At 69.7% G+C, this 115343-nt stretch carries 84 protein-coding genes and 2 pseudogenes (1 of these 86 running past the window's edge); 48 read left to right on the top strand and 38 right to left on the bottom strand.

Annotated features, from left to right (window positions below):
- Positions 1–529 carry the 5' portion of a sulfotransferase family protein gene (locus tag ACFW3L_RS17880; RefSeq protein WP_378741763.1) on the bottom strand. It extends 356 nt beyond the left edge of the window, so only the first 529 of its 885 coding nucleotides appear in the window; the start codon lies at positions 527–529; the stop codon falls past the left edge of the window.
- 166 nt (positions 530–695) lie between these two features.
- Between ACFW3L_RS17880 and ACFW3L_RS17875 the strand changes: the two genes are divergently transcribed.
- Positions 696–1493 (top strand): NAD-dependent deacetylase, encoded by a 798-nt coding sequence (locus ACFW3L_RS17875; RefSeq protein WP_378741761.1) that lies wholly within the window; start codon positions 696–698, stop codon positions 1491–1493.
- Here ACFW3L_RS17875 and ACFW3L_RS17870 read toward each other — a convergent pair.
- The 4 genes from ACFW3L_RS17870 to ACFW3L_RS17855 all read right to left on the bottom strand — a co-directional run bounded on the left by ACFW3L_RS17870 (position 1490) and on the right by ACFW3L_RS17855 (position 8691).
- Positions 1490–4759 carry an NACHT domain-containing protein gene (locus ACFW3L_RS17870; RefSeq protein ID WP_378741759.1) on the bottom strand — a complete coding sequence of 1090 codons (3270 nt, stop codon included), beginning with the start codon at positions 4757–4759 and terminating at the stop codon, positions 1490–1492. The genes ACFW3L_RS17875 and ACFW3L_RS17870 overlap by 4 nt on opposite strands.
- Before the next feature lie 161 nt (positions 4760–4920).
- Positions 4921–5595 (bottom strand): uracil-DNA glycosylase, encoded by a 675-nt coding sequence (locus ACFW3L_RS17865; RefSeq protein WP_378741756.1) that lies wholly within the window; start codon positions 5593–5595, stop codon positions 4921–4923.
- A gap of 222 nt (positions 5596–5817) precedes the next feature.
- The gene (locus tag ACFW3L_RS17860) at positions 5818–7623 is read right to left on the bottom strand and encodes a glycoside hydrolase family 15 protein (RefSeq protein WP_378742073.1); all 1806 of its coding nucleotides are present in this window, start codon (positions 7621–7623) and stop codon (positions 5818–5820) included.
- A 387-nt stretch (positions 7624–8010) separates the two neighbouring features.
- Positions 8011–8691: a YitT family protein gene (locus tag ACFW3L_RS17855; protein WP_378741754.1), complete on the bottom strand. Its 681-nt coding sequence runs from the start codon at positions 8689–8691 to the stop codon at positions 8011–8013.
- A 161-nt stretch (positions 8692–8852) separates the two neighbouring features.
- Here ACFW3L_RS17855 and ACFW3L_RS17850 point away from each other — a divergent pair, with 161 nt between their 5' ends.
- On the top strand, positions 8853–10313 hold the full coding sequence (locus ACFW3L_RS17850) for a PLP-dependent aminotransferase family protein (RefSeq protein WP_378741752.1): 1461 nt from the start codon (positions 8853–8855) through the stop codon (positions 10311–10313).
- Between the two features lie 38 nt (positions 10314–10351).
- Here ACFW3L_RS17850 and ACFW3L_RS17845 read toward each other — a convergent pair whose 3' ends face one another.
- Entirely contained in the window at positions 10352–11173 is an 822-nt protein-coding gene (locus ACFW3L_RS17845) for an alpha/beta hydrolase (RefSeq protein WP_378741750.1), read from the bottom strand.
- A gap of 313 nt (positions 11174–11486) precedes the next feature.
- Here ACFW3L_RS17845 and moaA point away from each other — a divergent pair, with 313 nt between their 5' ends.
- From moaA to ACFW3L_RS17830, 3 genes are all read left to right on the top strand, one after another.
- A complete protein-coding gene (gene moaA, locus ACFW3L_RS17840; RefSeq protein ID WP_378742070.1) occupies positions 11487–12494 on the top strand; it encodes a GTP 3',8-cyclase MoaA in 1008 nt (335 codons plus the stop codon).
- A 138-nt stretch (positions 12495–12632) separates the two neighbouring features.
- A complete protein-coding gene (locus ACFW3L_RS17835; protein ID WP_378741748.1) occupies positions 12633–13820 on the top strand; it encodes an RtcB family protein in 1188 nt (395 codons plus the stop codon).
- Positions 13821–13864: 44 nt separating this feature from the next.
- Complete coding sequence (locus ACFW3L_RS17830; RefSeq protein WP_378741746.1) at positions 13865–14467, top strand: molybdenum cofactor guanylyltransferase; 603 nt, start codon at positions 13865–13867, stop codon at positions 14465–14467.
- 125 nt (positions 14468–14592) lie between these two features.
- Here ACFW3L_RS17830 and ACFW3L_RS17825 read toward each other — a convergent pair whose 3' ends face one another.
- A complete protein-coding gene (locus tag ACFW3L_RS17825) occupies positions 14593–14853 on the bottom strand; it encodes a hypothetical protein (RefSeq protein ID WP_378741744.1) in 261 nt (86 codons plus the stop codon).
- 545 nt (positions 14854–15398) lie between these two features.
- Between ACFW3L_RS17825 and ACFW3L_RS17820 the strand changes: the two genes are divergently transcribed.
- A complete protein-coding gene (locus ACFW3L_RS17820) occupies positions 15399–15608 on the top strand; it encodes a dodecin (protein WP_378741742.1) in 210 nt (69 codons plus the stop codon).
- An 88-nt stretch (positions 15609–15696) separates the two neighbouring features.
- Here ACFW3L_RS17820 and ACFW3L_RS17815 read toward each other — a convergent pair whose 3' ends face one another.
- From ACFW3L_RS17815 to ACFW3L_RS17805, 3 genes are all read right to left on the bottom strand, one after another.
- The gene (locus ACFW3L_RS17815; protein ID WP_378741740.1) at positions 15697–16491 is read right to left on the bottom strand and encodes a hypothetical protein; all 795 of its coding nucleotides are present in this window, start codon (positions 16489–16491) and stop codon (positions 15697–15699) included.
- A 183-nt stretch (positions 16492–16674) separates the two neighbouring features.
- Entirely contained in the window at positions 16675–17394 is a 720-nt protein-coding gene (locus tag ACFW3L_RS17810; RefSeq protein WP_378741738.1) for a cell wall anchor protein, read from the bottom strand.
- A gap of 203 nt (positions 17395–17597) precedes the next feature.
- On the bottom strand, positions 17598–19148 hold the full coding sequence (locus ACFW3L_RS17805) for an LCP family protein (protein WP_378741736.1): 1551 nt from the start codon (positions 19146–19148) through the stop codon (positions 17598–17600).
- A 449-nt stretch (positions 19149–19597) separates the two neighbouring features.
- On the opposite strand from ACFW3L_RS17805, the gene ACFW3L_RS17800 reads away from it, so the two are divergent.
- From ACFW3L_RS17800 to ACFW3L_RS17790, 3 genes are all read left to right on the top strand, one after another.
- Positions 19598–20506: an Lrp/AsnC family transcriptional regulator gene (locus ACFW3L_RS17800; protein WP_378741734.1), complete on the top strand. Its 909-nt coding sequence runs from the start codon at positions 19598–19600 to the stop codon at positions 20504–20506.
- 123 nt (positions 20507–20629) lie between these two features.
- Positions 20630–21505 (top strand): dihydropteroate synthase, encoded by an 876-nt coding sequence (gene folP, locus ACFW3L_RS17795; protein WP_378741732.1) that lies wholly within the window; start codon positions 20630–20632, stop codon positions 21503–21505.
- A 224-nt stretch (positions 21506–21729) separates the two neighbouring features.
- On the top strand, positions 21730–22476 hold the full coding sequence (locus tag ACFW3L_RS17790; RefSeq protein WP_378742067.1) for an RraA family protein: 747 nt from the start codon (positions 21730–21732) through the stop codon (positions 22474–22476).
- 116 nt (positions 22477–22592) lie between these two features.
- On the opposite strand, the gene ACFW3L_RS17785 is transcribed toward ACFW3L_RS17790, so the two are convergent.
- Complete coding sequence (locus ACFW3L_RS17785; RefSeq protein WP_378742064.1) at positions 22593–23294, bottom strand: FadR/GntR family transcriptional regulator; 702 nt, start codon at positions 23292–23294, stop codon at positions 22593–22595.
- Between the two features lie 168 nt (positions 23295–23462).
- Between ACFW3L_RS17785 and ACFW3L_RS17780 the strand changes: the two genes are divergently transcribed.
- Positions 23463–24731, top strand: coding sequence for an MFS transporter (locus ACFW3L_RS17780; protein WP_378741730.1), 1269 nt, complete (start codon positions 23463–23465; stop codon positions 24729–24731).
- Between the two features lie 13 nt (positions 24732–24744).
- On the opposite strand, the gene ACFW3L_RS17775 is transcribed toward ACFW3L_RS17780, so the two are convergent.
- From ACFW3L_RS17775 to aceA, 3 genes are all read right to left on the bottom strand, one after another.
- Complete coding sequence (locus ACFW3L_RS17775; RefSeq protein ID WP_378741728.1) at positions 24745–25593, bottom strand: CPBP family intramembrane glutamic endopeptidase; 849 nt, start codon at positions 25591–25593, stop codon at positions 24745–24747.
- 39 nt (positions 25594–25632) lie between these two features.
- Positions 25633–25884, bottom strand: a complete 252-nt coding sequence (locus ACFW3L_RS17770; protein WP_378741726.1) for a hypothetical protein — start codon at positions 25882–25884, stop codon at positions 25633–25635.
- A 299-nt stretch (positions 25885–26183) separates the two neighbouring features.
- The gene (gene aceA / locus ACFW3L_RS17765) at positions 26184–27482 is read right to left on the bottom strand and encodes an isocitrate lyase (RefSeq protein WP_378741724.1); all 1299 of its coding nucleotides are present in this window, start codon (positions 27480–27482) and stop codon (positions 26184–26186) included.
- A 217-nt stretch (positions 27483–27699) separates the two neighbouring features.
- Here aceA and ACFW3L_RS17760 point away from each other — a divergent pair, with 217 nt between their 5' ends.
- Positions 27700–29139, top strand: coding sequence for a helix-turn-helix domain-containing protein (locus tag ACFW3L_RS17760; protein WP_378741722.1), 1440 nt, complete (start codon positions 27700–27702; stop codon positions 29137–29139).
- 88 nt (positions 29140–29227) lie between these two features.
- Here ACFW3L_RS17760 and ACFW3L_RS17755 read toward each other — a convergent pair whose 3' ends face one another.
- Positions 29228–30388, bottom strand: a complete 1161-nt coding sequence (locus ACFW3L_RS17755) for an alpha-hydroxy-acid oxidizing protein (protein ID WP_378741720.1) — start codon at positions 30386–30388, stop codon at positions 29228–29230.
- A 173-nt stretch (positions 30389–30561) separates the two neighbouring features.
- Between ACFW3L_RS17755 and ACFW3L_RS17750 the strand changes: the two genes are divergently transcribed.
- The gene (locus ACFW3L_RS17750) at positions 30562–31512 is read left to right on the top strand and encodes an ATP-dependent DNA ligase (protein ID WP_378742061.1); all 951 of its coding nucleotides are present in this window, start codon (positions 30562–30564) and stop codon (positions 31510–31512) included.
- Here ACFW3L_RS17750 and ACFW3L_RS17745 read toward each other — a convergent pair whose 3' ends face one another.
- A complete protein-coding gene (locus ACFW3L_RS17745) occupies positions 31513–32466 on the bottom strand; it encodes a Ku protein (protein ID WP_378741717.1) in 954 nt (317 codons plus the stop codon). It abuts the gene before it with no gap.
- A gap of 184 nt (positions 32467–32650) precedes the next feature.
- Between ACFW3L_RS17745 and ACFW3L_RS17740 the strand changes: the two genes are divergently transcribed.
- From ACFW3L_RS17740 to ACFW3L_RS17705, 8 genes are all read left to right on the top strand, one after another.
- Positions 32651–33880, top strand: a complete 1230-nt coding sequence (locus ACFW3L_RS17740; RefSeq protein ID WP_378741715.1) for an acyl-CoA dehydrogenase family protein — start codon at positions 32651–32653, stop codon at positions 33878–33880.
- 300 nt (positions 33881–34180) lie between these two features.
- Complete coding sequence (locus tag ACFW3L_RS17735; protein WP_378741713.1) at positions 34181–34954, top strand: hypothetical protein; 774 nt, start codon at positions 34181–34183, stop codon at positions 34952–34954.
- Positions 34955–35003: 49 nt separating this feature from the next.
- The gene (locus ACFW3L_RS17730; protein WP_378741711.1) at positions 35004–35669 is read left to right on the top strand and encodes a TetR/AcrR family transcriptional regulator; all 666 of its coding nucleotides are present in this window, start codon (positions 35004–35006) and stop codon (positions 35667–35669) included.
- 207 nt (positions 35670–35876) lie between these two features.
- Positions 35877–36284 (top strand): MerR family transcriptional regulator, encoded by a 408-nt coding sequence (locus ACFW3L_RS17725; protein ID WP_378741709.1) that lies wholly within the window; start codon positions 35877–35879, stop codon positions 36282–36284.
- On the top strand, positions 36284–37255 hold the full coding sequence (locus tag ACFW3L_RS17720; protein WP_378741707.1) for an aldo/keto reductase: 972 nt from the start codon (positions 36284–36286) through the stop codon (positions 37253–37255). Before ACFW3L_RS17725 ends, ACFW3L_RS17720 begins: the two co-directional genes overlap by 1 nt.
- A gap of 140 nt (positions 37256–37395) precedes the next feature.
- Positions 37396–39372 (top strand): hypothetical protein, encoded by a 1977-nt coding sequence (locus tag ACFW3L_RS17715; RefSeq protein WP_378741705.1) that lies wholly within the window; start codon positions 37396–37398, stop codon positions 39370–39372.
- Positions 39373–39421: 49 nt separating this feature from the next.
- A complete protein-coding gene (locus ACFW3L_RS17710) occupies positions 39422–40123 on the top strand; it encodes an SEC-C metal-binding domain-containing protein (protein WP_378741702.1) in 702 nt (233 codons plus the stop codon).
- 84 nt (positions 40124–40207) lie between these two features.
- Positions 40208–41572, top strand: coding sequence for a DUF5685 family protein (locus tag ACFW3L_RS17705; RefSeq protein ID WP_378741700.1), 1365 nt, complete (start codon positions 40208–40210; stop codon positions 41570–41572).
- A gap of 42 nt (positions 41573–41614) precedes the next feature.
- On the opposite strand, the gene ACFW3L_RS17700 is transcribed toward ACFW3L_RS17705, so the two are convergent.
- Both ACFW3L_RS17700 and ACFW3L_RS17695 read right to left on the bottom strand, forming a co-directional pair.
- The gene (locus ACFW3L_RS17700; protein ID WP_378741698.1) at positions 41615–41950 is read right to left on the bottom strand and encodes a hypothetical protein; all 336 of its coding nucleotides are present in this window, start codon (positions 41948–41950) and stop codon (positions 41615–41617) included.
- Positions 41947–42261 (bottom strand): annotated as a pseudogene (locus ACFW3L_RS17695) (DUF7008 domain-containing protein); the annotation flags it as partial. The gene ACFW3L_RS17700 and the pseudogene ACFW3L_RS17695, both read right to left, overlap by 4 nt.
- Before the next feature lie 330 nt (positions 42262–42591).
- On the opposite strand from ACFW3L_RS17695, the gene ACFW3L_RS17690 reads away from it, so the two are divergent.
- The 4 genes from ACFW3L_RS17690 to ACFW3L_RS17675 all read left to right on the top strand — a co-directional run bounded on the left by ACFW3L_RS17690 (position 42592) and on the right by ACFW3L_RS17675 (position 50984).
- A complete protein-coding gene (locus ACFW3L_RS17690) occupies positions 42592–44787 on the top strand; it encodes a tetratricopeptide repeat protein (RefSeq protein WP_378741696.1) in 2196 nt (731 codons plus the stop codon).
- 743 nt (positions 44788–45530) lie between these two features.
- Entirely contained in the window at positions 45531–47651 is a 2121-nt protein-coding gene (locus tag ACFW3L_RS17685; RefSeq protein WP_378741694.1) for an ATP-dependent endonuclease, read from the top strand.
- 11 nt (positions 47652–47662) lie between these two features.
- Entirely contained in the window at positions 47663–49594 is a 1932-nt protein-coding gene (locus ACFW3L_RS17680) for a UvrD-helicase domain-containing protein (protein ID WP_378741692.1), read from the top strand.
- On the top strand, positions 49587–50984 hold the full coding sequence (locus ACFW3L_RS17675) for a Wadjet anti-phage system protein JetD domain-containing protein (RefSeq protein WP_378741690.1): 1398 nt from the start codon (positions 49587–49589) through the stop codon (positions 50982–50984). Before ACFW3L_RS17680 ends, ACFW3L_RS17675 begins: the two co-directional genes overlap by 8 nt.
- Here the strand turns inward: ACFW3L_RS17675 and ACFW3L_RS17670 are convergent.
- From ACFW3L_RS17670 to ACFW3L_RS17645, 6 genes are all read right to left on the bottom strand, one after another.
- Complete coding sequence (locus tag ACFW3L_RS17670) at positions 50958–54035, bottom strand: hypothetical protein (protein WP_378741687.1); 3078 nt, start codon at positions 54033–54035, stop codon at positions 50958–50960. The genes ACFW3L_RS17675 and ACFW3L_RS17670 overlap by 27 nt on opposite strands.
- A complete protein-coding gene (locus ACFW3L_RS17665) occupies positions 54032–54766 on the bottom strand; it encodes a hypothetical protein (protein ID WP_378741685.1) in 735 nt (244 codons plus the stop codon). Before ACFW3L_RS17665 ends, ACFW3L_RS17670 begins: the two co-directional genes overlap by 4 nt.
- A complete protein-coding gene (locus ACFW3L_RS17660; RefSeq protein WP_378741683.1) occupies positions 54763–55335 on the bottom strand; it encodes a hypothetical protein in 573 nt (190 codons plus the stop codon). Before ACFW3L_RS17660 ends, ACFW3L_RS17665 begins: the two co-directional genes overlap by 4 nt.
- Positions 55332–56618, bottom strand: coding sequence for a hypothetical protein (locus ACFW3L_RS17655; RefSeq protein ID WP_378741681.1), 1287 nt, complete (start codon positions 56616–56618; stop codon positions 55332–55334). The genes ACFW3L_RS17660 and ACFW3L_RS17655 overlap by 4 nt, the downstream gene beginning before the upstream one ends.
- Positions 56619–56812: 194 nt before the next feature.
- On the bottom strand, positions 56813–56992 hold the full coding sequence (locus tag ACFW3L_RS17650) for a DUF397 domain-containing protein (protein WP_378741678.1): 180 nt from the start codon (positions 56990–56992) through the stop codon (positions 56813–56815).
- A 2-nt stretch (positions 56993–56994) separates the two neighbouring features.
- Positions 56995–57849, bottom strand: coding sequence for a DUF5753 domain-containing protein (locus ACFW3L_RS17645; RefSeq protein WP_378741677.1), 855 nt, complete (start codon positions 57847–57849; stop codon positions 56995–56997).
- A gap of 238 nt (positions 57850–58087) precedes the next feature.
- Here ACFW3L_RS17645 and ACFW3L_RS17640 point away from each other — a divergent pair.
- Positions 58088–58560 (top strand): annotated as a pseudogene (locus ACFW3L_RS17640) (ATP-binding protein).
- A gap of 103 nt (positions 58561–58663) precedes the next feature.
- A complete protein-coding gene (locus tag ACFW3L_RS17635; protein ID WP_378741675.1) occupies positions 58664–58987 on the top strand; it encodes a hypothetical protein in 324 nt (107 codons plus the stop codon).
- 112 nt (positions 58988–59099) lie between these two features.
- On the opposite strand, the gene ACFW3L_RS17630 is transcribed toward ACFW3L_RS17635, so the two are convergent.
- A complete protein-coding gene (locus tag ACFW3L_RS17630; RefSeq protein WP_378741673.1) occupies positions 59100–59528 on the bottom strand; it encodes a hypothetical protein in 429 nt (142 codons plus the stop codon).
- Between the two features lie 224 nt (positions 59529–59752).
- Between ACFW3L_RS17630 and ACFW3L_RS17625 the strand changes: the two genes are divergently transcribed.
- From ACFW3L_RS17625 to ACFW3L_RS17605, 5 genes are all read left to right on the top strand, one after another.
- The gene (locus ACFW3L_RS17625; protein WP_378741671.1) at positions 59753–60802 is read left to right on the top strand and encodes a serine/threonine-protein kinase; all 1050 of its coding nucleotides are present in this window, start codon (positions 59753–59755) and stop codon (positions 60800–60802) included.
- 228 nt (positions 60803–61030) lie between these two features.
- A complete protein-coding gene (locus ACFW3L_RS17620) occupies positions 61031–63871 on the top strand; it encodes a DEAD/DEAH box helicase (protein ID WP_378741669.1) in 2841 nt (946 codons plus the stop codon).
- A complete protein-coding gene (locus ACFW3L_RS17615; RefSeq protein ID WP_378741666.1) occupies positions 63871–68793 on the top strand; it encodes a class I SAM-dependent DNA methyltransferase in 4923 nt (1640 codons plus the stop codon). The genes ACFW3L_RS17620 and ACFW3L_RS17615 overlap by 1 nt, the downstream gene beginning before the upstream one ends.
- A gap of 2 nt (positions 68794–68795) precedes the next feature.
- Positions 68796–75479 carry a DEAD/DEAH box helicase gene (locus ACFW3L_RS17610; RefSeq protein WP_378741664.1) on the top strand — a complete coding sequence of 2228 codons (6684 nt, stop codon included), beginning with the start codon at positions 68796–68798 and terminating at the stop codon, positions 75477–75479.
- Complete coding sequence (locus ACFW3L_RS17605) at positions 75476–77860, top strand: UvrD-helicase domain-containing protein (protein WP_378741662.1); 2385 nt, start codon at positions 75476–75478, stop codon at positions 77858–77860. Before ACFW3L_RS17610 ends, ACFW3L_RS17605 begins: the two co-directional genes overlap by 4 nt.
- A 477-nt stretch (positions 77861–78337) precedes the next feature.
- Here ACFW3L_RS17605 and ACFW3L_RS17600 read toward each other — a convergent pair whose 3' ends face one another.
- A complete protein-coding gene (locus ACFW3L_RS17600) occupies positions 78338–79753 on the bottom strand; it encodes a GntP family permease (protein WP_378741660.1) in 1416 nt (471 codons plus the stop codon).
- Positions 79754–80617: 864 nt separating this feature from the next.
- On the opposite strand from ACFW3L_RS17600, the gene ACFW3L_RS17595 reads away from it, so the two are divergent.
- Entirely contained in the window at positions 80618–81268 is a 651-nt protein-coding gene (locus ACFW3L_RS17595; RefSeq protein ID WP_378741658.1) for a hypothetical protein, read from the top strand.
- A 46-nt stretch (positions 81269–81314) separates the two neighbouring features.
- Here the strand turns inward: ACFW3L_RS17595 and ACFW3L_RS17590 are convergent, their stop codons facing one another.
- Positions 81315–82289 (bottom strand): HNH endonuclease, encoded by a 975-nt coding sequence (locus ACFW3L_RS17590; RefSeq protein ID WP_378741655.1) that lies wholly within the window; start codon positions 82287–82289, stop codon positions 81315–81317.
- 473 nt (positions 82290–82762) lie between these two features.
- On the opposite strand from ACFW3L_RS17590, the gene ACFW3L_RS17585 reads away from it, so the two are divergent.
- Entirely contained in the window at positions 82763–83155 is a 393-nt protein-coding gene (locus ACFW3L_RS17585; protein WP_378741653.1) for a hypothetical protein, read from the top strand.
- Between the two features lie 3 nt (positions 83156–83158).
- Positions 83159–86869, top strand: coding sequence for an AAA domain-containing protein (locus ACFW3L_RS17580; RefSeq protein WP_378741651.1), 3711 nt, complete (start codon positions 83159–83161; stop codon positions 86867–86869).
- A 43-nt stretch (positions 86870–86912) separates the two neighbouring features.
- On the opposite strand, the gene ACFW3L_RS17575 is transcribed toward ACFW3L_RS17580, so the two are convergent.
- Positions 86913–87374: a hypothetical protein gene (locus ACFW3L_RS17575; protein WP_378741648.1), complete on the bottom strand. Its 462-nt coding sequence runs from the start codon at positions 87372–87374 to the stop codon at positions 86913–86915.
- Positions 87375–87499: 125 nt separating this feature from the next.
- Entirely contained in the window at positions 87500–88009 is a 510-nt protein-coding gene (locus tag ACFW3L_RS17570; protein WP_378741646.1) for a TspO/MBR family protein, read from the bottom strand.
- A 350-nt stretch (positions 88010–88359) separates the two neighbouring features.
- Between ACFW3L_RS17570 and ACFW3L_RS17565 the strand changes: the two genes are divergently transcribed.
- The 5 genes from ACFW3L_RS17565 to idi all read left to right on the top strand — a co-directional run bounded on the left by ACFW3L_RS17565 (position 88360) and on the right by idi (position 94677).
- Positions 88360–89856: a cryptochrome/photolyase family protein gene (locus ACFW3L_RS17565; RefSeq protein ID WP_378741644.1), complete on the top strand. Its 1497-nt coding sequence runs from the start codon at positions 88360–88362 to the stop codon at positions 89854–89856.
- Between the two features lie 463 nt (positions 89857–90319).
- Entirely contained in the window at positions 90320–91723 is a 1404-nt protein-coding gene (locus tag ACFW3L_RS17560; protein ID WP_378741642.1) for a family 2B encapsulin nanocompartment shell protein, read from the top strand.
- Positions 91724–91754: 31 nt separating this feature from the next.
- Positions 91755–93005, top strand: coding sequence for a family 2 encapsulin nanocompartment cargo protein terpene cyclase (locus ACFW3L_RS17555; RefSeq protein WP_378741640.1), 1251 nt, complete (start codon positions 91755–91757; stop codon positions 93003–93005).
- 90 nt (positions 93006–93095) lie between these two features.
- On the top strand, positions 93096–93968 hold the full coding sequence (locus ACFW3L_RS17550) for a geranyl diphosphate 2-C-methyltransferase (protein ID WP_378741638.1): 873 nt from the start codon (positions 93096–93098) through the stop codon (positions 93966–93968).
- Between the two features lie 115 nt (positions 93969–94083).
- Complete coding sequence (idi, locus tag ACFW3L_RS17545; RefSeq protein WP_378741636.1) at positions 94084–94677, top strand: isopentenyl-diphosphate Delta-isomerase; 594 nt, start codon at positions 94084–94086, stop codon at positions 94675–94677.
- A 66-nt stretch (positions 94678–94743) separates the two neighbouring features.
- Here the strand turns inward: idi and ACFW3L_RS17540 are convergent, their stop codons facing one another.
- Together ACFW3L_RS17540 and ACFW3L_RS17535 are read right to left on the bottom strand one after the other, a co-directional pair.
- A complete protein-coding gene (locus tag ACFW3L_RS17540; RefSeq protein ID WP_378741634.1) occupies positions 94744–95046 on the bottom strand; it encodes a hypothetical protein in 303 nt (100 codons plus the stop codon).
- 122 nt (positions 95047–95168) lie between these two features.
- Positions 95169–95852 carry an HNH endonuclease family protein gene (locus ACFW3L_RS17535; RefSeq protein WP_378741632.1) on the bottom strand — a complete coding sequence of 228 codons (684 nt, stop codon included), beginning with the start codon at positions 95850–95852 and terminating at the stop codon, positions 95169–95171.
- 402 nt (positions 95853–96254) lie between these two features.
- On the opposite strand from ACFW3L_RS17535, the gene ACFW3L_RS17530 reads away from it, so the two are divergent.
- From ACFW3L_RS17530 to ACFW3L_RS17505, 6 genes are all read left to right on the top strand, one after another.
- Positions 96255–97811: an ABC transporter substrate-binding protein gene (locus tag ACFW3L_RS17530; RefSeq protein ID WP_378741630.1), complete on the top strand. Its 1557-nt coding sequence runs from the start codon at positions 96255–96257 to the stop codon at positions 97809–97811.
- A 70-nt stretch (positions 97812–97881) separates the two neighbouring features.
- On the top strand, positions 97882–98793 hold the full coding sequence (locus ACFW3L_RS17525) for an ABC transporter permease (protein WP_378741628.1): 912 nt from the start codon (positions 97882–97884) through the stop codon (positions 98791–98793).
- A 3-nt stretch (positions 98794–98796) separates the two neighbouring features.
- Entirely contained in the window at positions 98797–99750 is a 954-nt protein-coding gene (locus tag ACFW3L_RS17520) for an ABC transporter permease (RefSeq protein ID WP_014910150.1), read from the top strand.
- The gene (locus ACFW3L_RS17515) at positions 99747–100607 is read left to right on the top strand and encodes an ABC transporter ATP-binding protein (protein WP_378741626.1); all 861 of its coding nucleotides are present in this window, start codon (positions 99747–99749) and stop codon (positions 100605–100607) included. Before ACFW3L_RS17520 ends, ACFW3L_RS17515 begins: the two co-directional genes overlap by 4 nt.
- Complete coding sequence (locus tag ACFW3L_RS17510; protein WP_378741624.1) at positions 100607–101410, top strand: ATP-binding cassette domain-containing protein; 804 nt, start codon at positions 100607–100609, stop codon at positions 101408–101410. Before ACFW3L_RS17515 ends, ACFW3L_RS17510 begins: the two co-directional genes overlap by 1 nt.
- Positions 101411–101460: 50 nt before the next feature.
- Positions 101461–102825, top strand: a complete 1365-nt coding sequence (locus ACFW3L_RS17505; RefSeq protein WP_378741622.1) for an alpha/beta hydrolase domain-containing protein — start codon at positions 101461–101463, stop codon at positions 102823–102825.
- A 103-nt stretch (positions 102826–102928) separates the two neighbouring features.
- Here ACFW3L_RS17505 and ACFW3L_RS17500 read toward each other — a convergent pair whose 3' ends face one another.
- The 6 genes from ACFW3L_RS17500 to ACFW3L_RS17475 all read right to left on the bottom strand — a co-directional run bounded on the left by ACFW3L_RS17500 (position 102929) and on the right by ACFW3L_RS17475 (position 109078).
- On the bottom strand, positions 102929–104026 hold the full coding sequence (locus ACFW3L_RS17500) for a DUF5937 family protein (protein ID WP_378741620.1): 1098 nt from the start codon (positions 104024–104026) through the stop codon (positions 102929–102931).
- A 76-nt stretch (positions 104027–104102) separates the two neighbouring features.
- Positions 104103–105011 carry a GntR family transcriptional regulator gene (locus ACFW3L_RS17495; RefSeq protein WP_378741618.1) on the bottom strand — a complete coding sequence of 303 codons (909 nt, stop codon included), beginning with the start codon at positions 105009–105011 and terminating at the stop codon, positions 104103–104105.
- A gap of 131 nt (positions 105012–105142) precedes the next feature.
- On the bottom strand, positions 105143–106165 hold the full coding sequence (pdxA, locus tag ACFW3L_RS17490; RefSeq protein ID WP_378741616.1) for a 4-hydroxythreonine-4-phosphate dehydrogenase PdxA: 1023 nt from the start codon (positions 106163–106165) through the stop codon (positions 105143–105145).
- Positions 106162–107361 (bottom strand): four-carbon acid sugar kinase family protein, encoded by a 1200-nt coding sequence (locus ACFW3L_RS17485; protein ID WP_378741614.1) that lies wholly within the window; start codon positions 107359–107361, stop codon positions 106162–106164. The genes pdxA and ACFW3L_RS17485 overlap by 4 nt, the downstream gene beginning before the upstream one ends.
- Positions 107358–108416 (bottom strand): 2-keto-3-deoxygluconate permease, encoded by a 1059-nt coding sequence (locus ACFW3L_RS17480; RefSeq protein ID WP_378741612.1) that lies wholly within the window; start codon positions 108414–108416, stop codon positions 107358–107360. Before ACFW3L_RS17480 ends, ACFW3L_RS17485 begins: the two co-directional genes overlap by 4 nt.
- Before the next feature lie 161 nt (positions 108417–108577).
- Entirely contained in the window at positions 108578–109078 is a 501-nt protein-coding gene (locus ACFW3L_RS17475; protein ID WP_378741610.1) for a hypothetical protein, read from the bottom strand.
- 131 nt (positions 109079–109209) lie between these two features.
- Here ACFW3L_RS17475 and ACFW3L_RS17470 point away from each other — a divergent pair, with 131 nt between their 5' ends.
- Positions 109210–110040 carry a hypothetical protein gene (locus tag ACFW3L_RS17470; RefSeq protein WP_378741608.1) on the top strand — a complete coding sequence of 277 codons (831 nt, stop codon included), beginning with the start codon at positions 109210–109212 and terminating at the stop codon, positions 110038–110040.
- A gap of 52 nt (positions 110041–110092) precedes the next feature.
- Here ACFW3L_RS17470 and ACFW3L_RS17465 read toward each other — a convergent pair whose 3' ends face one another.
- A complete protein-coding gene (locus ACFW3L_RS17465) occupies positions 110093–112369 on the bottom strand; it encodes a HelD family protein (RefSeq protein ID WP_378741606.1) in 2277 nt (758 codons plus the stop codon).
- A 366-nt stretch (positions 112370–112735) separates the two neighbouring features.
- Here ACFW3L_RS17465 and ACFW3L_RS17460 point away from each other — a divergent pair, with 366 nt between their 5' ends.
- Both ACFW3L_RS17460 and ACFW3L_RS17455 read left to right on the top strand, forming a co-directional pair.
- Positions 112736–114943, top strand: coding sequence for an anthranilate synthase component I (locus tag ACFW3L_RS17460; protein ID WP_378741605.1), 2208 nt, complete (start codon positions 112736–112738; stop codon positions 114941–114943).
- 125 nt (positions 114944–115068) lie between these two features.
- Positions 115069–115209, top strand: coding sequence for a GPGG-motif small membrane protein (locus ACFW3L_RS17455; protein WP_378741603.1), 141 nt, complete (start codon positions 115069–115071; stop codon positions 115207–115209).
- The last annotated feature ends 134 nt before the right edge of the window (positions 115210–115343 follow it).

Genomic DNA, 115343 nt, shown 5'->3' with positions numbered 1-115343 from the left:
ACTCGTGGTCCAGCTTCATGAAGCTGGGTTTGAGCCAGGCCAGCGACCGCTCGTCCTCCATCATGTCCGCGACCACGTCACGGCCGTCGCGGATGATCTGGACGAAGCGCGCGTCGGGGAAGGCGGCGTGCAGTGCGCTCGCCGAGTACAGGAGGTCCGGGCTGGCGTCGCCGTAACGGCGCGCAGCAGCGCTGTGCTCGCAGGGTTCGGCGGAGGCGTTGGCCGGTACCCGGGCGCCGGGCCCGGGGCACCTGGGGCAGGTCAGGGGGGTGAGATGCCAGATCTCGGCGTAGGCCTCGCGCAGCAGGGTCGCGGTGCCCGACACCTTGTCCTGTGCCAGGGAGGGGCGCCTGGCCACGGCGTAGACGGCGTTGAGCACACCGGGGGATCCGGCGCCGATATGGAAGCCGGGCGCGCGGGCCAGGGCGCGGGCGATCACCGGAACCCCGGAGTGGGGGGCGCCGAGCACGAACACCGGGCGCTCGACCTTGGTCCCGTTGACCACGAGGATGTAGGAGGGCTGCTTCATGATTGTGTCGTATTTTTGCACCCTTTGCCCTCCTCGTGTGCATCGGCTGGGGCCTGGTGGCACCCGCCCCACACGTTCCCCGAGGTTAAGGGCAGGATCGGTCCGGAAAGCGCCGTGCTGGGCCAAGACCGGGGAAAGCCGTGCAAAGACGCTGTAAGAATGGGGTATGGCCTCGATGACCGACGACACCACGCCGTTCGCCGACCCGGACGGGTTCGAGCACGCGGCGGACCTGCTCGCCTCCGCGCGGCGCGTCACCGTCCTGACCGGCGCCGGAGTGTCCACCGATTCCGGCATCCCGGACTTCCGTGGCCCCCAGGGGCTGTGGACCACCGATCCCGACGCCGAGGCGATGTCGGACATCGACAGCTACATGGGCGACGTGGACGTGCGCCGCCGCACCTGGCTGGCCCGCCGCTCCCACCAGGTCTGGAAGGCCGAACCCAACGCGGCCCACCGCGCGCTGGCCGACCTGGCCGCCGCCGGGCGCCTGCACGCGCTCGTCACCCAGAACATCGACGGCCTGCACCAGCGCGCCGGGGTGCCCGAGGACGAGGTCATCGAGGTCCACGGCACGATGCTCCGGGTCATGTGCATGACCTGCGGCCTGCGCACCCCCAGCCCGGAGGTGCTCGATCGCCTCGACGAGGAGTCCGACCCCCGGTGCCCGGTGTGCGGGGGCATCCAGAAGACGGACACCATCTCCTTCGGTCAGCGCCTGGACCCCGAGGTCATCGAACGGGCCGCCCAGGCCGCCCGCGAGTGCGACGTGTTCGTGGCGATCGGCACCTCGCTCACGGTCCACCCGGTCGCCGGGCTGTGCGACGTCGCCATGATGGGTCGGGCCGCGCTGCTCGTGGTCAACGCCGAACCCACCCCGTACGACGACTACGCCAGCGCGGTCCTGCGCGATCCCATCGGTGACGTCGTCCCGGCCCTGGTCAGGAGGGCCCTGGCGGACTAACCGAGACCGTCCGGGGGCGGCCCGGCCGACCCACCGGGGTGCTCGAAGGGCTCGGCCAGGCCACCGGGATACCCGAAGGGGTCGTCCCCCGAGGCGGCGGCCCGGCCGATGGGCACGGGCCGGGACGGAGGCGTGTCCCGGGGCCCGTCCATCGGTTCGTTCTCCAGCCGGCCCACGAACCGGAGCAGTTCCCGCCTGAGCCGCTGGAAGGAGTCCCACACCGCCGGGGGAGTGGCCTGTCTCCTGACCATGCCGCGGAGCGCCTTCTGGACCATCCGGGACAGCGCGAGCCGGGAGTCCGGGCTCAGCTGGTCCGGCCAGGACCGCAGGTCCTCCACGGCCTGCCGCAGCACGGTGAGTACCACCTGGTCGGGTTCGTCACGGAAGATGAGGCGCGAGTAGCTGCTCAGACGGTCGGTGACCAGGGTTTCCGGGATCTGGTCGATCGGTTCCAGGCGCAGGCGCAGGACCTCGTGGGTCTCGACCCAGGACTTCTGGTCTCCGCTGGTGTACCAGGTGCCCAGGTCGTCGGAGACGTAGCGCAGGTACGGGGTCAGCAACAGGGCCATCCGGGAGGCCGTGCCGTTGGCGCGCATGGCCGTGGAGCGGAGCAGCCGCGAGACCACCGTCGAGTAGGGGACCTCCACCTCATAGGGGTTGAGGGTCGAGGGATCCCCCGGGGAGTCGGCGCGGAGTTCGAAGCCGACGCACTCACCGACGTTCACGGGTTCGCCGTGGTCGCGAGTGAGGGCGCTGAACGGGCGTTCGCCCTTCCAGTAGCCCAGGTGGCGCATCCGCATGAAGTCGACGATCCCGAACCACTGGGTGGCGGACAGGGCACGCCAGAGGGCCACCGTTCGCCGCCAGGCGCGCCAGGGGTCGTCCGAGTCCGGATAGAGGCTCTCCAGGGGCACCGGCTCCTCGCTGACCAGGATCAGGAGGGTGACCAGGTTCGCGGTGTAGCGCGCCTCCCGCGAGGTGACGGGCATCCGCAGGGGTTCGTACCCGGGGAACGAGCGGTTGGCCGCGGGGAAGGGCGCCTCCTGGAAGAGCTCCAGGAGGAGTTCCCGGAACTCCTCCCGTAGCGCGGGTTCCTCCTCCAGCCGACGGGTCAGGAGCTCGTCCAGGAAGGTCACCACCCGGTCCCGGCCCGCGTAGGCCGCGAAGGACGCCAGCGCGTACAGCTCACCGTCGTCCAGGTGCAGGGCCCGGCTCCGCCTCCGGGACACCCGGGCGCGGTCCTCGACCAGTTCCTCCAGGGCCGCGACCACCATGCGGGCGACCAGGTACTCACCGAAGGTGGCGTGCAGGAACTCGAAGGCGCTGCTGGTGCCGTCCGTGGTCCGGGACCGCGCCTCGTGGACGAAGAAGAACCGTCCCAGCACCTGGTGCGCGGGGGCGATCCGGCCGTGGAGGTCGGCGTCGTCGGGGTTCTCCGCCGCCTCGGGCATGAGGACGGCCAGGTCCTCGTCCAGTTCCTCCGCGCGTACGCTCTGGCGCCCCCGGGCGAACATCGCCATCGCGGCCACCTCCAGCCGCCGCAGCTCGTCCTCGATCGCCCGGTCGAGGTCACGACCGCCCAGATGGGGCCGGTGCTTGTCGACCTCGCGCCGGGCGAACATGGTGAGCAGCCGCTCGTACAGCTCACCGTGGGAGAGGTCGTCCGAGGCGTCGAGCAGTGCGTTGCCGTGGGCGTCGTAGATCAGCAGCATGATCAGGAGGAGGGGCTGCTCGGCGAGGTCGCGGTAGCGGAGCACCGCCTCCGGGGTGAGCGGTCTCAGCTTCGCGGACCCGAAGGCGCGGGTGTTGGCGCTGGTCCACACGGCGAGCATCTGCTCGATCTGGGTGTCGTCGAAGGCCTCCAGACGGATGATGGTGGTCAGCGGGGGGAACCGGGTCCGGTCCGCCACCAGCGTGCGGCTGGTGACGATCACGACCACCGGCTGTCCCAGGGCCTCCTGGCGCTGCTGGAACTCCTGGACCCGCTCCAGGTAGTCGGAGCGGTCCACGCCGGTCGCCTGGAGGAGTTCGTCGAAGCCGTCCAGGATGATCACCGGCAGCGCGCCGTCGGCGTCGTCGGCCAGCTCCCGCCAGGAGACGCTGGCGTGCAGGTCCGCCCGGAGCCCGTCCTCGATCTGGACGTGCAGGGGCGCGTTGGGGCTGACGGCGCGCAGCTCCACGCGGATGGGGAGGAAGTCCTCCGGCGGCAGCTGGGCGGCGAGCATCTCGGTGAACTTGGACTTGCCCGCGCCGGGGTGGCCGAGGATCACCGTGGGGTACTCGGTGGCCCGGGGATGCGTGATCAGGGAGGCCACGATCGTCTGGAGGTCGTCCTGGACGGGAAAGTCCTGCCACCAGGCGTCACTGGCCGCGTTGTGGGTCTCGTGCGCCATGGTGACCCGCCCGCGTGGCGGGATGTAGGCCGTGCGGAGGGAGGGCAGCACCAGCCCGGCCGGTGCGTCGTCGGAGCGCAGGATCGGCCGGTTGAGCACCGCCTGGTAGGAGGCGGTGAGTTCCTGCCTCCTCCGGGTGACCGGACGCGTGGAGCTGATACGCGCCAGCTGTTCGTGCAGGTCGGACAGGCCGGTGCCGATCTCCTCCCGGGTCCGTTCGTGCTCACTCGTGTGCAACCACATGCCGAACTCGGGGATCTCGGCCCCCAACCGCCGGATGTTCTCGTCCAGGCGGCGGGGGGCAACCTGGGCCATGGCGCTCCTGAACTTCCTCATCAGGTGGTGTTCCCAAGTGATTCCGTGCCGCTCGACGACCGCGAGAGCGCAGAAGAAGTCGCTGAGATGGGCGGCCACGCCCTTCATGTATTCCGCCGTCACCGTGCCGCGTTCCCTCCGATGGCCGGAGTGGGTGATCGGGAAGGACGGTCGTGGACCGGGGAGCTCCAGCAGACGCGCGCCCAGGAGCGCGAACTGCTCGTCCGACGTGATCTCCAGGTCGTCCAGCCCGAAGGGCATCCCGACCCGCGTGAACACCTCGTCGGCGGCCTCGAAGACGGAGGTGACCACCAGGATCTGGTGGGCGGCCTGGATCTTCTCGGACCGGGTCAGTCGGCTCTCCCCACGGAGCCTGCCGCCCAGCCCCTCCAACAGCTGGCGGCCCTTGCTGACCAGGGCGCCGCGCATTCCGAACAGGTCGGGGACGCCCACCAGACCCAGCCCGCCGTCGGCCACCTTCTCCGCGAGGTCCAGTGCCTCCGAGTCGCCGCCGCCGAGAATCCTGAGCGCGTCACTGTAGGTGAGCCGTTTGGCCATCGGTGCCTCTTCCACGTCCGGGGGTGTCTGGGGGCGGGAACGCGATCGGACCCGACACCGGGGGTGGCATCGAGTCCGCACGTCAGAAGGGGTTGCGCGAGTATGGGGTTGTCCGTCGCCGAGCGCCCGCGGGGGCGGACGCTCACGCCCGGTGGGACGTCCTAGGGCAGCTGCCAGTTCACCGGTTCGGCGCCCTGTTCCCGGAGCATCTCGTTGGTCCTGCTGAACGGCCTGGAGCCGAAGAAACCGTTGCGGGCCGAGAGCGGGCTCGGGTGCGCGGACTCCACGCACGGGATGCCCGGCATCATCGGGCGCAGGTTGCGGGCGTCGCGGCCCCACAGGATCGACACGAGCGGCTTGCCGCGCTCGGCCAGGGCACGGATGGCCTGCTCGGTGACGGCCTCCCAGCCCTTGCCACGGTGCGATCCGGCGTTGCCCGGAGCCACCGTCAGGACCCTGTTGAGCAGCAGGACGCCCTGCTTCGTCCACGGCGTGAGGTCGCCGTTGGAGGGCATCGGGGTGCCCAGGTCCTCGCCCATCTCCTTGTAGATGTTGCGCAGGCTCGCGGGGAGACGGACCTCCGGCGCCACGGAGAAGCTCAGCCCGACGGCGTTCCCGGGGGTGGGGTAGGGGTCCTGGCCCACGATCAGCACGCGCACGTCGTCGAAGGGCTGTTGGAACGCACGCAGGACGTGGTCCCCGGCGGGGAGGTAGGTGCGGCCCTCGGCGACCTCCTGGCGGAGGAAGTCGCCCATAGCGGCGATCTGCGGGGCGACGGGCTCCAGCGCCTTCGCCCAACCGCTGTCCATGATCTCGTGCAGGTCCTTGTTCGGCATGGCCAGAACACTAGTGGCAGCCGCGGACATCCAGACCCGTTTCGGCACCCGGAACCGTCACACCCGCGTCACGGCTACGCGGCGCGCGTGGGCAGGGGCGGACCCGCACCCGCCATCGACCCAGGTGGGAAAGGAGCGGACGGAAGCCACGGGGCTCCCTCTGTCGACACGCACGGGAACGCCCCCGCGCCTGGGCGCGGGGGCGTTCCCGGGAAGGACCACCTAGTCGGCGCGCCAACCGCCCTGGCGGTCCGCGAGGTTGAGCGCCGTGGTCACCAGGGGCACGTGACTGAAGGCCTGCGGGAAGTTCCCCACCTGGCGGCCGCCCCTCGGGTCCCACTCCTCCGCGAGCAGACCCACGTCGTTGCGCAGGGACAGCAGCCGCTCGAACAGCTCCCGGGCCTCGTCCTGGCGGCCGATGGACAGCAGGGCGTTGGCCATCCAGAAACTGCACGCCAGGAAGGCGCCCTCGTCGCCGGGGAGCTGGTCGGCGGAGTTCTCCAGGTCCGTGCGGTAGCGGAGCACGAAGCCGTCCACCATCAGGTCCTCGCGGATCGCCTCGATGGTGCCGACCACGCGGGGGTCGTCGTACGGGAGGAACCCGACCTCGGGGATGAGCAGCAGGGCCGCGTCCAGCTCCTTGCTGCCGTAGTACTGGGTGAAGGTGTTGCGCTGGGGGTCGTAGCCGTACTCGCACACCTCCGCGTGGATGGTGTCGCGCAGGGCCCGCCACCGTTCGATGGGCCCCTCGGTGCCGAACTCCTCGATGCTGCGGACCGCGCGGTCGGCCGCGACCCAGGCCATCACCTTCGAGTGGACGAAGTGCTGCCGGGGGCCGCGCACCTCCCACAGGCCCTCGTCGGGCTCGTCCCAGCACCACTCCAGGTAGTTCACCAGGGACCGCTGGAGGCCCCACAGGTGCTCACCGCCCTGGATGCCCGAGCGCCGCGCCAGGTGCAGCACATCCATGACCTCGCCGTACACGTCCAGTTGGTACTGGCCCACGGCGGCGTTGCCGATCCGGACCGGGGCGGAGGACTCGTACCCCGGAAGCCACTCCGCCTCCCACTCGGTGAGGCGGCGCTCGCCACGGATGCCGTACATGATCTGCATCAGCTGCGGTTCGCCGGCGACGGCGCGCGCCAGCCACTCGCGCCAGGCCATGGCCTCGTCCGTGTACCCCGAGCGGATCAGCGCCTCCAGGGTGATGGTGGCGTCGCGCAGCCAGCAGTACCGGTAGTCCCAGTTGCGGACCCCGCCGATCTCCTCGGGCAGGGAGGTGGTGGGCGCGGCCACGATCCCGCCCGTGGGGCGGTAGGTGAGGCCCTTCAGCGTGATGAGGGAACGCACCACCGCCTCACGGTAGGGGCCGTCGTAGGTGCACTGGTCCACCCACTTCTCCCAGAAGCGCTCGGTGCGGGAGAGGGCCTTCTCCGCGTCCAGGTGGTCGGACTCCTCCACCTGGGAGGGGTGCCAGGTCATCACGAACGGCACGCGCTGTCCGGCCGTGACGTCGAAGGTGGTGTCGTGGGTGAAGTTGTGACCCTTGAGGGCGACGGGGGCGCTGAGCCAGATCGCGTCGGGACCGGCGATGGCGACGAGTTCGGTTCCGGCCCGGTGCATCCACGGGACGACGTGCCCGTAGTCGAAACGGATGCGCATGGTGGTGCTCATGCGCACGGTGCCGCTCAGCCCCTCCACGATCCGCACGATGTGCGGGGCACCGCCCCGGGGCGGCATGAAGTCGATGACCCGGACGGAGCCCGTGTCGGTGTCCCACTCCTGCTCCAGGATGAGGGTCTCGCCCCGGTAGTGGCGCCGGTCGGCCTTCTCCGCCCCGTCGGCCGGGCGCAGGGTCCAGTGCCCGTTCTGTTCGTCGCCCAGGATCGCGGAGAAGCAGGCCGAGGAGTCGAAGTCGGGAAGGCACGCCCAGTCGATGGACCCGTCCCGCCCGACCAGCGCGGCGGTCTGCATGTCGCCGATCATTGCGTAGTCCTCAATCCAGCCGGGCACGCGGCTCACCCCCAACACGTCGTCTTCGTCTGTGCGGTGGCGTGAGCCGCCCCGTCGCCACGGGGAGCGTCGCCTCCGCGCGCACGCCCGTGTGCGCCCCTCGTCGGGGACCCGTCGCCCGACCCTCCGGATCGGGGCGCCGTTCCGGTCATGTCTCCCCCCGGACCGCCCGCAGCTGCCTCGTACCCGGTTATGTGCCCAGGCGCGGGCAGGCGAAAAGGCCGGTTGTGGAAAGGACCCGTCCCCCACCGGTCACCGCGGTCCCCATCTTCCATGCTCCACGGGGGCCTGGCTACGGGTGGATGCACGTGCATCCGGGCGTGCGGGAAGTATGTCGCGGTATGGGTGACTTCCGTCGGGGAGAAGTTATGACGCGGTGATCAACGGGAGGTGACGGGACGGCTAACGGCCCGACGGGGCGGGACTTTCCGGCTTTTCCTCGGGCATGCGCAGCATCGGGAGGAACACCTGCGCCAGGGGTCCGATCGTCACCATGAACACCACCGTCCCCACACCGACGGTGCCGCCGAGCAGGAACCCGGACAGCGCCACGGTCACCTCGATGAGGGTGCGGGCCCGCCGGATCGACAGCCCGCGCGCGGCCAGCCCCGTCATGAGGCCGTCACGGGGTCCCGGGCCCAGCCCCACGCCGATGTAGAGGCCGGTCGCGATCGCGCACACCAGGACCCCGGACGCCAGGAGGACGATCCTGACGCCCAGTGCCTCGGGCGCGGGCAGCAGCCAGAGGGAGAGGTCCACGGACGCGCCGACCACCACCACGTTGCTCAGGGTGCCGAGTCCCGCCCTCTGGCGCAGCGGGATCCACAGCAGGATCAGGAGGGCGCCGACGATGACGCTCCAGGTGCCGATCGACAGGCCGGTCTGGAGGGACAGCCCCTGGTGCAGCACGTCCCAGGGCATGGCGCCGAGGTCGGACCGGAGGAGCAGGGCGCCGCTGAGCCCGAACAGGTAGAGGCCCAGGTAGAGCTGTGTGAGGCGGCGCAGCCGGGGGCGCGGCAGGACCGGGGTGATCAGCACGCGTCGGACCAGGGCAACCACGGGGCTCGGGGTTCGTTCGGACAAGGCCGGCCTCCACTTTCACGCGGACGCGTGAAGAGATTCATGGGGTGATTGGATGACCATCCGCAGAGGGGGCCACATCGGTATCGTGGCTCAAGTGGTGCTCGGATTGAAGAGCCAATCCCGGCAACTGGCCCGATTTCTCCCCCGGCGAGGTGAATCCCATGGCGAGGCAGCGCACCGACCACCCCCGGACCGGTGGTGGCACACGGCGGATCAACGGTCGGCTGCTCGCCCGGCTGATCGGTGAGGCCCCGGTCGAACGCCCGTTCTACCTCGCGATCGCCCGCGCCGTGAGCGGGCTGGTCCTGGACGGTCGGGTCCCCACGCACACCCGGCTGCCCGCCGAACGCGACCTCGCCACCGCGCTGGGAGTCAGCCGCAACACGGTCACCGCCGCCTACGCCTGGCTGCGGGAGAACAGCTTCCTCGACAGTCGGCAGGGCGCGGGCAGCTGGACCGTCCTGCCCGACTCCGGGACCCGGGGTCCGGCGCCCTTCGTCCCCGCCGCCGAACAGATCGACCTCGGCGTGGCCGCGCCCCCGGCGGTCGACGGACTGCGGGCCGCCTCCTTCCACGCCTCCGAACAGCTCGCGGCCCACGTGGGTGGGATCGGGTACTACCCCTACGGTCTCCCCGAGCTGCGGCACGCCATCGCCCGGCGGTACGTCGAGCGCGGGCTGCCCACCACGCCCGAGCAGATCTTCGTCACCAGCGGCGCCCAGCAGGGAGTCACCCTGGCCATGGAACTGCTGGTCGACGAGGGGGACGAGGTCCTGCTGGAGTCGCCCACCTACCCGCACGGACTGGACGCGGCCCGACGCAACGGCGCCCGCGTCCGCACGACCGGGGTGACCCCGCAGGGCTGGGACATGGAGTACCTGGTGGACGCCTTCCGGCAGCGCCGACCCTCGGTGGCGTACATGATCCCGGACTTCCACAACCCGACCGGCGCACTCATGGACGACGACGAGCGCCGGGTCCTGGTCCGGGAGGCCCGGCGCGCGGGCAGCCACCTGATCATCGACGAGTCCGGGGCCGAACTGGCCATCGACTCCGGGGACCTGCCCGCCCCGGTGGCCGCGTACGACACCGACGGGCGCGTGCTGACGGTGGGCTCGGTGGCGAAGCTGTTCTGGGGCGGACTGCGGGTGGGGTGGGTCCGGGCGACCCCGCCCATGGTCACCCGGATCATGGCGATCCGTCAGCGCGTCGACCTGGCCGGGTCGGTGCACGACCAGCTCACCGCGACCCACCTGCTCTCCGACGTGCTGCGTATCCGGGCCGAGCGCAGCCGTCAGCTGCGCCGCAACCGGGACGCGCTCCTGTCCGCGCTGCGCGAGCGCCTGCCGGACTGGCGGCCCAGCGTGCCCGGGGGCGGCCTGGTGCTGTGGGCCGCGATGCCCCAACCGGTCGCGACCGCGCTGTCGGAGGCCGCGATCCGGCACGGGGTCCACCCGGCGGCCGGGCCGGTGTTCGGGGTGGACGGCACCCTGGAGCGCTATCTGCGTCTGGCCTACACCCGACCGCCGGACGTGCTGGTCGACGCCGTGGACCGGCTGGCCGCGGCCTACGCCGAGACCCTGGCCCACCCCTCGCAGCCGCGCGGGCAGCTGTACGTGTGAGCTCCCACCGGTCCGGTGGTCGGGTGCGCTCCGCTCGGTCAGACGGCGAAGCGCCGCGCGAAGCGGACCACCTCGTCGATCACCTCGTCGCGGTTGGTCTCGTTGAACACCTCGTGCCGCGCGCCGGGGAAGACGCGCACGGTGACGTCCTCGCCCGCCACCGCCTCGATACCGACCCTGGTGTCGGACAGCGGCACCAGCCGGTCCTCGTGGCCGTGCACCCACAGCAGGGGGAGCGAGCCGAGACTGCCCGCGGCGTTGCCCCGCTTCATCTCGGTGAGCAGGGCGTTCACGGTGGCGCGCTTGAACGGGCCGTGCCAGACGAGTGCGTCGGCCACGTAGGCCGCGCCGACGGCCGGGTCCCGGGAGAGCGTGGCCGGGTCGATGGGGGCGTCCGGGATCACCTCGGCGGCGGCGATCTCCTCCAGGGCGGACCAGCGGCCCAGGACCGGACCGGTCAGCGCCAGGGCCTGCACCGCGCCCGGGTTCACCTGGGCGTAGCGGGTGGCGATCAGGCCGCCCATGGAGTGGCCGACCATCACCAGGGGGAGGCTGCGGTAGGCGGTGCGGGCCTGGGTGACGACGCGGTGGACGTCCTCGACCACCCCCGCGTAGTCCTCGATGAGCACTCTCTCCCCGGAGGAGCCGCCGTGGCCCCGGTGGTCGGCTCCGTAGACCACCGCTCCGGCGGCGCACAGGTCCCGGGCGACCTGGTCGTAGCGGCCCAGGTGTTCGCCGTAGCCGTGCACGAGCACGGCCAGCCAGGTCGGTTCGCCCTCGGTCGGGGCCCAGGCCCGCGCCGCCAGTTTCCCGGAACCGTCGGGTCCGCCGGCCAGCCCCCACTCACGTGTGCTGATCACCGTGTCCTGCCTCCTCGTTGCCGCTGCCGTCTGCGACGATCGGGTGGTCGCCGCCGGAGTGGTCACCCTAGAACATCCCGGGTGCACCGCCGGGGGACGTGGCGGGGGCCGTGGCCGCGGTGCGCGTTTGGGGTATCGGTCGGATACGGCGGTGTGATCTCGTGCGAGTTGCCGAAATATGCCAAATGGTGCGATCGATACGACTTGCCGTGAAACTGGATCTTCTACGCTTATGACGGGGTACCCCTCCCGTGGGGCGTACCCCGAGCTTTTCCCGACAGCCAAATCCGGACTGGAGAGGAGGATGACGCTCGTGCTGGCTGACTCCTATGGCCGCGTGGCGACGGACCTGCGTGTGTCGCTCACCGATCGGTGCAACCTCAGGTGTACCTACTGCATGCCGCCGGAGGGACTGGAGTGGCTTCCCAAACCCGAGCTGCTCACGGACGACGAACTCCTCCGCCTGATCCGCATCGGGGTCACCCGCCTGGGGATCGACGAGGTCCGGTTCACCGGTGGTGAACCCCTGCTGCGCCGCGGCCTGGTGAACATCGTCGCGGGCACCACCGCCCTCAGCCCCCGCCCGCACACCGCGCTGACCACCAACGGGATCGGGCTCGCCCGGACCGCGCCCGCCCTGGCCGAGGCCGGGCTGGACCGGGTCAACGTCTCCCTCGACACCCTCGACCCCGTCGTCTTCGAGAAACTGGCCCGGCGCCGCCGCCTCCCCGACGTCCTGGACGGGCTCGCCGCGGCCGCGAGCGCCGGACTCACCCCGGTCAAGGTCAACGCCGTGCTCATGCGCGAGGCCAACGACCACGAGGCCGCCGACCTCCTCCGCTTCTGCGTGGAGCACGGCTACGAGCTGCGCTTCATCGAACAGATGCCCCTGGACGCCCAGCACGGCTGGCGCAGGGACACCATGATCACCGCCGACGAGATCCTGGCGCGGCTGGAGGCCGAGTTCGACCTCGACGCGGCCGACGCCGACACCCGGGGCAGCGCCCCCGCCGAGCTCTTCCGCCTGCGCGGCCAGAGCTTCCCCAACGGCGAACCGGCCACGGTCGGGGTGATCGGTTCGGTCACGCGCCCGTTCTGCGGCGCCTGTGACCGGGTCCGGCTCACCGCCGACGGCCAGATCCGCAACTGCCTCTTCGCCCGGGAGGAATCCGACCTGCGCACCCCGTTGCGCGAGGGTGCCACCGACGACGAGATCGCCGATCGCTGGCGGGCCGCCGTCGCCTCCAAGCTGCCCGGCCACGGCATCAACGACCCGAGCTTCCTCCAGCCCGCCCGCCCGATGTCCGCCATCGGCGGCTGAGCCGCGCCGGCCGCCAAGGGGGAGCTACCGGGATAAACCGGTTGCCGTCCTCCCGCTGCTCTGACTTGATGTTCCGGGGCACCGACACCGGAGAACGCCGGTGCCCCGGGGCGGGAACGAGAGAACGGGAGGTCCCCCATGCCCTACACCGAAGTCCCCGGCGACCTGGTACCGATCCGCATGTGGGCCGATCCCGGGCAGGTCGAGTCCGCCGCCATGGTCCAGCTCCGCAACGTCACGCGCATGCCCTGGACGCACGGCCTGGCCGTCATGCCCGACGTCCACTACGGCAAGGGGGCCACGGTCGGCTCCGTCATCGCGATGCGTGACGCCGTCAGCCCGGCGGCCGTGGGCGTCGACATCGGCTGTGGCATGACCGCCGTGCGCACCGGCCTGACCGCCGAGCGCCTTCCCGACGACCTCCGGTCCCTGCGCTCGGCCCTGGAGGCCGCCATCCCGGTCGGCTTCCACGCCCACGACGAACCCGTCGACCCCACGCGGGTCCCCGGGCTGGGCGGTACCGGCTGGGACCGCTTCTGGGAGGGTTTCGACGGGCTCGCCTCCGCCGTGCACCCCCGGAACGCACGTGCCCGGCGCCAGATGGGAACCCTGGGCGGCGGCAACCACTTCCTGGAGGTGTGCCTCGACGACGACGGGGTCGTCTGGATGGTCCTGCACTCCGGCTCCCGCAACATCGGCAAGGAGCTGGCCGACCACCACATCACCCAGGCGCGGGCCCTGCCGCACAACCAGGACCTGCCCGACCGCGATCTCTCCGTGTTCGTGTCCGGGACCCCCGAGATGGACGCCTACCGGCGCGACCTGTTCTGGGCGCAGGACTACGCCCGCCGCAACCGCGACGTCATGATGGCCCTGGCCTGCCAGGTCCTGGCCGAGCGCGTCCCCGGCACCACGTTCGAGCAGCGGATCTCCTGCCACCACAACTACGTGGCGGAGGAGACCTACGACGGCGTGGACGTGCTCGTCACCCGCAAGGGGGCGATCCGCGCGGGGGCCGGGGAGTTCGGCGTGATTCCCGGGAGCATGGCCACCGGGACGTACATCGTCAAGGGCCTCGGCAACCCCGCCTCCTTCAACTCCGCCTCGCACGGCGCCGGACGCCGCATGAGCCGGAACAAGGCCCGCAAGACGTTCACCCGCGCGGACCTCGTCGAACAGACCCGGGGCGTGGAGTGCCGCAAGGACCTCGGCGTCGTGGACGAGATCCCCGCCGCCTACAAGGACCTGGAGTCGGTGATCGAGGCGCAGACCGACCTCGTCGAGGTGGTCGCCCACCTGCGCCAGGTGGTGTGCGTCAAGGGGTGAGCCCCCGCCCTCACGGCGGTCGCCGCGTGCGGCATGCTGGGAGGGTGACCGAGAACCTCGACGCGGTGGTGCTGGCAGGGGGCGCGGCGACCCGTATGGGCGGCGCCGACAAACCCGGCCTCACCGTCGCGGGACGCACCCTGCTGGAACACGTGGTGGGCGCCGTGCGCGCCCACGCACCGCACGCGGACGTGGTCGTGGTGGGACCCGAACGCGACAGCCCCCGTGCCCGCTACGTCCGTGAGGACCCTCCCGGCGCGGGCCCCGTCCCCGCCCTGCGGACCGGCCTGGCCCTGGTACGCGCGGAGCGCGTGGCGCTGCTCGCCGCGGACCTGCCCCACCTGGCCCCGAGCCACCTCGCCGACCTCCGTGCCGCGCTCCGTGGCGGCGAGGCGGGGGAGGCCCACGGGGCGGTGTTCGTGGACGCCACCGGCCGCGAGCAGTGGCTCACGGGGGTCTGGGACACCGCCGCGCTGCGCGCCGCCCTGGACGACTACACCGGACGCTCGCTCCACCGACTGCTCGGACCCCTCGACCCCGCACGTGTACCGCTCACCGGCGCCCCCGAGGAGTTCGACGTGGACACCCCCGAGGCCCTCGATCGCGCCCGCGCCGCCTGGACCCCCGGGGATTCGGGGCGGAGCTGACCGCCTCGAGAGGGCACGGGTCGGGAACGGCACGTGAGCCACGGGAGCGGCCCCGGACCGAGACGCGCGGCGCCGTCACGAGGCGGTCCGGCTGAGGGCCTGGAGCACCGCCGCTGGACAGCGGGTCAGGGGCGGGCGCCGGGCCCGCCCGCGCCGTCCTGACCGGCGTCGTCGCCCCCCAGGAAGTCGGCCATCGGCACGGTCTCCCGCAGGAACCCGCGCAGGCCGAGGAAGTTGGCGAGGTACTCGCGGTGCTCGTCGCAGGCCACCCACACCTTGCGGCGGTCGGGGGTGTGCAGCTTGGGGTTGTTCCACACGAGCGCCCACTCGGCGGGAGCACGGCAGTCCCTGCGCGAGCAGTGTGTGTCCGGTGCGGTATTACCCAATGCAGGCCCCCAGGCGACAAAGCGGATTTGGTGGTCAAGCCCCGGCCACCATCGGGTATTCCCGCCAGCCGGATGCGAACAAAAGGCGACGCCGGGTGGTTACGGGGGCAAACCACCCGGCGTCGCGCGATGTTTCGACGGGGGCTCGAAACATCGTCCCGCGCTTCGACGGGGGACCGAAGCGCTAGACCCAATGTACACCGACGCCCCCCGGGGTACGTCAAGAGTCAGTTACGACGTTGTCTCGGGACAGTCCCGCCAGGGCGGGCACTCAGGCCCAGGTCAGGTCTTGTCCGACACTTCACCCGCCGTTCCGGGGCCCTTCCCCGACCCCATTCCCAGGTCGGAACCACTGCCTCGTTGGCCAAGCGCGTCCCAACCGGGGCCAAAGTCCTCAGAAACAATCAGCAAAGTCCACCGATCCGTTCTCCGGAAAGGTTCCTGGAGTAAATCGAGGGCCCCGTGTGGCCAGTGGGGATTGAGGGCAGGCAGGGAGCGGGGCCGCGTCGCGAGGCCCCAGCCACCGACTACACAGGGAGTCACCCATGACCGGCCACACCTACCGCGTCACGGAGATCGTCGGAACCTCTCCCGAGGGCCTCGACCAGGCGATCCGCAACGGCATCCAGCGGGCCTCGGCCACGCTGCGCGGGCTCGACTGGTTCGAGGTCACCGAGGTCCGGGGCCACATCGAGGACGGCGACGTCGCCCACTTCCAGGTGGGCCTGAAGGTCGGCTTCCGGTTGGACGACTGACCTCCCCGCCGATCCGGGAGCGGCGACACGTTCGACGGGGGCGAGGGGCCGGGCCCCGGGGGTTCGGCCCCGGGGCCCCGTGGCACGGTCAGGAACCGTCGTCGGGGTCCGGGCCGCGCAGCACGTCCACGTGCACGTGGTCCAGGTGCCGCAGGATCTCGTTGTCGGGGTCGGCCTCGTAGTGGCGCCAGCCCATCGACGGGTACCGGGTGCTCCAGATCTTGTCGTCGAAGATGATCACGTCGATCTGGTAGTCGGGCGCGTGCGCGATCAGCCAGTGCGCCAGCAGCCACCCCTCACGGCGGTTGTCCTCGTTGACCGGCCGGTAGAAGACGTCGAGCGCCCGCCCCTCGTAGTGGGCGGAGCCCTCACCGTGGCCGGTGTCGTACCCGCCGGCCACGAACCCGCCGATCTCGGTGTCGGCGAAGTCGTTCTCGATCCCCTTCTTGAGGGCCTTGGCGCGCGGGGTCAGTCCCGAGCCGAGCTCCTCCTCGAACTCGACCTCCTCGCCCGAGTAACGGCAGCTCATCGAGGGCCCCGCGTCATCCGCGGGCCCGTTCACCAGGACGTCCATGACCTCGACGGGGATGTCGTCCACGTCGGGTGCGGAGATGGGCGCGTCGTCCCCCTGAGCGATCACGGCCGCCGCGGTGCTGGCCCGCTTGGCCTCGTCGCGGTCGAGCCTGACCTGGTCCTCCCCGGTCCACACCGAGCAGTCCGGACCCCACGGCGTGGACGTGGGAAAGCTCCGGCTCTGGTTGGCCACCACCCACTGGGTGCCCAGCACGGCGATCACGGCCAGGACGGCCAGCGCCGCCACGGACAGGATCAGCCCGTGCCATCGTCGGTGGACCCGGGAGGCCCCGGGAATTCTGTGGGTCATGCACTCCGCCCCTCCACGCCGGGGGACGGGACGGCCGTGTCGCCGTCGTCGTCCCGGCGCCCGTCACTGTCCGGTCCCCTCGCAGACTCCTCCGTCTATGGGACACAACGGGAACAACTCTCATTCCCGGCAGTGACACGGATCAAGCGTGCGGGGTCGTTCCGGGTACGAGGGTCGCGCCGGTCACCACACCGACCACAGGACCATCACGCCGCCCAGGAGCAGGGTCAACGCCCACACCCGGTCCATGGTCACACCCTTCCAACGCAGCGCGTGCACGCCGAGGAAGTCGTGGGCGATCAGCGCCGCCACCCCCGCGGCCGCCAGCATGGCCAGCGAGTGCACCCCGGTCGCGGCGAGTCCGAGCAGGGTGGCGTCCCACAGGCTCCACGCCCCCTCGGCGGCCTGCGTCGCTCCCGCCGTGGCCGCGGCGGGGGCCTCGGAGCCACTCGCGCCCGAGGCCCCGTGTCCCGCGTGGCCTCCGCCCTCCACGTGGGTGTGGTCGAGCCGCCCCGAGAGCACCGGCATGACCATGAGTCCGGCCCCGTGCGCCGAGGACATCAGGAAGGACCAGGCGGTCAGCTGCCACAGCGACAGGCGCACGTCCCGCCAGTGGAAGTGCTGGCGCGACAGGAGGATCACCAGTCCCAGCAGCACGATCACCCCTCCGCCGAGGACGGGGAAGAGCACCGACGCGGTGGACGACCCCGTGACGGTGATCGCCACCGCCGCCACGGCGACGCTGGCCGCGTGCCCCGCGGCGATCGCGGGAAGGGCCGTGAGCACCTGGCGGCGTCCGCCCTCCTGGAGTCCCCTGCTGACGGCGAGCAGCCATCCCATGCCGGGGTGCAGGCCGTGGAAGGCACCCAGGGCGACGAGAGTCCAGAGCTGCGCTGTGGTCACCGCGTCAGGTTCACACGCCCTCGGGGGCCGGACAACGGTTCGTGGCCAACTGTCCGACAGTGGTCACCCTGTGTCGTCGGGGTTTGCCGGAACCCCCCAGGGGCATCGGACCGTGAGCGACGCGGAGGTCACCGCGGCCACGCCCGGGGCACGAACGGCCGTGGACTCCGGGACCGGGGTGTGGGGGACCGAACCGGGTCGGCTCAGGGACAGATCGAACCGAGGTCGGTGGCCTCCGAGCCGACCTGGCGGCCCGGGTCGGCGGGGGAGGGCTCGTCCAGACCGGTGTAGCGCTGCCACTCGGTCCGCTCGTCGTCCTCCCACTCCTCCCACTCCTCCGGAGTCGGGTTCTCGACGTCCTCGGGGCCGTCGGCGTCGGGAGAGGCGGAGGGTTCGTCCGGGAGGGCGTCGCCCGCGCTCTCCTCGCTGGCCCCGATCGCCTCGGAGACCAGCTCCTTGATCTCGTCCCAGTCCGGGTTGCCGGTGGACACCTGCGGCGGGGACAGCTGGAGCGCGCTCATGTCGCCGTGGTCGGTGAGCTCGTCGGCCAGCTCGATGAAGGCGGGCACCTTCGACTGCGGAACGTCGGTGGTGAGCGTCCGCTTGGTGGCCCCGGCGAGGCGCCGGTAGCTCGTCAGGATCGTGCCCGGGTCGACCTGCTCCGCGACGTACTTGACCAGGCACCCCTGGCGACCCATCCGCCCGTAGTCGTCGGATCCGATCCGGGAGCGCCCGTACCAGAGCGCCTCGTGGCCGTCGAGGCGGCGCACCCCGGGTTCCAGTACCCCGCCGTGCACCCCGTACGGGATGGGCTCCTCGATCCGCACCCGCACTCCGCCCACGGCGTCGATCAGGTCGCGGAAGCCCATCATGTCGACCATCGCGTAGTACTCGACCTCCAGGCCGAGGTTGTACCCGATCACCTTCTTCAGGGTGTCCGCGGCGGGGTCCTGGGAGATCGGGTTGAGGGCCAGTTCGTCGGGTTCCTCGGCGACCGTCTGGTACACGTCGTTGAGCAGCAGGTCGAAGCCGTACGGCTCGGGGTAGCGCTCCGCGAGCGCGCTGCCCTCGGGGAAGCGCACGTTCTCCAGGTTGCGGGGCAGCCCCACCAGGACTGCGTCGCCGGTCTCCGTGTCGACGCTCGCCACCATCATGGTGTCCGTGCGCACTCCGTACCGGTTGTCGGCCGAGTCCGCTCCGATCAGCAGTACGTTGACGCGGTCCGCGCCGTACCAGGGGTCGGCCTCGTCGTGTGGGGGCAGATCGTCGCGCTCGGGGGCGTCGAAGACCTGGGACAGCGTCTCGTAGGCCGTGTAGCCGCCGTGGAGCGCCCATGCCGCGGGTGCCCCGACGGTCAGGCAGAGCAGCAGGACCACGACCCCGCCGACCAGGCGCTGACCGAACCGCGCCCCCTGCGGCCGGGTGAGGGTCCACGAGTGGACGATCACGGTCAGCCACAGGACGACGACCGCGAAGACGGCGCCCATCACGCCCAGGAGCCAGTGGTCCCGCACGGCCATCCCGGCCAGCGCGGTCATCGCGCCGGACTCGTGGGTGCCGATCCGGAACGCCCAGAGGGCCAGGGCGGCGATCCCCGCCAGGTAGGCGCCGAGGATCACGGTCCCGGCGAACCGGCGCCTCATGCGCAGGTGCGCCACACCGGGGAGGGGAAGCGACGCGGCCGTCCACAGCAGCGCCCTTCCCGTGCTCAGGCGTGTGGGTGCCTCGTCCCGCCGCTCGTCCTCCGCTGCCACCAGCGTTTCCTCTCAAGCCGCGGGGCGATCACGGCCGCCCCGTCCTCAACTCCTGATTGTTCGCGCCACGGACTCCGTGGGGCGGTCACTTCCTGTGGTCGTGCCCTTTCCCGGGTGCGCGCGGGGGCTCGGCCCGCCGGTCGTCCCGCGCGAAGTGCCATGGGCGCCCTCGGGGGGCGTCACGCGGACCCGTGTGATCAGTGTGGCGCTTTGTCGGGGTTGTGTGCACAGTGGCCACCTCATAAGGGGTGTTCTATACAAGTCTGTTATGTGGTCGAGAGTTGCCTGCTGGGGCATTGGACGGCGCTGTCCGGCCGGTCAAAGGGGTGAATCAACCGATTTCTTTGGCGATCAGTAGTGAAGCGGCGCCACAACTGCGATGATCTGGCCGGAGGAGGGGGCGTCGTCCGGGGGTAAGGGCGGCGTCATGGGAACGAAAGGCAACCATCGTGCTCGATGCGGTTGACGCCGCGCTCATGCGGGCGTTGCAGGGGGACGGCAGAGCGACGTTCCAGGCCCTGGCGGACGGGGTGGGCCTGTCCAGGACCGCGGTCCGCGCCAGAGTGCGCCAGTTGGTGCAGTCCGGGGCGATCAGGATCGTCGGCGTGCTGCACGCCGGGGTCGTGGGTATGGAGGTCCTCGGTCACGTGTCGTTCCGCGTCAGCGGACCGGTCGGGCCGATGCTCGAGGCGCTGGGGGAACGCGAGGCCGTGACCTTCGCCGCGCAGGCCGCCGGGAGGTTCCCGGCGGTCGCGCAGGTCAGGGTGGCCGACGACGCCGCCCTGACCAAGGAGCTCACCGACCTGCGCTCACTGCCCGGTGTGGAGGGCGCGGAGGTCTTCCGCGCCAACGCCGTGTACAAGGACGCTCACAGCAGTGTGCGTGAACTACGCGACATCGAGTTGGACGCGCTGGACTGGCGTCTGGTTCGGAGGTTGCTCAAGGACGGTCGGGCCTCGTACGCCGACCTGGCCCGGCAGGTGGGGTTGTCGCAGGCGGCGGCCCGGTCCCGGGTGGTGCGCCTGCTCAACTCGGGTGTGGTCCACGTGACCGCGCTCGTGGAGCCGTCGGCGGTGGGAGCCAACGAACAGCTCGGCTTCGGACTCCGCTGCCGGGGAGACGCTGACGCCCTGGGCACGGCGATGGCCAACATGGGGCGGATCTCGTTCCTGGCCAGCGGCTTCGGCCGCTACGACGTGCTCGGGACGCTCACGGCGCCGGACCGATTCCAACTGGTGGAGGCGCTGGAGCGGATCCGGGGCACCGCGGGGGTCGGACACGTGGAGACCTGGGACCATCTCCAGGTCCGCAAGGAGCGCCGTGGCGGTGAACGCACGCTCGGCTGGGGTCCGGGCTGACTCGGGGCGGCCCTTGGTGCCCCGGAGTCGGTTCACGGCGCCGGGGCGCCTCGGCTCGGCCCGGGACGTGAGCGGGGGCGGGGCGGGTGGTCGTCCGCCCCGCCCGTGCCCCAGGATGGAGCCATGGTGACGGACGGTCCGGGAACGCCGGAGACAGAGGCCGGGCGCGAACCGGGGACACTGCGGTTGCGCGGGCGGACCTTCGCGGGGCGGCGGTTCGCGGTGATGGGGGTGATCAACCGGACCCCCGACTCCTTCTACGACAGGGGCGCCACCTACGCGATGGAGGCCGCGCTGGCCTCCGCCGACCACGCGGTGGCGGCCGGGGTGGACGTCATCGACGTCGGAGGGGTCAAGGCGGGGTACGGGGCGCACGTGGACGAGGCGGAGGAGGTCCGCCGTACCGTGCCGTTCGTGCGCGAACTGCGCGACCGCCACCCCGACGTCGTGATCTCGGTGGACACCTGGCGGGCCGGGGTGGGTCGCGCCTGTGCCGAGGCCGGGGCGGACATGATCAACGACACCTGGGCGGGGGCCGACCCTGACCTGGCCCGGGTGGCGGCGGAGTTCGGGACCGGCCTGGTGTGCAGCCACAGCGGGGGGCTGGCTCCGCGCACCGACCCCCACCGCGTGCGCTACGCGGACGTGGTCGCGGACGTGGTGTCCGGGGTGTGCGAGCTGGCCGAGCGCGCCGTGTCGGTCGGCGTGCGCCCGGACGGGGTCATGATCGACCCCACGCACGACTTCGGCAAGAACACCTACCACTCACTCGAACTGACCCGCCGCCTCGGTGAGCTGGCGGCGACCGGCTGGCCGGTGCTGGTGGCCGTCTCGAACAAGGACTTCGTGGGGGAGACCCTCGGTGCCGGACTGACCGAGCGCGGAGACGGGACCCTGGCCACGCTGGCGGTGTCCGCCCGTGAGGGGGCCCGCGTCTTCCGGGTCCACGACGTGGCGGCCGCCCGCGCCGCCCTGGACGCGGTCGCGTCGGTGCTCTGACACCGTGCTGGTCACCCTGCCTGGCCGGGGCCACCGACCGTGTCCGCGCGGACACGGTTCCCGGCCTGATGTAACCATCGGTAGCATTTTTACGTGTTTCGGGCTCGCATGCCTTGCGTCACGTTTAAGTTACCCGCGAGTATAGAAGGGGTCGGTTCGAACCGACCGCACCGGGCGCGGGTGTAATGGAGGCTGACGTGGCGCTTGCGAAGACGTTGACGGCTGTGGGGACGGTGGCCCTGGCCCGCTGCGGGGGGCGTCCCTTCGGGACCCACCTCTTCTCCGTCTGGCCGGGGGCCGCGTTCGCCGCGAGCGCCTTCCCCGTCCGCTGCGCGCCGGGGGACAACCTGGCGCTGCACGTCGCGATCGCCCAGGCCCCGCCGGGCTCCGCCCTGGTGGTGGACGTCTCCGGGGAGTCCGAGTACGGCTACGTGGACGAGATCCTCGCCGTGGCCGCCAGCACCCGGGGCGTGGCCGGGATCGTCCTGGACGGCTGCGTGCGCGACATCGCCGCCATCGCCCGCTGTGAGCTTCCGGTCTTCGGTGCCGGGGTGGCGGTCCGCGAGGCCGGGCACGACGCGGGCGGCTCCGTGGGCCAGCCGGTGTCCATGGACGCGAGCGGCCCCGCACCGCTGCCGGTCCGACGGGGTGACTGGATCGTGGCCGACGACGACGGAGTGGTCTGTCTGCCGCGCGGCCAGGTGAGCGCGATCATCGCCGAGACCATGGACAGCGTCTCCCGGGACCGGGAACTCATCGACGCCGTCTGCGCAGGGGAGAGCACCCTCGACCTCCTGGACCTGGACCCGTCCAGGGTGACCGGCTGGGAGGGTGCCGCCGACCGGGCGTCCCGACGCGGCCGACCGAGGCCGATCGGGTCGCGGCGCGACGGTCGCGCTGTCCCGGAGGGGCACTCCCGCCCGAGGCTGGGTCCGCGTTCGGCGGTGGGCGACGTCCACGGCGGCGACTGAACCGCGCGACCCCGTCGCGCCCCGTGGCGCCCCTTGGCGCAGCCTCACGACGCTCCACCGCGTGGGCCCGGAACCGGTACCGGTTCCGGGCCCACGCGCGTTCGTCCCCGGCGCGCTCAGTCCTCGGTGAGGGAGAGCAGTTCGTCGAGATAGCAGGTGGCCTCGCGGGCGGCCCGGACGGGGTCCGCCTCCCGGACGGCCTCGGTGAGACCGGCGTGGTCGATCCCCTCGGTGGCGGAGGAGGGACGGTCGGAGGCCTCGTCGCTCTGCTCGTAGGCGGTGTGTGCGATGCTCGCGTAGACGACCTGGGCGATGTCGTCGTAGAGGTCGATGAGCAGGGTGTTGTGGGTGGCGTTGACCACCGCGCGGTGGAAGGTGAAGTCGGCCTCCACGAAGGCGCTCATGTCCTTGGTCCGCCAGGCCTCCTCGCGCAGGGCCATGGCCCGGTCGATGTCGGCCATGTCCTCCTTGCTGTGGCGCATCGCGGCCAGGCGCGCGGCCTCCACCTCGAGGGCGCGGCGCACCTCCAGGTTCTCCCGCAGCCGGGAGCGTTCGAGGCGGCGCCGCAGGGCCCCGCCGAGCTCGCTGGAGGCGCGGACGAAGGTCCCCGCGCCCTGTCGGATCTCCAGCAGACCCGCGTGAGCCAGGGCTCTGACCGCCTCGCGGACGGTGTTGCGGCCGACCTCCAGTTGTTCGGACAGTTCGGACTCGGTGGGGATGCGGTCACCGACGCCCCACTCACCGGAGTCGATCTGGGCTCGTAGCTGACTGATGACCTGGTCGACGAGACCGGTCCGGCGTGTCGACGCGAGGGGCACGCTCATACCTCCTAGGGGCGGGTCGCCGGATGACAGGCCCAGCGCACGGGTAGGGAACGGTTAAGGACGGAGCCTAGACCAGTTGCGCGCGGGAATAGGCCACGAACGGCAATGCGTTATCCTCATGAAGTACATAGGGTCATCCTACGAATTTGTGAGCCACGTCCTATGAGCGTCACCCCCACGCGCGAGAACACCGCGCCGGGAACCCCCCCTTCCGGCACCGAACAGCGACGAGCCGCGCCCCGCGCGGCTCTCCTGCTGATCGCCGTCGCGATCGCCCTGGCGGCGCTCAACCTGCGCACCGCGATCACCAGCGTGGGCCCCGTCCTCGACGAGGTCACCCAGGGACTGGGTATGAGTGCCGTGGGCGCCGGCGCCCTCACGACGCTCCCCGTCCTCTGCTTCGCGGTCTTCGGCGGACTCACCCCCCTGCTCAGCCGCCGTCTCGGCTCCCACCGTCTGCTCGTCCTCGCCCTGGCCGCCGTCACCCTCGGCCTCGTCACGCGGGCGATGGCCCCCGAACCCTGGCTGTTCCTCGCCCTCAGCGCCGTGGCTCTCTCCGGCGGGGCCGTCGGCAACGTGATCCTCCCGGCCCTGGTCAAGCAGCACTTCCCGCACCGCGTCGGCCTGATGACCACCGTGTACACGACCGGCCTGGCCGTGGGAACGGCGATCGCGGCCGCCGCCACCGTCCCCCTGGAGCAGGCCACGGGCAACTGGCGGATCGCCCTCGGCTCCTACGCCCTCTTCGGGCTCGCGGCGGCCCTGCCGTGGCTGCTGGCCCTGCGCCACGAACCCGCGCCCGGCGACTCCCGCGAGGCGCTCGGCGTCCGGCAGGTGCTCGGCACCGGGATCGGATGGCAGTCCGTGCTCTACTTCGGCACGCAGTCCTCCATCGCCTACATCATGTTCGGCTGGTTCGCGCAGATGCTCCGCGACCAGGGACTGGACGCCCAGTCCGCCGGGGTGATGCTGGCCTACCTCTCCGCCCTGGGCATCCCCATGTCACTGGCCATGCCCTCGATCATCGTGCGTGTACGCGACCAGCGCCCCTTCGTGCTGCTCTTCGTCACCGCGTACCTGGTCGGCTTCGCCGGACTGTGGGTGTCCCCGCTCAACGGCACCTGGGTGTGGACGACCCTGATCGGGATCGGCCTGGGCAGCTTCGTCATGGCGCTGACCATCTTCGCGGTGCGCACCCGCACCGCCGAGGGCACCGCGGCCATGTCCGCCTCCAGTCAGAGCCTCGGGTACCTGATCGGCGGAGCGGGACCGTTCCTGTTCGGACTCCTGCACGAGGTGAGCGGAGGCTGGCACGCCTCGATGGCGATGGTCGTCGGCCTGGTGCTCCTCAACCTCGTCGTGGGCCTGCTGATCGCCCGCCCCCGCTACCTGGAGGACGCCATCGCGGCCAGGGCGGCGAAGGCGGGCTGAGTCCCGCGCCGGGTCAGACCGGCAGCCAGTCGATCCGGCCGATGAGGTACACGGCGCCCACGAACGCCACGACGTCGATCACCGTGTGGGCCACCACCAACGGCATCACCCGCCCGTAGCGCAGGTAGAACCAGCCGAACACCAGCCCCATGACCAGGTTGCCGAAGAACATCCCGACCCCCTGGTACAGGTGGTAGAAGGCGCGCAGGACCGAACTGGCCACCACCGCCTTCCACGGTGACCACCCCATCTGCCCCAACCGGTGCAGCAGGTAGCCCACCACGATCACCTCCTCCAGGACGCCGTTCTTCAGCGCCTGGAGCACCAGGACCGGGGTGTCCCACCAGTTGCCGTCCAGCGTGCTGGGCACGATGGTGCGGGTGAGCCCGAGTTGCCAGGAGACCAGGTACACGACCAGACCCCCGGTGCCGATCAGCGCGGCCAGGGCCAGCCCGCTCCCGAGGTCGAACCCCGGTCGGCGAAGGTCGAAGCCGACGGTGCGCGCGGACTCGCCGCCCCGGTGCAGCAGGTACACCACCAGCGCGACGGGAGCGAAGGCGAACACCACGGCGTACAGCTGGAAGGACAGGTCCAGCCACGGCCGGTCCTCGGCGCGCGAGCGGATGAGGTTGGCGGTCTGGTCGGCCATCGACTCGGGCGAGGTGAGCACGCCCAGGAACGAGATGACCGCCGACACGGCGGCGGCGCCCAGGGAGAGGGCGAGGACGCACAGCACCTCCCAGCGCATCAGGGAGCGGCTGGCGAGCAGGTGCTGGACGGTGGTTCCCGCGCGCGCCGCCTCGGCGGGGCCGGTGGGGGAGGGGAGGGGAGCGCGCGGGTTCGGCTCGGTTCTGTCGGTCACGCGTCGAATCTACGCGCTGTCGACGGAGTGGGGCACGACCTACTCGTCGTCGCCCTCGTCTCCGTCCTCGTCGCCGCCGTCGCCTTCGTCGTCGCCGCCGATGACGTCGTCGATGCCCTGCTCGATGTTCTCCTCGACCTCCTGCTCGATCCCGTCCTTCACCTCCTGCTCGAGGTCGTCGGTGTTCTCGCAGGCGGCCGCACCGAGGACGGCGACGGCGGCGATCGCGCCCGCGGCCACCACGCGGCGGGTCGAGGAGAGGGTCACTCTGCTGAGGTCGTCGAGTTTCACGTCGGCTCCGTGTGTGAGGTCGGGTGCTCGGGGAGGTCGTCCGGAACGTCCCGGGGCCGTGGGGGCGGCCGGCGGACCCGCGCGGGCGGGCTGTGGCGCTCCGCTCCCGTCGCTTGGAGCCACCGTATAGGGCGGGCCGCCCCCACGCGGGCGGTCACGGGGGATTTCGGGCATACGAAGGCCGCCGGTCATACGCGAGTGACACGGACCGCGCATGGCCGACGGCCAAGGGGAGGCCGTCCCGCCCCGCCCCAGCCACGAAAGCGGGGAGGGACGGCCTCAGGGAACGAAGACCAGGGTCAGTGAGCCGCTGAGAACTGGTCTTCTTCGGTGGAGCCGGTGAGAGCCGTGGTGCTGGCCTCGGGGGAGATGGTCGTGCTGATCGCGTCGAAGTAGCCGGTGCCGACCTCGCGCTGGTGACGGGTGGCGGTGTAGCCGTCGGCCTCGGACGCGAACTCGGCCTCCTGGAGCTCGACGTACGACGTCATGCCGTTCTGGGCGTAGCCCTTGGCCAGGTTGAACATCGAGTGGTTGAGCGAGTGGAAGCCCGCCAGGGTGATGAACTGGAACTTGTAGCCCATGTGGCCCAGCTCGCGCTGGAACTTCGCGATGGTCGCGTCGTCGAGGTGACGCTTCCAGTTGAAGGAGGGCGAGCAGTTGTAGGCGAGCATCTGGTCCGGGTACTCGGCCTTGATGCGCTCGGCGAAGTCGCGGGCGACCTCCAGGTCCGGGGTCGCGGTCTCCATCCAGAGCAGGTCGGAGTGCGGGGCGTAGGCGAGGCCGCGGGCCACGCAGGCCTCGACGCCGTTGCGGAAGCGGTAGAAGCCCTCGGCGGTGCGCTCGCCGGTGGTGAAGGCCTGGTCGCGCTCGTCGATGTCACTGGTGATCAGGGTCGCGGCCTGGGCGTCGGTCCGCGCGATGACCAGGGACGGGACACCGGCGACATCCGCGGCGAGGCGGGCGGCGTTCAGGGTCTTGACGTGCTGGCTGGTCGGGATGAGGACCTTGCCGCCCAGGTGGCCGCACTTCTTCTCGGAGGCGAGCTGGTCCTCCCAGTGGACACCGGCCGCGCCCGAGGCGATCATGCCCTTCATGAGCTCGTAGGCGTTGAGGACGCCGCCGAACCCGGCCTCGGCGTCGGCCACGATCGGGGCCAGCCACTCGGGAGCGGTGTCGTCACCCTCGGACCAGGTGATCTGGTCGGCGCGCATGAGCGCGTTGTTGATGCGGCGGACGACGGCCGGGACCGAGTTGGCCGGGTAGAGGCTCTGGTCCGGGTAGGTGCTGCCGGAGAGGTTGGCGTCGGCCGCGACCTGCCACCCGGAGAGGTAGATGGCCTTGAGACCGGCGCGGACCTGCTGGACCGCCTGGTTTCCGGTGAGCGCGCCGAGGCTGTTGACGTAGTCCTCGGTGTGGAGCAGGTCCCACAGGCGCTCCGCGCCGCGCCGGGCCAGGGTGTGCTCCTCGGTGACCGAACCGCGCAGCTTGACGACGTCGTCGGCGGAGTAGGTGCGCTCGATACCGGCCCACCGGGAGTTGGTCTCCCAGTCGCGCTGGAGTGCGGCGCTGGCTTCCTGACGTCGAGCGCTGGTGCTCATGTTCGTTCCCGCCTTACGTGTAGTCCCCAAGGTCTTCGCACCGGTCGAGAGCCCTTCCAAGGGCCAGGGGGTGAGCCCCTGAGCGGTAAGTTCCCCGCCGGTAACTATGATTCTTGGGCAAGATCCAGGGGTTTTCCATTCGAAATCGGGTGAAGATCGTTGTTTCTTTCCGTAAGATGAAGCCATGGCGTACTTTGGTGCTGAAGAAATACCGTCTTTGACAGGTGACCTGGATCTCATCACGTTTGGCCAGAGGCTCCGACACCTGCGCAAGGCGCGCGGGATGACCCTCTCCGACCTGGGGGAACGTGTCGGGCGGGCGCCCTCGCAGCTCTCCCTGCTGGAGAACGGAAAACGCGAACCCAAGCTCTCCCTCCTCACGTCCCTGGCCTCCGCCCTCGAGGTGTCCGTCGAGGAACTCCTGTCGAAGCAGCCCCCGAGCCGCCGCGCGCAGCTGGAGATCTCCGTGGAGGAGGCCCAGCGCGACGCCCTGTACCAGGGCCTCAACCTTCCGCACCTGAAGGTGGGCAAGCGCGTCCCCAACGACGTCCTCGAACACATCGTGGGGCTCTACGACGAGCTCAAGCGGCGCAACGCCAAGCCGACCGCCACCCCCGAGGAGGCGCGCCGGGCCAACGCCGACCTGCGCCGCCAGATGCGGGAGCGGGGCAACTACTTCGAGACCATCGAGGCCGCGGCCGCCGACACCCTCTCGGCGGTCAACTACACGGCGGGACCGCTCTCCCAGGGGCAGATCCTCGCGATCGCCACCCACCACGGGTTCTCCCTGAAGTACGTGCAGGACCTTCCCCGCTCGGTGCGCTCCCTGACCGACCACGTCAACCGGCGCATCTACCTCAAGCGCGAGACCACGCTGGGCATGCACAGCCCGCGCACGATCCTCCTCCAGACGCTGGGCCACGTGATCCTCGGCCACAACCAGCCCCGCGACTTCGGCGACTTCCTCCGCCAGCGCGTGGAGGCCAACTACTTCGCCGCCGCCGTCCTCATCCCCGAGTCCACGGCGGTCACCTACCTCCAGGAGGCGAAGAAGGCGCGCGACCTGTCCGTCGAGGACCTGCGGGACGTCTACTCCGTCTCCTACGAGATGGCCGCGCACCGCTTCACCAACCTGGCCCACCGCCACCTGGACCTGGTCTGCCACTTCATCCGCAACGACGAGACCGGCATCATCTACAAGGCCTACGAGAACGACGGGCTGGTCTTCCCCACCGACGACACCGGCGCCATCGAGGGCCAGCGCATGTGCCGCCAGTGGTCGGGCCGCCAGGTCTTCCAGTCACCGGACCGGTACTCGATCTACTACCAGTACACGGACAAGCCCAACGGCACCCACTGGTGCGTGGCCCACGTCGACCCCAGCCGAGAGCGCAACTTCGCCATCACCCTGGGCGTGCCCTACAAGGAGTCCCGCTGGTTCCGTGGCCGCGAGACGACCAACCGCACCAAGTCCAACTGCCCCAACGGCGAGTGCTGCGTGCGTCCGCCCGCCCAGCTCGCCAGCCGCTGGGAGGGCAACGTGTGGCCCTCGGCCCGCGCCCATTCCCACGTGTTGTCGGCCCTGCCGTCGGGCACCTTCCCCGGTGTCGACGAGCACGACGTCTACACCTTCCTGGAGAGCCACAGTCAGGACTGAGCTCCGTTCCTTCCGACCCCACCCGTGAGAGGGGGTCGACGCACACGCGTCGGCCCCCTCGTGGTCTCCCTCCTGTTCCCGGAACCGTTCAGGCGCGCAGGTCCCGCAGCGTGTCCGGGCCGAGGTCGCTCAGCGACGGGTAGCCGTCGACCGCCATGAGCAGGTCCGCCTCGGCCAGCAGGGACCGCAGCACGTGCACCACCCCGTCCGCCCCGCCCAGGGCCAGTCCGTAGACGTAGGGTCGGCCCACCGCCACCGCCGTGGCTCCCAACGCCAGGGCCTTGACCGCGTCGGTGCCGGACCGCACCCCGGAGTCGAAGACCACCGGCAGGTCCGTGGCGGCGGCCACGTCCGGCAGGCACTCCAGGGCGGGGATGCCGCCGTTGGCCTGGCGGCCGCCGTGGTTGGACACGTAGATCGCGTCCACGCCCCCGTCCGCCGCCCGCCGGGCGTCGTCGGGGTGGCACACGCCCTTCACGATCAGCGGCAGGTCGGTCAGGGACCGCAGCCAGGGAAGGTCGCCCCAGGTCAAGGGGTTACCGAAGACGCCAGCCCAGTGCGCCACCACGGTGTCGCGCGGGGCGTCCGCGCCCACCCGCGCCTGGAAGACCGGGTCGGACGTGTAGTTGGCCAGGCAGTGGCCGCGCAGCATCGGCATGTTCGCGGTGGCCAGGTCGCGCGGACGCCAGCCGGTGACCCAGGTGTCCAGGGTGACGACGATCCCCGCGAACCCCGCCGTCTCGGCGCGGCGGACCAGACTCTCCGCCAGCTCGCGGTCGGTCGGCGTGTACAGCTGGAAGAACCCGGGGGTGTCGCCGAACCGCGCCGCGACCTCCTCCATCGGGTCCTGGGACAGGGTGGAGGCGATCATCGGGACCCCGGTACGCGCCGCGGCCTCCGCCGTGGCCAGGTCCCCGTGCCCGTCCTGGGAACAGAGGCCCACCACCCCGACCGGGGCCATCATGAGCGGGGAGGGCAGGCGGAGCCCGCACAGGTCGACAGCGGTGTCGCGTTCCCTGGCGCCGACGAACATGCGGGGGTAGAGGCCCCACCGTCGGAACGCGGTGGTGTTGGCCTCCTGGGTGTGCTCGTCGCCCGCGCCGCCCGCCACGTAGGACCACACCCACGGCGGGAGCGCCTCGGCGGCCCGGCGCTCCAGTTCGGCGAAGGTGAAGGGGCGGGAGGGAACGACACCGGTGAGGCCGTCGAGGTGGATCTCCAGCTGGTAGTCGCCGTAGTGCGAAGCCATGGTCGCCTCCGGAAGGGGGTGGGGGTGGGATCCGCATCATTCAGACGGGCCCGCGCGCGTGTCAAGTGCCGTGCGGGACGGGTGCGCACCGTGGGGCGGTGGTCCGACCCACCCTTAGCGGTGTGTTGGTCTCCCGATGAGCTGGTGCGGGGTAGGGGGCGGGCGTGGAACCGATGCTCGCGAGCGCCGTCGATCACTTCCCCACGGGCGAGAGCCTGCTCTACGAGCCCAAGTGGGACGGTTTCCGGTGCCTGGCCGAGACCGGGCCCGTGCGCATGGACAGCAGGCAGGGGCGGTCGCTGTCACAGCGGTTCCCCGAGATCGTCGAGGCTTTGGACCGGCAGCTCCCCGAGGGCGCTCTGCTGGACGGGGAGATCATCCGGTGGGCGGACGACGGGAGGATGGACTTCGGTGCCCTGCTGAGGCGCAACGGGGCCTCGGTCCGCCACGCCCGCGCGCTGGCGCGCACCGACCCGTGTCACCTCGTGGTGTTCGACCTGTTGAGGATCGGTGGCCGCGACCTCACGCACCGGGCGCTCTCCCACCGGCGCGGGGAACTGGAGCGTCTGATGGGCCTGGTCGAGCAGCCCTCACCGCTCACGCTGGGCTGGCAGACCGACAACCCCGAGGTCGCCATGCAGTGGTGGGAGGAGATGCCCGCCGTGGGTGTGGAGGGCGTGATGATCAAGGACGCGCGCCGTTCCTACCGGCCGGGCCGCAGGGACTGGCGCAAGTGGAAGCACCGGGTCACCACCGAGGCGATCGTGGGCGGGATCGTCGGGCACGCGCGTGCCCCCCGCGCGCTCATCCTCGGCCGTGTGGACTCGGTGACCGGTGAGCTGCGGGTGGCCGGTCGGACCTCGGACCTCTCCCCGGAGGAGTCCGATGAGCTCGCGGGGCACGTGGTCAAGACGGACGACCACCCCTGGCCCCGGCTCCTCGCCGCGACGTGGGGCGGGGACGCCTCCCGCCAGACCTACACGCGGGTCGTCCCGGACCTGGTGGTGGAGGTGTGCCCGGACTCGGCCGAGGTGGCCGGCCGGTGGCGGCACGTCGTCCAGTTCCTCCGTGCCCGCCCCGACCTGGCGCCCGAGGACGTGCCCCGGGACCTGCGCACGGAGTAGTCAGCCGGCGTCCGCGACGGCGTCGGCCAGTTCGTCCCTGGTCATGCGGGAACGGCCGGGGATGTCGAGCTTCTTCGCCTGTTCCATGAGCTCGCCCTTGGTGGGCCGGTGGTCGTCCGAGGAGCGCGGCGCCGGGGCGCCGCCACGGCGTCCGGACCTCGCGGCCCGCTTCTCGCGCCGCTGCCGCAACGACGCACGGAGCGCGTCGTCCAGCGCGACGACCTTGCCCTCGCCCTTCTCCTCGGGCTCCCGGCCCTCGTAGCTGACGGTTCCGCCCCGGGCCTTGGTGGCGATGAGCTCCTCCAGCCGCCGCTCGTACTCGTCGGAGTACCGCGAGGGCTCCCACTCGGCGGTCATGGCGTCGATCAGCTGGGAGGCGAGCTTGAGTTCGCCCTGGTCGACCTCGCCCGCCGGAGGCCGCATGACGTCCTCGGGGTCGCGGACCTCGTCCGGCCAGTAGAGGGTGCTCGCCGTCAGGACGCCCTGCTGCGGGGTGACGAGGGCCAGGTGCTGTCGGTTGCGCATGACCAGCGTCCCGAGGCCCGCCCGGCCGGACTCCTCCAACGCGGCGAGAAGCAGCCGGTACGGCTTCGCCGAACTCTTGTCCGGCCCCAGGTAGTAGGTGGACGAGAACCACAGCGGATCGACGTCGTCGGCGGAGATGAACCCGGTGATCTCCAGGGTTTTGCTCCGTCCGGGCTGGATCTGCTCCAGGTCCGCGGGTTCCAGGAGGACGTAGGAGTCGGACTCGTCGACCTCGGCTCCCTTCACGATGTCCTCGTTGGCCACACGCTCGCCGGTGTCCTCGTTGACTCGCTGGTAGCGCACGCGCGCGTTGGTGCCGCGCACGAACTGGTGGACGGTCGGGCCGTGTCTCTCGCGTGCGGAGTACATGCGCACGCCGACCGACACCAGTCCGAAGCTGATCGTTCCGGTCCACACGGTTCCAGGCACTGCTCACACCCCCTTTCCTCCAGTGTGGGAGCGGACCGGCAAACACCGGACAGGAGTGCGTCAGGACTCTTCCCGTTCGGGAGGGAACGCGTCGTTGTGTGCGCCGGGGGCTGACTGTTACCGTTGGTAGCACTTCTTGGTCGTCCCTCCGCCTCCCGGAGGATCCAACAAAGGACGCAATCGCATGAGTGAGGCCACCGCTCCCGCCTTCAGCCTGGAACTGAGCGAGGACGTTCGCGACGTCCGGGACTGGGCCCACGGGTTCGCCGCCGACGTCATCCGCCCCGCCGCCGCCGAGTGGGACGAGCGCGAGGAGACCCCCTGGCCGATCATCCAGGAGGCCGCCAAGATCGGCCTGTACTCCCTGGACTTCTTCGCCAACCAGTGGCTGGAGCCCACCGGCCTCGGTATCCCCGTCGCGTTCGAGGAGTTGTACTGGGGCGACCCGGGCATCGCCCTGGCGATCACCGGCACCGGCCTGGCCGCCGTCTCCGTCGCCTCCAACGGCACCCAGGAACAGCTCTTCGAATGGGTGCCGCAGATGTTCGGCACCCCCGACGACGTCAAACTCGGCGCCTTCTGCTCCTCCGAGCCCGACGCGGGTTCGGACGTCTCCGCGATCCGCACCCGCGCCGTCTACGACCAGGCCAAGGACGAGTGGGTGATCAACGGAGTCAAGACCTGGGCCACCAACGGCGGCATCGCGGACGTCCACGTCGTCGTGGCCTCCGTGGAACCGGAACTGGGCTCGCGCGGGCAGGCGTCGTTCATCATTCCGCCGAACACCCCCGGCCTGTCCCAGGGTCAGAAGTTCGCCAAGCACGGCATCCGCGCCTCGCACACCGCCGAGGTCGTCCTGGACGACGTACGCGTCCCGGGCTCCTGCCTCCTGGGAGGGAAGGAGAAGCTGGACGAGCGGATCGCCCGTGCCAGGGAGGGCAGGCGCTCCAAGGGCCAGGCCGCCATGAAGACCTTCGAGGCCTCCCGCCCGAGCGTCGGTGTCATGGCGGTGGGCTGTGCCCGCGCCGCCTACGAGTACGCCCGCGACTACTCCACCCAGCGCGAGCAGTTCGGTCGGCCCATCGGTGACAACCAGGGCGTGGCCTTCCTCCTGGCCGACATGGCCACCCGCATCGACGCCGCCCGGTTGCTGGTGTGGCGGGCGGCCTGGATGGCGCGCAACGGCAAGGACTTCACCAACGCCGAGGGCTCCATGAGCAAGCTCTACGCCTCCGAGACCGCCACCTACGTCACCCAGAACTGCCTGCGCATCCTGGGCGGCAACGGCTACACGAGGGACTACCCCGTGGAGCGCTGGCACCGCGACGCCTCCATCTTCACCATCTTCGAGGGCGCCAGCGAGATCCAGAAACTCATCATCGGCCGCACCATCACCGGCCTGCCGATCCGCTAGGGAGGTTGCAGAGCCTCCGGAGCGGGCGGTCCGTGGCGGGGCACGGGGTGAGGGCACCCCGCGTCCCGCCACGTCCGCTTCGGGAAGCGCCAGGTCATCGGCCCGTTCCTCGGTCCACCCTGACCGGGATCCCGGGGCGCACCCCGGCTTCCACCAGCGAGGTTCCGCATGGTCGGCGCGCACGCGTTCCGCCAACCCGGTCCCGCGCGAAGGGGGCACTTCGGGGGACGCGCCGAGTCCTCGCGCCCGCCCGCCGAGGCGAAACGTCCCGCCCGCGCCGCTCCCGTTACCCTGTGGCCCATGACACCAGGCAACGGCGCCCCCACCCTCACCATCCCGGCGGCCTTCAACGGCCCCGACGGCTCCGGCAACGGCGGCTACAGCGCGGGACTGCTGGCCGCACAGCTGACCGCACCGGGTGGCCCGGCTGTCCAGGTCACCCTGCGCAACCCGCCCCCGCTGGACCGCCCCCTGACGGTGGAGGGCTCCTCACAGGAGGGCCTGCGCCTGGTCGACCCCACCGCCGAGGACCGCGCCCGCCTGGTGGCCGAGGCCGTGACCGTCGACCCCCTCGACCCCGGACTGATCCCCGGCGGGCCGGTCACCGTCGCCGAGGCCGAGGAGGCCCGGAAGCGCTACGGCGGGCTGGACGCGCACCCCTTCCCCCGTTGCTACAGCTGCGGCCCCGAGCGCGCGGCGGGCGACGGTCTGCGCCTGTTCGCGGGACGGGTCCGTCCGGGGGAGGGACCCGACGGGGTCGGCAACACCGTCGCCTGCACCTGGGAGGTCCGCCCGGAGGTGGACGGAGGCGACGGCAACGCCGCCCTCGCCCAGGTCTGGGCCGCACTGGACTGCCCCGGCGGCTGGTCCAGCGACGTGTCCGGCCGACCCATCGTCCTGGGCCGGTTCACCGTCCAGGTCCTGGCACTCCCCCCGGTCGGCTCCACCCAGGTCGTCATGGGCCACCTGGAGTCCGTCGACGGCCGCAAGGTCCACACGGCCAGTTCCCTCCACGACGCCGACGGCCGTCCGCTCGCCCTGGCCCGCGCCACCTGGATCGCGATCCGTACCTGAGGGGCGCGTCCGGGCCGCCGTGCCCCGCCCTCCAGTACGGTGAACCCTTGTGGCCCTCGAAAACACACAGCAGACCGCGCCCGACGACGACACCCCCGCGCCGGCGCCCCGGCGGGGACGGAGCGGGCGCGGCCGCGACCCGGAGCGGCGGCGGGCGATCCTCGACGCCGCCGACCGGGTGATCCAGCGCGACGGCCCCGACGCCTCCATGCTCGCCATCGCCACCGAGGCCGGGATCAGCAAGCCCATCCTCTACCGGCACTTCGGTGACAAGGGCGGCCTCTACCGGGCTCTGGCCCAGCGTCACGTGGACCCCCTCATCGAGGCCATCCGCTCCGAGCTGTACCAGCACACCGACTTCGACGTGCGCGCCCGGGCCACGGTCGGCGCCTACCTGTCGATGATCTCGCAGAACCTCAACCTCTACCGGTTCCTGATGGACCGGGCCACGTCGGAGGACGTCCGCACCCGCAGCGACCTCGGACTGATGGTGCGCCGCCTGGGCGAGGAGCTCGCGGACCTGCTGATCACCGAGGGCCGGATGAAGGGACGACTGCGGGCCCAGATCGCCGCGCACGCCGTCGTGGGCATGGTCCAGGCGGCGGGGGAGTGGTGGCTCGAACACCCCGAGGTGAGCGAGCGGGAGATCATCGACGACCTCACCGACGCCGTGGTCGGCGCCATCCGGGGCAGCGCGGAGTCCGGTACGCGCTGAGGTGGAGCTCGTGGGTCGCCCCGGCGGTGTCGTTCGGTGCCCTTCCCGTGCCCTCTGATCTGCCGGGCCGGGCTCCGCGCTGCCCGGTTCGGAAACGCCCGGTCCCACTCTTGATCCTCGCCCCGCCCGCCCCTTCGGTCCCCCTCACGGAACGAACTTCGCGCCGGGACTTGACCTGGAGTGCGCTCCAGGTCGCATGCTTGCGGCATGAAGGACTACTACACCCCCGGTGAGGTCGCTGAGCGCTTCGGCCTCACACTCGACACCCTGCGGTACTACGAGAGGGCGGGCCTGCTCCGGAGAGTGGAGCGCGCCTCCAACGGCCACCGCCGCTACCGCTCCGACGACGTCGATCTCCTGGACCTCGTGCGCTGTCTGCGCGAGACCGACATGCCCATCGCCCGGCTGCGCGACTTCGCCGAACTGGTCCGTGGCGGCGAACACACCATCCCCGACCGCCTCGAGGTCCTCCAGGGCCACCAACGACTCCTCGACGCCCGCGTCGAGGAGCTGCGCCGCCGCCAGACCACGATCCAGCACAAGATCGACTACTACGCGGGGGTGCTCGCCGACGACGTCCCGGAAGCGGCCTCCGTGGCCGGGGGGAGCGCCTGATGCGACACACCACGATCAACGGCCGCACCGTCAGCGCCCTGTGCCTGGGGGCGATGCAGTTCGGCAGCACCACGGACGCCGCCACCTCCGCCGCCATCCTCGACCGCTTCGTCGAGGCCGGGGGAGCCTTCGTCGACACCGCCGACTGCTACCAGTTCTGGATCGAGGGAGGCCGGGGAGACGAGAGCGAGACCTTCCTCGGCCGTTGGCGGCGCGAGCGCGGCGTGACCGACGAGATCGTGATCGCCACCAAGATCGGCGCCCAACCGACCATGCCTGGAGCCGGCCTGGAGGCGGCGGAGGGTCTCTCCGCGGAAGCCGTGGCGACGGCCGCCGAGCGCAGCCGCCAACGCCTGGGGGTCGACACCCTCGATCTTCTGTACGCCCACAGGGAGGACCCCGACACCCCGCTCGAGGAGACCATGGAGGCCCTCGCCCGGCTCGTCTCCGAGGGAACGGTCCGGGAACTCGGGCTCAGCAACCACCGGACGTGGCGGCTGGAGAGGTCCCGCGCCGTGACACAGGCTCACGGGTGGCCGCGTCCCCGGGTGCTCCAGTACCGCTACAGCTACCTCCAGCCCCGTGGCGACGTCCCGCTCGCATCCGCAGGACACATGCACGCCACCCCCGAGCTGTTCGACTACGTCCGTGCCGAGGCCGCCCAGGGGCGCGAGCATGTCGTGGTGGCGTACACCTCCCTGCTGAGCGGCGCCTACACCCGCCCCGACCGCCCCCTGGAGTACGCCTACGACCACCCCGGAACCGCCGCGCGTCTGGCCGCCCTGGACGAGGTGGCCAAGGAGACCGGAGCCACCCGCAACCAGGTGGTGCTCTCCTGGCTCGCGGGCCACGAGCCGAGCGTTGTCCCGTTGGTCGGTGTCAGCAGTATCGCCCAGCTGGACGAGGCGCTGGAGTCCCTGGACCTGACCCTTACGCCCGCGCAGCAGGCCCGGCTCACGGCGGCCCGCTGACCAGAACCGACAAAGTGCGCAAGTGTGCCTATAACTCCGCTTTCGCGGTTTCCTGACGCTTCCGGCGGATACCTTCCCTAGGTAGGCGTGCGGCGGATCCGCGCGCACCGCAGATCCGTGAACCAGGGGGAGGGGCCCAGTTGCCCGAGAGCACGACGGCGTCGGAAGCGGACTCCGGTGCCTACCACCAGATCCACTTCGCCTGGGCCGAACCCACCCTCCTCGGTCGCGTCGGGCCGGGACCGTCGGCCACCTCCCTCCCGGAGCAGGACCAGCCGGTCCTGCGCTCCTGGCGCGACCGCCTCATCCCCGCCCTCACCGCCGACTACCGGTCGGCGCTTCCCGGCACCGACCCGGCCGCCTATCCCGAGACCCTCTGGGCCCACCACTACCCCGATGGCCAGAGCGCCCTGGTCTACCGGTGGCCCGGTGACGTCCGCGACGCCCACGCCTGGGCGATCGTCGGGCCCACCCGTGGCCTGGACCTCCCCCGGGTCCTCGCCTTACACGAGAACCCCAACACCCGGCCCGCCGCGAGCAGGCCGCCCAAGCCGGGCTGGGCCGCGATGCGAACCCTGCCCGCCCCCGCGCCCTGGGAACGCACCGCCGCCCCCGGCGCCCTGCGCACCCGCGACCGGCGCGCCGCCGAGACCCGGATCGAGGGCGAGCCCGTCCTCGTCGGTGCCGTGGCCCACGCGCTCGCGCACCCCGACCGCCCCCTCCGCCTGACCCTCGACCCCGACCACGCCGACCTGTGGCAGGCCACCCAGCTGCGCTTCCTGTGGGGCATGCACCGCGTCCTGCACGAGGTCCTCACTCCGCGCGCCGCCGTGCCCGCCGCCGGATGGAGCTGGTCCTTCTCCACCTACGAGCCGGTCACGGACCCGGAAGAGGGTCCCCACCTGGCCTTCGTGCCACCCTCCTCCGCCGCCGGATCGCCCTTCCTCTCCCCGGTCCCGGGGGAGCACCTCAGGATCGCGGAGGGTCTGGTCACCGTCCTGAGGGAGGAGGGCGGCGACGCCCTGGCCGACCACCTCAGGGAACGGGGCGTGCCGGAGGCCACCACCTTCGGTGAACGCCGCGACCTCCTCCGCGACTGGCTGGATCCCGCCCCCGTCCCGCTGGTGGAGGAGCCGGTGGCCGTTCAGGAGGCCACTGCGGAGCTGCCGGGGGAGAGCGCCCCGACGGAGCGGGGCACGCCCTCGTTCTTCGCCCCCTCGCCGCCGACGGGGATCGACCCCACCCCCGCCTCGCGGGCGGACACACCGGCCCCTGATCCGTTGACGGACGAGGCGGTACCCGAACCCGAGGACGACCTCGAAGAGGCCCCCGACCCCTTCGCGGACGACGACACCGACACCGCCGAGCAGGAGACCTGGGCCGGTGGCGGGCGGAGCCACACCTTCCTCGGGGTGGCACGGCGCCGACCCGGGCCCGAACCGGAGCACGACCCCCTCTCGATCTTCGGTCGGCCCCCACGCCCGGCAGCACCCGAGGACCCGAGCACCGAACCCGACCCACCCGTGTCCCGGGACGAGGCCGCACGGTCCACGGCCGCTGACGAGGAGCCCCGCGAGACCTGGACCATCGCCGCCTCCACCGACCGTCCCGAGCCCAGGGCCCCCGAGGACGCACCACCCCTCGCCGTCCGCCCCCTCCCCGAACAGGAACCTGTCGACTACGCGGCCGAGACCGAGCCCGAGACCGACGAGAACCTCGACGATCCCGACGACAACTGGCCCACCCAGTACGCCGACCTCCCCCTCGCACGCCTGGAGCGGTGGCACTCCAAACGCGGCCCCGAGGGCGCCCACGTCGACGTCGTCGACGCGCGCGCCGCCGTCCGCGCCGAACGCGCCGAACTCCAACGGGTCCGTGACGAGCGCGACCGCTACCACACCGAGGTCCAGGACCTCCGCAGGGAGATCGCCCGCCTGGACCAGTCCTGGATCGACGCGGAACCCTTCCCCGAGACCCCCGAGCGCAAGCGGCGCTGGCCCCTGGTCCTGCTCGTCACCGCCCTCGCTGTGACCGCCCTCGTCATCGGTCTGGAGGTCGGCTCCGGCACCCGGTTGGGCGTCCTGGACCTCCTCGGCCGCCTCACCCCGTGGGGTTGACGTCCCGTGTGACGGGCAGCACCCACCGGACACGCCCTAACCTGGAAGGATGACCGACACTTCCCCGGCCCCCGCAGCGGTCCCGCAGCCGCTGTGGGACGCGATCCGCGACCTGGACCTGCCCAAGCGACACCTCAGGGACCTCACCGCCCACCCCGAGGAGGCCGGTGAGATCCTCCTCGACGCGGTGGACGTCCTGCGCGGACGGGACGAAGGCGCGGCGCACGCACTCGCCCGGGCGCTGCGCGAACACGCGCCGAAAGCCGGACACCGCCAGTTCGCGACCCACCAGATCGCCGGGATGCTGCGCGCCGAGGGGCGCGCCGACGAGGCCGACGCCCTGCTCGACGAACTCATGGACTCCGGCCCGGATCGCGGCGTGGCCGTCCTCCTGGCCGAGGACCTCGCGTCGCGGGGCGACTACGCGAAGGCCCTGCACTGCTACAACGTCGTCTGCCGGGGCATGCTCGCCCAGCCGCCGGAGACCGTGGCCGAGCTCAACCGGCTCGGCCTCATGCCGCTGCTCGGCCGCGCCCGCATGCGCGAGGCGCTCGGCATGGCCCCGGACGCCCACGACCTGGCCACCCGCTCCACCGACGCCTACCTGCCGCCGCTGGACGCCCGCGCCGACCTCGGCGGCGCCCCGAACCCGCCCCTCGACACCGCACCGCGCCCCGGACGCAACGACCCCTGCTCCTGCGGCTCGGGCCGCAAGTACAAGAAGTGCTGCGGTTCGCCCCTGGCCCGCTGAATCGTTGCGAACCGGACACCCCTTCCGGGAGTCACATCCCGCGTCGGTGCGCGCTCGGTGCACCGGGAGAAGAGGTGGCGGTTCGTGTTCGGAATCCTGCGGCCCTGTCGGCACACGCTGTCCGAGGACCTGGCTCGGGAGTGGATGTCCCACATGTGCGGGCTGTGCCTCGCCCTGAGGGACGACCACGGCCAGGCCTCCAGGGTCGCCACCAACTACGACGGCCTGGTCGTGTCGGTCCTCACCGCCGCCCAGTCCCCTGACCAGGCCGGGACCCGCACGGCGGGCCGCTGCCTGCTGCGCGGCATGCGCGGGGCCGAGGTGGCGGACGGCTCCGGCGCCCACCTCGCCGCGGCGGTCTCCCTGATGCTCGCGTCAGCCAAGATCAGCGACCACATCGAGGACGGTGACGGAGCCTACGCCCGCCCCGGCGTGCGTGCCGTGGCGGGTCGCGTGGCCACCCGATGGCGGAACGGAGCCCAGCGGACCGGAGGCGGACTCGGGTTCGAGGGCACTGCCCTGGCCGCCGTGGTCGACCGCCAGCGCGAGGCCGAACTCTCCGCCACGGAGGGCACCGACGTCCTCACCGTCACCCGACCGACCGAGGAGGCCACCGGCGAGGCCTTCGCGCACACCGCCGCCCTGGCGGGGATCCCGGGGAACGCCGCCCCGCTCCGGGAGGCGGGACGCCTCTTCGGCCGGGTGGCGCACCTGCTGGACGCGGTCGAGGACCGCGAGGAGGACCTGGCCAACGGCTCGTGGAACCCGCTCACCGCCACCGGCACCCCGGTCAGCCGGGCACGGGAACTCTGCGACGACGCCGTCCTCGGGGTGGACCTGGCCCTCCGGGAAGCCGAGTTCACCGACGACCGCCTGGTCCGCGTCCTCCTCGTCCAGGAGCTCAAGCGGGCCGTCGCCCGTACCTTCGCCCACGGCGGCCACCCGGGTCAGGGTCCGTACCCGGGCCACGGCGGCCACCCGGGTCACAGCGGGTACCCCGGCCACAATCCGCACCCTGGCCATGGCGGCCACGCGGGCCACGGCGGACACAGCGGCCATCCCGGTCTCGGCGACCACGTCGACTACCCCGGCGATGGCGGCAACGGCGATCACCACGGCCACGGCGGCCACTCCGGTCACGGCGGAGAGGGCGCGAAGCGCTCCGGCAAGGGCGGCTGCTGCGGCGCCTGCTCCTGCGACACCCCCGGGTTCCGGGAACCGCAGCGCGGCCGGGGCCTCCTCGCGGGCTGCGCCGCGGCGCTGTTCATGTGCTGCACGTGCCAGTTCTGCTGCCGCGACCCCCACCCCGGCCCGTGGTCGGGCGAGCCCCGGGACTCCTGGTGCGAGGCCTGCGCCTGCGTGTCCGACACCTGCGGCACCTGCTGCCAGGCGTGCAACTGCTGTAGCAACTGCTCCTGCTGTGAGGGGTGCGACTGCAACTGCGGCTGACGCGGTACCGGGACGGCTTCACGGAACCCGTCCCGGTGTCCGTCAGTGGTCGCAGCTCCGGCACCGCCGGGTGGCCGCGCGCCTGGTGTTGCCCGCGGTGGCGCGGAGCGGCGAACTCTCACTGATCCGCTGCCACAGCTCCGGGTCCGGGTAGTTGATCCAGCCCCACAACGGGGCCCTGACGTCCGAGCCGGACTGGTGGGAGCAGCCCAGCCGGTGGGCCACGCCCCGAAGGGAGATGATGATGGCGTCGCCGGTCGGGTACGGCTTCACGGTCGAGAACGGCGTCCCGGTCCCACAGCTCCCGATGTAGTCCCGTGGCAGCGCACAGGCGCAGCCCTCCCCGATGGGGAGCTCACAGAAATCGCAGCGCTTCATTCTCTTACAGTGCACCCACGTGGTGACGATCCGGCAACTTTCGGTACCCAACCCGCCACCAATCCAAGAACCTGCCTCAAGCCGGTGCTCGCGCCGTCAGCGTGGCTATCCCCGATCGTTCGATGGGGAGTGCCGAAATCGACGCCCTGAACTTCGGGTCCGTGAGCGTCCCACACGGCCCAACCGAGCACGCAGGTCGCGGCGAGCTCGGTGGAGGTGTTGGAAGAGTAGGAGGTGAATCGTTCGTTGGGCATGTCGAACTTGCCCCTGTTCGCCCAGTACGACTTTCTGAGGAAGTCAGCGGCGGTGAACTCGGGGGAAAGAACTTGTCTGGCGAGTCGAGCTCTTCACCTCGCGTCCGCAGCTTCGGTGGAGAGGACCGCAGCTTTAGGTGTCGCAGCTCCAACTTCGAGTAGCAGGAAGGAAAAGGCTCACTGCTCCCGATACACGGACTCGAGTTCTGGCGCCCCGGATCGGGCCCCTAGTCGTCATCGCCGACGTCGAGCGGGTGCTGCCGTCGCGCGGTTTCGCTGTTCCGGCAGTGTCTCGGATAGGTTGACGCACCTCAGATGATGCTGCTGTTTCTCCGGCCCCGTAGGGTTCCCAGGACTAGTGGCGTCTGCTGTAGTGGGGTACCCCCTATGACCAACGAGCTCTTGGGCGTGGAGAACCGGGTCCACGGTGACGTGTACGGCACCGTGCTCCAGGGACAGAACCTCACGTATCACGCGGCAGCTCCGCGCCCCGAGGCGTTACGAGGGCTACCCCCGCTATCGTCGGTGTTCACGGGACGTAGCATGGACATGGCCGCAGTGATGGAGGCCCTGAGCCCGGATCGTGGAAAGCGCCGGATCGTGCTGGTGTCGGGAATGCCCGGCGTGGGCAAGAGCGAAATGGCTCGCCAGGTGGCCGCTCAGGCCCTGGATGAGTACGGCTGGTTTGCCGGGGTTCTCCACCACGACATGTTCGGCTACCACCCCCAGCGGCGTGTAGACCCCGGAGATGTTCTCTTTGACTGGCTGGGTGCTCTGGGGATCGATGCGGAGAACATCCCGCCCAGCACGCAAGGCAAGACGGCCCTGTATCGCTCGGAGCTCCAACGGCGGGCAGACCGGGGCGGAGCAGTTCTGGTGATCGTGGACAACGCCTCATCGGTCGAACAGGTGAGCCCCCTGGTACCCGGCGACGGTAACTCAGCCCTCCTGGTGACCTCCCGTCATCGATTGGACATCGGGGCGCGGGTGCACCACTTGGCCGAGCTGGACACCGCATGCGCGGTAGAGGTGTTGCGCCGTGGTCTCGTGCATACCAGGGGAATGGTTGACGAGCGGACGGACACCGAACCCCGGGAAGCTGAGCGGATCGCTCGCCTGTGTGGCCATCTGCCGCTGGCGCTACGTGTCGTCGCGGCGATCCTCGCCGACGAACCGTTGCGGAGGCTCTCCAACATGGCCGACGACCTCCAGGGGAGCAGACTGGACGGCCTCGAAAGGGAGGAGAACGCAGTCCGTTTGGCGTTCGACCTGTCCTATCGCCGCTTGGACGAACAACAGGCTCGTCTGTTCCGAACTCTGGCCCTCGCCCCGGGGCCGGACGCGCCGACACGGAGCGCGGCGGTGTTAGTCAACATGATGGAGCCGCAGACCCGCAGGATCCTGGCGACTCTAGCTCGAGCGAGCTTATTGGATGCCTCCGGCGATGAACGTTGGCGGATGCACGATCTCACCCGGGAGTTTGCATCGGAGAAGGCGGAGGAGCCCCGGAATCACCCCGGAGACCGGAGAGACCTTGTTCGATTGATCGCCTACCTGAGGAACAGGGCCGAGGACGCCGCGACCGGTCTTCTGGTGGGGGACTCTGTGCCCTACACGTCACGGTTCCCGGACATGGGTCAGGCCCTGCGATGGTTGGAGAGTGAGCAGCACGTCCTGACCGCAGCGGTTCTCCGGGCGAAAGAAATCGGGGAGCTGGTCCACGCCGCCAACCTGCCGAGGATCCTGACCGGCTTTCTCCGCAGTCGGCTGAGGTATGCGCAACTCGACGACATCGCCCGGATCGGTTACCAGGCAGCCGAGGAGGGCGGGGACCAGCAAGAGATGGCCAGACTCGCGCTGCTATTGGCAATCAACGCCTGGCACACCGGGGATCTAGAACGCGCCATGCGTATGAGCGATTTTACCCACGACCATGCCATTCTGGCCGGGGACACGGAGTTGGTCGCGAGCGCCGCTGACACTCGAGCGGTGCTGTTGCGCCGACTCGGGAGAGCCGAGGAGGCTCTGGTCTGCCATGACGAAGCCGCTCGAATATTCGAAAGAGCAGGCGCCGAAGTCAATCTAGCCAGGTCCTATGTCAACGCCGCCAACGCCCTGCATGAGCTTGGGCGTTCGGAAGAGTCGTTGTTTCGTCTGCATTCCGCCGTCGACATCTATGTCAAGTGCAGGGAGGTGCGCTCGCTCGCTCGCGCCTGCCTGAACCTCGGCGGGGTCTACCTGAGCATGGGAAACGCTGCTGAGGCCTTCGCCTATCTCAGCATGGCCCGCGACAACTCTGCGGACGGAGGGGACCCCATGACTCTCGGAAGCGCCTACCTGGGCCTAGGGTCGCTCTTCTACCAGCCGGGCCACTTCCACGAAAGCGAGGCCGCCTGGGGTGAGGCGCTCGCGATCTTCGAAAACCTGGGCGATGTCAGAAACGCCCGTCAGGTCATGTCGTACTTGGCTCAGCTCTACCAGCAGACCGGCAGGCACGATGCGGCGGCCGAGATCAAACGGCGGGCCGATGCCCTCCTGTGGGCGGCCCGCTGGCCTCGGAGGAGCGTCGCGCGCACCTGCTAGCGGTGGGTGAGGAGGATATCCGGGTCAACAGACCCGGGTGAGCTCGCGGGTCTCGGTGCAAAGCAGGTAGTCCTCGGGGGCCGGGCCATGGCCTCGCGCTTGGGGAAGTCCCTCTCTTACCGTCGCGCTCGGCGAAGGCTCGGGGCCGTCGTAGGAGACCTCCTAGATGAAGTGGTGGCGTTCCTGGTCGATATCCAGGCGCCGCCGAGGGAGAAGCCGAACTCCAGACGCAGAGGCACGACCTCCTCCGGTCTCCCCTGAGGGAAGATTCAGCCCCTGGGAGCTGGACCCATCCCTGCTTGAGAAGCGGGGCCACGGTATCGGAGTGGAGTCAGCAGCGCGTCACTGAGATGCTTGGTAGGTTCACGTACCTACCCGAGAGGGCTGCCTCACTTTTTCCTGTCGGGCGCGCCACAGCGCGGATGCCGCCCTGACCCAAAGAGCGCGCTTCAGCGCCCGGACCGACATGGAAGCTTTGATCGGCTGCTCCCTGATCCTTCCGATCGCTTGAGCGGCGGCTTCGATAGTGGTAAGTATTCGCTTCGAGTCGACGCTTTGGGTGTTCCTTTGGTTTACCGGAGATCCTGCAAAATCTTGGTTCCGAGAATCGCTGAAGTGGTCGTGTGTCGATGAGGGGTGGGGTACGATTCTTGCCGATGGCTCCGCGGTCGTTTCTTCTCGTGTCCCGATCTCGTGGCTGTGCTTCTTGTCGCGCTTGTCTTCGGGTTTTATAAAGGGTGCGTATGCGAATCAAGTCAGTTCGTGTGGAAAACTTCCGGAGGCTGCGTTCGGTCAAGGTGAACCTTGATCCCGATTCGACGGTTTTCGTCGGAGCGAACAACAGTGGGAAAACATCGATGACCCATGTTTTCCGCTTCTTTTTCGAGCGTCGGAAGAATGACTTCACGTTCTACGACTTCAACTCCGGATGCTGGGAACAGTTCCAGGGGGTGAGAGAGCTCAGCCAGGAGGAAGCTGAGTTGCTACCGAAGATTCGCCTTGACCTTCTGCTGGAGGTCGACAGGCAGGACTGGTATCGAGTTGTCGAGTTGATGTCCTTTCACGACCTGTCCGAGGACATCGGTCGAGTGGCGCTCCGGCTGGAGTTCGCGCCGAGAGAAGATCTCGCTGAACGGTTTATGGTTGCTCGGAAGAACGCCCGGAAGGCCAGGGAAAAGCAGCCTGATAACGAGAAGGCAATCTTCGCTCCCTGGCCGGAGGATCTGCGTGACTATCTGGATCGGGAGTTGAACTCCGCTTACGAGTTCCGCTACCACGTGCTTGATCCCGACTCGTTCGAGCGGGAGGGCTCGGCCTGTGAGGGGGACGACGCCACTGGAAGGCTGGCTGATTCTTCGGCGTCCGCCAGGGAATTTGTTGACAGCCTGATCCATGTGGACATGGTCGATGCCCAGCGATTCCTCTCTGATGACGAGACGTCCAAAGGTCGGGATCTGTCCCGGCATGTTCGCCGGTTCCTCGACTACTCTGCTTCGGACGATATCGATCACGCCGCACACCAGGCCCTGAAGGCTTCGGAGCAGCAGGCGGAGTCCTATCTCGTTGGAAAGTTCGCCACAACCTTCGCCCGGCTGAACAAAGTCGCCGGACCGGGGATCCGCAATCCGAGGTTGAGCGTACGGAGTCGGCAGAGCGGTGATGCCCTGCTCGCTGAGAGCGCTTGGGTGTACTACCAGTTCGCTCCGGGGGAGGAGGACGCTCGGCGGCAGCTTCCCGAGCGCTTCAACGGTCTCGGTTACAAGAACTTCCTCTTCATGCTCATCGAGATCCACGAGATGCACCGCCGATGGGCAGCGGGTGTGGGGGTTCGGCCACTCATCCACCTCGTGGTGATCGAGGAGCCCGAGGCCCACATGCATCCTCAACTCCAACAAGCGTTCCTGAAGATCGCGCGGGAGTTCGTCGATGAGGACGAGTCTGAGGTGTTTCACACCCAACTCGTAGTGACCACGCACTCTCCCCACATCATTTACGACACCTCGTTCGATCCGATCAGGTACTTCCGGCGCCTGTCGGAACCGGGCGGTACCCCTGCTTGCGAGGTCAGGGATCTGTCCAAACTCGAGACAGACGACCCCAGGTTCCTGCGCCGTTTCCTCAAGCTCACCAACTGCCATCTCTTCTTCGCTGACGCGGTGATCCTTGTGGAGGGCGACGCTGAGCGGGTCCTGCTGCCGTTGATGATCGATACCGATCCGGGCAAGCTCCCACAGCTGGTGAGCTCGCACATCTCCCTTCTCGAGGTGGGTGGATCCCATGCCCTTCGTTTCAAGCCGTTGGTGCGGTTCCTTGGTCTGCCCGCACTGGTCATCACCGACCTCGACAGTGTCGCGATGCCCGAGGGCGGGATGAGGAGGAAGGCCTGTTCGGTCGACACCCCCGGAGCGGTGACCTCCAACCAGACGCTCATTCAGTGGATTCCGGGGAAAAACGACATCGAGGAGCTGCTGAAGACCCAGCGGGAAGGTAAAGAGGACAAGAATAGGGAGGGTGTGGCCCCTTCCTTGGTGCGTGTTGCCTATCAGACCCGACAAAAGATCAGTTGGGGCGGAAAGTCCCATCAGGCCGCAGGTCGCACTTTCGAGGAAGCCATGATTCTCGAGAACATTGAGTGGATGCGCGAATACGGAAAGAAGATCGGCTTCGAGCCAGATGAGGAGATCTCTCCGAAGCAGCTGGTGCAAGAAGTATTCGATTTCGTGCGCAATCCTCCAGAAGGAAAAACCAACCTTGCGTTGACTCTCTTTGATCTCTTCGAAGAATCGCCTTGGAAAACCCCTCATTACATCCAGGAGGGCCTGAGCTGGCTGAACAACGAGCTTGACCGGGAGGCGGACCTGTGAGCTCTGCGTCTGTGCGCCAGCCGACCGATGCGGACGATCAGATCCGCGAGGTCCTCGAAGCCTTCACCAAGCGCGGGTTCGTCGTGATCGCCGGAGCGGGTTCGGGAAAGACGACATCGTTGGTGGAGGCCCTTCGGAACATCGGTCGAGTTGAAGGAACGGCCCTGCTGGGCCAGCGCCGCCAGGTCGCCTGCATCACGTACACGAATGTTGCGGTGGAGGAGATCAAGGATCGGCTCGCCGCCAACCCGCTTTTTCATGTCTCCACGATCCACAGCTTCCTCTGGAAAGTGGTTCAACCCTTCCAGTACATGATCCGTGAATGGGTGCGCGCGGACATTCGCCGTCTCATCGCGGAGTGTGACGAAACCAGGGGAGCGAGGTACGTTGAGGCGCTGGAAGGCCTGGAAGATCCGGCCCTGCGCTTCGACTACCAATCCGGTCGCAACTACAAGAAAGGGAGCCTCGGGCACAACGATGTCCTGCGTATGGTTCCCGAGCTCATGAAGCAGGAGAAGCGCCTCGCCACGATCGTCGCCCAACGCTTTCCCTACGTTTTGGTCGACGAGAGTCAGGACACGGACCCGCGGGTGGTCGAAGCCCTACAGGTCATCGAGAAACAGGAACGGGGAAATTTCTGCGTCGGCTTCTTCGGTGATCCGATGCAGCGGATCTTCCCGACCGGTGCCGGTCTCATCGAAGCGGACAAGAGTTGGGCGACCATCCGTAAGAAGGAGAACTGGCGCTGCCCCGAGCGGGTTCTCGATGTGATCAACAAGATCAGAAGGATGTCTCCACACGACGGAGACCTGACTCAGGTCCAGGGAAAACTAGAGGGAGCGGAAGAAGCGAAGACAGGTGACGCGGATCTCTTCGTGCTCTCGTCGGAAGGCGACAGTGACTCCTGGTTGGACCGGGTACGGGACCACCTGGCGGTTCGGCAGAACGACCTGTTGTGGAGCCAGGGAGTAGAGGGGAGGAACCTCAAGATCCTAGTGCTGGAGCATCAGTTGGCCGCTCGTCGACTGGGCTTCACAGATGTGGACAAGGCCTTTCGCCAAACTGGACGGGGGTATGCCAGACAGTTGCGGGAGGAGTACACCACAGGGGCACACTGGAGCCTTCGGCCCTTCCTTGACCGGCTTGTCCCGCTCGTGGAGGCGATCGAACAGAAGGACGGGATCACCGCTCTGGGAATGCTGCGTAGGCTCTCCCCGCGGCTCGGTTCCTTCCGTGACGGTCAGGCCACCGCGGAGCTGCTTCCGCAGCTGAAGGACGATGGCGATCACCTGGCCCAGATCCTCGCTAGGGACAGTACTAAGACGGTCGCGGACGTGCTGCGGCACGCTCTCAAGGCCGGACTCATCCGGCTGGACCCCAGGTTGAAGGCACAGCTCCTCAAGCATGAGGGCTTCTCGTTCGTGGAGCTGCTGCCGGTGGAGGAAGGCGAGGCCGCGGAAGACAGCGGAGAGCAGACCGAGGAGAGCCGTGAGGACGAGCGGAAGGTCCTTCAGAAGGCCATGGCCGCTTACCTGGCCTGCCCCGCGGCACAGGTGCGGATCTACTACGACTATGTTCGGGGGCGCTTGCCCTACCAGACTCAGCACGGAGTCAAGGGCGCCGAGTTCGAGCGGGTCCTGGTGCTGCTGGAGGACGACCGCAGTAACTGGAACCAGTACTCCTACGAGAAACTCCTCGGCCTCGAGGACCTGAGTGCTTCTGACATCAGCAACATCCGGGCCGAAAAGGACCATACTCCGGAACGCACACGCCGCCTCTTCTACGTCAGTTGCTCTCGGGCCACACGGTCGCTCGCGGTGGTGCTCTTCACCGACGACCCGGACGGCGCGTTGCAGGGGCTCCGGGAAGATGCCGACTGTCCTTTCCCCGCCGACAGGGTGCACGGGGTCGACGATCTGGAGGGGCAGCCCGTTCGTGCCTGACGAAGAGCACATGGTCGATGTACAGGACCTCATCGCCAGCCCGGTGCCCGACGGGGTCCGGGTCGTGGTCCGCTGTCCGGAGGCTGAGGAAGCGCCTCAAAAGTTCGGCACGCTGGACTTTTCCACGGTGTTCCTGGTCGCGGAGAACCCTCCTGATGAATTTGCCAACCCTGATGGTCTTGAGCCCAGGGACCTGGCGTGGGTGCTGGAGAAACCCTCGCGCAAGCTGAAGACCGTCCAGGATCGCTGGGGTTCCCGATCCAACGACGTGCTCAATGAGCTGATCCGCTGTGGCGCGGTCTTGGTGAAGGCCCACGTCAATAGGCGGGACCTGCGGATCCAAAGGTATCTCCAGATCATCCGGACCCCGCTGTGGTCGGAGCGGGCCGATGAACGAAGACGGGAACTCCTCGGCCGGGTCAACCCGGAGCAGGCTCGCACAGGACTCCTCGACTTGATGCGGGGCATCAGCGAACTCGAGACGGAGCACGACCTGTTGCTGAATTCCGAAGCCGGGGCAGCCCCCGGGGGCTCCGCGACGAGGGCGGGGCATTGGGACACCTACGATTTCGCGGTTCGGGTCGCGTGCCGGTGGTACAGGCATCGCGGCGAACGTCATCCCACCCAGCGTGAGGTGTCCTCCCGTTCGCACGCGCACACCGCCGGCACGAAAGCACGCTGGACTGATGCTCGCGTCCACGCGGTGGAGAACCTGCTCGGAAAGTACATCTCCGACTTGTTCGACTTCCCCGACCACGAGATCCGGGTGAAGGGCCCCCTGCGCTGGTACAAGGACGGCGCTCTGGCGGTGGACGCCGTCACAGCCGAACCCTGGGCCGGACTGCCCTCCAACGGAGTGCGCCGGAGCGGTTCTCTGGAACAGGTGGAGGGGATCAGTGGTGTTCTCGTCCTGGAGAACCAGGACACCTTCTACCGCTCCTGCCAGATCCCGGCGATCACTGAGGGCTGGCTCTGTGTCTGGGGAGCCGGGTACGCGAGCGACGGACTCGTGGGGTTCCTCAAGATGCTGGCGCCCTTGCCGATCGCGGTGTGGGGAGACCTCGACGCACACGGCATCGCGATCATCACCAACTTGCGCGACCGGGTGAAGCGGGATGTGTACCCGGTCGCGATGACCGGGGAGTCCTGGCTCCGAGGGCCGCACCGCCCGCAGCCCCCGGAGCGGCGGGAGCAGGACGCGAAGAAGGCGGCAGGACTTCTTGACCAGGCCCCGGACGCCCTGCGGCCGGTGGCCTCGCTCATCGCCGACCACCCGGAACTGGCCGGGTTGGGCGTGGAACAGGAGGCCCAGCACACAGAGGTGTTGCCGGGCCTGGCTGACATGCTCGTTGGGGTGCTCGATTCAGTCCACAGCCCGTCCGGAGCGTAGCCAGAAGGCCAGATGTTCGACGTGACGTCCGTCTTCGTCGGACCCCCACGACCGGGTGGGGCGGTTGTAGACCTCGCTGTTGGACACGTGGTTGAACCACAGGACCTGGCCGCAGTGCCGCACAGCGTCGTGGATGACACTGTCCTGACAGGTGCCGAGGATGGTCACCTGCTGTTTGACCGCGACCTTCTGCAACTCCCGCAACACGTCTCGCCGGTTCTCGTCGCCCAGACTGTTGCCGAGTTCGTCCAGGACCAGAACCCGGCCGGGTACGTCACTGTCGGCCAAGAGCGAGGCCAACACCAGCTGGATCGCGAACACCTTGACCTGTGCTCCGTTCGCGATCTTCTGGTAGGAGACGTACGCCCCCTGCGGAGATCGCTGCCACCGGGGGACGACGTTCACCTTCCACCGGGAGCCGGTCACGGAGGGGTCCAGTACCTCGTAGTCGAGGCGGGCGCCGTAACCGCCGTCCCGTTCCCGGTCCAGCTCGTCGAACTGGTGACTGATCCTGGCCAGGATCAGTTTGATGGACCTGGCCACGGTGGCACGGATGATCTCCAACGACTCGATCTGCCGGTCCACCTCCCGCCGAGCCGTGGTGAGGTTGCGTTCGCGCTCCTCCTGTTCGGTCGCGATGAGAGTCTTGTTGGTCGAGTCCTGTATGTCGCACTCCTCCAACAGCTCGTCGAGCGGTTGAAGAGCGGTGCTGAGCGCTTCCCTGGCCTGGCCCGGTGCGGGAACGCTTCGCCCTGCGGAGTCGATGAGCTTGACCAGAGTGTGGGGAAAGGTGTCCCGGTCCTGGCGGATCACCGTCAGCGCCTCCAGGAAGGAGGAGGAGGCGTGGTTCCACCAGTCCTGCGCCGTGCGCCTACGCTCGGTACGGTCCTTGACCCGGGCGATGTGCTTCTTCGCGGAATCCGAGTCACCACCCCAGGCGAGGAGCCACTTCGCGTGCTGGACTCTCTCGACCTTCTCGTTGGCGCTCTGAAGATCACGGCGGAGCCGGCCGAACTCGTCCTCCGCGGCCCGTAGCTCCCGCTGAGCCGATGCGACGAGGAGCTCGTGGTTGCCCAGCGCGATCCGGGCTTCCGTGTACTGACGATCCGTTGCCGTCCAGAGCGTCTGGAGGTGGTCCGCCTCCGTGACAGCCTCAGCATGCTCGGCCTCGGCAACCCGCAGCTCTTCCCGGCAGGCCTCCAGCCGCTCGGCCGCTGTCGCGATGTCCAGGAGTTCCTGCTGGCGTTGGAGGGCACGCCGGGCGTTCTCCAACGTCCGCCCCGTTTCCTTTTCGGCCCGTACCGCGGCCCGCAGCTCCGACTCGGCCACGGAGATCCGGGCCTGGCGACCCGTCAGCGGCTCGGGGAACCCGGACAACATCCATTCGTCCAGGTCGGCGTCGTGCGAGCGGTCCGGTCCGCTGGCGAACACGTACCGGGAACGGACCGCTTCCAGGAACGCGCCGAAGGCCGGGGGAGCGGTTACCCCGTCCAGTAGCGTGGTGGCCGCACCATCCGGGGAGCCGTCCACACGTATGATCGACACACCTGGAAAGTCCTGGAGCGAACGCAGCGCGAACTCCGCGTCCTCTGCCGCCACCGCGACGGAGTTCCGGAAGCGCCACAGGTGGGCCTCCCACTCCGGGCGTGCGCTTTGGTCGAGCACGACGGAGTCCAGCAGACCCCTGGCTCGGACCCCCAGTTTGTGCAGCCTTCGCACGGCCTCACCAGCGGTGCCGTCCTCACCGGCACCGACCCGCTCCAGGTGATGCTCAGCTTCCTCGCGCCGGGCTACGGAACGCCCGTGAAGGATTACGGTGCAGTCGAGTCGCTCCCGCATCCGTTCGAACTCCGCCTGGCGCTGGTCCACGTCGACCCCATCGAAGCGATCGGTCAGGCGGAGTAGGCCTTTGCGTTCTTCGGTCAGTTGTTTCACGTCGCTGTGGAGCTCCCCGACGATCTCCGTCTGTCGCGTCCTCGCACGGTCGAGGCGTTCGCGCTCTTCCTTTGCAGCCCGGGCTGCCTTCTGCGAGCCGGTGTCCCCGCGCAGGCGATTCAGGTGTGCCTTGGCCTCGAGGTTGCGTTCCTTGGCCTGGGCCGTGTCCTCTTCGACCTGTTCGCGTTCGGCTGCCGCCGCCGTGAGCTCCTCCTCCCTCTCCCCGAGGCCGACGGCCAGATGGAGCTCCCATGATCGGTTCGCGGTCGTCAGCGCCCGCCGGGCGAGGTCGCGGCGGTCGATGGCTGCCAGCTGTGCGGCCTCGGCGATGCGCCGGTTCTGGTCGTTGACCTCTTCAATTTGCAGGGCATGGGCCGCCTCGTCGTATTTGACGCGGCCCTTCTGTTCCTTGGCCAACAGGCGGGACTGACCGGTCAGGGCGATGAGCGCGTCACCGATGGCGTCGGGGGCCATCGAGGTCATCTGCTGGGATAGGAGGGACGCCACCATCGGCCGCATCGAGGTGTCCAGGTAGGCCAGACAGCGCGGGGCGTCCCCGTACAGGAACTCGCCCATGCTCTGGGCGCCGTTACTCGACTTGGCGGGCAGCTGTCCCCACAGTGCGTCGGCCTGATCGGAACGCTCCTGGTCGGTATCGGCGACAGCCACGTGCAGGTCCCTGACCCACCGCATCTGGAGGTAGGGCGTCTGGCTGGAGATGCGCAGCCACACCGTCAGGAGGTTCTTGCCCTCCTCATCGGAGAACACCCCCACGATGTAGCCGCGTCGGGCTCCGCCGCCCTCTCCCGAGCCCGCGGACTCCGGGCTGAACAACAGTCCTCTGGCGAACCCGCCATCGCGTTTGAGGCGCCACTGCGGGTCCGCGAGAAGAAGGGAGACCGCGCTGAGGAAGGTGGTCTTGCCGGAACCGTTGGAGTCACCCTTGGGTCCTTCCCCGGAGACGGCGACGAAGGACGACGGGACGATCGGAACCGGGTGGGTGGTGAGGCGGCCGATGTCGAAGGTCTGCACCGCGACCAGCTTCCGGGCCCCGACCAGCCCTGTGCTGCCGGTGTCCTGGAGGTGCTCGGTCGCCTGTTCGGGCAGGAGGCTCATGGTGTGCCCTCTTCTGGTTCTGTGTGGGTGTCGCGGGTGGTGGGGCGGGGACTCGCGTCTTCACTCGGGGCCAACAGGTGGGGGCGGGGGTTCACCGAGGCGAGGTCGCGCCGGTGGTGCTGGCGGAGCTTGTCAGTGAGTCCTTCGTCGGTGGTGGTGACCAGGGTGATCTGCTCGCGTAGACGTTGGGATGCGGCGTCGGTGAGCCGGTTGAGCTGTGGTCCGGGCCCGACCAGACCGCCCCCTTGGCCGCTGAAGCAGACCAGCCCGCGCGCTGCCAGGCGCCGCAGGGACTCACGCACGACCCCCTTCGGAACCATGGACTCCTCGATCAGGTCTCGGCGCACGGGAAGAGCATCCAGCAGGCTTTCCCGACGAACCCTGCCCTCTGCCTGCGGAATCGCCACACAGCGCAGCAGGACCAAAGCGAGCACCGCCCGTTCCTCGGCGGGAAGGGCTCCGGACCGCTCCGCCACCAGTGCGTCCGTGATGTGGTCGGCGTAGCCGGAGGTGTATCCAGGGCCGACCTCGATGAGGACTCGCCCCGCCTCACTGAGACACCTCTTGACGCAATTGCGCAGTTCAGGATCGAGGAGGGCCTGGAAGTGCGCGGCGAGAACCGGGGAACGGGACGACTCCACCGCCGCGATGGCGTCCAGTACCTCGCTCTGCTCTTCCGGGGTGAGATCGTTCAGTTCGGGCCACCGCTCGCCCGAAGTGGTTTCGGTCATCGGAGCTTCCCCCCGGGCTGGTGTTCGGGGAGCCGGGGGAGGAGGTCGAACACTTCACGCAGTTCCGCGGTCTGGCCGCGGGACCAGGTGGCGGTGCGCGGCCCCAGCCGGACTCCGGTGCCCGAGAGCTCGACCCACAGGGAGCGGTCCAGTCGTGCGAGGGCTCTCCGGTAGCTACCGAGGGCCCGGGGACTGTCATCCTCCTTCACCCAGGCGAGGGCCTCCAGCACCTCCCGCTGCTCACACGCAACCCCGGGCCAGGGCTCCGCGTGAAATTCACGCCAGCAGCAACCCAGGCAGGTGGCGAAGACCTCCAGCTCGTTTTGGGGGTGCTGCGGGTGGTGCAGCCCGGTCCCTTCCTCCTGGGAGGGTTCATGGCCCTCCACCCACCCCAGAATGTGCGCGGGCTCGCCCCACCGGACGACGTCCAGGACGGACCGGCCCGCCCGGAGGGCTTCGTCGACGATGACGGCATCAGGCAGGTCGGAGCGGATCGGCGCGGCGCCCAGGGCGCGCATGCGGGCGAGGGCCAAAGGGCCGGGGTCGGTCACGCTCTTGGTCTCGGTCACGGGATGCCGTTCCCCTCGTCCGGGTCGTGCTGCGGGTGGTACCCGGCGGCGTCCGGCCCCCACTTGGGGTTGCGGTGCAGTTTCACTTGGGACAGGTAGGTCATTTTTTCGGCCGGGTGGACGAAGAACCCCTCCGTCATCTCGACCTCGTAGGGGGCGTCCGGCCCGGAGACGCTGATCAGGTCGGTCAGGAGCCGCATGCCTCCCGGCCAGCCGAGGTCCCGCAGGAGGTCGGTGATGTCGACGCTGTCGCGTTCGCCGAGAACCAGTTCGGCCTGTTCCAGCATGTGGCGGCGGCGTTCCTGTTCCTTGCGGGCGATGTCCTGCAGCGGGTTGTCCTGGGGAGCGTTCCGCTCTGGCCGAGGGGGAGGGGCTCCTGGGGGCAGGCCCGTGGGGCTGAGCTCCTCGACCGCTTCGATGAGTGCGGCGGGAGAGCTCCCGAGGTCGGGCGGGTCCACGACCACGTGGGTGAACACGGCCGCCAGCTCTTTCATGCTCCGCTTCTTCGCCGCGTCCCTGTACTGCTCCGGGTGGAAGAGGTCGAATCCCCGGTTGAGAGCTCCGGCGTCGATGAGTCGATCGATGAAGTCCGACGTCGCGGCGGCATAGTCCTGGGCGCTTTCCAGCGCCTCCCGTGCGGGACGCTCCAGGTCCTGGAAGTGCGCGGCCACCAGCTTCTGGAGCTCCCCGACCTGTTTCACGAGCCCCGGGTCGCGGTAGCGCTCCTGCTCGACGATGAGCTCTCTCAGCGGGCGTGACCGCAGCATCGAACGCAGGTGATCGGTGAAGACGATCAACGTCTGCCGGGTGCGCAACAGGGCTTGGTGGACGCCTGCCCTGCTGGCCTGGCCCCGCTCGATCGCGGAGCGTGTGTTGTCCAGAAGAACCAGGACCTCGGTGATCCCGCCTTGGCGGCTGACGCGTTCGAGGAACAGCAGGAAGACCATGCTGAGGGGTTCGAGGATGTACCGGTGCTCGTGGGGTCGGGGAAAGGAGGGGAGCAGCATGTTCGAGGCGAGAAAGGTGTTGAAGCGCTGCTCGAAGTCTCGAACCTCGGCCACTCCGGCGCAGGCGTCCCGAAGCTCGCCCCGGGTGAAGCCCCCGCTCCTCGGTGTTCCGGTGGTGTAGGCGTGGAAGACCGCCATGGCCACGTCCAGCAGCTGCGGGTCCTCGATGACCGAGTCGCTGTGCTTGGCGATCGGTGCGGCGAGCGCCTTCAACTGCGCGGCGAGCAGGCCCTGGGGGCGGTTGCCCACAGGCAGGGGTGGATCTGTTGATGGCATGACTGGCGGACTGCCCTGTCCGTGGGTGGGATCGCCTCCGAGAGGGAGAAGCGAGGGGATGAGAGGCAGTCAACCAGAGGTCACAAGATCATTTCAGGACAATCGAGAGATTCGTCCTGAGACACCGTGGACAGGGTAATGAGTGGATGTCGATCCTGCACACGACCCCGCCCCGGTTCAGGGGAGACGACGAGTCAGTGCTGCTCGCGGGCGGAGTGGAGGAAGGCGGTCCACTCGGCAATAGGGAAGGGGAGGTTCCCGTTCGTGGGGTTCTGCGAGTCCCGTAGGGCTGTACCTCTGTGCAGGTCCGCGACCTCGACGCAGTTCTCACCTGCTCCGCTGTAGCTGCTCTTGCGAAACACGGGGTCAGTCACGATCAATCCTTTATTGACTCGGCAACGTCATGCACGAAGTCTATGGTTTCGGCCACTGTAAGAGCAGCGCTGCTTGCTTCACGCCACATGGCATCGTATCGACGGATCTCTTCCAGATCCTCCACATACAGTGTGGATGTTGGTGTTTCGGAGTACCCGATGGTGGGGTCGTTGGACTCCGGGAACTCCATGATCTGGAAGCTGCCCAGGTTGGCAGCGTGCAGGCCTGCGGAGAACGGGAGCACCTGGATCGCGATGTTGGGTCGTGTCGCCATCTCCACGAGGTGGTGCAACTGTTCCCGCATGTTCGAGGCATCACCAGAGTGCCTTCGTAGAGCACCCTCATCGATGACCGCCGCATACTCCGGAGGGTGAAGCCGGTTCAGGATCTCCTGACGCTCCATGCGCGCCTGGATGTGGCGATGGATGCGCTCCTCTGAGTAGGCGTTGGCACCCAAGAACACACCTCTCGTATACCCGGGGGTCTGCAACAGCCCGGGGATGACCTGCGCCTCGTATACGCGAATGAACGAGGCCTCCACCTCGAAGGACGGCAGCCCAGCTGGGCTGAAGACGTCCTTGTACTTGGACCACCAGCCCGGCTCAACCGCATCCTTGGCGAGCTGGTGCATACCTTCCCAAGCGCTCTTGTCTACCTGGTAGATCTCCGCGAGACAGTCGATGTAGGCAGCTCGAATGCGCTTGAGTGAGGCCGTCTCCATCTTGCCCAGGGTTGCACGCGGAACCCCTGACTTCCTGGCAGCGATGTCGAGAGTGTCACCGGATTCCGCACGAAGGTCACGCAGGATGCGAGCAAGGCGGCGACGCCTGATGGTTGGGCTGAAGGAGGGCTTCATGGAGGCAATCTATCAAAACTTCCTGGAGATTCTCCATTCGGCTTGACTCCAGAGAATCTCCAAAACATGATGGATGTGTAGACAGTGACCGGGGTCTCACAGAAAGTTCGCAGGATCTCTGGTGCTCAGGCTACGCCGTGCCCCTTTCCCTCCGTGGGGGAAACGTGAAGGTCATCGGCCTTGCGGGCACTCCCTCGACCCACTCACTGCTTCCGCCTGCGTAAGGAGTCTGTTCGTCATGCCCGTTCTCGCCCCCGTACCCCCGATGGCCCAGGTGACCATCGCCCTCCACGAACTCGTGCCCCACGCCTACCGGCACTACTTCAACGGCCGACCCGACCGCCCCCACTACAGGACCCGCCGCTACGACTTCGGCGCCTCCCCGCTCTTCCTCCCGCTGGTGCGGGCCTTCCTGGACAGCTGCGCGGCCGAGCAGAGCGCCGACTACCGCTACCTCTTCACCCTCATCGGCTCCGAACTCGCCAGCAACGCCCTCAAGCACTCCCGCTCCGGACTGCCCGGACGCTGCTACCGGGCTCCTGTGCGAACGCCACCGAGACGGACTCCGCGTCATCTGCCGCGACGACGGGGTCACCACCGACCGCATGATCAGCGTCCACGAACGTCAACGGCCGACCCAGCCACCGCGAAGTCTGGGGCTTCCTCGCCTACGACTTCGAGGACAGCATCTGGCCCCACCTGAACCACTAGCTCCACGCACGCACGAAAAAGGGCCCAGGAAAGCGTTGCAGCGATTCCCGGGCCCCCACACAACCCCGAATTCCAGACCTAGCGAAGTCAGAAAGCAGGATCAGTGACGCATCCTATCCCCGCACCCCGACCCTCCAACGACGCTCTCGGCCGGAACCCGCTCTCCGGCCCGGCCTGCACCACCTGCGAACACCACTCCTGCCGCAAGCGCCGCGCCCAGCACCTGCCCCGCCTGGGCGGCCACCTGGCCGAATACCGCTCCGAGCACGCCCTCGCCGCCTCACTCCAGGCCCGCAACCCGCACCTGATCATCTGGTACGGAGAGCGCACCGGCTCCTACTGGATCGCCAGCCCCACCGGCCTCACCGAGGTCCTCGAAGCCCAGACCCTCACCCGCCTCCTGCCCCCGGTCCTCGAACTCTGGTGATCTCGACCATGTAGCCGGTGGCGGCCGTCTCCAAGGGCGGGGCAGCCGCCACCGCACCGCTTCCTTGAGCAAGTCACGGGCACTTGGGGCTGCTGGTCGGTGGCTCAAGGGGCTAGGAACGCTGTTCCGCCGCCTTTCCGATGCGCAGAGACTGGATCTGTTCCCCCGTTGCGGTCAGCCTCCAGAAGATCCAGCCGTTGCGCGAGATACTCACTCTCTTCTCGAGGGGAAGCAGCGAGTTGGCCCGTTCCACTACCGCGCCGGCTGCAGGGCTGGGATCGTCGAACACCTGGCCGTCCCACGGAGGCGAGACGATACCGAGCATGTGCGTCGCCGGGTCGAACCACCCCTCGACACGCTGCTTCTTGTAGTTGGCGTACACGGGGACCTTCACTCCCGCTTTCGCGGACCCCAGGGACGACTCCTCCACGGACAGTCTGGTCAGGAGCCGGGCGATGATCTCGCCCTTGCTGCATCCCTCCCAGCGTGCGAGGAGCGCGAGTTGGTGATCCGAATCCTGTGATACCTCGACGTGGGGCATACGCCCACGATTCCAGAGCTCGATCGTCCACGTGAACCGTTCTGCCGTGTCACTTACGGGCCCCTTCCCTCCAGGGGTGTGCCCACAGTGGCCGCATGTGGCCAGAGTTCCGAAAGGGACTTTGGTCCCGGATCAGTGTGCAGGTCAGCGGCGATAATCTGGGTCCGCAGACCGTGTGCTCCCTCGACTCACGCGCGGCTCCCGAGGTATTGGCAGGTCCCCCAATGCAGTCACTCACCCCAGCAGATCCCCGTGTGCTTGGCGGGATCGAAATCCTGGGCAGGCTCGGCAAGGGCGGCATGGGCGTGGTCTACGCGGGGCGTACCGATGACGACTCACTGGTCGCGGTCAAGACCCTGCATGTCGGGGGTCTCGAACAGAGGGATCTGCGCGAGCGGTTCGACCGCGAGTCCACGGCCCTGGGCATGGTGCAGGGGCCGGGTGTGGCCGCGCTCGTGGACTCCGGACAGGACGCCGACGAGATCCCCTGGCTCGCCCTGGAGTATGTACCGGGCCTCGACCTGGCCACCTACCTCAAGCGGCATGATCCCCTGGACGAGGTGACCGGTACGGCGCTGGGCCTCGTGCTGGCCAACGCGCTCACGGACATTCACACCGCTGGCCTGCTCCACCGCGACCTCAAACCGGCCAATGTCATGCTCGGCCCCGACGGCCCCAAAGTAGTCGACTTCGGGCTGGTCGCCATCGGTGGCGCTGGAGGCGACCTGACGCACACCAACATGCGTCTGGGTACCCCTCGCTTCATGGCACCGGAACAGTTCACCGCTCCGACGTCGGTGGGCGCCGGGGCAGACGTGTACGCCCTTGGGGCGCTGCTGGTCTTCGCCACCTCTGGTCAGTACCTGTACGAGGGAACCACCCCGGAAGCCCTGGGCTTCGCTGCGGCCAACCCGGTCATCGAGCCGAACCTTTCCGGGGTCCCCACAGGGCTTGCCCCTCTGGTCACCGAGCTCTTGGCGTTCAAGCCGGAAGATCGGCCGAGTCTGGCGGACGTGCGTGCGCAACTCACCGAACAGCTCGCCGCCAAGCACCTGTCACCCGCGGCTGCCAGGGCGCGTCTCGCGGAGCGGACGTACGTCCCGGGCACGGGTCTCACCGACGAGGTTCCGCCAGCCAAGCGGCACGCCCCCGTCACCCGAGTGGAGACGGTTGACCCCTCCCGCACGGTCGGGCCCTGGGCAGGGAAGCGGGGCGGCCGCGCGGCACGTACGGCTGAGCGGTTGCGCAAGGCCTATGCCCGTCCCGCCGCCTGACAGCTCGGCACCGCCCGAAGCCCAGTGTTTCCGGGACCGGGGCTCCGTCACCGCCTGATGGATTCCCGATAACAAGGCGCTCCCGATTTCCGAGTACGCGGCGTACGGGTCAACCGGGACCGCCCTTGGCGCGTGACCTCTCAGGGATCCACGTGCCACAACCAACCCAGGTCGGATCGCAGGGCGATCCGGATATCTCGATTCGCAGCGGACAGTGAGGGTCGTTCAGTGACCGAAGGCGCAGACGCGACGCAGACGAGCCCGTTCGCCCCCGGGGCTCGGGTGGAGGTACGTGACGCGGAGTGGATGGTGCGCACCTGTACCCCGGCCGCCTCGGCGGTGGACGGGCACATGGTCAGGGTTGTCGGGGTATCGGAGTTCGTCCGCGGTGAGGACGCGGTGTTCTTCACCGGGATCGAGGAGGTCACCGCCCTGGACCCCGAGCGGACCAGACTGGTGCACGACGATTCCTCGGGATACGCCCGCAGCCGCCTCTACCTGGAGTCGGTGCTGCGCCGTACCCCGCTGCCCCAGTCCGAGCGACGCCTGGCGATGCCGGACAAGTTCCTCCTCAAGGACCTCGTATATCAGCGCCGCCCCGCCGAACTCGCTCTCCGGGAGCTGCGCCCGCGCGTGCTCATCGCCGACGTGGTGGGTCTGGGCAAGACCCTGGAGATCGGCCTGATCCTCGCCGAGCTCATCCGCCGCGGCCGAGGCGAGCGCATCCTCGTCGTCACCCCGCAGCAGGTCCTGGAGCAGTTCCAGCAGGAACTGTGGACCCGCTTCGCCATCCCGCTGGTCCGCCTGGACTCGGTGGGCCTGGAGCGCGTCCAGCGCGACATCCCCGCGGGCCGCAACCCCTTCCTGTACTTCAAGCGCGCGATCATCTCCGTGGACACCCTCAAGAACCAGGGCAAGTACGGCCAGCACCTACGCAGCATGCACTGGGACGCGGTGGTGATCGACGAGTCGCACAACCTCATCAACGAGGGCAACCTCCGCAACCAGCTCGCCCGGCTTTTGGCGGCCCAGACCGACGCTCTTCTGCTGGCCTCCGCCACCCCGCACAACGGAAACTCCGAGTCCTTCGCCGAGCTGATCCGCCTGCTCGACCCGGCCGCCATCGCCGACCCGAAGGACTACTCCGCCAAGGACATCGAACACCTCTACATCCGGCGCACCAAGGTGCATCCCGAGGTGCGCGCGGAGATGGGCGACGACTGGCCCGAGCGCGGCCCGTCGGTGTCGGTGCGGGTACCCGCCACCCCCGCCGAGGAGAAGGTCTTCTCCGAACTCACCCAGGTGTGGCTGGCAGAGGGGGACCGCGAGGGCGGCCCGGTGGTCCGCATGGAACGCCGCCTGTTCCCGTACACCCTGCTGAAGGCCTTCCTGTCCTCGCACGTCGCCTTGGCCACCACAGTCGAGAACCGGCTGAAGACCATCGCCCACAGCGGTACAGGTGTGCTCAAGGACGGGGAGGACGAGCGCGAGCACCAGGCCCTGCTCAACCTTCGCGACCTCGCTGCTGAGATCGGCGGCGCCGACTCCGCCAAGCTCAAGGGTCTGGTGGGGGAGCTCAAGGACATCGGGGTCGGTGCGAAGAGCTCCACCCGAGCCGTGGTCTTCTCCGAGTCCGTGCCCACCCTGGAGTGGTTGAACGAGACCCTGCCCAAGGAACTCGGGCTCAAGCCCGAGCAAGTGGCGCTCATGCACGGCGGCCTCTCCGACACCGAACAGCAGCGCATCATCAGCGACTTCGCCCTGGAGACCAGCAAGGTCCGCGTCCTGGTCACCGGTGACGTCGCTTCCGAGGGCGTCAACCTGCACCGCCAGTGCCATCACATCGTGCACTACGACCTGCCCTGGTCGCTGATCCGGATCGAACAGCGCAACGGCCGCATCGACCGCTTCGGGCAGAAGCACCGCCCCCAGTTCCGCGCCCTCGTCCTCACCTCCGCCGTCGAGGGCGCCAAGGACGACACCGCAGTTTCCGAGAGGCTCCTCGACCGCGAGGAGAAGGCCCACCGGGCCATGGGCACCGCCGAAACGGTCACCGGCCTCTTCAGCGCCAAGAAGGAGGAGGACCGGCTCATCCAGGACCTCCTCAAGGGCCGCACCGTGGACGAGTCTCTGGACTCTGCGCACCACCAGCAGGAAGAGGGTTCGGCCTGGGTCGGAGACGTGCTCTTCGGCGACGTGGGCGTGCCCGAGGGGGAGGCCGCACCGGAACGGGCCCCCGAACCCCAGCTCTTCGGTTCCACGGAGGAGTTCGTCCGCGCCGCGCTGAGCACGGTCGCCGGGGAGGTCTCCGTCGACGAGGACGAACGCATCCTCGCCTTCGAACCGCCCCGGGACCTGGCCCACCGCCTCAGCGCACTGCCCGTCGACTACCTGCGCGAACTCAAGGTCAAGGAGCGGCTGCGCGTCACCTTCGATCGTGAGCACGCCCAGAAACGCCTCGACGAGGCCCGCGCCACCAAGACCACCTGGCCGGACACCAGCTACGTCAGTGATCTGCACCCGCTGGTGGAGTGGCTGGTGGACAAGGTCCAGGTCCAGACCCACCGCAACGAGGCCCCGGTGATCCGCGGAGACGTCGATGCCCCGGTCTTCCTGGTCCAGGGCACCTACTCGAACGAGCTGGGCCAGCCCACGGTGGTGGAGTGGATGGCCGTCACCGGCCTGCCCGGCGAGCCCCGGCTGGAGGACATGCTCGAGGCCGTCCGGCGGGCGGGGGTGGGCACCGGCATGGTCAACACCGGCCAGCTCGGGGACCTGACTGGTCTTCAGGAGCTGGTCCCGGCGGCGGTCCGCGCGGCCCGCGCCCACCTGGAGGAGCGCAGCGCCGAGTACGACGCCCGTATCAAGGAGGACCTGGCCCGCCCCCAGCAGCGGTTGGAGCAGTGGCAGCAGCTGAGCCTGGAGGGCCTGGGTGAGGACCTGCGCGGCCAGCGGAAGAAGGAACGGGTGCACGACACCTACGCCGAACAGCAGCGCCTGATGCGCAGGATGAGCACGGCGGGCGAACCGCTGCTGCGTGTCCTCGCCGTGGTGAAGGGGGAGAACTGATGGGTTACGACTCGCTGGCCAACCGGGGAGAGTACTTCTCCGCCCACTACCTGGCCGAGGTACTGCCCAAACAGCTCAAGGGCAAGGACGGCCCCTTCAAGGGCTGGACCGAGCTGGAGCAACAGGAGAACGCCCGGGCCCGGGACGAGACGAGGAGCCCCGAACCCGTCACCCCGCGCCTGGGCCTGCGCCAGCTCAAGGCGCGGTACTTCAAGGTCCGCCCGGCACTGGCCGACCACGTCGAACAGGTGCGTGAGGGTACCGAGCCCACCGAGGCCGAGGTCGATGCCCACCACAGTCTTCTGCGCGCCCTGCACCGCGACGTGCTCACCGCGCTCGGCTTCAGCCCCAAGGACGAGCCGCTGGAGCCGCCCTTCTCCCATGGCGACGACCTGGTCCCGGTGCGGCTGGCACTGTACGAGGGCACCGTCGCCGCCGTCGAGTGCGGCTGGGCCCCTGACCCCGACGCCGCCCTGGACGAGAACGGCGCGGGCTGGCTCATCGACCCTGTGGAACTGGGCGGCCGCGAACAGATCACCCTCGGCACCAAACTGGTCTCCTGGTTGTTCGCCCGGGACGAGAACCTGCGCTACGTGCTGATCCTGTCCGGGGGCGTGGTGGCCCTCGCCGACCGCTCGGTGTGGGGCGAGGGCCGCTACCTCGCGGCCAGCCTGGACACCGCGCTCGGACGCAACGACACCGACGAACTCGGCACCATCGGCGCGCTCTTCGGCGCCCACGCACTCTTGCCCTCGGAGGAGGGCGGCACCGAACCCATCGCAACCCTCGTCGACGCCTCCCGCCAGCACGCCGTGGGTGTGTCCAAGGAGCTGCGGGAGGGGCTGCGGGACTCGGTTGAGATCATCGCCAACGAGGTCCTGGCTCGGCTACGGGATCAGGATGTGGACCCCGAGCGGATCGACACCAAGTCGAACCGCACCTTCGCCGACGAACTGGCCCGCCAGTCACTGCGCTACCTGTACCGGATCCTCTTCCTGCTGTACGCGGAGGCCCGGCCCGAGCTGGGCGTGGTACCCGCCGACGACGAGGGCTATGTCCAGGGCTACAGCATGGCGCGGCTCGGCGACCTGGTCGTCAACGACCTGGTGGGTGAGGAGGCCCGGCGCAGCACACACCTGTACCAGTCGTTGGACCTGCTGGTCCGCATGGTCAACGAGGGCCACAATCCGCGCGGGCGCCAGCTCTCCGAGGAGGAGGCGGCGGGGCTCTCGGAGGGGGACGGGCTTCGCTTCGAGCCGCTCAAGGCCGACCTGTTCGACCCTGAGCGCACCCGGTTGATCGGTACCCGGCTGCCGCACCCGGAGGACGACCCGGATGAGCCGGGCGTGCGGATGCTGGACACCCGGCTGCGCAACGAAGCGCTGTACCAGGTGCTGCGCAAGCTGATGATCTCGCGCGGGAGCCGTAAGGGCCGGGGCGGGTTCATCTCGTACGCGCAGCTCGGCATCAACCAGCTGGGCGCGGTGTACGAGGGGCTCATGTCCTACACCGGGTTCATCGCTCAGGAGGAGTTGTACGAGGCCGCCAAGAACGGTGACTCGTCGGGTGGCTCGTGGATGATCCCGGCGTCCAAGGTCGACGACTACAGCGACGACGTGTGGGTGCGGGTCAAGGACGAGAACGGCAAGTCCAGCAAGGACCGCCCGATCGTGGTCTACAAGCCCGGGTCGTTCGTGTACCGGTTGGCCGGGCGCGACCGGGAGACCAGCGCTTCCTACTACACACCGGAGTCGCTGACTCAGTTGACCGTCCAGCTCACCCTGTGGGAACGGCTCGACCAGAACGGCGAGACGACTCCTGCGAGGGAGCTGCTGGAGTGGACCATCTGCGAGCCCGCTCTGGGTTCGGGCGCCTTCCTCAACGAGGCGATCAACCAGGTGGCGGTTGAGTATCTCAAACGGGCTACGGCCGAGCGCGGGGAGGAGCTGGACCCCGAGCGCTACGCCGTGGAGCTGCAGAAGGTCAAGGCCTACATCGCCCTGCACCGGGTGTACGGGGTCGATCTCAATGGGACAGCGGTGGAGCTGGCGGAGGTCTCGCTCTGGTTGAACGTGATGTACCCGGGCTTGCAGGCGCCGTGGTTTGGTCTGCACCTGAGGCGAGGCAATTCGCTGATCGGGGCCGGGAGGAGGTTGTACGCCCCCGAGACAGTGAAGAAGGGCGAATGGCTCAAGTCCGCGCCGGAAGATCAGCCGTTCCGCGACGGCGATATCAAGGCCGGATACATCCACCACTTCCTACTGCCCGCCCAGGGCTGGGGCAGTGTCGCTGCGGAGAAGGAGGCGAAGAACCTCGCTCCGGAGGACACCGCCAAGCTGAACGCCTGGCGCAAGGCGATGCGCAAGAGGCCGAAGACGACAGGGAAGAATTCCCAGTTCCGGCGATTGCAGGCCCTGTCGAAGCGGGCGGAGTTCCTGTGGGGCTTGGTGATCCGGCGCCTGGAGTTGTCTGAGCGCGAGATCAGCAGGACCATTGACGTCTATGGCGCGAAGTGGATCAATCAGCCCGAGGACGTCATCCCGCGGGAAGAGGTACTCGACAACCTGACACAGAAGGGCACCCCGTACTGGCGCCTTAAGACACTGATGGACGCCTGGTGCGCGCTGTGGTTCTGGCCGGTGCAGAAGGCCGGGCTGCTGGACAGCAGCGACGAGGTCTACGAGCGTCTGGACAGCACACTGGACCTGAGCGGTGCCGGGAGGGACGGCACGCTGTTCGGTTCGATGCGTGAGAGTTCGGCGCTTGTCGATCTTGAATCGTGGCTCAAGTTCGCTGAGGCCCTGATCGGTGTGAAAGACGTCGAGGGAACGATCTTCGGTGACCTTGACACACTCGCCGACCTTGACGAGGCCGAGCACTCACTTCCCGCCGTCACCGGTATGGAAGCTGAGTATCGCCTGAGTGAGCTTTTCCCATGGCTGCGCGAGGTGGAGAGCCTCGCTGAACGGCACGGCTTCTTCCACTGGGAGCTGCAGTTCTCTCACCTGTTCAAGAGTCGAGGTGGCTTTGATATTCAGGTAGGTAACCCGCCGTGGGTTCGGCCGCGCTGGGAGGAAGATAGCGTCTTGGCTGAGATCGACCCGTGGTTCAAGCTGGTTGAGAAGGCTCCGGCTGACGTGAAGTACCAACGCAAGATTGCACGTCTCGACTCTGAGGCTCCTTGTGCGTATTTTCTGAAGGAGCTGGAAGAAATTTCTGGCCTTAGTGGTTTCCTGTCTAGTGAGGCGGTTTATCCGCTTATGGCGGGGACTCAGCCTGATCTCTACCGTGCTTTCATGTGTCGCGTATGGGGAAATTTGGGGGCTTCAGGTTTTGCGTCAATGCTTCATTCTGACACTCATTTTGGTGGAGTGAAGGAAGGAAATTTGAGGGCTGAGGCCTATCGTAGGCTCCGATTTCATGCTCACTTTGTCAATGCTGGGAATTGGGCGTTCCCGAGTCCGGTGGGGAGGAGTCGAGAGTTTGGAGTTCACGTCTATGGCGAGGGGCGTGAATACGTTGACTTTGTTAACATGAGCTGGCTCTATGGGGCGTCGGTTGTAGCTGGATCTTTGCAACATGATGGTTTGGGTGAGATTCCTGGCGTCAAGCATGAAGGAAAGTGGGATCTCCGTCCGCATCATGAGCGTTTGGTTCGGGTGGACGACGAGGTCTTGCGAGAGTGGCAAGATGTCACTGGTTCCCCTGGGAGTGCGGATCAAGCTGCGCTTTTGCACTTGGTCACGAGTTCCGAGGCTGGCGCTGTTCGGTCTCTGTCTGGTTATGGCGAAAGGCTGGACAGTGAAGGGGTCTATATCAGTCGTGGTTTTGATGAGGCAAACGATAAGAAATCGGGTTTGATTAGATGGAATAATGCTGAAGTAGCTCACCTTGGAGAGCTGGTTCTTCAGGGCCCCCATGTCTCTCCGGGGGCTCCTTTTCTTCAGCAGCCAAATATCCCCTTCCGGCATGCCAAAGACTGGCCTTCGGTGGATCCGCTTTTTATCGAAGAGGAATTTCTTCCTGCGGCTAACTATGAGCGAGCTTCGGGGAGTGAAGAATTTCTCGCAGCTCAGGATATATGGGATGGTAGGCACTATTCAGAGTACTTCCGGCTATCCTGGAGAGTGATGATCCCCTTCGATACGGAGAGAAGTCTTAACGCTGCTCTGATCCCTCCTGGTCCTACTCATGTGCACACTGTCCATTCGATGCGAGTCAGGGACGATCGAACTACGGTCTTGAACGCCGGGTTCTGGGCTGCTCTGCCGCTGGACTACCTCCTACGCATCACGGGGCGCTCGCACCTACAGGTAGCTGAAGCAAACAAGATGCCCGCGCCTGCCCCAGGTCACCCTTTGGAAACCGCACTGATGGTCCGCAGCATGCGGTTGAACTGCCTCACCAATGCCTACACACCTCTGTGGTCCGAGCTCTACGACGATTCTTGGATGCAGGATTCCTGGGCCGTCGAATGGCCTCGCCTGTCACCTTTGGGGGACATCAGCCCTGAGTGGGAGTACCCCTCACCTTTGCGTACCGAGTACGAACGCCGTGCTGCCCTGGTTGAACTTGATGCACTCGTCGCGACCTGGTTGGGCATGAGTGCCGAAGAACTGATCGCCATCTACAAAGCCCGGTTCCAGATTCTGGCAGGGCGTGACGATCGGACCTGGTTTGACGCGGACGGTCGCAAGATCGCGGAGGACCGGTACGCCTTCGGTCACGGACAGTCGAAGGAAGACTTCCTCCAGCTTCAGAAGTACCTGGACAAGGACGACCCAACCGACACGGTCCCTGACGGCTACTCCGCGCCCTTCTACAAGGCCGACCGGGAACGCGAGTACCGCGAGGCACACGCTCACTTCACCGAAATCGTCGAGCGTGCCAAGCGTGACGGCACCTGGGATGGGGAGGCCTGACCATGCAGCCCACGCTCGCCGCCGCAGAGGTCAAGCGGAACATCACCCAGTACCTCTCCACCACCTTCGCGCTCGCTGACGAACCCGTCCGGGAGAGCCTCGAAGCCTTCTTCACCGACCCCGTCCAGGGCATCTTCCGGGGGACCTACCTCCGGGTCCGTACACCCTTCCGGACCTCGGATGACTCTTGGCGCAGCCACCTTGAATGGCATCCGCCCGGCTTCAGCCCCTTCCTCCACCAGGCCCGGGCCTGGGAACGCCTCTCCACGCTCAACAGCCCCGCCGAGCCCACCCTCATCACCACGGGCACCGGTTCCGGTAAGACCGAGTCTTTCCTGATTCCCCTCCTGGACCACTGCCGTCGTGAGCGCGCCGCCGGGAACAACGGGATCAAGGCCGTCCTCCTCTACCCGATGAACGCGCTCGCCACCGACCAGGCACAGCGACTCAACGAACTCCTACTCGAGCCCGCCCTGTCCCAGGTCACCGCAGGTCTCTACATCGGTGACACCCCGGAGACCGGATACCAGCGGGTGAGCACGGCCCGAGCCCAGATCCGCCGCCAGCGCCCCGACATCCTCATCACCAACTACAAGATGCTCGACCTGCTCCTCCAGCGTGAGCAGGACCTTCCGCTCTGGAAGGACTCCGCCCTCACCTATGTCGTGGTCGACGAGTTCCACACCTACGACGGCGCCCAAGGCACCGACGTCGCCATGCTGCTCCGCCGTCTGGCCGCCGCCACGGGAAACGCCCGTCCGGGCCGTCCGCTCGGTGACATCTGCCCGGTGGCCACCAGCGCCACCCTCGGACAGGACGGGCCCGACAGCCTGGCAACCCCCGGCCCCTCCGGTGCCCGTGTCACCCCGGGAACCCCTGCTGCCAAGGACCACGACCCCACCGCTCGCATTCGGGAGGTTGCCTCCACCGTCTTCGGTAGCGAGTTCGGTCCGGATTCCGTTGTCGGTGAGGACCGCCTGGCCATCAACGAGTTCATGGGCAAGATCGAGTACGAGTACCCAGTGCCCGACCCGGTCTACGTCGCGCAGATCAAGGACCCGCACTCCGACCCCACAGCGATGGGGCGGATCATGGCCGAGTTCACCGGCCGCGACGATCTCACCCCGCCTGAACTCGGTGAGGTCCTGCGCAAGCACATCCTCACCAAGGCCGTGCTCAGCATCCTCGACGGCACGGTCGCGCCGCTCACCGCCGTCCTGGAAGAGCTCCCCGAACGGGGAGCCTATGCCTGGGGCATCGCGTTGAGGAGCGCCCCCGAACACGCGGCCGAGGCCCTGGCCCGCTACATCGCGCTGCTCTCCATCGCCCGCCACCCGGACACCCCTGAGGGAGAGCGGGATCGTCCCCTGGTGACCATCGAGACCCACCTGTGGGTCCGCTCGGTCTCCCGGCTCCTGCGCGCGGTCGCTGACAAACCCTCCTTCGCCTGGCACGGGGAAGCTCCGCCAGCCCTCGGCTCGGAGACCACCACCTCCGACCTGGGTCGGGTCAGCCTGCCAGCCGTTTACTGCCGTCACTGCGGCCGCTCCGGATGGGCAGCGCTCTCCCAGGAGTCCGCTCCGGCTGACCTGCTGACCGACCCGGACAAGGTCTACCGGGGTGCGATCGCCAGTAAGAAGTTCGTCCGCCCCCTCATCCGGGCCAGCCGCGCTGAGGCCGAGCAGAACCCCGCCGCCACCCTGGTGCTGCGATCCTCCGGTAACCATGTGCGTCCGGTGAATCCCGCCACCGACCTCGCCAAACACGAGGCAGGGCAGCTCGACGGCGTGTTCGTGCTCGCTGACATCTCGCACACCAAGGAGTCCTTCAAAGCCGCCGAGAACGACCGCTGCCCGGCCTGCGCCGCGGACCAGGGCACCCGGTTCCTCGGTTCGGGTCTGGCCGCGCTCGCCTCGGTCTCCGTCACCGAACTCTTCACCGGCGGCCAGCTCGCCCACGACGGTCAGACCCCCAAGACGCTGATGTTCAGCGACTCGGTACAGGACGCCGCCCACCGGGCCGGGTTCGTCTCCAACCGCTCCTACACCTTCTCCGCCCGCGCCCTGCTCGCCTCCCGGCTGCGCGAACACCACGAGGAGACCGGTGGCGCGCCGCTGGACCTCAACGACCTCATCGCCGACACCGTCGCCCGCGCCGAGGACCCCGCCTACCTGGCCTGTGTGGTCCCCCCGGACATGCACGACCTGCCCGGCATGGACCGCCTCCTGGCAGGGGAGAGCGCCGGCGGCGCCCGTGAGTGGGACCTGGTGGGGGAGCGGTTGGCCTTCACCTCCGTGCTGGAGTTCGGGCTGCGCTCCCGGCAGGGCCGCACCCTCGAACTCACCCGGACCGCCGTCGCCCAGGTCCGGCTGGACGAACCCGACCGGATCGCCGCCCTTGCCGCAGACCTGCTCCAGCACAGTGGAGAGCAGATCGAGGGCCGCCCCTCCCCGGCAGTTTTCCGCGGCTACGTGCGCGGGCTCCTCGAACGCCTGCGCACCCGGGGCGGAATCAGCCACGAGTGGCTCGAACCCTGGATCAAGAACGTCGGGGCCAAGCGCTTCGGCACCATCTGGGGTAAACGCCCCGACGGCATGCCCGCCTTCCCCCGAGGACTGCCCGCCCCGCGCTTCCTCACCGACGACCGCAAGGAACGCAGCGAGTTCGACTCGGTCACCGGTCGCGGAACCTGGTACCAGGACTGGACCACGCGCTGTCTGGGTCTCCCGCCGGAGGCCGCGCCCCGCTATCTGCGGCGTCTCCTGGAGCTCCTCCACGAGGAGGGCGTGCTCACCCGCACCGCCACCGACGCGGGTGTCAACGTTTACGGCCTCACTCCCGGACACGTCCAGGTCCGGCTCCTGGACGACGAACAGGTGGTCAACGGCGGACTGCGCTGCCACGTGTGCAACTGGCGCCAGAGCGCCCACCCCGTCCATCTGGACGACTGGGACGCCGTGGCCTGCCCCCGCTACCGGTGCACCGGCAACCTCACCGTGGACGAGGACCGCCGGTTCCGCCAGGACTACTACCGGCGCCTCTACCGGGAGGCCGAGCCCTTCCGGATCACCACCGCCGAACACACCGGCCAGCTCACCCGCGCCCAGCGCGAACGGGTCGAGGAGTCGTTCAAACGCGGAAGCCGCTACACCGACCCCAACGTCCTCTCCGCCACCCCCACCCTGGAACTGGGCATCGACATCGGCGCCCTGTCCGCCGTGGTCCTGGGCTCCCTGCCCACCGGTCCGGCCAACTACGTGCAGCGCGCCGGTCGCGCCGGACGCCGCTCCGGCAACGCCTTCCTGCTGACCCTGGTCGGCCGCCGCGCCCGCGAGCGCTACTACCTGGAGGAGCCGCTCGACATGATCGCTGGGGAGATCGCCCCGCCAGGCAGCTTCCCCTCCGCAGTGGAGATCCTGCGCCGCCAGTACGCCGCGCACCTGCTCGACCTCGCCGCCCGCGGCGACATGCCCGGAGTTCCGGCGCTGCCCGGCCGTGCCGCCGACCTCTTCGGCGATCTCGGCTGGCTTCCGGGGTTCACCGAGAGTGCCCTCGCGCACGGTGACCGCCTCGTCTCCGGATTCCTCGACCTGTTCACCGGGGCCGGGCAGGACGTGGACGACGTCGCCGGGGGCCAGCTGCGCCACTACGCCACCGTCGGCCTCAAGGAGACCGTCACCCGGGCTGAAGAGGTCTGGGCGGCCCGCCTGGCCGACCTGCGCGAGCGGGTGGAGACCGTCGGCCGCTCCATCGACGCCCTCATCGAGTCCGACCCTGAGCAGAAGCGCCGCAAACGCGCACTCCAGGCCGAACGCAACGCCGTGCGCAGGCGCATCGGGGAGATCGGCCGCACCAGTGCCCACGGCGCTCTGGTCGACCTCGGTGTGCTCCCCAACTACTCCCTCGTGGACAGCGCCACCGAACTGGAGGCCACCCTCACCTGGGAGGAGCGCGACGCCGACGGTGACTCCAGGTTCCACAGCGAGGTCCGCGAGTACAAGCGCCCCACCGCCCGGGCCCTCACCGAGCTCGCCCCCGGCAACCACTACTACGTGCGCGGCTACCGGCACACCGTCGACGGCCTCGACATCGGCTCGATGCACCGACCCGCCTGGCGGGACTGGCGGGTCTGCCCCGCCTGCGGATACGTGCGCACCCACGACGCCGCCACGGACACCTCGCCCTGCCCCCGCTGTTCCAGCGCGGTCATCGCGGACCGGGGCAGCCTGTACCGGGTCCTGGAACCCACCCGGGTGTACGCGCGCGACCGCCGCGACGACGCCCTCATCCGGGACGAGCACGACGAGCGCCAGCGCGTTTTCTACGAGACCGCCAGCGCCGTGGACATTCCCGAGGAGGCCATCGCCCCCGGCGCCTGGCGCCACACCGGGCGTGTGTTCGGCGTGGAGTTTACCCGGGAGGCGGTCATCCGCCGGTTCAACCTCGGCGCTCTGCGGATGAACCGGCCAGCCACCGTCACCTTCGCCGGGAACGAGGTCACCCCCACCCCGTTCCAGGTCTGCCGGGCCTGTGGCGGTGCCACCCTTGACGAACCCGTCAACGCCGTGAGCAACGTCCTCGGCAGCTCCTACGATTCCGGCCGCAGCTATCACCGGCCCTGGTGCCCGCAGCGTCGCGGCGACCAAGTGGAGCACGAGAAGATCGTGCTCGCCCACTCACTGCGCACCGAGGCCCTGCGCATCCTGCTACCGGTGGCCACCGTGCACACCGCCGAGCGCATCATCAGCTTCAAGGCCGCGCTCATGGCGGGCTTCGCCCGCGTCTACGGCGGAGCTCTGGACCACCTGGCCGCCACCGTCGCCGCCATGCCCGACCACGAGACCGGCCACCAGCGCCGCTACCTGGTCATCCACGACACCCTGCCCGGCGGCAGCGGCTACCTGAACCCCCGCTCCGGGGCTGAGGGCATCCGTGAGATCCTCACCGCCGCCCACGAAGTCGTAGCGCACTGCCGCTGCCAGGCTGACGAGGGCCGGGCCGCCTGCCACCGCTGCCTGCTCGCCCACGTCAGCGACCACGAGTTCCCGCATGCGGACCGGGCGCTGGCCGAGGAGATGCTCACGGATCTGCTGGAGGACTGGGAGACCGACAGCATCGCCCGCACCGACGACATCTCCCTGTGGGACCAGGTCGAGAGCGAACTGGAGGCCCGCTTCCTCCAGGCCCTCCAACGCTGGGCCAAAACCCCGGGCTCCGGCCGTTCGTTCGAACTGGGTGGCAAGGTCAACGGCCGACGCAGCGCGGTCCTGCGCCTCATCGGTGGCGATGACAAGGTCATCGGCTGGGAGGTGCTGTTCCAGAACAGCATCAAGGGCACCCGACCCGACGTGGTCTTCCGCCGCTTGGACACCAGCCGTCAGCAGGTCGCCCTCTACCTGGACGGCTACTCCTACCACGCCTCGGAGCAGTACAACCGGATCGCCGACGACGCCGACAAGCGCGCCAGGCTGCGCGCCCACGGCATCACCGTCTTCCAGCTCAACTGGGACGACCTCGACCACCTGGACGGCAAGAAGGTCCCGCACCCCGCTTGGTTGCCCTACGGGCCCAACGGGCGCATGCAGGCCCAACAGGCCTACGGGCAACAGGGAGGGGATCCCAAGGAGCTCGACGCGACGGTCTGGAACAGCCCCGCCGAGACCCTGTTCTCCTACCTCGGCGACCCCGATCCGACGCGCTGGGCCCAACGGTCCCAGGCGGCGGTCACCGGGATCATGCGCACCGCCGGGGCCGAGAAGACCGGTGGCGGAGCCGTCGAACTCGCACCACACATCACCTCCGCCCTGCGCGGCGACCGGCTGCCCGGTCCGGTCGGAGGAACGGGCTGCGTCCTGATCCGCGGCGCCGACGACGCCGGGTGCCGCGTGGTACTCGTCGCCAACCAGGCCGAGCGCACGGTCAGCGCGTTCAGCGTGCTCGACGACAGCGAGGAGACCGTGGCGGAAGGCGGCGACGCCCACAAACGCCGCTGGAAGGCCTGGCTGTACTGGGGCAACCTGGTCCAGTTCCTCACGCACGAGGGTGGTGACGGCGGCCAGTTCGCACTCAGCGCGCTGAAGAGCCTGGACGTGTCCGTGCTGTCCGCGGTGGGCGGTGACGGCCTCTACAGCACCCTAGCGCTGGAGGCGATGGACCCGGTCGAGGTGACGGAACTCTTCGGGGACACCCTCACCAGCACCCGGGTACTCACCAGCGACCTCGAACGAGGGCTGGTCACCCTGCTCGACACCATGGTCGCCGAGGAGACCTCCACCGGACTGGAGCACCCCGGACACAGCTTGGACGTCACCGTCGACCCCGCGTGGGTTCAGGTGTGGGAGCTGATGGATCCGGACGAGCCCGGGCTGGAGACCCTGGCCGGTGAGCTCCAGCGGCGCGGTACACCCGCACCCGAGGTCGGCTACGAACTGGGAACCGGCATGTGGCCCGCCGAACTCGCCTGGCCCGACCACAAGGTGGCCGTCGTGCTCTCCTCCGAGCTCATCGGCAACGCCGAGGACAGGGCCAGGGGTGAGACCGCCTACATCGAGGCGGGTTGGCATGTTCGGGAGGCCGACCAGTGGGAGGTGTCCGAACTGGCGCGGATACTGACCACAGGAGCAGTGAGCACAGACGACGGGCACCTCACCGTCGGCGATGAAGACACGACGATCGCGAAGGGATGAGCATGCAGGACAAGGCCACACTGCGGCTACTCGACAAGGCCGACAAGGAGATCCGCAAGCTCCCCCGTAACGTCAAGGGGGCCCTGTACGACTTCCAGTACAAGTTCCGGGAGAACCCCGCCAACCCCACGAACGGGTTCAAGCAGCTCAAGGGTGAGCGGCTGTTCTCCGCACGGGTGGGGGAGTACCGCGCGATCCTCTTCCATGTCGGCAACCAGGACTACATCCTCGTCGCCCTGCGCCCACGCGGGCAGGTGTACGAGCACCTGGAGCGGTACCGCTTCGACATCAACCAGGTGACCGGTGCCCTGGAGATCTTCGACGTGGTGGCTTCAGAGGAGGCGAGCAGGACCGGGACCGCTGTCCCGGATGCCGCTTCCGCCCCTACGCCTGAAGCGGAGCAGCCTGCCGCTGAGCCGGCGCCCGCCGAACCCGGACCGGTTGCATCCGGCCCCCAGCCTTCCCGCCCCCTCCTTGCCGACTACACCGAAGAGCAGCTGCGTGAGCTCGGGGTCGCCGACGGCCTGGTCTCCCTCGCCCTGACCATCACCACCGAGAGCAGGCTCCTCGGTCTGGTCGAGTTCGCCCCCAAGCACACCGAGGAAGTCCTCCTCGCCCTCGCTGACGGGCGCGGTTTCGACGAGGTCATGGAGGAAGTCACCCGGCCGGTCGCCGCCGCCGAACCCGTCGACACCACGGACTACGACACCGCCTTCTCCCGCCCCGCCACCCGTGTCACCACCGCCGACACCGATCTCCAGCAGGTCCTCGAGGACGACTTCGCGGCGTGGAAGGTGTTCCTGCACCCCACCCAGCGCAAGCTCGTCACTCGCGGGTACAAGGGGCCGGCCCGGGTCAGCGGCGGTCCCGGTACCGGCAAGACCATTGTCGCCCTGCACCGGGTGAAGTACCTGGTGGACCGGCTGGGACCGGGCTACACCAAGCCCGTCCTGCTCACCACCTTCAACAAGAACCTCGCCGCGGACCTGCGCCGCCGCCTGCTCGACCTCGGCGGGCAACAGCTCCTGGACCGGGTCGACGTCGTCAACATCGACCAACTCGCCTCCCGCATCGTCAGCGAGAGCGGGCAGGGCCGTCAGCGCCGCCGCACCATCAACGACCAGCAGGCCGCGCGGGAATGGCAGGACATGCTCACCGAACTCGGTGAGGCCACATGGGACGCCGACTTCCTCAACGCCGAGTGGAGCCAGGTCATCCTGGGCCAGAGCGTGCGCACCCGTGGTGAGTACTACCGCGCACGCAGAGCCGGTCGTGGGCAGCGAGTGAGCCGCGCCCAGCGGGCCGAGATCTGGCAGCTGGTGGAGCGGTTCACCATGCGCCTGGAGGAACGGGGAGTCTGGACCTTCCGCCAGGTCGCCGAGGCGGCCGCTCGGGCGGAGGGCGACCGCGCCGCCAAGATCGCCGCCAACCGTGAGCGCGAAGCCAAGGCCGGCGGTCAGATGCTCCACCACCAGGACCAGTCCTTCGCCAACCTGCGGTTCCGCTACGAGCACGTGGTCGTGGATGAGGCACAGGACCTCAATCCGGCCCACTGGACGCTGCTGCGCTCCATGGTGGACCACACCGACAACGACATCTTCCTGGTCGGTGACACGCACCAGCGAATCTACGGTAACCAGGTGTCCCTGGGCAGCCTCGGCATCAACATCGTCGGCCGTTCCGCGCGTCTGACCCTCAGCTACCGGACCACGCGTGAGATCCTCGGCTCCGCTCTGGGCCTGTTGGGAGAGGAGACCTGGGACGATCTTGACGAGGGCACCGACACCCTCCGTGGTTACCGCTCGGTCCTGCGCGGTCCCCGACCGTTCTTCCACGGCTCCGGCACCTGGGAGGCCGAGATCGATGCTCTGGTCGCCCGGATCGGAGCGATCAGGGAACAGGCCCTGGCCGAGGGGAAGTTCGCGTCCGTCGCAGTGGCGGTTCCCATGCGGGACATGGTCGGCGAGGTCGAACGTGAACTCGTCCGCGCCGGGGTCAGCGCCGCGACCCTGGGCCCCGAAGGGCCGCCCACCGGCCACGAGGAATCCGTCCACGTGGGTACTCTGCACCGGTACAAGGGGTTGGAGTACCAGCACATGATCGTTGCCGGTGTCTCCGACACCCTGGTGCCCAACGCCAACGTGGACCGCCACAAGGACAGCGACCCGGCCCGGTATCGCCGCGAGCTCCAGATGGCTCGCTCCCTGCTGTTCGTGGCCGCCACCCGGGCCAGGGACTCCCTGGTGCTTTCCTGGCACGGCGAGCCCAGCCGTTTCCTGCCGGACTGGGCCGCACGGGAAAAGCAGGTTGAGCTGGCACCTGTCCCCGAGGAGGGGTTCGAGGACAACGGCCTCTTCAAGCCCCCGAACGCCCTTCTGTAGGGAGATCGAAGAAGGTCCCGGCCCCGAGCGGGGCCGGGACCGCTGCCAGGTCGAGGAAAGGAGCGAAGGCCACAGCGGTTCGGTCGTGGTGCCATCAGCGATGTCCTGTTGGTGAGCCTGGGCGGGGTCTGCGTCGTTCTCTCCCCGGCCACCACCGAGAAGGCTGCCCAGGAGCGTGTTGTCGAGCTCCCCGAAGTCTCCCCAGACTCGGACGGGCTCGAGAGTGACGCTGCCCTGCGCAGTACCTGGCCGAGGTTGAGGGCGAACAGGCCCCACTGAAGAACTCCAGCTGCTGCAGTCGGGGCGACGTCGTCTCCGCGCTGTTCCAGCTCAAGTGGCTGGCCCAGGCTGAGTTCGAGGAGACTCGCGAGGCGCACTCGGCGCTCTGGAGATCGCTGGGGATTGTCGCCTGGGCAGCCTGGAGAACCCGACAGGGACGATGCCTGACCGGGTCCTCCTTGCTCCACTTCTCGGTGCTCAGAACGATCCGACGACGGACACCAGGCTCACGAGTGCGATGACCACGAAGACCGGGATGACCAGGGTCACGACGCCGAGGTCCTTGTAGGACTGGCGGTGGGTGAGCCCGCAGACGATGAGCAGGGTGACCACGGCCCCGGAGTGCGGCAGGGTGTCGAGACCGCCCGCCGCCATGGCCGTGAGGCGGTGCATCGCCTCCATGCTGACGCCCTCCTGCTCGGCCATGGTCCGCAGGTCGTCGCCGAGGGCGTTGAGCGCGATCGTCATACCGCCCGAGGAGGAGCCGGTGAGACCGGCGGTGATGGACACGGAGAGGACCGAGGTCCACAGAGCGCTCACACCGAGGCCGAAGACGGAGTCGCGGACCACGGCGAAGGCGGCGACCGAGGCGACCACCGCGCCGTAGCCCACCTCGGAGGCGGTGCTGAAGATCGGGAGCATGGACCGCTTCGCCCCGTCGACGCATCCGGTCCACACCGTGGCGAGCTGGCGGAGGTTGAGGGCGACCAGGACGAGGATCGCCGCGATGATGCCCAACAGCACGGCCCACAGCCCGAGGCGCTGGTCGATGGTGATCCCGCCGAACTTCTCGTCGGCCAGGTAGGACCAGTCGAGGGCCGGAAAGATGATCAGGGTGCAGGCGAAGTTCACGGCGAAGACGGTGAGCAGCGGCAGGAAGGGGACGAGACGGTTCGCCGGTTCGAGCGTGGTGACCTGGTTGCCGGCGTCGTCGTCGGAGGCCCCGCCGACGGCACGCGCGCTCTCGGGACTGTCGAAGCTCTCACCCTTGCGGATCAGCGCGGTGCGCCGGTACTCGAGCCACAGCAGGCCGAGACCGAAGATGAGGGCACCACCCAGCAGCCCGGTCCCGGCACCGGCGAACGAACCGGTGCCGAAGAACTGTCCCGGAATGATGTTCTGCAGCTGCGGGCTGCCGGGCAGGGCGGTCATCGTGAAGGTGAAGATGCCGAGCGCGATGGTCGCGGGAATGAGGCGTCGGGGGATGTCGGCGACCCGGAAGAGCTCGCGGGCCAGCGGGTACATCACGAAAGCAACGACGAAGAGGCTGACGCCCCCGTAGGTCATGAGGGCCGAGGTGACGATCGTCGCCGCGATCGCGCTCCGCGAACCCACCAGCTTGGTCACGGTGCGGGCGATGCTCTCCGCGTAGCCGGTGACGGTCATCAGGACGCCGAAGATCGCACCGAACAGGAACACCGGGAACCAGCTGCCGACGAAGCCGGCCATCGCCGGCATGAAGATCTCGGTGTAGGAGGCCAGGATCGGGGCCCCGGAGAAGACCACCGCGACCGCCGAGGCGAGGGGCGCGGCGAGGATGACGGGGACGCCGCGGTAGGCGAGGGTGATGAGCAGGAGCAGGGACGTGACGATGCCTATGATTCCCAGTGCCATGGGACTCCTCGGGGGGTTGGGGCAACCAGTGCCGAATTCTCACCGGGAGACGAGGGCGTCTCCAAGGGCTGGGCGCGGTCGTCCGGTGGCTGGGGGACGTTCCGCGTCGGTGGGGTCGTTACCGCTGGTCGGGCGGTCGATCACGTCGGTCATCCTCGTGCCGAAGCGACGGCGGGGGGAATGGTGAACGGGCTGTCAAACCGCTGGGAACTGTGGGGCCCTTGAGGGTTGAAAGTGTGATGCACATTACGGTATGGGCCCTTTAGGGGGAGGGGACACCAGACGCGCGTGAGTGCCGATCAGTAGCCGGTGCCGGACTGGCACACCGTCCTGTTCTCCGCCACGCGACGGTGCAGGACCTGGACCGCGTGGTTACGGAGAGTCAAAGAGGGCCGGAACCGTCGTCGCTGTGGAGACCGGTGATGAAACCGCCGCTCAACGTCAGTCGCGTCACCGTTCCCGGGGAGGAAGGAAGAAGCGTCCGGCATCTCCGGCTGGTGGGACCCTGCCGTTGTTCTGACGAGGGCCCCAGGTGAACCGCGAGTGTTCCGAGGACCGTTGAGTGGGTGCCGGGAGGCGTGAAAGGCCGCGTGGGGAAAGGGACGCCTGCCGGCCCGGACAGACGGATGTGTCCGTCCCCGAGATACCCCGCACCAACCACCTCGGGAGACCCTGGGAACGGTCGACCGACTCCGCGTCGATCTCCCCTCGCTCGGAGGTTCAGTGAGCACATCCCCGCGGCACAGCCAGCGATGTGAGCACGCTGTCAAGCCGAAATGCGTCTGTTCCTCCTGCGGTGGGAGTGCTCACGGTTGGTCCGGCCACATCGAAAGGGCGCGCAGAGGTGATGCGGGGGTCCGCGAGGTGCGCGACCCCGCCGAGCGGGAATGGCGGGAGCAATCGAGGAAGTTTCGGGAGAACCACCGAAGGGTTCCCACCAAGTACCTCAGGCAGGCCGGTGGCAGGGTCGCGGTCGCGGCTCTGGTCGCGTGGTTGTCCGAGAACCCAGGCGCCGTTGAACGGGTCGAAAGGCTCGGCCGACGACTCAATGAACAGGTCTTCGACAAGGACCTGCGTGCCCTCGTCCAGGAACGGTCGGGGGAGGACCCGGCTCTGGCCGAGTACGGCAAGGAGATGGCAGGGCACTTCTGGTGCGACCTCCTTGCCGAGATCGCCAACTTTCTCGATCACGGCGCCGATCTGCTGGACAAAACCCCCGAAGGGCTCAAGGACGCGGTGCTGGAACACGAGGACGCCGCTCATTGGAGTCCTGTGCGTGCCACACTCGCGGAGGCCGCTCTGGGCTTCGTCTGGAAGGGCTTGCAGTTGATCCTCGGTGCCGACCTGGGGACAGCGGTTCTGCATGTGCGTGTCCTGGCTGTTCTGATCTGCCCTGATCCGGGGGCTCACCTCCGGGTCGCTCAGTATTGCCTGCGGCCCTTGGTGAAGGAGGCCGTGCGGGATCATCTGACGACCAACCTGGAACCCGAGTGGCTCTGGAGTGACGGACGGTGACTCCCTGGCGGGCTCCCTCAGGTGGGGGTCTCCAACAGTGCCCCTGTCACCTTCGCTCACCGGCGAGGAACACTTCTTCCTGGTGCCAACCCAGAGCATCCCTGCTGGGACGGTCGGCTTTTCGCGGCGGCAGACTGATGTCCCTGCCCGCGAGCGACGCGTAGTACTCGCCCGCTGCGGAGTGGCTCGCCAGAGCCGGACTCACCCGGACCTTGAACTGCGGGGAGATCCCCAAGTAGCCGGAGTCGAAGAGTTTGTGGATGTCGGCGCGCAGAAGCAACCCGTTGTCCAGGCGGTGCAGCCCTCCCGCACTCACTGGGTGGATGTGGGCCGCCTCGAGGGTCGGTGCCACGTCGACTCCGGTTACCGCGCACCTGCCTTCGTAGGAGTCGAGGAGTACGAGCTTGAACGCCTCCTGCCCATAGCGTCGACGCACGGGCACGGGTTGACCTCGGGTGGGGCCTGAAAACGCCCAGGTGTGGGTGTTCTCCATGGGATCGCCGAAGTGGACCTCCTCGTGCGTGGAGAGGATTCGCTCGGCGATCGGGGTGAAGTACGCGGAGTGCGCCGAGTCCGTGACGTCGTCGTACCCCTTTCCCTGGACCAGGTTGCTCGCGAAGTCCGGGGGTGGGGCGAAGGTATCGCCGTCGAAGAACACCGGGTCGCGCAGCATGACGCAGCTGATCAGTGGGTCCTCACCGACGCGAATGGCCGGGTTGCCCTCCTTGAGGCGGTACCGGTTGAGGGCCTCGCGTAGCTCTTCCAGACTGCTTCTGCCGTTTCCCTCGCCGAAGGCCGCCCAGGCTCTGGAGAGCGGGGTCCGAGTGAAACCGCTGAACACGGCGCCGCCCACGACCCGATTGTGCGGGTAACGGGTCTTGAAGAGGAACAGGTCGCCCAACCCGATCCGTCTGAAGACCTGGTTCGAGGAGGGGCGCCAGAAGTTGATCTCTCTCAGGTGAGGTCTCCGCGCGAGGAATTCGGCCCACGCGCGGTCGGTGACTCCAACATATGCCTTCATGGAGGCAATGATGTCTTTTGGCTGGATTGTCGCATGAGTCGGGTCCGGCTTTTCGTGAGGTCATCGGAAACCGGTCGGATCCCACCCAGGTACCTGGAAGCCTCAACCAACGGCCTCGGCGAGGAATCGAGTCGCGAACACGCTCCTGGACCGAATTCTTGTGGAGGCCCTCCGGATGCTCACTCAAGACCTCGAACAGGGCACGTGTGATGCGGGAGCTGAGTTCGCTTCGGGACGCCACGTGGTTCGCCTTCCGGGACAGGGGGCACAGCCGGGGAACGAGCGTACAAGTCGCATAGATGCCTGTTGTGCAGTCCTGGACTCGCAGGGCATTCCTTTTGTCGCATGGCCGGTTCCGGTCAGTGGTCGCAAGTCCCTGACGAACGACGTATCCGGCTGGTAGACCTGCGTGGCGGAGTGTCATCGGGTCGTGACGGAGCGGCCCCTTGTCGGGGAATCGGGAGAACGCGCGCGTGGAGCCGAGCGAGCTGGTGGCCAGGGTCGACTTCGACGAGGACGTCACGGAGGAAGAGGCGGAACAGCAAACCCGGGACCTGGTGCTCCTGTTGGAGGACCTGGACGTCGACGAGGTCGGTGTGGCGGAGGGTGAGGCAGCCGAGAGGACCAGGTCCGCTGATCCCGCGCTGCTCGCGGGGGCGGTGGTGGTGGCCGGTGCGATCCTCAAACCGGTGCTCGCCGCTCTGGTGACGCTGTTGGGGCAGTGGATCGAACAGAGCGGTCAGCGGTCGGTGACGGTGGAGTACGGCGACGCCAAGGTCACCGTGAAGGGCCGCGTGGCCACGAAGGACGTCGAGGCCTACGCGCGGGCCCTGAACGAGGGGGCGCAAGCCCCGGGGGGCCGGTGACTGATGCGCCGGACAGCGATCCTCATCGGGGTCAACCGCTACGAGGACCTGGCAGGGCTCGACTCACCGCGCGAGGACGTCAGAGCCATCGAGAGGGTCCTCAAGGCCAACGGGCACTACGACCGGGTCCAGCCCCTGCTGGAACCCACCCGCAACGAGGCCATGGAGGCCCTGGAGACGGCGCTGTCGGAGGGCAGGCCCGACGACCTGCTCCTGGTCTCCTTCTCCGGGCACGGGGTGAAGGACAAGCGGGGACGACTGCACCTGGCACTACGGGACACGCGCCGCAAGCGCCTGGAGACGACCGCGCTGTCCGCGGAGGTCCTCAAGCGGTTGCTGGAGGACTCTCGGATGCGCAGCAAGGTGCTGTTGCTGGACTGCTGTCACGGAGGGGCTTTCGCTGACGGCTTCGCGACCCGGTCCGGTGGTAGGGAGGAGGCCGAACCCCTCGATCTGGAGCGCCAGCTCAGCGATGGTGCGGGGACCTACGTGATCGCGGCCTCGGGCGCCCTGGAGCTGGCCCGGGAGGGTGACAACAGGGCAGGGGTGCGTCCGTCCCCATTCAGTGCCTCCGTGGTGCGGGGGTTGGCGGGCGCGGCCACCGACTCCAACGGGGACGGGTGGATCGACGCGGTCGACCTCTACCAGCACGTCCACCGCGAGGTCGACCACGTCGAGGGCCAACGCGTCACCGTCTCCTCTCTGGGAGTGCGCGGGTCGCTGGTGCTGGCCCGGCACACGGGGTCGGCGACCGCCGCCGACCTGCCGAAGGCGTCCGGATCGGCCGGAACGGGGGAAGGGGGGAGCGCCGGGGAGGGACGTCCGGATGCTCCCACCGGAGAGGAGAGCCGCGGCGCTCCCCGTGCGGGCGGTGTGTGGGGCTGGGGCCCCTACCTCGACTACCTGCGCGACTGCCTGACGAGGCAGAGCGTGCTACAGCAGCTGCCGGACGCGAACGGCCGGGACGCGGCGGTCTGCGACATGGGCTCGGAGGTGCTCCTGAGCAGGGTGGAGGACCGGTGGCGACTGACCGGTCGGGCCGAGGGCCTGGCCCGGGAGGCGGTCGACGAGGGCCGCCCCCTGCGCTACGGCTATCCGACGGTGCTCTTCGATCCGGTGCGGTCCGAGCGCGGCCGTGGCCGCAAAGCCAAACTCGCCCCGCTGTTCGTGATGGACGTGGAGGTCGAGGAGGAGGACGGTGAGCACTTCCTGCTTCCGGTCGGCGAGCCGGAGCTCAACCGGGAACTGCTGGTCTCGGCAGCCGACCTCGATGAGGGGGACATCGAGGAACTGGTCACCTGGTTCGAGGCCGACTGGGACGGCGGTGGGGTCTCGGGCCTGGCGGACAAGGCGCGCACGGTCTGCGTCAAGCTGGACCTGACCAGGGTCGACGACCTGGTCGCCGGGGAACTGCGCTCGTCGTGGGACGTGCGGCACGGTGCCCGCAGGGGTGCCCAGAACGTCGCTGTCCTCTATCGGGGCGACCCCGCCGGGGCGGCCGTCAAACAGCTTCTCGGTGATCTGGACCGGAGCGGTGGCGGGATCCGCCTCGAGAGGATCGGCGGGACGGCGCTCGGAGCCCTGTCCGGGGCCTCTCCCGTCGACGGTGCGGCGCGACCGGTGCCGCCGGTCGTGACCGGCCGCAGCAACACCGCGCAGGAGGAGATCCTCGCCTCCGCCATGAGCCAGGTACTGACCGTGGCCACGGGCGCTCCCGGAACCGGTAAGAGCGAACTCATCACCTCCGTGGTCACCACGGCCGTCGCGGCGGGCCAGTCGGTCCTGGTCGCCTCCACCAACAACACGGCCGTGGACGAGGTGGTCACGAGGGTGAACAAGCTCGGACCGGAGGCGGACCTCATGGTGCGCACCGGTAACCAGGAACACCGTGCGCGTGAACCCGAAAAACTCAACGCCCTGTTGGCCGCCGAGTGGGACGAGGCGGACGCGGCCACCGCGCACGCCCGTCTGGCGGTCCATCAGCGGGGGTTGGACACGGGCCGTGACGAGCTGGCGGAGGCGGAGCGGACCGAGCGGCGGCTGGCGCTCCTGGCCGAGGCCCGCAACCGGTTGCGGCGCGGACTGCCGACGGCGGTCGCCGCGTCCGCCTTCGAGAGCACACGGGACCGGAACCGCTGGACCCGCAGGGTGGAGGCGGCGCTGGAGTCACGCTGGGCGGGCTGGTGGCACCGGTGGTTGACGTGTCGTGGGCTCGGCATCTCGGGGACGGACCAGGAACTGTCCGGCATCCTGGCCTACCTGACCACAGAGAACGAGTGGTGGGAGCTGCGCGAGCGGTCGGAGCGGGGGCCGACTCCCGAGCAGACCGTCGACAGGATGCGCGAGCTGCGCGAGGAACGGCGCGAAGCCAGCACCGAGTACCTGCTGGGTCGGGTCGCGGACTCGCTGCGGCGGGGGAGGACCGTCATCGAGGGGCGTCTGCGTAATCTCGCCTCGGGCCAGAACGGGTGGAAGGGCATGAAGGCGCTGGTGCGCGCCGTGCCCGCCTGGGCCACCACGTCCCGGTCGGTGCGCGGGGTCTTCCCGCCCGAACCCGGGCTGTTCGACCTGGTGGTGATCGACGAGGCCAGCCAGTGCACGGTCGCGGATCTGGTCCCGCTGCTCTACCGGTCGCGACGGGCCCTGGTGATCGGCGATCCCTACCAGCTGCAACCGGTCAATCCCATGACCGCACGGGACGACCGGCGGATCCTCTCCGTCCACGGGTTGCCCGCGGTGGAGACGGAGGAACGGTCGCTCTCCTTCGGTGGGTCCTCCGCGTACCACGCGGCGGCGTCCACGCTGGTCGCGGGCGGGGGCGAGGTCCTGTGGCTGGACGAGCACTACCGGTGTCACCCCGACATCGTCGCACCGGTGAACCGGCGCTTCTACGGCGAGCGCCTGGCGGTACGCACCAACAGCGCGGCACTCGTCGCGGCGGGGGACCCCGCCGTGCGGTGGATCGACGTGCGCGGTGCCTGCGAACGTCCCGGGGGACGCTCCTGCCTCAACCGGGAGGAGGCGGAATCGGTGCTCGACCTGCTCCGCAAACTGTGGCGTTCCCTGCCTCCGGAGGCGAGCATCGGTGTGGTGTCGCCCTTCGCCCCGCAGGTGCGCCTCATCGAGGAGAAACTCGGGGACGGGGCCGCCGACCGCATTCGCGTGGGCACGGCTCACCGGTTCCAGGGTGGGGAGCGCGACGTCGTCGTGATCTCACCGGCGGCGGCGACCGGTGTGCACCGGAGCAGCGGGAACTGGGCGCGTCAGCAGCAGAACCTGTGGAACGTGGCGGTCACCCGCGCTCGCTCGCGCCTGTACGTGGTCGGCGACCGCGAGTACTGGGCCGACCAGGGCGGGCTGTTGGGTGACCTCGCGGCGCAGACGGAGGATCCGAGCGGCGGCGGGGGGCTCGACGAGGCGGGCAGCCTTCTGTTCGAGGCGCTCACCACGCGCGGAACGGGCCCGAGGGTGGGCCACCGTGTCGAGGGGTACGCCTGTGACCTGTGGGTGCCGGGGAACACGGACACGGCCGTGATCGTCGACCGTGCCGGGGTCGGTTCCACGGCCGCTCCTGCTCCGGGGCGGACACTTCAGCGGGTTCTGGACAGGGCGGCCCTGTTCGAGGAGGTCTCCGGCGTTCGTACGGTGCGCGTTCCCGCCTGGCGATGCCTCGTCGAACCCGAGGCGGTGGCCGAGGAGCTCACCACGGCCTGAGCGGGGCGGAGCCGTCATCCGGCTCGGCCCCGCACCCCCTCGGTCAGAGCTGCTCGGGGGCGTGGTGCCAGGAGTGGCCCGAGACCCCCGGGGTTCCCCCGTGTGAGGGAAGGTCCAGGTCGGGGTCCCAGCCCTGGGCCAGCAGCCAGGCGCGGACGTCGTCGCGCTCCTCGCGGACGCGCCGGTAGGCGTCGCGGACCCTCGCGTACCGGTCCCCGCGTCCGGGGCGTTCGCGCCGGAGATCGCGACGGGCCCGGGTGATCCTGCGTCCGTAGTACTCCTCGACCACCGCGGCGGCGTTGAGGTGGCTCAGGAAGCCGTGCTCCTGCCAGTCGGACAGGTCACGGGCGCGGAGTTCCTCCAGGTCCCGGCCGGTGCCGTTCGGGTCGGCGCCCGAGGCCCGCGCGGCGCGTGCCGCGACCTGGGTGCTCTCCAGGCGGCCGGTGAGGAACTCCTCGATGGCGGCCAGCGCCGTGGATTGCGTGGCCCGTGCGTCCGACGCCATGGTCGCCTCCGGTCTCGGTCCTGCTCGGTGCGGGTGCGTGACTGCGGGTCACCCACGCCCAGGTTCGCACGGCGGCGGGGACGAGCGGTACGCGGCGGCGGACCATGGGGTCGAACGGCCGGTGTTCAGCTCCCCGTGTTGAGCCACCAGATGGAGAAGTTGAGCGCGGTCGCGAACGCCACCCAGGCCCAGTAGGGCACCAGGAGGGCGGCGGCCCAACGGGACACGCGGGCGAACAGGACGATGGTCACCGCCAGTGCGCCCAACAGCAGGACGATGTCGACCAGGGCGGTTCCGCGAAGCCCGGCGGTGAAGAACAGGGGGGACCACGCCGCGTTCAGGAGCAACTGGACCGCGAACAGGGACAGTTCGGTACGGGCTCCCCTCCAGCCCCGCTGGCGCCACACCAGCCAGCCGGACACGGCGATCATCACGTACAGCACCGTCCAGACCGGGCCGAAGAGCCAGGACGGCGGTGCCCACGACGGTTGTTGCAGAGCGGCGTAGTCCGTGGCGGTCCCCGGGTTGGAGAGCACCCCGACGAGCGCGGCCGCGGTCACGGCGGCGCCGAACACCAGGGCCGCGAGGAGCGCGGACGTCGTCGACGGGGTGTTGCTGGGCGTGGCGGCGGTCATGGGTTCCCTTCGAGCGCGGGAGCGCTGGCGTGTGGTGCTCCTGGGGTGGTGGTTCCACCGTGGAGCTCATTACTCGTATACCAAGTAGCTCGGATTCCAAACGTTTTTGGTCGCACTGAGTAGGCGGTCCTGAGCGCGGCGTTCGGGCAGCCCTGCCTCCCCGCTTCGGGTCGGGGTCGGCCGCATACTGCCCTCAGGGGCGGACACGGCCGTCGAACACCGGGTTCGAGGGCCGACCGGGCCGGGCCGCACGTCGCCGGGAGGGCGTCACCCGGGGTGGGCCGGGCGCGGAGCCCGGTGTTCGCGTCTCGCACGATCCGACACCCGACACCGGAGAGAGCAGGTCCAACATGACCCAGGACAAACCGTTGTGGTTGTTCGGTGACCAGCTCGGCGGGCACTTCCACGGAACCCGGCGGAACCGGGGCAGGCCGATCCTGCTGATCGAGTCCGAGCGGGCCCTGCGGCACAGGCCCTACCACCGGCAGAAGCTGCACCTGGTCCTGGCGGCCATGCGGCGGCTGGCCGAGGACCTCGGTGAGCGGGTCACCTACGTTCGGGCGGCGACCTACCGGGAGGGGCTGCGCCGGTTCGGTCGGGTGGTGGACGTGCACGAACCCGGGTCCCACGCGGCGTGGGCCCTGGTCGAGCGGCTGCGGGACGAGCGCCTGGTCGACGAGGTCCTGCCCACCCCCGGGTTCGCGTTGGGCAAGGCCGGGTTCGCCGAGTGGGCGCAGGGTCGGTCGGGCTTCCGGATGGAGGACTTCTACCGGGACCAGCGGCGGAGGTTCGGTGTCCTGCTGGAACCGGACGGCGGGCCCGTGGGCGGCGGGTGGAACTTCGACAAACACAACCGCGAGGGGCCGCCCGCAGCCTCGACGCTGGGCGTGCCCGCCCCCTACCGGCCCCGGGAGAACGCCGTCGACCGGGGGGTGCGGCGGGACCTGGACGCGTGGTGCGGGGAGGCCGGGAGCAGGGTGGTGGGCGGGGACGGCCCCCGTCTGTTCGCGGTGAGCCGTGCCGAGGCCGGGCGGGCGCTGCGCCGGTTCCTCGACGAGCGGCTGCCGACGTTCGGCACGCACCAGGACGCCATGCTGGAGGACGACTGGAGCATGTCGCACTCGCTCCTGTCGGTCCCGCTCAACCTGGGGCTGCTGGACCCGCTCCGGGTGGTCGAGGCCGCCGAGCGCCGGTACCGGGAGGGCACCGCGCCGTTGGCGTCGGTCGAGGGGTTCGTCCGGCAGGTGCTGGGCTGGCGGGAGTGGACCTGGCACCTGTACTGGCATCTGGGCCCGGAGTACCTGCGGTCGAACCACTTCGGTGCGACGGCGGAGCTGCCCGGGTGGTGGCGCGCACTCGACCCCGAGGGGACCGAGGCCCGGTGCCTGAGCCGGACCATGGCGGGGGTGTGCGAGCGGGGGTACGCCCACCACATCGAGCGGCTCATGGTGCTGGGCAGCCACGCCCTCCAACGGGGCTACCGGCCCGACCGGCTGAGCGCGTGGTTCGCGACCTCGTTCGTGGACGGCTTCCCCTGGGTGATGGCCACCAACGTCATCGGGATGAGCCAGTACGCCGACGGAGGGCGGGTGGCCACCAAGCCCTACACCTCCGGTGGCGCCTACATCCGTCGCATGAGCGACCACTGCGGTTCGTGCCGGTTCGACCCCGGAGTGCGGGTGGGCCCCCGGGCCTGCCCGTTCACCGCGGGCTACTGGGCCTGGATGCGGGACAACGAGGAGGCGCTCTCGGGCAACCACCGGATGGCGCGACCCCTCGCGACGATGCGTCGGCTGACGGACATCGAAGCGGTCGTGGAGCAGGAACGACAGCGGAACCAGGGGTGATTCGGGGCTTTCGGGAGTTATCTGCGGTGACCGAAAAGAAACGAGTTCGGTGGTCGTGGATCCGCGAAGGAACCCGGCTATGGTCCGATTTTTGGTCATTGATGGGTGCCTTGGGTGGCTATGTCCGCGTGTTGTGGGCGTCGGGCGGTGGGAGAGATCGGATTCTCATCAGTGCTGCTCATGTTGGGTGTATCGCTGATCTGGGTGGGTGAAGTGAGTCGAAGGTCCCGGTTTGGGAATCGGAGAATGTCAGGATGATCTTCTTGCATCTGAAAAGGAGATTCCTGGGATTTCGCGGTGGTGTTCCTCGTAAGGTGGGCCGCGGTTTGTGGGGGACGGTTCGGGAGCGGTCGTATTGCGCCCGTCCCAGTGGTTTGCGTCCCCTTCGCCCTCTCAGTCCGTGCCCGACGGCCCCACCGTCGGGCACGGGTACACGCGACCACGACGAAGAGAGACACCTTCGATGTCGATCGACTCAGCCCCCGAGGTTCGGACCAGCGAACAGCAGAGCCTGGCGACCGCCGCCGCGCGGAACCTGGCGACCACCACCAAGTCCGCGCCGCAGATGCAGGGGAAGAGCTCCCGCTGGCTGCTCAAGACGCTCCCCTGGGTCCAGACCGACGGCGGCGCCTACCGGGTGAACCGCCGACTGACCTACACCATCGGCGACGGCCGGATCGACTTCGAGCAGACCGGCTCCGAGGTGCGCGTGATCCCGCGCGAGCTCGGGGAGCTGGCCGTGCTGCGCGGCTACGACGACATCGAGGTCCTGGAGGCCCTGGCCGGGCGCTTCACCCAGCGGGAGTTCGAGCCGGGCGAGGTCCTCGCCCAGGAGGGCACGCCCGCGGACCGGCTGTTCCTCCTGGCGCACGGGCGCGTCCACAAGACCAGCGAGGGCGCCTACGGGGAGACCAACCGCCTCGGTGTGCTCGCGGACGGCGACAACGTCGGTGAGCGGTACCTCCTGGACACCGACCCCGTCTGGGGATTCACCGTCAAGGCGGCCACCGCGGGCACCCTCCTGGAGCTGCCCCGCCGGGAGTTCATCGCACTCCTGGACGACTCGCCCAGCCTCCAGGCACAGGTCCAGGCGTTCCTGTCGGTCCCCGGACGCAGCCAGAACAAGTACGGCGAGGCCGAGATCGCCCTCTCCTCCGGGCACTCCGGTGAGGTCGAGATCCCCGGCACCTTCGTCGACTACGAGCTCAGGCCCCGTGAGTACGAGCTGAGCGTCGCCCAGACCGTGCTGCGCGTGCACACCCGGGTAGCCGACCTCTACAACAAGCCGATGAACCAGACCGAGCAGCAGCTGCGTCTGACCATCGAGGCCCTGCGTGAGCGCCAGGAGTTCGAACTGGTCAACAACCGCGACTTCGGTCTGCTGCACAACGCGGACTTCCGCCAGCGCATCCAGACGCACTCCGGCCCGCCCACGCCGGACGACCTCGACGACCTGGTGAGCATGCGGCGCAACACCCAGTTCATGTTCGCGCACCCCCGGGCCATCGCGGCCTTCGGCAAGGAGTGCAACAAGCTGGGCCTCAACATCGGCACCGTCGAGGTCGGCGGCCACCACCTGCCCGCGTGGCGCGGGGTGCCGATCCTGCCCTGCGGCAAGATCCCGATCTCCGAGCACCAGACCTCCTCGATCATCGCCGTGCGTACCGGTGAGGACAACGAGGGCGTCATCGGCCTGCACCAGACCGGCCTGCCCGACGAGGTCGAGCCCGGCCTCAACGCCCGGTTCATGGGCATCGACGACAGGGCGCTCATCTCCTACCTGGTGAGCACCTACTACTCCGCCGCCGTGCTCGTCCCGGACGCCCTCGGCGTCCTGGAGAACGTCGAGGTCCGTCCCCGTGCCTGAACGATCCGCACCGTCAGGGAAGGAGGCCTGAGTGTCACTGCTCTCCCGGATGTCCTCGACCAGCGCCGGGCACTCGACGGCGGAGCTGGTGCGCTCGCTGCTGCGCGACCCGCAACGCCCCGGGAAGGCGGACCTGTTCGCGGCCCCGACCCGGTCCGTCAGCGGGATGGGCCTGCCCGGCGGGCCCACCGGCCTGGGGACCTCGGCCGCCCGGGTCCTGCTGCCCGCCCGGCCGCCCGTGTCCGAGCCGAGGGGCGCGGGGACCGCCACCCTGGTCCCGCCCGCGCCCGCGGGCCCCGGCCTCCCGAAGGACGACGGCGGCGCACCGGTCCCGGTCCTGTACTGCCCTCCCGCCGTCCGGGACGACCCGGCGCTGGGGGAGGAGGTCAACGACCGGCTGGTCGCGTGGGCCGAGGAGGTGGGTGTGTACCCCGGTCAGCTGGACCGGGTGCGCGCGTGCGACTTCGGACGCCTCATCATGCTCGCCCACCCGGAGTCCGACGACCCCGAACGGTTGCTGGCCGCCGCCAAGTGCGCGCTGTCCGAGTGGTCGGTGGACGACCACTACATGGACGGTGAGGTGGAGGAGGCCCGCCCGGAGCTGCTGGGGCAGCGGCTGGCGATCGCCCACTCGGTGATCGACCAGGCGCACCTGCCGCTGCGGTACGCCCCGCAGCTGGAGGAGGTCGTCCAGGCCGACCCGGTCATGGTGGCGCTGCGCGCCGCCCTGGACAACCTGTCCGACCACGCCTCGGCCGCGCAGGTCCGGCGGCTCCGGCACGAGCTGGCGATCATGTTCGTGGCCTACAACCAGGAGGGGGTCTGGGCGGCGACCGGCCAGCGGCCCCCGGTCTGGGAGTTCCTCATGCACCGGCACGAGAACAGTTTCGTGCCGTGCATGGTGCTCATCGACGCGGTGGCGGGCTACGAGCTCTCCCAGGAGGAGTTCTCCGACCCCCGGGTGCGGAGGGTCTTCACCCTGGCCGGGTCCGCCAGCGTGATCGTGAACGACCTCTACTCGATGGGCAAGGAGGACCCCTCCGACTTCAGCGTCCCGAGGCTGATCGCCACCGAGGAGAACTGTTCGGAGCGCGAGGCGATCGAGCGCTCGGTCCTCCTCCACGACGAGATCATGCACACCTACGAAGCGGAGGCGGCCGCGCTCGCCCTCGCCGGATCACCGGAACTGCGCCGCTTCCTCGCCGGTGTGTGGGCCTGGCTCGGGGGCAGCCGTGAGTGGCACGCCCGGACCGCCCGCTACCACGGCGCCGCCGCGCACTGACGACACCCCTCCGGGCGGGGGCACCCGTCCCCGCCCCGGTTCGGCGTGCCCGAACCGACGACGAACATCCATGACAAGGAGCAACACGCGATGACCACGACCATGCCCTCTCACAACCCGGTGCGGAACCAGGTCCTGCGCACCGCCTACCAGAAGTCCGTGGCGGACTACTGGAACGCGGAGAAGGACCCCGTGAACATCCGCCTCGGTGAGGTCGACGGTCTCTTCCACCACCACTACGGGATCGGTGACTACGACCCGTCCGTGCTCGAGGGTCCCGAGGAGACGCGGGAGCAGCGGATCATCGAGGAGATGCACCGCCTGGAGACCGCACAGGCGGACGTCCTCCTGGACCACCTCGGTGACATCACCCCGGACGACCGCATCCAGGACACCGGCTCCGGCCGGGGCGGCACCAGCTTCATGGCCAACGCCCGTTTCGGCTGCCACGTGGACGGCGTGAGCATCTCCGAGCAGCAGGTGGACTTCGCCAACGCCCAGGCCCGTGAGCGGGGCGTGGACGACAAGGTGCGCTTCCACTTCCGCAACATGCTGGACACCGGCTTCGAGTCCGGTTCGCTGCGGGCCAGCTGGAACAACGAGTCCACGATGTACGTGGACCTGTTCGAGCTCTTCAGCGAGCACTCCCGCCTGCTGGAGTACGGCGGCCGCTACGTCACCATCACCGGCTGCTACAACGACGTGACCGGTGGCCGGTCCAAGGCGGTCAGCCGGATCGACGAGCACTACACGTGCAACATCCACCCCCGGAGCGCGTACTTCCGGGCGATGGCCGCCAACAACCTGGTGCCGATCAACGTCGTCGACCTCACCGCCGCCACCATCCCGTACTGGGAGCTGCGGGCGCAGTCCCAGGTCGCGACCGGTGTCGAGGACCCGTTCCTGACCGCGTACAAGGAGGGCAGCTTCCACTACCTGCTCATCGCGGCCGACAAGGTCTGACCCTCCCGCCCGCGCACACGGCCCGGCCTCCGGGGCGCCCCCTCCCTCAGGGGCCGCCCCGGCCGGGCCGTGACCGCGCGGCACGCCACACCACCGTCGAACACGAAGGGCGCTCATGACCACCGACACCCACGCCGGCTCCGTGAACGAGTCCTCGCGGGACGAGCCCCGGCCGATCATGCTCGAGCTGGTCGACGAGGACGGGACCACGACGGGCACCGCCGAGAAGCTGTCCGCGCACCGGGCCCCGGGCCAGCTGCACCGGGCCTTCTCGGTGTTCCTGCTGGACGAGCGGGGACGACTGATGCTCCAGCGCCGTGCCCTGTCCAAGTACCACTCGCCGGGCCTGTGGTCCAACACCTGCTGCGGCCACCCCGAACCCGGTGAGCTCCCCTTCGTGGCGGCGTCCCGGCGCACGGGGGAGGAGCTGGGGGTGGCACCGGCGCTCATGCGCGCGGCCGGAACGGTGAGCTACCACCACACGGACCCGGTCTCCGGGCTCGTGGAACGCGAGTTCAACCACCTGTTCGTCGGGGTGGTCCGGGGTCGGACCCGTCCCGACCCCGAGGAAGTGGCCGAGACGGCCTTCGTGGACGCCGCCGGGCTGGAGCGGCTGCGCGCGGCCGCCGCGTTCTCGGTGTGGTTCCCCACGGTCCTCGACGCCGTGCGTCCGTACCTGAGGGAGCTGGGCCCGGGGGCGGGCTGGTGAGCCGGAGCCGGGACGGCGGGTGCGACACCCGTCGTCCCGGTCGGGACCGGACCAGTGACCGGAGGTTCAGGCGTCGCAGTCCTTGCAGCGGCTGGTGGCGACCCTGTCGGTGTTGCCGTGAGTCGCGCGCAGGGGTGAACTCTCACTGATCCGGCGCCACGCGGCGGGATCGGCGTCGAGGACCCAACCCCACCGGGGGGCGTGGACGCCGCCCGGGTACTGGTGCGGGCAGCCGGGAAGGTGGGCCTTCCCGCTGCTGTGGATGTGGATCTCGCTCACGGGGGGCGCCTGACCGCGACGACGGTCGGTTCCGAGCGCGCAGGCGCAACCGCCGTCCAGGGGGAGTTCGCAGAATTCACAGCGTTTCATCGCACCATCATGCCGAGCCGGTGAACCGTCCGGAACCCCTTCGCGCCGCGCGGTCCGGGGTGCACGGTCCCCGCTGCACGGGGCCGGGCCGTGCGGGCCTCGGCCCCCACGGCCCGGAGCGGTCAGCAGCGGGCGTTGATGGTGCCCTGGATGGAGGACTTCTCGGTGCTGGTCACGGACAGCCCGTAGCGGTGCTTCACGTTGACCCAGGCCTTGACGTAGTCGCAGTGGATCGCGGTGCGCGGCGGCATCCAGGCGGAGGGGTCGCGGTCACCCTTGGAACGGTTGCTGCTGGCGGACACCGCCCACAGCTGGGGCGCGGAGACGTCGTTGGCGAAGGCGCGCCGCTGGTTGGCGGACCAGCCGTTGGCGCCCGACCGCCAGGCTTCGTGGAGCGGGACCATGTGGTCGATGTCGAACGAGGACGCGTCGTCGGTCCACACGCCGTCGTACTCGCTGGACCACCGGCCGGACGTCGGTCGGCAGTCGCCGTCCACCTGCACGGTGTGGCCGTCGCGACGCAGGACGGTCTCGCGCGCGTCGCAGGGGCTGGTGATGACCACCCAGTGCGGGAAGAGGCTGCGGTCGTAGCCCGCGCCGTTGTTCTTGGCCCGGACGGTGAGGCCGTTGAGCTGCGACTGCGCGGCGGAGGTGGAGGGGATACCGGGCGGCAGGACGTGGTGGGCCAGGGCCGGGGTGGCCCAGCCGAGGACGGCGACGAGTACGGCGGCGGTGAGGGCGGCCAGGGCGCCGACCACCGTTCGGCGCGCGGGGGTGACGGGGGACGTACGGGGGATCGCGGGCAACGCTGCTCCTTGGGGGAGGAGGTGTCGGTCGAACCCTCACACCATGGAGTGTCGCGGCCGGTCTGACCAGACCCCTCCGCGTGAAATCCGTCCCGGGTTCCGGTTGCGGCGCGGTGACGGACCGGCGGGCGCCCGGTACCCGACGCGCCGACCTCGCCCGTGTGCGGCGCCCTCCCGGTCGCGCCGGGGGTGACCGCCCGTCAGGGGGAGACGCTCCGGAGCGGTCGCCGTGCGTGGGATCACGGACACCCACGGTCTCACCTGTCACACCTGTAACTTCCGTCACCTGATCGTTTCTTACCGGGGTCGCGGTAAACGATGCCTTTCACGTGGGTGAACCATGCCTAACCTGTGGGTGTCCCCACGGGACCACCATCCCGATTTCCCCGAAAGGCCTGATCCGTGATCTCTCAGCGCAGCGCGGCCGCACTAGGACTGGTGGGCGGCACGGCACTCCTCCTGTCCGGCTGCGGCTCCCCCCAGGGCGGCGGAGCCTCCTCGGAGCCGGTGACCGGAGGCGAGCTCGTGGTCGCCTCACTGCCCGCCGTCATCGATCCGCACGCCACCACCTCGCGTTCCAACTGGATGGTCGCGGCGTCGGTGTGTGAGGGCCTGTTCGCCAACGCGGCCGACACCTCGATCCAGGACGGCCTCGTGGAGTCCTACGAGTACGACGTCGACGCGGGCGTCTACACGCTGGACCTGAGGGAGGGCGTCCCGTTCCACGAGGGCGGCCAGCTCACCGCCGCCGACGTCGTGGCCTCGCTCGACCGCTACGCCGACTCCGACCCGGGTGAGCTCTTCAACAGCCTGGTTGAGGAGGTCGCCGAGACCGACGAGCTCACGGTCACGATCACCACCGTCAACCCCACGGGCGCGATCCCCGCCCTGCTCTCCACCCCCGACACCGGCGCCTACGTGATGTCGGCGTCCTCGCTGGAGGCCGCCGGGGACGACGAACTGTCCTCCCTGGACTGCACCGGCCCCTATCACCTGGACGAGTTCACCGTGGACCGCCAGGCCACGGCCTCCCGGTTCGACGAGTACGCCCCGCGCGACGAGGACCCCGACGGCGCGGCGGGGGCGAAGACCGCCCACGCCGACACCCTGAGGTTCGTCCCGTTCAACGAGTCGAACACGCTCAACCAGCTGCGCACGGCCGAGGTGAACGTCGCCCCGCAGTTCCTCGGCGTCGACCAGCTGGACGTCTACGAGGCCGACCCCTCGCTCCGGGCGGTGCTCAGCGAGGACTCCGAGTTCTCCATCATGCAGTTCAACCTGCGGTCCGAGCTGATGGGCGACGTGCTCATGCGCCGCGCCGTGCTCAACGCGCTGGACTTCGCGGAGATCGAGACCCAGTACCTCGGCGGGACCGACTACTTCACCGAGGACTCCAGCTTCTTCCCGCCCGGTTCGCCCTGGTACTCCGACTCCGGGTCCGAGGCCTACACGGACCGCTCGGCCGAGGAGGCGGAGCGCCTGCTCGACGAGGCCGGGTACGACGGCACGCCGGTGCGCGTGCTCTACCGCCCCTCCAACGACAACTACGGCCCCATCGTCCAGCAGCAGCTGGAGGCGGTCGGCCTCAACGTCGACCTCCAGGCGATGGACGCCGCCACCTTCGGCTCCACCCGGACCGAGGAGGACACCTGGGAGGTGTTCCTCGGCGGCGGAGCGGCCTACTCCGACCCCCTGACCGTGGTCTTCCTCAACGACGACTTCCCCGGCTGGTGGGCCACCGACGAGAAGGCCGAGCTCATGGCCGCCGTCACGGAGGGCGAGGACACCGAGAGCCGCAAGCCCGCCTGGGACGAACTCCAGGGCCTCATCTGGGAGGACGTCCCGTTCATCCGCTTCGGCCACGAACCCCGTCTCGCGGTGACCTCCGCGGACGTCGGCGGTTTCGAGGCCACGCAGGGGACCGTCCGCGGTTTCTACAACATCTGGATCGACCAGTAGGACCGCCGCCCGGCGGCCCACCCCGCGGGGCCGCCGGGTTCCGGAACCCACCGCGCACGAAAGACTCCTCATGAGAACCACCCTGCGGTCCCTGTCCAGGGACCCGAGCGCGATGACGGGCGCCGCGATCGTCGCGGTCATCACGCTGCTGGCACTCCTCGCCCCCCTCCTGGGCGGCGACCCCGACCTGCTCCGGCCGAGCGAGCGGCTCCAGGCCCCCGGAACCGGCGGCCCCCTCGGGACCGACGAACAGGGCCGCGACATGTGGACGGTGCTCCTCCACGGCGCGCGTACGTCGCTCGGTATCGCCGCCGCCTGCACGCTGCTCGCCATCGTCGCCGGGTTCCTCACCGGCGTCGTCTGCGGCTACTTCCGCTGGGTGGACGCGATCGTCATGCGCGTCATCGACGGCCTGATGTCGTTTCCCAACATCATCCTGGTCATGAGCCTGGTCGGCGTCCTGGGCCGGGGCGTGGGGCCGGTCCTGTTCGGCCTCACCGTGGTCCTGGTACCGCCGATCGCCCGTGTGGTCCGCGCGGCCGCGCTCACCGCGCGCTCGGCGCCCATGGTGGAGTCCGCCCGCGCGCTGGGGGCCCGTGACTCCTGGATCCTGTTCCGCTACGTGGCACCCGAGTCCGTCTCGGTGCTCATCGTCCAGGCGACCATGGGCTTCGCAGCCACGGTGCTGTCCATCGCGGCCCTGAGCTTCCTCGGTATCGGACTGCCGCCGGACGTGCCCAGCTGGGGAGCGAGCCTGTCCGCCGCGCAGCAGTACGCGGCGGTGGCCTGGTGGATCGGGGTGTTCCCCGGCGCGGCGATCCTGCTGACCGTCCTCGGGCTCATCCTCCTCGGAGACGGGCTGCGCGACGCCATGGACCCGCGGGCCCGGCGCCTGGCCGAGCTGGCGCGCTCCTCGAAGTCCTCGGCCCGGTCCTCGCGCCGGACCCGGACCGCCGTCCGCTCCGACGAGAAGGACGGGTGACCCGTGCTCTCCTACGTGTTCAAACGCCTGCTGGCGCTCATCCCGACCGTCGCCGTGCCGATGGTGCTCCTCTTCGTCCTGCTGCGGCTCACCCCGGGCGACCCGGCCGCCGTCATCCTCGGTGAGAACGCCACGGCGACCGAGATCGCGGAACTGCGCACGGAACTGGGCCTGGACGCCCCGATGTGGCAGCAGTTCCTCGACTGGCTCGCCAGGATGGCGCGCTTCGACTTCGGGGAGTCCATCTTCCTGCACGCGCCCGTGGCCGAACTGGTCCTGTCCGCGGCGCTCGTGACCGGCCAGCTGGCCCTGATCTCCATGCTCCTCGCGCTCCTCATCGGGCCCGCGCTCGGCGCCGTCGCCGGAGCCACGAGGTCGAGGGCCCTGGACCGGACCATGGTGGTCGGGTCTGCGGTGGGCGTGGCCATGCCCACCTTCTGGCTGGCCATCCTGATGGTCATGCTCTTCGGGGTGACCCTCCAGTGGCTCCCGGTCGCGGGGTTCACCCCGATCACCGAGGACCCGGTCCAGTACGTGCGCTACATGGCGCTGCCGTGCCTGGCGCTGGGCACCCTGGAGGCGGCCACGCTCTTCCGCTACTCGCGCAACGGCGTGCTCGACGCCAAGCACCAGCCCTTCGTGGCCACCGCCCGGGCCCAGGGCCTGCCCGAGCGCACCATCACCCGCTCCTACGTCTTCCCGGCCGCGCTCGCGCCCCTGGTCACCGTGGTCGGGCTCTCCCTGGCCTCGATGCTCGGCGGAGCGGTCGTGACCGAGAACGTCTTCTCCCTGCCCGGGCTGGGCAAGTTGCTCCTCACCGCCGTCGAGCGGCGCGACTACCCGCTCATCGAGGGCTGCATCTTCTTCATCGCGGTGGCCTTCGTCCTCGTCAACCTGCTGGTCGACGTGGTCGCCGCCACGCTCGACCCCCGGATCAGGCTGGAGGCCAAGGAGTGACCACGAACTCCACCGACGACGTCCTGTTGGACGTGCGCGGACTCGACGTCGACGTCCTGACCCCGGAGGGTCCGCGCCGCGTGGTGCACGCCCTCGACCTCACCCTTCGCCGTCAGGGCACCCTGGGCATCGTGGGCGAGTCCGGTTCGGGCAAGTCCATGACCGCCACCGCGGTCATGGGCATCCTCCCCGAGACGGCGCGCGCCTCCGGGCAGGTGCTCTACCGGGGCCGCGACCTGCTGTCCCTGCCCGCCCGCGAACGGCGCGCCATGGCCGGACGCGAGATGGGCTTCGTGTTCCAGGAGCCCATGAGCGCGCTCCACCCCACCAAGACCATCGGCGCGCAGATGGCGGCGCCCCTGCGCCTGCACCTGGGGCTGACCCGGCGCCAGGCCCGGGCGCGCAGCGCCGAACTCCTCGACCTGGTCGGGATCCCGCCTTCCCGGGGCGTGCTGGACGCCTACGTGCACCAGCTCTCGGGGGGTATGCGCCAGCGCGTCATGATCGCCATGAGCATCTCCTGCGAGCCCGCCCTGCTCATCGCGGACGAACCCACGACCGCGCTCGACGCCACCATCCAGAAACAGATCCTCGACCTCCTGGCCGACCTGCGTGAGGAACTCGGGCTGTCCGTCCTGCTCATCAGCCACGACCTGGGACTGGTCTCCCGGTACACGGACGACGTCGTGGTCATGCTCGACGGTCACGCCATGGAGTCGGGCCCCACCGACCGGGTGGTGTCCGCACCGGAGTCCGGCTACACCCGCGGCCTGCTGGAGGCCTCGCCCCGGCTCGGGCACAGCCCGGACCGCCTCCCCGTCATCGACAAGAGCCGATTCACCAAGGCGGTGCAGTGATGAGCACGACCGACGGCACGGCGGGAGCCGAACCCGTACTGCGCATGGAGCACGTGACCAAGAGGTTCCGCCTCGGCGGGGTCCTGCGCCGCACCGCGCACGTGGCGGTCCGGGACGCGTCGCTGGAACTGGGCCGCGACGAGGTCCTGGGCCTGGTGGGCGAGTCCGGTTCGGGCAAGTCCACCCTGGGTCGCATGGCGATCGGTCTGATCCGGCCCACCTCGGGCTCGGTGACGGTGCTGGGCCGGGACATCCTGTCCCTGCGCCGGTCCGAACTGCGGACCTACCGCCGCCGCATGCAGATGGTCTTCCAGGACTCGTCCAACTCCCTCAACCCGCGCATGACCCTGCGCGAGCTGCTGGAGGAGCCCTACCGGGTCCAGGGGCTGCACACCCCCGCCGAGCGGGAGGTCCGGGCCCTTGCGCTCGCCGACGAGGTCGGGCTCGCCCGGGCCTGGATGGGGCGCCTGCCCCACGAGTTCTCCGGTGGCCAGCGCCAGCGCGTGTCCATCGCCCGCGCCCTGGCCCTGGAACCCGAACTGATCGTCGCCGACGAACCGGTCTCGGCACTGGACGTGTCCGTGCAGGCCAAGGTCCTCAACCTGCTCAAGGACATCCGCCGGGCGCGCGGCCTCTCCCTGCTCTTCGTCAGCCACGACATGGCCGTCGTGGACTTCATGTGTGACCGCGTCGCCGTCCTGAACGGCGGCCGGGTCGTGGAGTCCGGCCCCACGTCCCAGGTGCTGCGCGCCCCCGCGGACGACTACACACGCACGTTGATCGAGGCCGTGCCCCGACTCTGACCGCACGTCCCCGCCCGTCCCGCCCCCTTCCGCTCTGGAAGAAGGAGAACATGACCACCCGACACGCGCAGGCGAAGCATGCCCTCATCCGGGGACCCGTCCCCGAGACCGAGGGGGACCGGGCCGTGGTGCTCGAACCCTACGGGGTCGACCGCATCCCGACCTACGACTACGTCCAGGAGGAGTACCTCGTCTCCGGCACGGCCGCCGGCGACCCCTACAGCACCCGCATCCTCATCCGACGTCCCGCGGACATGGCGTCCTACACGGGGCGGGCGCTGGCCGAGGTGAGCCACATCTGGGGCGGGAACTCGGTGTGGCGGGCCTTCAACCGCCAGATCATGCGCGGGGGCTTCATCTGGGTGGGCATCGACTCCCAGGCCCCGTCCGCGCTCGACCTCATCAAGGGGGTCGACCAGCGCCGGTACGCGGAGATGACCTTCTCCTCCGGGGAGCTCGCCAAGGACTTCGCGGGCAGCATCCCCTTCACGGAGAACCCCACACCGGAGGTGCTGGCCCGCGAGTACGACGAGTTCAAGGAACGGTGGTGGCGGGCCACGCCGCAGTCGTTCGAGATCATCGCCCAGGTGGCCAACGCCCTGCGGGAGGGCCTCCCCGGCCTGCCCGAAGCCGCCGTGCGCACCCTGCTGTTCGCCGGGATCTCCCAGACCGGCGGTGTCGTGCGCAGGTTCGTGGAGCGCCACCACGCCGTCCTGCGACGCCCGGAGGGAGGACCCGTCTTCGACGGGTACATGCCCTGTGCCTCGGGAGGCCCCGCGCTGCCGGACGTGGACGTGCCCGTCATGGAGGTCCTGGGGGAGGCCGAGTTCCAGTCCGTGCGCTGGGCGTGCGGGGTGTCGGGCCAGGTGCGGGGGCTGACGCACCGCAGGCCGGACTCGCCGTTCTTCCGGCTGTACGAGGTGGCCGGGATGGCGCACCGGGAGACCCGGCACATGAGTGACCGGGACCGTGAGCGCCTCCGGGACTGCCCGCTGCCGGAGGGCGCCCGGTGGTCCACCTTCCCCAACTCCCACGTGTACAACGCCCTGTTGGAGTCGTTGTCCGCGTGGGCGCGGGGGGAGGCGACACCCCCGGCCTCCCGCCTCCTGGAGACGGAGGGCGACACCGACACCGTGCTCAGGGACGGGTTCGGCAACGCCCGGGGCGGGCTCCGCACCACGTACACCGACGCACCGCTCTCCACCCTGGTGGCCGCCACCCCGATGGGCCGGCCCTCCTGGTACCACGGCAGTGAGACCCCGCTCGGTCGCGAACGGCTCGTCGAGCGCTACGGGGACGCGGACGGCTACCGGCGCGAGCACGCACGGGTCCTGGACCGGATGCTGGCCGCTGGTTTCGTCCGGCCGGAGGACGCCGAGCAGCTGCGGCTGGAGGCGGAGCTGGTCGACTTCTGACCGGCGCGGCTCCCCGTTCCGCGCGCGTGTTCGGGCCGGAGTCCGGCGCGGGGCCCGGGGGAGGGGGTGGGACACCGGGCGCGGCACCCACCCCTCCCGGGCCTCACTGCACGAGCCGGGTGAGGAACTGGTGCCCCAGCGAGTAGACGGTGCCGAGTCTGATGCGGTGGCGTACCAGCCTGCCGTCGCGCACGGACTCCAGCAGGCCGGCCTCACGCAGGCGTCGCAGGTGTCGGGAGACCTGGGGTTCGGTCATCCCCACCCGCGTCGCCAGTTCGCCGGTGGTGCAGTGCTCGTTGACCAGGTGTCGGCAGAGCACGAGCCGGGCGGGGTCCGAGAGCACGGCCATGCGGTGCTGCAACTCCCGGAGGGGGACGTCGGTGGTGCCCAACTCGGTGATCGGGAACTGCACCACGATGGGCAGGTTCGCGCGGGGCTGCGCCTCCTCGAACTTCACCACCAGGTGTGGGCGGGTGAACAGGCTGGGCACCAGGACCAGATCGCGCCCCGCGCAGGAGACGAAGGCGTTCTGGAGCTTGTCGTAGGCCACCTGCGCGGTCTGCGGAAGGTAGTGTCCGCCCGGTGTGAGGGAGGCCAGCACGACCCCGAGCCGGTCCTGGGAGAAGCGCCCCCGTACCTCGCGTTCGGCCGTGGAGAGCTGGGGCAGGGTCGCCTCCCAGCGGGCACGGAAGAACGTGTCGTGGCAGTGCTGGAGCAGGTCGGACAGGTTCTGGCGGAAGGCCGCACGGTCCGCCAGGAAGAGCTCACCCAGTTCCTCGCGCTCCTCGCTCTTGGCCCGGCAGACCTCCAGGAACTCCGCACGGTGGTCGTCGGGGTCACGCAGGCCGTAGTAGCGCTCCCAGCTCCCACTGGCGATGGTCTCCGCCACCATGGAGTCGAACACCGGTGCGGGCATGGCGTTCATCAGGGCGAGCTCGTCCTGGAACGTCGCGGGGTGGCTGGTGTCCAGGGGCAGCAGCGCGCGCAGCCGGAACCTGGCCCACAGGGGAGCGAAGGTGCGCAGGCGCCGCTCGGTGGCCCGGTCCACCCCGGATCGCACGGCGCGGATGTCCCGGCTCGCGCCCGGATGGTGGCCCGGTTCGGCGACGCTGTGCAGGAACGCCATCAGTTCGGCGAGCGGCGAGGGCCGTACCACCACACGTGAGGCGTCGGTGCTGACCAGGTCGAACACGATGGGCATGCCCAGATCCTAGTGACCCCTGGCGCCCGCCCCGCCGCGCGCCCCTCGGCGCGGGAGCCCCGAAGGGCCGCGAGGCTCAGCCCCCGGCCCGCAGACGGTCGAGTTCGGTGCGCAGCTCGGCGGCGAGGGCCACGGCGCGGTCGAGACCTCCCTGCGGCCCGCCTCCCTCAGGCGGGGCGCCGCGTGGTGGCTCCGCCGGAGCCGGAGCGGCGGCCAGGGACGGGCCCGGAGCGATACGGACCTGGTCGGTGGCTCCGTCCGCCTCGATGTCGAAGACGACGCGGTCGGAGCGGTGCCAGCTCTCGAACCACTCCAGCGGCAGGCCGTCCTGGTCGAAGGTGCCGCCTTCCAGGAGCAGGAGCGGCACCCCGTCGGGCACCCCCAGTTCACGGGCGATGCGCGGGTCGGCCGGGACGGCGCGGATCTGCCTGCGTCCGCTGCTGGGCACCGCGCCGAATCGGACCTCCATGAGCCGGTGCAGGGAGGCGTTGGCCAGCATGGCCGCGTCCAGTTCGGCGAAGCGCCCGGCGGGGAGCCAGGTGCGCACGTAGGACAGGGCCTCGTCGTCCACCGAACGGACGCGTTCCAGGCGCAGCAGGTCCTCGGTCACGAGGTGGTGGACGGCTGAGGGCGGGCCGGTGCGGGCGCGTTCCAGGGAGAGCACGGCGGTGCGCAGGCTCAGCCCCTCGGCGGAGAACTGGTCGAAGAGCCCGGTCACCCGCTGCACGAGCCGATGGTGCTCGGTGGGGATCGCGGCGACCGGAGCCCGGCCCCGGGTCCGGCGGACCGACCCCTCGTCCTCCAGGGTGGCCAGGGCCTGTCGGACCACGCTCCGGGAGACACCGAAGCGCTCGCGCAGGGCGGCCTCGCTGGGCAGGGCGTCTCCGGGCGGGATCGAGCGGTCGCGGATCTCCGCGCGCAGGGCGTCAGCCACCTGGGCGTGCAGGGGCCGGGAGTCGGAGCGGTCGACAGGCATGGCCGTCATTCTAGGGCGTGGGGTGCGGGAGCCACGGAGCGTCGGGGCCTCCCCGTCCGCGTTCGACGCGTCGCCGGACGCGGCGCGCCCCCGCCTCCCGGAATCGGAGGGCGGAGGCGCGCGGTGGTGGGCCCGTGCGGTCAGGAGGCGGTGGCCTTCCACACGTGTCCCCAGCCGGGGGCGAGCTCGGCGGCCCGGCGCAGTGCCAGGACCAGGCTGGCCTCGCGGGCGATGCCCTGGCCCGCGATGTCGAAGGCGGTGCCGTGGTCCACCGACACCCGCACCACCGGCAGTCCGGCGGTGATGTTGACGCCGTCATCGCCGTAGACGGCCTTGAAGGGCGCGTGCCCCTGGTCGTGGTAGCAGACCGCGACCAGCTTCCACTTGCCCCGGACGGCCGCCGGGATGAGCGCGTCGGCGGGGATCGGCCCGTGGGCGTTGATGCCCTCGGCGCGGGCGCGTTCGATGGCGGGTGCGAGCACGTCGGCGTCCTCGTCCCCGAAGAGGCGGTTCTCCCCGGCGTGCGGGTTGAGCCCGGCCACGCCGATGGGCTCGTCCGCCTCACCCTGGGCGCGGGCGAACGCGCTCATCAGCCGCAGCACCTCGAGGGTGCGTTCCTGGGTGACGTCCTCGATGGCGCGGCGCAGGGAGACGTGCGTGGTCAGGTGGAAGAAGGAGAGCTCACCCGCGGACAGCACGAGGCTGTAGTCGCTGACGCCGAACTCGTGCGCGAGCAGCTCGGTGTGGCCCGGCCACTGGTGCCCGCCCAGGTGCATGGCGGCCTTGTTCAGCGGGGGAGTGACGATCCCGTCGACCAGACCCCGCTTGGCCAGGTCCACGGCCTCGATCACGAAGCGCGCCGCTCCGTCGCCCGCCTCCGCGCTCAGTTCTCCGTAGGGCACGTGGCCGAGCGAGGGGCCGGTCTGCACGACGTCGATCACGCCGGGTGCGTCGGCCGCGTCGGCGGGGGAGTCGATCGGGTTGACCGCCGACGCGTCCCCGCCCACGGCGGTGACGGCCCTGCGCAGGGCGTCCGCGTCACCGACGACGACGGGCCTGGACAGTTCGCGGACCTCCGGGTGGTGGAGGAGCGCCTTCGCGGTGATCTCCGGACCGATGCCCGCGACGTCACCGAGGGTGACCGCGAGGGTGGGGCGGCTCATGAGTTGCTGCCTTTCGTGTTGCGGACCGCGTCAGCGGCCTCGATGAGGGCGGTGGGGGAGCCGAAGCCCCCGGCCTTGGTGACGATGGCCAGTCCTTCCCGGGGGCCGCCCGCCAGGGTGCCCAGCGGGATGCCCGGGGCGACCTCGCCGGTCAGGGCGATGGCCCGGGCCCGGAGGGACGCGGTGAGGGCGCGGGCTCCGTCGCCACCGGTGACGACGAACCCGGACAGCGGGTACCGCTCGGCCACGCGGGCGGCCAGCTCCCCGAAGCGCCGGGCGACCAGGGCGGGGTCGAGCCCGCTGGTGCGGTCGTCGGGGGCCACGAGAGCGGTGTGCGGGTGGGCGGGGTCGAAGGTCTCCACGACCCGGTCGGACCACTCCCGCCAGGCGGCGTCGTCGGCCAGCGCGTGCGCGTCGGGCTGTTCCACCCGCGTCCACTCGTCGGCCAGGAGCTCCGCGACCTGTCCGCGCGCGGCCTGGTGGAGCGAGGTCACCACCACCAGGGCCGGGGCGGGTTCCCGGACCGGGCGCCAGGTCTCGGCCAGCCGCGCGGCGAGACCGGCCGAACCCACGGGGACGGCGCGGTCGCCCAGGACCGTGACGGCGTCGGCGACCCGTGCGAGGTCGGCGTCGGTCTCCGCGTCGACGACGGCCACCGGCGCGGAGTCACGGAGCAGGGCGGCGTTCGCCTCGGGGTCGTCACTGGTCAGTCGGACGTACCGGGCGCCCAGGAGCTCCGCGATCCGGCTCTCGGTCACCGGGGAGACCGGGTCGTCGCCGACGGCGGTCCGGTGCACCTCCACCCCGTCCACCAGGAGGACGCCGTCGCGGACGACGCGGCCGTTGGCGGGGAAGGCCGGGCAGACCACGGCCACGGTTCCGGGCGGGGAGACGGAGAGGACCCCGTCGATCTCCGCGCGGATGGGGCCGCGCAGGGTCGAGTCGACCTTCTTGTAGACCAGGTCCGTGCCCGCGTCGCGCAGCCCGCGCACGGCGTCGGCGGCGGCGGTGGCCGCCCGTTCCGGCGGCAGGGCGCGGGAGTCGGTGGTCACGGCGACCACGTCGGCGGTGGACTCCGCCGTGCCGAGCTGGAGCTCGGTGCTCCAGCCGGCGCGCACGAACTGGACGGCGGTGTCGCCCGCGCCGGTGAGGTCGTCAGCGACCACGGCGACGCGCGGTGTGCGTGAGTGGGTCATGACCGGGTCTCCTCCGGGTCGGTGGGGTCGCTCGCCGCCCCGTCGGCGGCCCGCTGCCGTTCCGCGATCTCCTGGCGCTCGGCCTCGGCGGGCGCGGCTCCGGCCCGACGCAGCACCCAGGTGGTCACCAGCGGCGCGAGCAGGGCGGTGACCAGGACGCTCGCGGCGACCTGGGTGGTCGCGGTCCCGGCGTAGGAGAGGAAGGACGGGTCGGCGGCGGCGATGATGGCCGGGGTGGCGACGGCGTTGCCCGACGCTGTGCCCGCGGCGAATCCGATCCCCGACTCCTTGCCGCGCCGCAGGAGGAAGCGGTAGCCGAGGTAGACGAGCCCGCCGGTGACGAAGGTGATCGCCACGCCGAGGAGGACCCCGGACAGGCCGCCCCTGGCGACGTCGGCCAGGTTGATGCCGGTGCCCAGGGCGAAGGCGAAGAACGGGATGACGATCGCGGGAACCGGCGTGAGGAGTTCACGCCACTGGGAGTCGAGGTTGCCGACGAGCACGCCGAGCAGGAACGGGATGATCGCCGCGACCAGGGTGAGGAAGGGGATCTGCCCGAGCCCGGAGGCGCCGATGAACAGCAGGGCGAAGAACGGGCCGTCGTTGATGGCCCCGGCGATGTAGGCGCCCCGGTCCTTCGTCCGTCCGTACTGTCCGGTCAGGGCGAGCCAGAGGCCGCCGTTGGCGTTGGTGGCCGCGGCGAGCATCGCCATGATGGAGATGCCCAGGACGCCCTCGGGTCCGGTGACCATCGCGAGGGCGATGATGAGCAGACCGGGGATGATGCTCTTCCCGAGGAGGACGACACCGGTGGTGGCCAGCACCGGACCGCTGGTGCGGAGGGTGACCTGGGTGCCCGTCGCGAAGATGAGGAGGGCGATCAGCGGCATGGCGCTGTCCTTGAACAGCGCGGTGGTGAAGCTGCCGATGTCCAGGGCCGCCGGAGCGAAGGTTCCCAGGACCGATCCGAGGACGAGGGGGATGAGCATGGCCCCGCCAGGGACCTTGTTCATCCACTTGAGGAGGGGTACCAGCGACCCCTGGCTGTCACGCATAAGAGTCCGTTCACATGGGACCGGGATCGTGGACCGACGTCACACACGGCACCGGTACACGCGTTGTCCGTACAGATTGTACGTACAATTTCGCGTGAGTCCACCGAACGGGCACAGAAGTTCACACCACGGGTGACCTGGGGGTCCCTGTCGGGGTATCGCTAGCCACGGGTTCGGGTGCTCGGCATGGGTGGGATCGGCCGGTCGGTGCGCGCGTTCCTGCCCGCCTGGCGGGGCGCGCGGTCCTCCCGGACACACGCCAGGACCTCCGTGGCCGCGTACCGTCCGGCGACCTCGAAGCTCCAGGGGTTGGAGTCGATCTCGCTCCACAGGGCGTCGCGGAGCACGATCCGCGTCGCGTGGACGGACCTGCCCTTGCCGCGCGCTTCCAGGCCCACGCGGACCCCCTCCGCGAAGGCGTTCCGGAAGGCCTCGGGGAGGGGCGCGTCGGGGCGGGGGCAGGTCGCGGGCAGGTCGTCGACGAACTCGAAGTCCGCGCCGCTCAGCGCGGGTCCGGCGTCGAGCCACACCAGGGCGAAGTATCCGGGGCACGCGGTCTGCAGGACGTTGCGGACGAACACGCCGCTGACCGTCCGGGGCAGTGGGGGGAGGGGCGGACGAGGGAGGGGCCGTGGGGCGGGGGAGTCGGGGGTGAAGGGCATGTGTACTTTCTAGTCCCCGCTAGTCCCCGGTGCCCGGTGGATCGTGACGCAAGTGTGGTGTCCTGAGCCGTCGCTGGCGAAGAAAGCGGACTAAGTTCTCATTTGCCCCATAGAGAACGAAAGTCAGCGTCATGCCCCCACGTATCGCCGCCGCCCCCTGGGCCGCGGTCCTTCTCTCCCTCCCCCTCGTCGCCTGCGCCCCGGCCCAGGACCTCCTGGACCGCGCCGTGCCCGGAGCGGGCGTCCGGTCCCAGTCGGACCCCGTCGACCGAGTGGACCGGGACGACCCCTTCGCGGGCAGCGCGGCCGAGGACTACGGGGAGGGTTTCCCCGTGCCCGAGGCCGAGGCGGTCGGCCCCTACTCCCGGGAACAGGTCGAACGCGCCTACGCCCACACCCAGGAGCTGTTGGAGGCCGTCTACCTCAACGAGGACGCGGTGTTCGGTGAGGACAACAGCGAACTCACCGGGCTCCTCACCGGACAGACCCTGGAGTGGTACCTGGACAACCTCGGCAACCGGGACCACGAGCTCAACAGCCGCCACCTGCCCTTCAACCTCACTCCCGGTACCGCCGAGCCGATCGGTGACGAGGTGCGCGTGGACGGCGTGATGCGCGCGGAGGAGGGAAGGGACGACCAGGGCTGGGACTACCTCTCGGTGGTCACGGAGTACACGATCGTGCACCCGATCGCCGAACCCGGTCGGTCGGCCTCCACCCGCCTGGTCACCTCGCACCTCGGCGAGGTCGGCTTCTACGACGTGGGAGCGGAGGAACTGGAGGCGGCGCCGATGTGGTCGCGCGCCGTGGCACCCGTGCACTGCGTGGAGGAGTTCACCTTCACCCCCAGCTACGGGGAGGAGTACCCCGAGGGGGAACGCCCCCGGGGCGCCGTCGAGGACGCCTACGACCTGGACGCCTCCCGGGAGCTGGAGGGCTGCGGGTCCGTCCGGGACACCTGACCGGCGCCCGCCGGAGGACCCGGGTCGGGGACCCCCGGCGGGCGCGCGCGACTCACACCAGGCGCTTGAGCAGGTCCGGGAGTTCGGCCTCGTGCGCGACGGTGAGACGCCTGGTCGCGCGGGTCACCGCCACGTACAGGTCGTTCGCGCCGCGCGGCTGGGCCAACAGTTCCTCGGGACGCACCACGATCACCGAGTCGAACTCCAACCCCTTGGACTCCGTCGCGGTCAGCACCACCACGGCGTCCCCGGGGGCGTCGCGCGACGCGTCCGTCTCCACACCGGGCAGCGCGCCCGCCACCTCGGCCAGGGAGGCGTCGGAGGTGATGACCGCGATGCGGCCCTCGCCGACGGCCTCCCGCTCCTCGGTGACCAGCGCGGGCAGGTCCGAGGGGTCTGTGAGCCGCACCGCACGGGGGGCGTCGCCGTCCGCGCGCACCGACTCGGGGACCTCCTGGCCCGGGGCGGCCACGCGCAGCACGTCGGCGGCGACGGCCATGATCGGTGCCGGGGTCCGGTAGTTCACCCTCAGGTGCTCCACGTGCAGCCGGTCCGGGGCGTACGGTTCCAGGGCGGCCTCCCAGGAACCGGTTCCGGCCGCGCTGCCGGTCTGGGCGACGTCCCCGACCACGGTCAGGGACCGGGTCGGCACCCGGCGCATCACCGTGCGCCAGGCCATCGGGGACAGTTCCTGGGCCTCGTCCACGATCACGTGCCCGTAGGCCCACTCCCGGTCCGTCCCGGCCCGGTCCGCGGTGCTCAGGTCCGGGCCGGTGTCGCGGTGGCGGTCCGCGAGCAGGCGCGCGTCCAGCCCCTCCCTCGGGTCCTCGGTCAGTCCGGTGAGGTCCAGGACCCCCTGCGCGTACCGGACCTCCGCCTCCCGCTCGGCGTCGCGGCGCCGCTGGTGGGCCCGCAGGTGGCTGTCGTCCCGGCCGAGGAGGTCGGCCGCCTCGTCGAGCAGCGGGACGTCCTCGACGGTCCAGGGAGCCCCCGCCGGGCGGGCCAGGCGTTCGGCGTTCGCGACACCGGCCTCCGCGCCCACCCTCCTCAGGGCCTCGCCGTCGGCGTACAGGTCGCGGAGCACCCGCTCCGGGGTGAGGTCGGGCCACAGGGCGTCCAGGGCGTGCTGGACGGGCTCCTCCTGCCAGAGCCGCGCGCCCACGTGCGGGAGGTCCTCATCCGCGACCGGACGCCCGAGCCGCCGGGACTCGTCCCGGGCGAGCTCGCTGAGCAGGGTGTTCACCAGGTACTTGCGCGCGGTGTTGTGCGGCAGCCGCAGGTTCCGGGTGGTCTCCAGCACGTGTCGGCACACGTCTCCGGGGACGACGAGGGTCCCCGCGTCGGTCTCCACGCGCAGGTCGGCCTCTCCGAAGGCGCGCAGGGGCGAACGCTGCCGGTCCCGGACGGCGGCGCCCACGAGGTCGACCATGCGCGTCGACCCCTTGGCCGTCGCGACGGCGTGGGGGTCGCGGGCGGCGGCCTCCACCCCCGGGAACAGCTCCCCGACCGTGCGCATCACCACGTCGGTCTCCCCGAGGGAGGGCAGGACGTTCCCGACGTAGCGCAGGAAGGCCGGGTTGGGTCCCACCACCAGGACGCCCCGGCGCTCCAGGACCCGCCGGTGCGTGTAGAGGAGGTAGGCGGCGCGGTGGAGCGCCGCGACGGTCTTGCCGGTGCCCGGACCGCCCTGGACGACCAGGATCCCGGCCAGCCGGGCGCGGATGACGCGGTCCTGTTCGGCCTGGATGGTGGAGACGATGTCGGCCATACGACCGGTGCGGCCGCGCTGGAGGGAGGCGAGCAGGGCCGCCTCACCGACCAGCTGACGGCGGTCGCCCTCGGTGAGGCCGTCGACGTCGAACACCTCGTCGTCCAGCCCGACGACCCTCCTGCCGCGCACCCTGAGGTGGCGCCGCCGGGTGACCCCCTCCGGGGCGCTGGGCGTGGCCGCGTAGAAGGGACGGGCGGCCGGGGCCCGCCAGTCCACGAGGATGGTGTCGTACTCGGCGTCGCGCAGCCCGATCCGCCCCACGTAGCGCGCCTCGGTGTCCCCGGGGCCGTGGGAGACGTCGATCCGACCGAAGCACAGCCCCTCCTCGACCGAACCGAGCTGGGCCCTGCGGCGGGCGTGCTCGTAGGACCGGGTCTCACGCTCCACGATGGCGGCGTACCCGGCGCGCTCCTGGAGGTGGGCGTCGGCCAGCCGCCGCCCGGTCCGGGCGCGCAGGGCGTCGAGTCGTTCGTACATGGCGCTGACACGGGCCTGCTCGACCGTGATCGCGGCCTCCTCGGGGGAGGGGGTCGCACGGTCGGATTGACAGGAGTCCATCTGGTGGCTATCCTTGCGATTAGGAAGTTCTGTGATGGCTTTAGAAGGGATTGAATCCCGTAGCTTAGCAGAGCTTCCGCACGCGTGTGTCGGCCCGTGCTCGGCGAGCGCGTGGAACCCTCTCCCGGAACCGGGCGGAGGGTTTTTCGGTTTCCGGCGCGCTCTCCGTCCCGCACCCGCTACACTCGGCCCCATGCGAACCAGTCCGACCCACCAGGGACAGTGGTGGCGCCGCTCCTAGGCGGCGCACCGACAGTTCGCGTTCCACGAACACCGCAGCGACCGCCCCACACCGGCGGTCGTTTGTCGTTTCCGACGGCCCCGGACGGCGATGACCACCGACCGCAGAGCGCCAAAGGACCGGCCGTGAACCCCAGCGACGCACAGACCACCACGTACCGCACCCCGAGCGGCGTGACCGTCCACCGCACCGCCACCCCGTGCGACCCCGAGATCCTGACCGAACTCGTCGCCTCCGTGGAACACCGCCGGGGCGGGGTCCTCTCCTCCGGGATGGAGTATCCGGGTCGCTACGACCGCTGGCACCTGGGGTACGTGGACCCCTGCCTGGAGATCAGCACCCGAGGGCGCCGAGTCACCGCCACCGCCCTGAACGACCGGGGGCGGGTCCTGCTCCCGGTCCTGGCCGACGCGCTCGACACCGTGCCCGGGGCCGCCGACCGCGCGCAGGGACCGGACCATGTCGCCGTCACCGTTCCCGAGCCCGACCCGGACGCCTTCTTCACCGAGGAGGAGCGCAGCCGCCGCCCGAGCGTGTTCACCGCCCTGCGCGCCGTCGTCTCCGCTCTGCGCAGCCCCGAGGATTCCAACCTGGGCCTGTACGGCGCCTTCGGCTACGACCTCGCCTTCCAGTTCGAGCCGGTCCAGCGCCACATCGACCGCGACCCGACCGACCGCGACCTGGTCCTGCACCTGCCCGACGCGATCGTGGTCCGCGACCGCAAGCGCGAGACGTGCGTGCGCCACACCTACGAGTTCACCGTGCCCGCCACGGAGGCGCGCCCCCAGGCCACCACCCAGGGACTGCCCCGCGAGACCGCACCCACCCCGCCGGTGGTCGCCGCCGAGGTTCCGCCCGGCCCCCGGCCGGGCTCCTACGCCGAGGTGGTCGCGGAGGCCAAGAAGCGGTTCCGCCGGGGCGACCTGTTCGAGGTGGTCCCAGGCCACCGCACCTACGCCCGCTGCACGTCCCCGGCCCGCTTCTACGAACTGCTGCGCGAGCGCAACCCCGCGCCCTACGAGTTCTTCTTCAACCTGGGCGAGGGGGAGTACCTGGTCGGCGCCTCCCCGGAGATGTTCGTGCGGGTCAGCGGGGAGCCCGGGACCGGCCAGCGGGTGGAGACCTGCCCGATCTCCGGCACGATCCGCCGGGGCGAGGACGCGCTGGGCGACGCCGAGAACATCCAGGAGCTGCTCTCCTCGGTCAAGGAGAAGTCCGAGCTCACCATGTGCACCGACGTGGACCGCAACGACAAGTCGCGGGTGTGCGAGCCGGGCAGCGTCAAGGTGATCGGCCGCCGCCAGATCGAGATGTACTCGCGGCTGATCCACACCGTCGACCACATCGAGGGCACCCTGCGTCGCGACTTCGACGCCCTGGACGCCTTCCTCACCCACATGTGGGCGGTCACCGTCACCGGGGCGCCCAAGACCTGGGCGATGCGGTTCATCGAACAGCACGAGACCAGCCCCCGCCGCTGGTACGGCGGCGCGGTCGGGGTGGTCAACTTCGACGGCTCCATGAACACGGGCCTCACCCTGCGCACCGCACACATCCGTGACGGGGTCGCGGCCGTGCGGGTGGGTGCGACCCTCCTCTACGACTCCGACCCCGAGGCTGAGGAGAAGGAGACCTTCCTCAAGGCCCGCGCGCTGCTGGAGACGCTGGCCCTGGGCGAGGAGACCGCCGACGCGACGGTCCCCGCGGTCAGCGCGCCCGCACCGCGCCCCGGGGAGGGTATGAGGGTGCTGCTCGTGGACCACGAGGACTCCTTCGTCAACACCCTCGCGGACTACGTGCGCCGCCACGGTGCCGAGGTCACCACGGTCCGCTACGGGTTCGCACCCGAGCTCCTGGACCGGATCGCACCGGACCTGGTGGTGCTCTCGCCCGGCCCCGGCCTGCCGGTCGACTTCGCGATGTCGGACCTGCTGGCCGCCCTGGCCGCCCGCGGCCTGCCGGTGTTCGGGGTGTGCCTGGGGCTCCAGGGGATGGTCGAGCACGCCGGGGGAGAACTGCGCACCCTGGACGCGCCGGTGCACGGAAAGCCCGGCCGCGTCCGGGTGTCCGGGGGGCGGCTGCTGCCCGGCCTGGGTGAGGACGGCGCCTTCCCCGCCGCCCGCTACCACTCCACGTACAGCACCCCGGACCTGGTGAAGAACTTCGAGGTCACCGCCGTGCTGGACGGCGATCCCGGCGAGGAGCCCGTGGTCATGGCGATCGAGGACCCGGCGGCGCGCTGGTACGCGGTGCAGTTCCACCCGGAGTCGATCCTCACCGCCGGCGTCGGTGAGGGCATCGTCGCCCGCGTCCTGGAGCTCGCCCGAGAGTGACACACGTGGTGGGCGGCGGTACGACCTGTGTCACAGTGACCGCCGCTCACCTGGAATGATGTCGCACGACAATAATTGCTTCAGGGATACTGTTTGATTCGCTCGTGACCGGACAGGTGGTGCCTATGGGTATTTTGCTGACTGTCCTCGGAATCGTCCTCATCGTCTCCGGTGTCCTCGGTGTGCTGCGCGGGCAGCTCCTCTGGGGCATCATCGCCATCGTCGTCGGACTCTTCGTGGCCCCGGGCTACTTCTACGGGATCTGACCGACCTCCGTCCGACCTGCGAGGGGCGGGGGGGGGGCCCCCCCCCCCCCCCCGGGGGGGCCCCCCCCCCCCCCCCCCCCACGGCCCCCCCCCCCCCCCCCCCCCCCGACGCAACGCCGCGGGGGTGACCGGCG

The organism is Nocardiopsis sp. NPDC058789 (genome assembly GCF_042745575.1).
GTDB lineage: Bacteria > Actinomycetota > Actinomycetes > Streptosporangiales > Streptosporangiaceae > Nocardiopsis > Nocardiopsis eucommiae.
Note: the sequence above shows the minus strand (reverse complement) of the source record. Positions and strands in the feature narration are given on the sequence as shown.

Coding starts and splice junctions, on each gene's coding strand:
- ACFW3L_RS17540 (WP_378741634.1), bottom strand. CDS start 95,046: ATGAAACGCTGTGAATTCTGCGAACTCCCCCTGGACGGCGGTTGCGCC.
- ACFW3L_RS17480 (WP_378741612.1), bottom strand. CDS start 108,416: ATGCGTGACAGCCAGGGGTCGCTGGTACCCCTCCTCAAGTGGATGAAC.
- ACFW3L_RS17710 (WP_378741702.1), top strand. CDS start 39,422: ATGACCGACACTTCCCCGGCCCCCGCAGCGGTCCCGCAGCCGCTGTGG.
- pdxA (WP_378741616.1), bottom strand. CDS start 106,165: ATGAGCCGCCCCACCCTCGCGGTCACCCTCGGTGACGTCGCGGGCATC.
- ACFW3L_RS17505 (WP_378741622.1), top strand. CDS start 101,461: ATGACCACCCGACACGCGCAGGCGAAGCATGCCCTCATCCGGGGACCC.
- ACFW3L_RS17615 (WP_378741666.1), top strand. CDS start 63,871: ATGGGTTACGACTCGCTGGCCAACCGGGGAGAGTACTTCTCCGCCCAC.
- ACFW3L_RS17870 (WP_378741759.1), bottom strand. CDS start 4,759: ATGGCCAAACGGCTCACCTACAGTGACGCGCTCAGGATTCTCGGCGGC.
- ACFW3L_RS17750 (WP_378742061.1), top strand. CDS start 30,562: ATGCTCGCGAGCGCCGTCGATCACTTCCCCACGGGCGAGAGCCTGCTC.
- ACFW3L_RS17605 (WP_378741662.1), top strand. CDS start 75,476: ATGAGCATGCAGGACAAGGCCACACTGCGGCTACTCGACAAGGCCGAC.
- ACFW3L_RS17580 (WP_378741651.1), top strand. CDS start 83,159: ATGCGCCGGACAGCGATCCTCATCGGGGTCAACCGCTACGAGGACCTG.
- ACFW3L_RS17690 (WP_378741696.1), top strand. CDS start 42,592: ATGACCAACGAGCTCTTGGGCGTGGAGAACCGGGTCCACGGTGACGTG.
- ACFW3L_RS17455 (WP_378741603.1), top strand. CDS start 115,069: ATGGGTATTTTGCTGACTGTCCTCGGAATCGTCCTCATCGTCTCCGGT.
- ACFW3L_RS17755 (WP_378741720.1), bottom strand. CDS start 30,388: ATGGCTTCGCACTACGGCGACTACCAGCTGGAGATCCACCTCGACGGC.
- ACFW3L_RS17465 (WP_378741606.1), bottom strand. CDS start 112,369: ATGGACTCCTGTCAATCCGACCGTGCGACCCCCTCCCCCGAGGAGGCC.
- ACFW3L_RS17875 (WP_378741761.1), top strand. CDS start 696: ATGGCCTCGATGACCGACGACACCACGCCGTTCGCCGACCCGGACGGG.
- ACFW3L_RS17820 (WP_378741742.1), top strand. CDS start 15,399: ATGACCGGCCACACCTACCGCGTCACGGAGATCGTCGGAACCTCTCCC.
- ACFW3L_RS17610 (WP_378741664.1), top strand. CDS start 68,796: ATGCAGCCCACGCTCGCCGCCGCAGAGGTCAAGCGGAACATCACCCAG.
- ACFW3L_RS17510 (WP_378741624.1), top strand. CDS start 100,607: ATGAGCACGACCGACGGCACGGCGGGAGCCGAACCCGTACTGCGCATG.
- ACFW3L_RS17720 (WP_378741707.1), top strand. CDS start 36,284: ATGCGACACACCACGATCAACGGCCGCACCGTCAGCGCCCTGTGCCTG.
- aceA (WP_378741724.1), bottom strand. CDS start 27,482: ATGAGCACCAGCGCTCGACGTCAGGAAGCCAGCGCCGCACTCCAGCGC.
- ACFW3L_RS17575 (WP_378741648.1), bottom strand. CDS start 87,374: ATGGCGTCGGACGCACGGGCCACGCAATCCACGGCGCTGGCCGCCATC.
- idi (WP_378741636.1), top strand. CDS start 94,084: ATGACCACCGACACCCACGCCGGCTCCGTGAACGAGTCCTCGCGGGAC.
- ACFW3L_RS17850 (WP_378741752.1), top strand. CDS start 8,853: ATGGCGAGGCAGCGCACCGACCACCCCCGGACCGGTGGTGGCACACGG.
- ACFW3L_RS17525 (WP_378741628.1), top strand. CDS start 97,882: ATGAGAACCACCCTGCGGTCCCTGTCCAGGGACCCGAGCGCGATGACG.
- ACFW3L_RS17560 (WP_378741642.1), top strand. CDS start 90,320: ATGTCGATCGACTCAGCCCCCGAGGTTCGGACCAGCGAACAGCAGAGC.
- ACFW3L_RS17685 (WP_378741694.1), top strand. CDS start 45,531: ATGCGAATCAAGTCAGTTCGTGTGGAAAACTTCCGGAGGCTGCGTTCG.
- ACFW3L_RS17665 (WP_378741685.1), bottom strand. CDS start 54,766: ATGACCGAAACCACTTCGGGCGAGCGGTGGCCCGAACTGAACGATCTC.
- ACFW3L_RS17590 (WP_378741655.1), bottom strand. CDS start 82,289: ATGAAGGCATATGTTGGAGTCACCGACCGCGCGTGGGCCGAATTCCTC.
- ACFW3L_RS17495 (WP_378741618.1), bottom strand. CDS start 105,011: ATGACGGCCATGCCTGTCGACCGCTCCGACTCCCGGCCCCTGCACGCC.
- folP (WP_378741732.1), top strand. CDS start 20,630: ATGGTGACGGACGGTCCGGGAACGCCGGAGACAGAGGCCGGGCGCGAA.
- ACFW3L_RS17475 (WP_378741610.1), bottom strand. CDS start 109,078: ATGCCCTTCACCCCCGACTCCCCCGCCCCACGGCCCCTCCCTCGTCCG.
- ACFW3L_RS17600 (WP_378741660.1), bottom strand. CDS start 79,753: ATGGCACTGGGAATCATAGGCATCGTCACGTCCCTGCTCCTGCTCATC.
- ACFW3L_RS17780 (WP_378741730.1), top strand. CDS start 23,463: ATGAGCGTCACCCCCACGCGCGAGAACACCGCGCCGGGAACCCCCCCT.
- ACFW3L_RS17740 (WP_378741715.1), top strand. CDS start 32,651: ATGAGTGAGGCCACCGCTCCCGCCTTCAGCCTGGAACTGAGCGAGGAC.
- ACFW3L_RS17700 (WP_378741698.1), bottom strand. CDS start 41,950: ATGAAGCGCTGCGATTTCTGTGAGCTCCCCATCGGGGAGGGCTGCGCC.
- ACFW3L_RS17725 (WP_378741709.1), top strand. CDS start 35,877: ATGAAGGACTACTACACCCCCGGTGAGGTCGCTGAGCGCTTCGGCCTC.
- ACFW3L_RS17625 (WP_378741671.1), top strand. CDS start 59,753: ATGCAGTCACTCACCCCAGCAGATCCCCGTGTGCTTGGCGGGATCGAA.
- ACFW3L_RS17735 (WP_378741713.1), top strand. CDS start 34,181: ATGACACCAGGCAACGGCGCCCCCACCCTCACCATCCCGGCGGCCTTC.
- ACFW3L_RS17865 (WP_378741756.1), bottom strand. CDS start 5,595: ATGCCGAACAAGGACCTGCACGAGATCATGGACAGCGGTTGGGCGAAG.
- ACFW3L_RS17645 (WP_378741677.1), bottom strand. CDS start 57,849: ATGAAGCCCTCCTTCAGCCCAACCATCAGGCGTCGCCGCCTTGCTCGC.
- ACFW3L_RS17670 (WP_378741687.1), bottom strand. CDS start 54,035: ATGAGCCTCCTGCCCGAACAGGCGACCGAGCACCTCCAGGACACCGGC.
- ACFW3L_RS17565 (WP_378741644.1), top strand. CDS start 88,360: ATGACCCAGGACAAACCGTTGTGGTTGTTCGGTGACCAGCTCGGCGGG.
- ACFW3L_RS17630 (WP_378741673.1), bottom strand. CDS start 59,528: ATGCCCCACGTCGAGGTATCACAGGATTCGGATCACCAACTCGCGCTC.
- ACFW3L_RS17570 (WP_378741646.1), bottom strand. CDS start 88,009: ATGACCGCCGCCACGCCCAGCAACACCCCGTCGACGACGTCCGCGCTC.
- ACFW3L_RS17655 (WP_378741681.1), bottom strand. CDS start 56,618: ATGCCATCAACAGATCCACCCCTGCCTGTGGGCAACCGCCCCCAGGGC.
- ACFW3L_RS17500 (WP_378741620.1), bottom strand. CDS start 104,026: ATGCCCATCGTGTTCGACCTGGTCAGCACCGACGCCTCACGTGTGGTG.
- ACFW3L_RS17550 (WP_378741638.1), top strand. CDS start 93,096: ATGACCACGACCATGCCCTCTCACAACCCGGTGCGGAACCAGGTCCTG.
- ACFW3L_RS17485 (WP_378741614.1), bottom strand. CDS start 107,361: ATGACCCACTCACGCACACCGCGCGTCGCCGTGGTCGCTGACGACCTC.
- ACFW3L_RS17815 (WP_378741740.1), bottom strand. CDS start 16,491: ATGACCCACAGAATTCCCGGGGCCTCCCGGGTCCACCGACGATGGCAC.
- ACFW3L_RS17470 (WP_378741608.1), top strand. CDS start 109,210: ATGCCCCCACGTATCGCCGCCGCCCCCTGGGCCGCGGTCCTTCTCTCC.
- ACFW3L_RS17835 (WP_378741748.1), top strand. CDS start 12,633: ATGCCCTACACCGAAGTCCCCGGCGACCTGGTACCGATCCGCATGTGG.